This is a genomic window from Delftia sp. JD2 (assembly GCF_001682645.1).
GTDB lineage: Bacteria > Pseudomonadota > Gammaproteobacteria > Burkholderiales > Burkholderiaceae_C > Comamonas > Comamonas acidovorans.
The window spans coordinates 56,635-169,636 of the sequence record NZ_LFJT01000004.1 but is presented as its reverse complement, the minus strand read 5'-3'; the positions used below and the strand labels follow the sequence as shown (position 1 = coordinate 169,636).

The following is a 113,002-nucleotide window of genomic DNA, read 5'->3' as shown; positions in this document are numbered from 1 at the left end:
CACTCCATACGCCAGTCATTCCACAGGGGCATCCATCGGATGTCCTTCCTGCTGCTGACCATACTGCTTTGCGGCTTCCTTCTGCCGGCCGGTGCAACTGATACGGCCTTCCATGACCAAGGAGTACTGGAGGATATCCATTTCGATGCGGCCAAACAGCAGTTGATCGCCAAGGGTTGGAGCGCCTCCGGGCGCAGCCACGCCTTTCCGACCCAGGCTTCGATCTTCCTGGACGACCACCTTGTCTACCAAGGCCGGCTCAATGCCCTGTCGTATCCCAGGCCCGACGTTGTGGCGGCTACAGGCAATCCGAACTGGGCCAACGCCGGATTCCACATCCGTGCCCCGCTCGACCCGGACTTTGCCTCCGGCACCTACACCGTACGCATGGAAATCATGACCACGGACGGCAGGCGTTTTGCGCTGACCACCATGGACAAGGCGCGACAGATCACGCTGCACCAGCCTGCCCGCGCCGGCCTGCTGCCCAGAGCCGGCGCCCTTGTGGCCTTCTGCCTGCCCGCGCTGCTCCTGTTGCTATCCCTGTCCGGATGGCAGTCCAGGCTGCGCATTGGTGCCAGGGCTTTTGGTGCGGCAACCGCAGCAGCCTTCATCATTCTGGTGGCGGGTGGATGGACCGGCTCCTCCGTTGCCCTGCTCTTTCAGAACGACGAGCTTGTTACCCATGACGAAAATGCCTGGCTTGGTACCCCCCAGATCATTCGCAGCGATGAATGGCAGGTCATCACCGCCATGGCCATCAGCCAATACCATGCCGCGGCACCCGGACACCTGCTGAAGAGCTTCGAGAACACCAGCACGGTTTTTTCCAGCGCCGGCCACAACATGAACACTGTGGGCATGAGCGGCGTGCCCGTCTCCAATCTGTCTGCGCTTGCCAAGCCAGCTACTTGGGGCTTTTTCATCCTTGACCTGCGGCGGGCGCTCGCATGGTACTGGTGGTTTCCTTACTTTGCCGGATTCGCTGCATGCCTGTGGGTCCTGGTGCGCATCGCACAACTGCGCTGGCAGCCCGCAGCTGTTCTTGCACTTAGCGTAAGTGCGTCCCCCATGTCAGTTGGCTGGTCGGGCTGGCCTGTCTACATCCTGTTTTTCGCACTGCTCGCCTTCGGCATGTTCTTGACCGCCTGGACAAGGCAATCCATCCGGCAGGTGCTGCCCAGGGCATTGGTGGCAGGCTGGGCACTGGCAGGCTTTGCCCTTACCCTGTACCCGGCCTGGCTCGTAGTGGTGGCCAGCCTGCTGGGCCCGCTCGCCATAGCATGGCTGTATATGCACCGCGGGGACTGGCGCTGGAACTGGCAACAGGCACTGCTCGTGGTGGTAATGGCGCTTGTGCCTGCCCTTTTGCTCTACGCATGGTGGCTTCATGCTGCAGACGCCGTGTCGTCGATTGCTGCCACGGTCTACCCGGGAAGGCGCATGGAGACAGGGGGATACATGGATCCCTGGTATCTGGCCCGAGGGCTTTTCGGTCCGGATCAGATGTTCCACATCACCGACATGCTTGTCCCCAGCGATGCCGGCTCCTACATTTTCCTGGCCATTCCGCTGGCCTTGCTGTTTGCCTGGCAGCAAACGCAGGACATGCGGTGCAGCACGCCACGGCAAATGGATCTGGCGGGGTGCCTCTGCCTGACCTTCATTGGCTGGACCCTGTACTTTTCATACCAGGGCATACCTGCCTGGCTGGCTCAGGCGACGCAATGGGCTAAGGTTCCTGTCTACCGCACGGATATCGGCTTGCTGCTGGCTCAGACCTGGCTGCTGGCCAGCGTGCTCAGGAAACAATGGCCCACCCAGGCCTCGGAAATCATTCCAACCATCCCGGAAAGGCAGCGCCAGTTGTCGGCACTTGCGGTAACGGGAGCAGCCGCCTGCGCATGGCTTGCGGTTTTCACCTATTCAACGCTGCCTGCGGCGATCTCCGAGACCATCAGTCCTGGGGTCGCCGTCATCACGGCAACCGCCTTTGCCGTCCTGGCCCTGCTGCTGGCAAACCGGCAATTTGTTGCCGCAATGGCCATCTACATGGTCTGGATGCTGGGAACAGCCCTGCCCTTCAACCCCTTGCTGCAGGCGCCATTGCATGTAGAACCAGGGCCAAAGCTGCAACAGCTGGACGCCGATGCCACGAGCCGCCAGGCCCGCTGGGTCGTGCTGGACAACAATCGGCAGGCCATGGCGCTGGCGGCATCAGGCATCAGGATCAGTTCAGGGATCTTCTACCACCCGCCTCTCGCGTTCTGGGAAAGACTGGACCCCGGGAGAAAATACTTCGGTATCTACAACCGCTATCAGCACCTGACCATAGAAGGCGCCGAACTGCAAGGCACGGATTTCGAGCCCGTCCTCCATAGCCTGGACCATGTGCTGCTGCGTGTGGACACACGCAGCTTCGACTTCTCGAAGATTGCTGCCACCCACATCGCAGCACCGCAACGGCATGAGCAGGGCCTGAATCAGAATCCGCACCTGCGGCACCTGAAGTCCGAGGGCAGCTGGAGCTTCTATCGCACGATAGATTGATGGACGGGCCTGAGGCCCGATCCCGGCTATGGTTTGCCCAGCAGCAGCAGGATCTCATTGTTGCGCAACCAATCTTCGGGATAACGTCCCTGCAATGCCTCGGGAATGGGCATGTCCACGTGGCGCCGCTCCTCACGCAACACCTCGAAACCGGCCTGCCGGGCGATATCGATCAGTTCATCAGCAGTGAGCCGGTTCAGCGCCTGGTATTCCTTGAACACGAAGCGCTTGTAGCCATCCGCACCGAAGTCCGCAAAGCCAAAATCCACCTCGGCGGCATCAAGAGGGCCCTCATGCTTTTCGATGGTGTTCCACAACTCCTCTTCCGAGGCCATCAAATGGTGCCAGGGCACATCATCATAGCGACGCAGATGCGAGCCCCAGGGAGAGTGGAACAGGGGCTCGATCTGCAGGAAGAAGACGCCACCCGGCCGCAGACAGGCATGCAGGTCCGCCAGGATGGGAAGCACCTTGTCTCGCTGCACATGCTCGAAGGTGGACCAGCTCAGCAAGCCATCGTAGCCTGCATGCCTGCCCGCCAACGGCGAGTTTGGCACGATGGTCTCGAAGCTCAGCGCGGCGGGAATGCGCGACATGCCCAATTGCTCTCGTGCAATCCGGGGCAGCTTGGCATACTCCTGTCGAATATCTATGCCGTGGATGGATGTCGCGCCGTGGCGCAATACCAAAGCTAGGTCGGTGATGCCGTCGCCGCAGCCGAAATTCAGCAATTTGGCCTGGGACAGATTCAGCGACCGTCCCAGCCAGTCATGGGCCAGATCAGCCGCATAGTTGAAATGCGCACGAAACCATTCATCCGTGATCTTGTCGGCATTCCATGGGGAAATGCCTAACAGCCGCTCCTGCAAACGCAGCATCCAACTCATGCGATCGTCCTCTTTGTTCTTTCTTTAGCCCAGATAACGTTTACAACCGCTGCAGTACATAGGCATCCTGGTGATTCCAGAAATGCACAAGAGAGCGATGGCACAGCGCATCGCTCCCCCAGGTCTCGGCAATGCGGTCCAGCACAAAGCGCTCAGAGGTAAAAGCTGTTCCGTATTCATTGGCGTCGATGGCGCTCGACTCGCTGGATGGGGCGAAGAAAAAACCATCATCATCGAGCTTCACGCTATCGAAGTCCGCCGCCTTCACACCATGCGTGCTGAACACCAGCAAACCGCCCGGTGCCACCGCATCGCGCAATACCTTCAGCCAGCGTGTCCAGGTCGAGCGCGGCAGATGGCTGAACAGCGACAGCACGAACACCAGCTCGTACTGCTGGGGCCAGCGTACCTGCTCCGGCACGCTGGCCGACGCAAAGCCCTTCACGCCGAATGTCTGCTGCGAGAAATCCACGGCATCGGCCACGATGTCCGAGACCGTGACGCGTTCAGCCCCCAGGGCCTTGACCAAGTGCCGCGTGAAGCGGCCATGGCCGCTGGCGAACTCCAGCATGCTGGCCGTGCGCAACAGCGGCTTGTCCACGGCCTCCAGCAGCAGCATGAGTTCCGACAGCGTGCGCCAGCCGTCGGCGAAGTAGTCGCGCAGCGGATTCACGCTGGACGGATGACCTCGGAAGAAGCCAAAAATATCGTCCTTCGGGGAAATTCTGCAGTCCAGTCCCATGATGTTGGAGAACGAGCCCACAAGCCCATGGGCTTCTATCAGCGCATGCGCCTGCAGCAGGCTGTCGTCGTTTTCGCGTGCACGGACCAGCACCTGCGCAGCACCTGCGCGATCGCCACGCTCCAGGAGATACAAAGCCTCCTGCAGCAATCGCTGCCCTTCACCGAGGGGATTCGAAGAATTGTCGGATGTCATGGGGTGTGGATTATGGAGCCAACGACAAGCAGCCGTGTATCCCGCCGTACGGGCTCAGCTCCAGTGGTGGGGCAACCGCACCAAACCCGGCAAGGGCTTGGGAAAGATGAAGCGCAGGTGCAGGAACTGGAACCACTCGTCATAGACGGCCAGCCCTGTCTCATCGAACAGGAAAACGCTGATCACGTAGTCGCCGCTGTGGAGCGGCAGCTCCGGGAACGTCAGCACGGTCTGCCAGGTTCCATCGGGCAACTGGCGAGGGACCGCTCCATCCTCATGCGTGGCGAGGGAGGTGATGCCCACGCCCTTGGACTGCTCGATCATGAAGCCGATATGGGGCCGCTCGCTCCCCCGGCCGCGCGCGGTGATGGTCACGACCAGATCCTGGCTTTGCAAGAGACCGGGCTGGTCACCCACAGGCTCGGCCAGATCCTTCACATCCACGGAAAGAATGCAGGCCGAACCACTGTCAACGGCCGCGACGGGACCTCCAGGCTCAGGCTGTACCTCCTGGTGTCCGGCACCCTCGCCCGCAGGCACCTGCAGTGCGGCGACGGGAGCCTCCAGCGACTGCTGCTCACGCTCCTGGCGCTCACGCGTATGCAGATCGTACGCGGCCAGCACTGGTTCGGTCGGGCCGAACTGCGCCACTTGGCCACCCCGCAGCCACAGGGCGGCATCGCAGAGATGGCGAATGTGATAGGGGCTGTGCGAGCAAAACAGGATGGTGCAGCCGCTTTTGCGGAACGCCATGATGCGTTCGATGCATTTCTTCTGGAAATGCTGGTCGCCCACAGCCAGGGCTTCATCGATGATCAGCACGTCCGGCTGCACCGCCGTCACGAGCGCAAACGCCAGCCGCACCGTCATGCCAGAAGAATAGGTCTTGACGGGCCGGTCCAGTGCTTCGCCCAACTCGGCGAACGCCGCGATCTCGGGCTCGAGTTCGCGCATGCGCTCGTGGCTGATGCCGATCAGGCTGCCGCCGAAATACAGATTGTCACGCCCGCTGAAGTCGGGGTGAAAGCCCGCGCCCAGCTCCAGGATGGCGGTCACCCGCCCTACCCGCTCGATCTGGCCGCAGCTGGGCTGCAAGGTGCCCGCGAGCAGCTTGAGCAACGAGCTTTTGCCCGCGCCGTTGTCACCGATCACTCCAATGCACTGCCCACGCCGCAGTTCGAAAGACACATCCCGCAGTGCCCAATGGCTGCGGTGCGTGGCAGCCCCCGTCAGCAGAGCCTTCAGGCGCGAACGCGGAGAGGGATAGAGCTTGTATTCCTTGCCCAGCTGGCGCACACGCAGCACCATGTCATCGGGCAGGGCATTGCCATGCTTCATGCTCATAGCCAATCCACCAACTGGTCACGGCTGCGCCGCACCAGCGCATTCAAAACGATGGCGCCGCCCGCAAGCCAGGCCAGCGACACCCACCACACACTTAGCGGCGGCCAGGCCCCCTGCAAAAGCACCTGCTGATAGCCCTGGACCAGCCCCGTCATCGGATTGAGCCAGAGCACCCAGCGCCAGCTCTCGGGAAACATGCTCAACGGAAACAGAATAGGGGTCAGGTAGATACCTACGGACAACAGAAAGCCCACCACCTGTACTGTATCGCGCAGGGCGGCGGCCAGGATGGCCAGCACATACGCAAGCACCAGGCACAGCAGCACCTGCAATGCCAGCAGTGGCAACAAGGCCAGGACGGCGGGCTGCAGTCCATGGGAGGGAATATAGGCCAAGGCCACCAGCAGCAACAGCGGGCCATAGATCAGCGCACTGGCCAGCACCGAGCGCGTGACGAAAAGCACGGGGGGCAAGGGGTTCTTCTGCAACAGCCCGCCTGCGTCGATCAGGCTGTTCATGCCCCGCGAGACGGCATCGCAGAAGGCCATCCAAGGCAAGGCACCCACCACGAGAAATGCCCCCACCGCACGTGTTGGTGCGTGCTCACCCAGCCGCATGCCGAACACCACATCGAATACCAGGTAATAAGCTGCCACAGTCAGCAGCGGCTGCAGGTAGGGCCAGGCAATGCCCAGGGCCGTGCCGGTGTGGCGCGAAGCGATCTCGCGGCGTATCAGAACCCACGCCAGACCGCGCCCGCGCCACAGCGCAAGCGCCTCGTTCCATAAAGCGTTCATCGTAAAAAACTAGAGGCTACCCGCCAGCGCCATTGAGGCACAGGCAGAGCAGCCTTTGGATAAGACAGATCGCCGGACTAGCGCTGTGTCACAGCGGATTTCTGCGCGGCAGGTGCATGGCGTTCGACAAAAGTGTCGAGCGCCTTGTCATCGGCCACCATCTTTTCCTGCGCCTTGTTCACCAGCGCCATGCGGGCGTCATTGGCAGACTCTGTTCGAACCTCGCGCAGCAATTCGTCCTTGACTTCATCAAACGGGCGGACCGAGGGCGCACGCCGCTCTTCCAACTGGATCACATGGTAGCCGAACTGGGTCTGGACCACGTCGCTAAGGTCTCCTTTTTTCTGCAGGGCAAAGACGGCCTTGTCGAACTCTGGAACCATGCGACCCTGCGTGAAGAAGCCGAGATCGCCACCGCGCGCCGCGCTGCCCTTGTCGGCTGAATTTTCTTCAGCAAGTTTCGCGAAATCGGCACCCTTCCTGGCCTGGGCCAGCAGTTCTTCCGCTTTGGCACGCGACTCGGGCGTCGTGCCAGAAATCAGGATGTGCCGAGCCTTCACCTGCTCACCCACCTTGAAGCGCTCGGGCTTGGCCTGGTAGATGGCACGGGCCTGCTTCAGCATGGCCGCCTCGCTAGTCCCGGCTTTGCTAGCCGCACGGTTCAACAACTCGTCAGACAGCACCTTGTCGCGTGCCACCTGCAAGGCAGCAGCCACCACAGGATCCTTGTCCAGCCCATCGGCCAGAGCCTGCTTGCCCAAGGCCCGGCGGACAAAGAGATTCTGTGCAATCTGCCCCACAGTCTGCTTGCTGGCCAACGCCTGCGAACGCACCTCGACAGGCAGGCGCATCTGCACATCGGCCTCTACATCAACCGCAGTGACGGCGGTCTGGCCATCGTGCACCAGCGTGACCGCATCGGCGGCGTGCACCACTGGCACAGCAGCTACCAGCGCTGCCACGGCCCAGGCTTGCAACGGAGAGAAACGGATTGTCGAAAGCTTCATGGAATTGAAAACGAATAGTGAATAAAAAAAGGCAGGGGAAAACCCCTGCCTTTTCGGATCGCGTTACCGCGAAAAAGTGCCCACTAATTAGGGAGCAACGCGCGTGTAGCGGTGCGGCCAGGTCACGCCGTAGGTGCCGGACATACCTGCACGAGCGGAGGGGTTCTCCAGCTTGATGAAGGCGGAACCGATCAGGGGCAGGCCCAGGCCGGAGTTGGTGGTCGTCAGAACACCCCAGCCGTTTTCGTAGGTGCCGGACGTAGCCGTGGTGCGGGCCACCGAAGCGCCCAGCACGGAGTTGCCAGCGTCCTTGAATGCCAGCACGCTGACTTCACCGCAGAACTGCACGGAAGTGGTACCGCCGGGCGAGAACTCGGGGATCACGCCGCTGGTAGTTTCTTCACGGTCCCAGAACTTCTGGCCGTCTGCCAGCACGCAGATGTTGCCCTTGGAGTCCACGGAGGTGTTACCGTTGGCCTTGTATGCGCCGTTGGATGCACCAACTTGGGCGGTGCCAGCTGTACCACCTGCGGGGTAGAACCAGTTGCCAGCTTGAACAGCGTTGCCGCCAGCAGTCTGGGTCAGGTTGGTGAACAGGCGGTAAGCGACATTGCTGTTAGCAACGGCGTAGTTGGCCACAACGTTGTAACGGCGTGTGGGCATGGAGAACACCCAGTCCGTCTTAGCCGAGATAATGGCGTCCGTAGCGTACTGGTTGGTCACCGAAGTGGCAGCCAGAGCCGTAGTCAGGTTGATGGCCTGAACGCGGGGATCGGTCACACCACCAGTGTAAGGCGTGGACATGTCGGGCAGGTCGCTGTAGTTCATGGTCAGCGCCGCAGTCGTGATGGCCTTGCCATCTTGACCGAACACGTTGGCCGTACGGAACAGCGGGTCAGACGTTGTGTCGTTGGCGGAGACGCCCACGGCTTCATTGTTGACCTGCGGGAAGTGCACGAAGTTGCCACGGCCCGTAGCCTGGATGGCGGTTGCAGCACCCGAGAACGTGGTGGTTTGGGCCACGTTCAGGATGTACCAGTCAGCCATCAGGCCGCTGGTGGGAGTCTGCAGGCCAGCTTGGGCAGCGGTAGCTTCGGTGAAGTTCGTCACGGCGACGGTGTCGACCAGCGAGCGAGCAGCAGAGCCGGCGACCGAGCAAGGTGCCACGGCGTTCACGTGCTTGGTAGCAGTGTACAGAGGCGAAACACGGTTGCCAGTGCTGTTAGCCACGCCGTCAGCATTCCAGGCCGTAGCGCTGGTGATGTCAGCCATGTTGAAGATTTCAACGTAGCCTTCGCGGGTCTGGTTAGCCTTTTCTGCATCGGTCAGGCCGGGAGCCAGGCGACGGGTACCGAAAGGCACGGCCACGTTCTTGGTCAGAGCGGGCACAGTGCAGGTGTTGTCAGCGCTGACCAGCGAGGCACCTTCGGCGCCATTAGCGGACACAGCACCAGTCCACACGTCGCCGGGCGACAGGTAGATCTGGAAGTCCAGCAGGTCATCGGAGTTGGCGGCGCTGCGGAAGCGGATCTTCACAGCCTTGCCGTTCACGGTGTCCGTGTTGGTCAGGTGCAGAACGGTAGCGTTGCCGTTCTGGGCGTTGAAGTAAGGCACCACCAGAGCGTGGCCAACGCCACCTTGGGCCAGCGTCAGGCCACCGGTAGTAGCCTGCAGCAGCTGCGAGGCAGCGGCAGCGGTCTTGGCATCACCGCTCGTGTTCAAACCGCCGATAACGGCAGCCGAAGCCACGCCGGCAAAGCCCAGGCCACCAACCATGGCAGCAATGCTCAGGGCCAGAACATTTTTCTTCATAAGAACTATCTCCAGTAAAAAGATAAGGTAGTTGCAACCACCACGATTGATCGCCGAGGAATCGTAGCACAGCCATTTGCGCCACTTACCGCTTATTTCGGGCGCTCAGATCGTGTTTCGGAAAAAAACAACACTTTCATAACACCCACAAGTGGAGGACAGGATTATTGCAAACATCCGCGTCCGTGCCTAGCTTTCGCGAGCAACTCGAGGCGATCTACCGATTGCCGGCCTACTCCAGGAACAGCCACCACTGGCCGTCCTCACGGATCCAGACTTCCTGCATGCCCATGGGCACGACAGCTCCCTTGGCCATGGGCAATTGCGCCTTGAACTTGATGTTGAACTCGCAGCGATCCGCCTCGCACTGCGCCTTGCCGGCCTCGAGGTCCTCGACAGCTGGCGGGGTGCCATAGGCACGGCGGAACTGCTCCTGGGTCTTGATCGCACGGTAGGCAGGCGAGGTGAAGCCATAGGCCTTTGCCACATCCCCATCCACGCGTGCCTGCCAGTAGGCCAGCGAGCGCTCGGCCACAATGGTTTCCGGGTCCTTGGGCTTGCCCAGGCCTGCACAGCCGGCCAGCACGGCGACGCCGGCCAGGGCGGCGCCCCATTGCAGCCAGCGCACCCGGCCCTGCGTCGGGCGTTGGTTCGTCAAGAGATTCATGAGCTTGTTTTCTCCAAAAAGAAAGTTTCGAGGCATGGCGCCTGCATTGGTTCCGGCCTCAGCGCCCACTGCCCGACGACAGGGGACCGATCTCCACCTCCGCCTTGGACCCGGCGGGCTCCGGCGTCTTGAGCAGCGGGACCAGGGCACGCATCTGATCGCGCAGATCATCGCTAACGCTGCGGATATCGACATCGGAGCGGACCACGCGCGGGGTGATGATGACCAGCAATTCGGTGCGCCGCCCCGAGTTGGAGGTGGAGCCGAACAGGTTGCCGACCACAGGCAAGTCGTGCAGGAACGGCACGCCATTGCGGCCATTGGTATTCGTTTCCTGGATCAGACCGCCCATGACGATGGATTCGCCAGAGCGAACAGACACTCGGCTGGAGAGCTGCCGCTGCAGGAACGAGGTCTGCCCGGTGATGTCATCCTTGCTACCCACATCGGTGACCTGCTGGTTGACCGTCATGGTGACGAGATTGCCCGCATTGACCGACGGCGTGACCTGCAGGTTCACGCCCGTGTCCTTGTACTGATAGGAATTGGTCGTAGTGCTGCCAACCGTCGCACTGGTGGAGGTCTCTCCCGAACGGTAAGGCTGCTGCGTTCCCACAGCGATGGCCGCCGTATGGTTGTCCAGCACCATGAGGCTGGGACTGGCCACCACTTTGACGTTGGTTTTGGTCGACAGCGCATTGAGCGTGGCGCGGATGCCGCTTGCGGAATTCTTCAACGTGTAATTGAAGCCCATGCCGAGCGCCTCACCCAAGGCAGAGCTTGTCGCCTTGTCCGTGTTGAGCAGAGTGCCGCCACCTTTATAGCCGTTGTTGCCCACATCACCACTGAAAGTCCACTGCAGACCGTACTGAAGGGCGTCATTGAGCGTCACCTCGACGATGCTGGCCTCGATCAGCACCTGGGTCGGCGGCAGGTCCAGCTTCTTGAGCGTCACCTCGATGCGCTCGAATTCCGCAGGTGTGCCCCAGACCAGCACGGAGTTGTTGAGCTCGTCAGCCATGACACGGATGTTGCCGATGCTGGCCGTGCCGCCGCCCTGGCCGCCTGCGCCGGTTTGCCCCAGGCGCTGCTGGTTGTTGCCGAAACCGCTATTGCCAAAGCCACTGCTGCCGAAGCCACTGTTGCCAAAGCCGCTATTGCCAAGGCCACTGCTGCCGAAACCGCTGTTTCCGAAGCCACTGTTTCCGAAGCCACTGTTTCCGAAGCCACTGTTTCCGAAGCCACTATTGCCGAAGCCACTGTTGCCGAAACCGCTGTTGCCCATGGAGGTCCCAAGTCCCGGCGCCACACCGCTGTTGGCTGTAGAGCCACCGCCCGATCCGCCAAAGATGCCCGACAGCACGCCTGCGAGATGCTTGGCATTGCCGTTTTGCACGTGATAGATGTTCAGTTGCGGCTGTGCGCCGCCCGAGCCGGGCTGGTCGAGCTTGGCGATCCAGCGGCGTGCTTCCTCGAGGTAGGCCGCACGGGGCGTGATCACCAGAATGCTGTTGAGCCGCTCGATGGGCATGATGCGCAATGCGCCAAACAGCGGATTGCCTTCGCCCAGGGCGACTGCGGCATTGGGTGCGGCCGCAGCCGCCGCCCCCCCAGGCCGAGCAGCACCGACCGCCCCCACCGCACCTGCAGCCGGTGTTGCCGCCTGGGCAGCAGCGCCGCCTCCGCTCATCAGTTGCAAGGCGGCATTGACCTCCTGGATGGTCACATACTTTAGCGGGAACACGCCCACCGACATGCCCTCCAGCAGGTTCACGTCAAAGGTGCGCACCATCTCCAGCCAGCCTTCGGCCTGGGCGCGCGACCCCACCATGACCAGCAGGTTGCGGACATTGTCCACGCGCACGATGGCATCACCCGGCACCATGGGGCGCAGGATGGACGCCATCTCGTTGGCGCCAATGTACTGAAGCGGAACGATGATGGTCCCATACCCAGGCGCAAGCGGTTTGTCGACCACCGCCTGGCGTACCGTGGCACCGATGCTCTTGAGCGCATCGATACGGCCCACATGGTAGGTGCCCCGCGCATCGCGGACCATGGCCATGCCATTGGCCTGCAATGCCGTCTCGAGCAGGTTCAGCGCCTGGTCGGCAGGAACTTCCTTCTGGGTGCTCAAGGTGACCGTGCCTGCGATGGGCGGGTGCAGCACATAGTCCTGCGACAGGATGTCGCCCAGCACGGTGCGGACCACCTGCGCCAGAGGAGCGTCCTCGAAACTGAGCTTGACCGGAGCCCCGGAGACAGGAGGCAGGGCCTGGGGCCCGGCAATCAGCTTGCCCGTACCCTCCATGATGCGGGGCTGCTGACCTTCGTTCGATTTGGCGTCGGTTTTTTTCTCCTCCGCCGGCTCGGTGAAGATGTAGTCCTGGGTGTTGCCCGTGCCAAAGTGGCTGACGAAGTTCTTCTGGGCAGGCTGCGCGCATGCCAGCAGCAGCTGGCACACGGCAATGGCTAATGCGGTGTGGACGGGACGGTAATGGAATTTCATGATTTTCTGACCGATCTCTTTCATTTCTGCGGCTGGGCGGCGGCAGGGCCACTGCTGCCGAACGACGGCACGGGCGCTCCCTGGCCGCTTCTGGCCAGCCCGGCGGGCAGCGGAAACTGGGGTCCCTCGGCTGCGGAGTCCGTCCGAGAGGAGGATCCGCGCGAGGGGTCACCCGGACGCGGAGCGGGGCCCTTGTCCATGCTGGATCTGGCAATGGTGAGCGTTCGGCGGCTGCCTTCGCGCTCGAGTTCGACATCGCGTCCGTCCACCCGGATGAGCTTCCAGCCATTAAGGCTCTGGTTCATCATGAGACGCTGCTCCTTGCCATCAACGCGCAGGATGATGCCCGTCACCTTGCCCGCGAACGAGCCCAGCACCTGGGCATTGGCCAGGCGGTCGGGCTCGGGCTCCTTGGCAGGCGGTGGGGGTGGCGGTGGCGGTGGAGGCGGGCGACGCGTCATGGCGAACAACGGGCGCTCCTGCATCTGCAGCAGCTGCCTGTCTTCCTGGCGGGGAGCAGACCCGGACGGAGACTGGGGAACCATGGCTTGGATATCGCCCCGCTGCACTCCAGGCGGTTGCCAGGTCGTGTTCCGAAGTTGAAGCTCGGGCGTCAACCACAAGGCAGCCAGCCCTGCGCACAGTATGAGCTGGGTGCCTGCAATGCCCCAGACCGGTAGATTGGGCCGCCTCACGAGATTTTGCTCCGGAGAATGCTGAACGTGAATTGCGCGCTGAGCTTGGGCACTGCCTTTGGATCATTGCTCAGCAGGCTGCCCTGCAGACTGATTTCAAGATCGTCGAGCCATACGGTGGGAGAGAGGTCCTTGAGAGCCACCAGCGCCAACTGGATGGCGGACCATTCGCCCTCGGCCGTCATGGCCACGCTGATGCGTTCATAGGCGCCATCGTCGGTCACCGGCTTGACCTGGCTGCTAACCACCGACAGGCCCGCCGCATCGAGCATAGTGCGCAACCTCTGCTGCATGCCATTGCCAGTCTGGGTCGCATCCAGCTCTCCGGGATAGACATGCTTGGCCTTGATTTCCGCCACCTGGACCAGGGCCTGGCGGATTTCATCTTCCTGGTCGCGCATTCCCAGCAGCCGCGCATACCGGGGCGCCAGCGTATCAAGGGCTTCCTGCGCGGCCTGATGCCGGCCATAGATCCAGAGTCCAGCCAGGCTCACAGGAACGAGCACCAGCAAAACGAGCGCGCCCAGCAGCAGCAACTGGCGTGCCAGGGGGGCAGGTATCGCGATTTTCATTGGCCCTCCTTGGCAGCCGGGGGCACAGAGGCAATACCAGGCTCCGCAGAGGTGCCTTCCGCCGGCGTGGCCGGCTCGTCAGGCAGAGCATGGGAGCCAAACACCTTGGGGTCGATCACGGCCTCCAGGACAAAACTGTCCTTGCTGGTCCCTGCGGCCCGCGTGACGGCACTGGGCAGTTGCACATCGACGAACCCCGGCACCTTGGAGAGCAGGTCCACAGCGTGCGACACATTGCCGCTCAACCCCAGCACCGTGAGCTTGTTTCCCTTGAATTGAATGCGCTGCACAGCGGTATCGTCGGGCAGGGTGGCCGTCAACGCGGACAGGACACGCAGGTGGTCGAGTTGCTGGCGCTGGCGGTCCAGCAAGGTGGCCACATCCTGCCCCCCTTCCGCCAGACCCTGCCGGGCGGCCACGACCTCCGAGACTGAACGTGAAAGCTGGGTGAACTGCCGCTGGGCATCCAGCGCGCGAAACCGCAGTTGCAAAGAGGGCGTGGCAGCGATTGCCAGAGCCAGGGCCAGCACGGCGCCCAGGCCCAGCATCAGCCAGCGCCAGCGCCATGCTTCTTTTTTCAGGCGCTGCTGCTCGCCGAAGCCGTCAAGCATAACAGGGATACCCGATGCGCTCATCGCCCAAACCTCGGGCTCGGCGCCCTTGGCCAAGGCCGGATGGTCGGCGAACGCCTTCAGAAGCCCGTCGATGTGAGCACGCGAGACGATCACCACATCGACCGGACCCTGCGACGGAATAGCGCCATGCGCCGCGTCGGGGGCCTTGCGCCGGACGTAGCCGCAGACGGTGTCCAGCGCGGAAAACGGGGACATGGTCTGCACGTCCAGCGCAACCGCCCCCTGCAGTGAGGCGGGCGGCATGGCAGGCAGGCGAAGGCTGCGTGACAGGACATTGCCTTCATCCACGAGCACCGCCACGCCAGCGGGGACGGAGCTGCCCTGCCCCGGCTCCTGCCAGCGCAGCCAGCGGCCTGCACGCACCCATGCACCCGCCTTGTGGCCCAGCACCTCGATCCCAGAGGCCGGCATGAGGCGGCGGAGCACCGGCCAATCCATCATCTGCGGCAATGCTTCCTGCCATTGGCGCCCCAGCGCCGACAGGTCCAATCCAAAAAGCTTGGCGTCGGAGGTCATCAATGCCATGAAGCCTGCCATTTCCTACAAAAAAACTGTCTCATCATGACGAATCCTTCTAGCAATTGCAGCGCGCTGCCCTGTACATCGCCACGGGGGCACCCACTACATACGTCCTTGCCATACCTGCATGGAAGAGAAATCCGTCCACGGCAATTGCCCCATAGGCCGCTGCTGGCGCACGTCCACTTGGCGCATGACCAGCACCGCCCCCGCTGCCTCAAAAGGAACGCGCGCTATCACGGTGTACCGCGAACTGGACTGCGCCTGGCGAATCCCACCCACGTCCGCCGTCTCCAGCACCGCCCTCAGTGCCAGGGGCGATGCTTCGAGGTTGACGCCCGGGCGCCCATCTGAATCCGCGACGACGAAATGGCGCAGAGGTGCGTAGATGGCATAGGTCATACCGGGCACCTGCAGCAGGTCTTCAGTGGCTTCGAAAGGCACTCTTATAGAGCGCCGCCTCATCTCCTCGCGGGTCTGGACAATGGCCTGGGCCATCGCTTCCGCCTGCCCGCTTCCGAGTCCCGAAAACCGGGACAGCACCAGTGCCAGCAGGGCAGGCGGCGCATTGTTGATGTTGACCAGGCCACTCCAGGGTATGACTTCGACCGGGATTATCCGTCCCGCGACCGGAACCGTCACCGATTCAAAGGCCTTCAGGTTTGTCGGGCTGGTCGCCATACGCTGCAAAGTCAGGTAAATCGCCGCCTCACCCACGGCGCGGCCTTCGGCCATGTTTCGGGTCACCCCTCCAACCGCAGCCTCCTGGCGGACGACCCCGCCCAGGCTGCTGGCAAAAATGGCCAGTGCAGCGACAATCCAGAGAACCAGCACCAGTGCCATGCCCTGATCGCCCCTTGCCACGGCCTCCCTCCGTCTGACGCGCGGCATCATTGCTGACCTCCACCGAACGAAGGCATCAGAACGCTTCGAGGGTTCGATCCAACCGGTGTGCGCATGGCGATGACCATCATGGGCCACACACCCGACGCCGCCTGCAACTCGATCTGCACAGCAGACGGTAGCTCCTTTTCATTGTCCTTTTCCGGCCCCCATTGCGGCTGCCAATGTGCCACGCCCAGCTTGGCATTCTGGTAACGCAAGGCAAAAGCCGTGACACCGCGATCAATCACATAGGACTGGCTCTGCCCCCAGTCGGGCATGACATCGGGCCCCTGCCAGGGCGCGAAGCGCAATACCAGAGCATCCCCCTCGACCGAGAGCTGGAAGTGGGTGCGCCCGCCCATGCCGAAGCGCGCAGGCATGATGCCCAGCCAGCGTATGCCTTGTGGGCCGCCTTCGAAGAACAGTTCGCTCTCGCCCTGCTTGCGCAGACCCGCCTGCCGCCGTATGGCAGAGGCCTGGCCCAGGACGGAACGCAGAAAAGCGACGGACACGCGCTGATGGTCCATGCGGTCCAGCCGCGCATCGACACGCTCCTGCGTCTGCGAAACCGTGGACATGGCCGACGCCAGTCCAAGCATGAGCAGGGAAAGCAAGGCCATGACCACCAGCAACTCGACCAGGGTGAAGCCTAGTTGGCCTGCCGGCAAACGGCCATGCCGGTTCATCGCGCCACCTCGCCCTGCTGCAAGGGCCGCTGGGGGCGCAGGGTCTCGAAGACCCAGCTGCGCCCTTCGGTGGAGATGGTGATGCGCAAGGCATGGAGCGGAACTGCGGTCTCGGGAAGATCGGCCACGGGAAAAGGTGCCGAGGCCACCTGCCATGCATAGGCGCCATCCTGGCCCGAAGCCTGCGTGCCTCCAGGATCTACCATGGGAAATGCATCCATCAGCGAATCTGCCAGCAGGGCCACGCCCTGGTTCTGCTCCAGCTTGGCCACGCCCCGCGCAGAGCCGCCGACCGCACGATAGATGAGGGCCAGTGAGAGGGCCATGATGGACAGCGCCACCAGCAACTCCAGCAGGGTCATGCCCCGCACCCTGGGGCGGGAAGCGGCGCGCCGACGCATTACAGGGCCTCTTTGGTGACTTGGCCGGACAGCCAGTCCACACGCAGACGCACGCCACCACCGCTTTGCGCGCGGGCGAGCGAAATGCTGCCCCCCGTAGCGCCGCCTTCGGGCAGAAAGACGATGGTCTGGCTGCCATCAGCCAGCGCCATGCCGGCTGCCGTGGTCAGTTGCACCGTCAGGCTGTCGGGCAGCTTGGCCGTGGCCTGTCCGGCGATGCCGTACTGCCGGCTGTTCGTATTGACCGCGAATGCCACAGGCATGCCCTGCAACGTGGCCTGCTGGCGCGCCTTGCGCAGCAGGGCCGTCACGTCCTGCACCGTTTGCCGATAGTCCACGGCATCGCGCAGCTTGCCCATGGCAGGCGGCACGATGCCGATGATGGCGCCAAGAATGGCGAACACCACCAACAGTTCGATCAGCGTGAAACCCTGGGCGCGCTTCAAGACTCATCCTTGGCGAGACGGAATGGCAACGGTTGCGGCAGCTGTTCTGGACAGCTGATTACTTGGTGTTGCGAACGTCGGAAGCCTCGCCCTCGCCACCAGGTGCTCCATCGGAGCCCAGCGAAAGGATTTCGAGGTCGCCATTGGCGGCAGGATAGGTGTAGCGATAGGGGTTGTTCCAGGGGTCGTTGGGCACGCCGCCCTTGAGGTAGGGGCCAGCCCAGCCTGCCGCACCCGCCGGCTGCTTGACCAGCGCGTCCAAGCCCTGCTGCGAGGTGGGATAGCGGCCCACGTCGAGCTTGTACAGCTCCAGCGCCTTTTCGATGTCGGCGATCTGCACGCCGGCCGTCTTGGTCTTTGCTCCACCCAACTGGTTCAGCACCTTGGGGCCGACCAGGCCGGCCAGCAGGGTGAGGATGGCCAGCACGACCAGCAGTTCGATCAGCGTGAAGCCACGCTTGCGGGCGCGGGAGGACAGTTGCTTTTGCATGCGCATCATCTTCTATATACCTTTCAGACAATTCAGATTCATCAGACGGCCAGATCGTTGACGGACAGGATTCCGAGCAGGATCGACACGATGATGGAGGCGATAAGGATACCGAGGACCAGAATCAGCGCCGGCTCCAGCATGGTCAGGAGGCGTTTGATCGCGTTTTCGACCTCGCGGTTCAATATGTTGGACAGCTCCAGCATCATGTCGCCCAGGCGGCCGGTTTCCTCGCCGACCCGCACCAGATTCAGGGCCAGGGGCTCGAATTCTCCGGTTTTCTGGGCGGCATGGGCCATGCGATGGCCTTCCTTGACCATGGGACCCATTTTTTCCAGGCGCTCGCGGATGGCGACGTTGGAGACCGTGTCGCTGGCAATGCGCAGTGCGGTCAGCAGCGTGACGCCATTGCCCAGCAGCGTGCCCAGCGAGCGGCTGAATAGGGTGAGCTGGTACTTGCGCACCACGCCACCCAGGCCCGGCAGGCCCAGCAGCCACGATTGCCAGGTCTGGCGGCCCTTGGGGCTCTTGGCCCAGCGGGCTAAGACCCAGCCCAGCGCGCCCAGCACGATGAACACCGCCCAGCCGTAGCTGCGAAACGCATGGCCCAGCCCCATCACGAATTGCGTGGGAAGGGGCAGCGCGTCACCCATGTCGTTGAAAAGCTGTTCGAACTGCGGCACCACGAAGCCCAGCATGGCCACCAGGGACAGCACGGCCACGCCCAGCAGGATGGCCGGATAGATGGTGGCCGAGACCACGCTGTCGCGCAGGGCCCGCTGGCGCGCCATGTGCTCGACCAGCCGGTTGAGCACGCCCGACATCTGGCCGCTGGCCTCGCCCGATCGCACCATGTTGATATAGAAGTCGCCGAACAGGTCGTGGTGCTTGCCCAGTGCCTGGCTCAGCGGCATGCCGGCCTTGACGCTGTCGAGCACGGACTGGAGCATGGCCTGCATCTGCACCTTGTGGCTCATCTCCACCAGGACCTTGAGCGCGTTGTCCAGCGACAGGCCGGCACGCATCATGATGGCCAGTTCGGTGGTCATGCCCTGGATGTCGTCGGCCTTGATGCGGCCTTTCTTGAGCGCACGCGCCGCCAGCGGCACGTTGCCCAGGCTTGCGGCTTCCTCGACCTTGATGGGCGACAGGCGGCTCTTGCGCAGGTGCACCACCACCTCGGCCACGGCCGCAGCGGAAAAAGTGCCCTTGACCATCTGACCGCGGCTGTCCACGGCCTCCCAGCTGTAATCAGGCATCGCTTTGGTCCTGGGTCACGCGCAGCACTTCGTCCAGCGTGGTGGCGCCCGAGGCCACCTTGCGCAGGCCGTCGTCGTAGAGGCTCAGCATGCCGCTCTTGGCCGCCATGGCATGCAGGGCGTTGGCGTCCTGGCCTTCGATGATGGCGCGGCGCAACGGCTCGTCGATGACCATGAGTTCATGGATGCCGGTACGGCCCTTGTATCCCGTGCCCCGGCAATGCTCGCAGCCGACGGCGCGGTAGATGGGCGAGCCCTCGCGCAAAAAACGCTTGAGGCCGCTGCCCTCGACGGCGGCGGCCGGCAGCGTGTCGGGCTGCTTGCAATGCGAGCACAGCGTGCGCACCAGGCGCTGGGCCAGCACGCCGTTGACCGAGGACGTGATCAGGTAGCTCTCCACCCCCATGTCGCGCATGCGGGTGACGGCGCCTGCGGCCGTGTTGGTGTGCAGCGTGGACAGCACCAGGTGACCCGTCAGCGCGGACTGCACGGCGATCTGCGCGGTTTCTCCGTCACGCATTTCGCCGATCATGATGATGTCCGGGTCCTGGCGCAGGATGGAGCGCAGGGCGTTGGCAAAGGTGAGGTCGATCTGCGGATGGACCTGGATCTGGTTGATGCCGTCAAGCTGGTACTCGACCGGGTCCTCGACGGTGATGATCTTGTTGGAAACCGCGTCGATCTTGGACAGGGCCGCGTACAGCGTGGTGGTCTTGCCCGAGCCCGTGGGCCCCGTGACCAGCACGATGCCGTGCGGCTTGGCCAGCAAGGTGTTGAAGCGCTCCAGCGTATCGACCTCGAAGCCCATGCTTTCCAGGCGCAGGCGCACGTTGGCGCGGTCCAGCACCCGCATGACGATGCTCTCGCCATGCACCGTGGGCGCGGTGGAGACACGCAGGTCCAGTTCGCGGCCCTTGGCGCGGGTCTTGATGCGGCCGTCCTGCGGCAGGCGCCGCTCGGCAATGTCCAGATGGGCCAGCAGCTTGACGCGCGAGCCCACGGCTGCGCTCAGCCGGGGCGGCACGAGTTCGGCCGCATGGATCACGCCGTCCATGCGGTAGCGCACCTGCAGGCCGGCCTCGAAAGGCTCCAGGTGGATGTCGGAGGCGTGCAGCTCGATGGCGCGGGAAATGATGCCCGTGACCAGGCGGATGACCGGCGCCTCGCTGGCCAGGTCCTTCAGGTGCTCGACGAAGTCGCCACCCGTGGCGTCCGACTCCCAGTCCTGGCCTTCTTCGCCTTCGGGTTCCTGGCCGGCTTCGGACAGGGCCTTGCGGATATCGGCTTCCAGCGCCAGCACGGGCTTGATCTGCAGACCCGTGGCCAGGCGCAGCGCCTTGGTGATGAAGGGATCCTGCGGCACGGACATGGCCACTTCGAGCACGCCGTCCTGCAGCGAAATGGGGCAGACGCACTGCGCATCCAGAAAGCTGGCCAGCAGGCCCGGCACATCGGGCAGCAGGTCGGGAAACTCTTCCGCGCGCAGCCAGCGCATGTGCAGCTGCTCGGACAGCGCCTGGGCCACGTCGGCTTCCGCCACCACGCCCAGCTGGACCAGCACCTGGCCCAGGTAGCCGCCCAGCTCCTGCTGCGCCTGCAGGGCGTTTTGCAGATCGCGCTCGTTCAGCTTGCCGGCGGAAAGCAGGCGTTCGCCCAGCCGCCCCTTGATCGGGGCTTCGACACCGGCAATCGGTTCCATGACGTGATTGGTGGAAGACATTGCCGCGGATTATCCACTGTCGCCGCATCCCCCGCGAAAGGCTCCGGATGCGGGGTCCACGGCCGCCCCTGCACCCGGCACCAGCGCTGTCATCAACTGTTACGCAACGGATATAACGGCGCGATGCTGCGCCGCACGATCAAAGTGGCTTCAGGCCGCTTTGACCGCGTCGGCAGGCAGGCCGCTGGCATCGCCCCAGCGGCGCTGCGCCATGACCAGCAGGCCTTCGAAGATGAGGTTGTCCACCAGCTCGAAGGGCCGCGTCATGCTGGGCACCATCTTCCAGCCTGCACCGCCGGCCATGACGCAGGCGGGCTCCATGCTGCAGTGCATGTACAGATGCTGGTACATGCGCTCCACGGCCCCGGCGATGGCGTAGGTGCCGCCACTGGTCAGCGCGTCGCTGGTGTTGGTGGGGAATGGCGTGACTGCACCCGTGGGCACGTGCAGGCCGGCCGTGCCGCTTTCCAGGGCGCGCAGCATGATGCCGTGCCCCGGCAGGATCAGACCGCCCATGAAGTGGCCGTGCTGGTCCAGCGCATCTACGGTGACGGCGGTGCCGATCATGACCACGATCAGGGGCCGCTCTGGCCCGCGCTGCAGGATGTGCTGGCGCGCGCCGATCATGGCCACCCAGCGGTCCGCCCCCAGGCGCGAGGGGAAGTCGTAGCCATTGGTGACTCCGGCCTCGGCCGCGCCGGGCACGGCCCACTGCGGCTCGAAATCCCATCCCAGCATCATGTCGATCTGGTCGTGCACGCGCCGGCGCGCCGTGTCGCCGGCCACCACGCAGCCCAGCATGCGCGTAGGCGTGGGCAGGTCGCTCCACGGCCCTTCGGCCAAGTGCTCGATGTGCTCCAGGAACTCCGCGCCGTGCGCCAGCAAAGCGGCGCCAGGCCGATGCGCGTCGTACATCGCCCATTTCAAGCGGGTGTTGCCGATGTCTATGGCCAAAAAAGTCATGGGCGCGATTATCGGAGTTTTCCGGAGGATAGCGTCAGCCATGGACGACAACTGAGTGAGGACGTGAACGCAAGAATGGCGCAAATGTCAAAAATCCGGGAGCGCTCCTGCCCGGCAGCGCGCGCTGCCACTGTTAGGCGTTACATTGGCCTTTCCGTTTTTCCACCCACCAACAGGAGTCACCCATGGGACTTTTCAGTTTCATCAAGGAAGCCGGCGAAAAGCTGTTCGGCGGCAGCGCCGCACAGGCAGCCGAGCCTGCGCAAGACCTGAATGCCAAGGCCGCCAAGGCCATCGAGACCTATATCGGCACGCAGAACCTGGGCGTCAGCGACGTGAAGGTGCAGTTCGACGGCTCGCAGGGCAAGGTCACGGTGCTGGGCACGGCGCCCACCCAGGCGGTCAAGGAAAAGGTGACGCTGTGCTGCGGCAACGTCTCCAGCGTGCAGTCGGTGGACAACCAGATGACGGTGACCAACCCCGAGCCCGAAGCCCAGTACCACGACGTGGTGCGCGGCGACACGCTGTCGGCCATTGCCAAGAAGTTCTATGGTGATGCCAACAAGTACCCAGTGATCTTCGAGGCCAACAAGCCCATGCTGAGCCACCCCGACAAGATCTACCCCGGCCAGAAGCTGCGCATCCCGGCGCTGTGATCTCTTTGCCTCCGTGAAAAAACCGCCTTCGGGCGGTTTTTTCGTGGGCTCAGTCAGTAGTCAGTATTTACCGCTCAACAGCGCACCGAATCCCGGAACGGCTGTAGGCAAGCCCAGGCGCTTGAGCATCATGAACGTCGTGGCCACCGAGGAAGACAGTACCGGCAGGCCCACGCGGTCCTCGATGGGCTGCACCGAGGCCAGCGAGGGCATCTGCACGCAGGCCGAGGCGATGACCGCGTCGGCGTTGGCCGTGTTCAGGCGCAGCGTGATCTCGATGGGTGCGCGCGCATCCTGGGCACCCACCTGCAGGTTGTCGGCAATCTCCAGCGAGATGCTGTCCACCACTTCGATGCCCTCGTTCTCTATGTAGTCGATGACCAGTTGCGTCAGCGGCTTCATGTAGGGCGCCAGCAGCGCCACCTTCTTCGCGCCGATGGCGTGCAGGCCATCGACCAGGGCGCCGGCGCTGGTGACCACGGGCGCGGGGCCGCCGTTGTCCACGGTGCGCTGGTGCAGGCGTGCTTCCGAGACACGGTGGTAGCCGCGCCCCATGCTCATGATGGCCACCAGGCAGGCATAGCCGAGCACATCGACACGCGCATCCGACAGTTCCAGCGCGCAGCGATCGCTGTCGCCGTCCATGGCGGCCAGTTCCTCCTTGGTCACATGCTTCATGCGCATGCGGCTGGAGTGAAAGGTGAAACGCTCGGGAGCCAAGGCCTCGCGGGCGCGCAGGATGGCGGGGATCTCGGTCTCCATCGTGGTGTTGGAGCTGGGCACGATCTGCCCGATGCGGAAATGGGTTTTGGCTGCCATGTCAATCCATCGTGATGTGGTTGGCCTTGATCACCTTGCCCCAGTGGTCCGTCTCCCGCTGGACCAGGGCGGCCAGCGCCTGCGGGCCGAGGAATCGCGGCTCCACGCCCTGCAGGGCCGCGCGCTTTTGCACGTCAGGCGACTCCAGGGAGGTCTTGAGCGCGTCCGACAGCCTGGCGATGGCCTCGGGCGGCGTGCCCGCAGGCGCGAACAGGCCGACCCAGGCTTCCAGCTCGAAGCCCGGCAGGCCCGCTTCGGCCGTGGTGGGCACATCGGGCAGCATGGGATGGCGCGTCTTGCTGGTCACGGCCAGGGCCCTGAGCTTGCCCGTCTGCACATGGCCCAGCACCGAAGGCGGCGTGGTGATGAACATCTGCACCTGGCCGCCCAGCACGTCCTGGATGGCAGGGCCGGACCCCTTGTAGGGCACATGCGTGATCTGGGTCTGCGTCACCTGGGCGAACACGGCCGTGCCCACATGGGACAGCGAGCCATTGCCCTGCGACGCGTAATTGACCTTGCCCGGGTTCTTGCGCAGATAGGCAATGAACTCCTGCAGATTGTTCGCCGGAACGGAAGGATGAACGGCGATCACATTGGTGGCGGCCACGATCAGCCCCACGGGCGCCAACTCGGACTGCGCCCAGGGCAGCTTGGGGAACAGTGCCGGATTGCCCACGTGGTAGGCCGAATACGAGGCCAGCAGCGTGTAGCCGTCCTTGGGCGACCGGGCCACCATCTGGTAGGCGATGTTGCCGCTGGCGCCGCCCCGGTTGTCCACCACTACCGACTGCCCCAGCAGGCGCGACAGCGGATCGGACGCCAGGCGTGCCGCCGTGTCCACCACGCCGCCGGGCGGGTTGGGGACCACGAGGGTGATGGACTTGGTTGGAAAGGCCTGGGCCTGGACGGTTCCTGCGCCCAGCAGGGCGGCCGCTGCCAGGCCGGCGGCCTGCAGCACAATGCGTCGATTCATGCTTGTCTCCATGTTCTCTTTGTACCGGCGCATTCTTGCGGGCCTGCGCGCGGCCGAACAGCCGTATCTCGTTGATCCATCCTTCGTCTGTGGTGGAGGATGGGAATGATCAACCTGCACCGCTTCGATCTGCTGACGCTGCGCCTGTATGTGGCCGTGGTCGATGCCGGCAGCCTGACGGCGGGCTCGCGCACGCTGGGGCTGTCATTGGCGGCCGCCAGCAAACGCGTAGCCGAGCTGGAACAGCACTGCGGCGTGACCCTGCTGGTGCGCAGCAAGCGCGGCGTCACGCCCACGCCCGCCGGTCAGAGCATGTACCACCATGCCGTGGACGTGGTGGCCCGGCTGGAGCACCTGGCCCTGGCCATGGACGACTTTCGCAGCGGCGCCACGGGCCAGTTGCGCCTGTGGGCCAACAACTCCGCATTTGCAGGCTTTCTGCCCCGGCTGCTGGCCGATTTCATGGCCGCCCACCCAGGTGTGTCGGTGGACCTGGAAGACGCGCTCAGCGAGGAATCCGTGCGCGCCGTGCTCAGCGGCGTGGCCGAGCTGGCCATCATCGGGGAAAACACGCCTCTGGAAGGGCTGAGCACCCAGGTCTGCGATGTGGACGAGCTGGTGCTGGTCATGCCGCGCGGCCATGCGCTGGACACGGACGACGACTCCCCCGTGCCCCTGGCCACCGTGCTGGACCACGACTTCGTGAGCCTGGCCCGCTCCACCTCGCTGATGCGGCGCATTGCGGCCGAGGCCGAATCCATCAACCGGCCCGTGCGGATCCGCATCCAGGTGCGCAGCTTCGACGCCATGTGCCACATGGTCTCGGTGGGTCTGGGGCTCGCCATCCTGCCGCGCGCGGCCACCGCGCCGCACCTGGCCGCGCGGGCACTGCGGCTGCGTCCGCTGGGGGCGCTCAACACCCGGCGCCGGCTGCTGCTGGCCATGCGCTCGCAGGCCACGCTGTCAGGACCGGCCCAGGCCCTGGTGGACATGGTGGCCGCCCGGGCGGTGGCGTTGGGATTCGCGGAGCCGCAGCTCTGAACGACGCCAGGTCGGCGCCGGCTTACTGGCGCCAGGGCAGGCCGCGCAGGCGCCAGCCGCCGACATGGCCGCGCTGGCCGTTGGCGTCCACATCGCCCTCAAAACCTTCGAGGATGTTGTAGGCCTCGATGCCCAGTTGCGCCGCGCGCTGGGCAGCGGCCACCGAGCGCACGCCGCTGCGGCACAGCAGGACCACCTTGCCTCCTTCAGGCACGGCGGCGCGCAGCTGGCTGTCGAAATCGGGGTTCATCGCCATGGACGGCCACTGCTTCCAGGCCACGGCCACGGCGCCCGGTACGCGGCCCACCCAGTCGCGCTCTGCATCGGTGCGCACATCGACGAGCACGGCTTCGCCGGATTGCTGCCATTGCCAGGCGAGTTCGGGAGGAATGTCGCCGGCATAGCCCGGTGCGGGCTGGACGGTCAGGGGAATGGCTGCGGGAACGGGAGCGCTTGCGGACATGGATTGGCTTTCTTGATAGGACGCGGTTGTGTGCCCGGCAAGAATAACCGTCCAGCCCGACTGGCGCCGGCTCGCCGGTGCCCGAGTCGCCTATTCCCAGGGAGGCAGCAGCCTGTCGCGCAGCACCTGGCGCTGGGCCTCCCAGCCCGGCATCACGCTGGCCACCGTGGCCCAGAAGCGCGGGCTGTGGTCCATGTACCGCAGGTGGGACAGCTCGTGCACGACCACGTAGTCGATGACCTCGGGCGCGTGCTGCATGAGCCGCCAGTTCAGCCGTATGGCGCCAGCCGAGTTGGCACTGCCCCAGCGCGTGCTTGCACTGGTCAGTCTCAGGCTGGTCCACTGCACGCCCAGGAGCGGCGCGTGGCGCTGCAGGCTGGCCGTGAACCAGGAGCGCGCCTCGCGCAGCATCCAGGCCTGCACGCAGGCGCGCACCTCGGCGGCCGATACCCCAGGCGCCAGCGGCAGGTGCAGGGACTGGCTGCCGTCGGCCGCCTGTTCACGGTGTACCTGGCGCGTGCGCAGCGGCTGGGTTTCGCCGCCGGTCAGGCACAGCTGCAAGGGGCGGCCCAGATAGCCGATCTCTGCGCCGTGCTCCCAGCGGATGCGTGCCGCATGCTGGGCTTGCTGGCGCTGGCCGGCCTCGTGCAGCTTGCGCAGTATCCAGCCCGATTTCGCCTCCAGCGCCTGCGCGATGGCAGCCATGTTGACCCAGGCAGGCGCGCTGACCACCAGCCCCTGCGCGCCGATGGTGAAGCCTATGGTGCGCCGGCGCGAGCGCTGCAGCCGGTAATGCAGCACCTGCCCCTGGAGGACCGCCTGCTGGTTGGCGTCCGGATGGACGCGGGGACTGGGCTCGGGGATGGTGGATGGAGATAGGAGAGATGGAGGAGAAGGAGGAAGAGGCGCGGACGAAGGCTGGGCGGGGGCAGCAGCCCTGTCACGGCGCGGCTTCAGCCCGCCGTCCTGCGTTTGCACGGCAGGTGGCAGCAGCCAATCCCAACTGCGCTGTGCCGGGTCCGCCATGCCGGTCTCCGGCGCCTCAGGCGCGGTAGGCCTCGGGGTCGAGGCGCTGCATTTCGGCCTCGATCCAGTTTTCGACTTCCACCATCAGCTCCTCGTGCTTGCGGCCCACGGAAGGGATGGGCTTGCCGATGGAGACATCGACCACGCCCGGCGTCTTGATGAAGGCCTTGCGCGGCCAGCACTTGGCCGAGGTGACGGCCACGGGCACGACGGGCACGCCGGTCATGATGGCCAGGCGCGTGGCGCCGGTCTTGTACTCGCCCCTTTGGCCGCGCGGGATGCGCGTGCCTTCGGGAAACATGATCACCCAGGTGCCCTGGCCCAACAAGCGCTTGCCCTGCTCCACCACCTTGTGGAAGGCGCGCGAACCGTGCTTGCGGTCGATGTGGATCATGTCCATGCTGCCGATGGACCAGCCGAAGAAGGGCACCATGAGCAGCTCCTTCTTGAACACATAGGCCAGCGGGCGCGGCATGATCGCCGGCATGAGGAAGGTCTCGTAGGTGGACTGGTGCTTGACCAGCAGCACCACGCCCTGCTTGGGGTCGGTGGGCAGGTTCTCCATGCCCTGCACGCGGTGGCGCACGCCCATGATGACGCGGGCGCTGTCCACCGACAGCTTGAGCCAGGCGCGCGCCACGGCATAGACGCGGCGCGGCCCGCCGCCCAGCCAGCGCGTGAGCAGCACGGCCAGGGTGTAGGGGATCACGGTGATGCCCATCCAGAGCATGTGGAGGGTGGAGCGGATCAGGGACATGGCGGCAGTGTGGTGCAGAAAGTGGCGCAGCGGCCGGGCGGCAGGCCCGGGCCTTGCGCCCTCAGGAATCGGAATTCACAAAGATAGCATTGTGCGCAGGACGGCAGGCCGGCGGCGCATGGGCAAAGCGCCGTTCGGGCGTTCAGGCGTTCAGGGAGCGGGTGCGGCATCTGCCGGAACCAGCGCATCGGCCAGCGCGGCCAGGCTGGCATGGCGCTGGGTGCCGGGCGGCAGTCCAGGCGGCAGCGCTCCGTCCAGAGACACTCCGGCGCTGGCGCCCGTGCAGACCAGGTGCAGGCGCGCGCCCATGGCGGCACCGGCCTGCAGGTGGGCCACGCAGGAGCCGACCACCCACAGCTGGTGCCCCTCGACGCCGAAGCGCTCGGCAATCTGCTCGAACAGTGCCGTGCCGGGCTTGCGGCAATGGCATTCCTCGTCCGGGGCATGGGGGCAGTAGAAAACCGCATCGACGCGCGCGCCTGCCGCCGCCATTTCGCGGTGCATGCGCGCGTGCACGGCATTGAGCTCGGTCACGTCGAACAGGCCCCGGCCCAGGCCCGGCTGGTTGGTGGCGACCACCACATGCCAGCCCGCCCGGTTCAGGCGCGCCACGGCTTCCAGCGCCCCGCGCTGGGCCTTCCAGGCTTCGGCCGAGCCAATGAAGCCCTCCTCACCGATCTGGTTGAGGGTTCCGTCACGGTCCAGGATCGCAATTTTCATGGTCGGGTCCCAAGAATGTCAGAACTCAATTGCGCGCGTCCCAAGACGAGGGACACCGAGGAAGGGCCGCCCCGCACCGAAGGTGTCGTCCCCCTCCCTTGCGAAGCAAGTAGAGAGGCGCCGTGCCACGGGGGGAAGGCGAGAAGCGCCTCAGGGGGTGCTCCATTTACGCCAGTCGCGAAAGGTCCGCCACGCGGTTCATGGCTTCGTGCAACGTGGCCAGCAGGCCCAGGCGGTTGGCCTTGAGGGCCGGGTCTTCGGCGTTGACCATCACATGCTCGAAGAAGGCATCGACCGGGGCGCGCAGCGCGGCCAGGGTCTGCAGGCTGGCCGTGTAGTCGCCGGCAGCAAACTGCTGCTGCGCCTTGGGCGCCACCGATTGCAGGGCTGCGTACAGGTCCTTCTCTGCCACCTCGGCCAGCACGGCCGCGTCGACCTGGGCCTGCACGGCCTGGTCGGCCTTCTTGAGGATGTTGCCCACGCGCTTGTTGGCGGCGGCCAGGGCCGGTGCCTCGGGCAGCTCGCCGAAGGCGCGCACGGCTTCCAGGCGCTTTTGCACGTCGGACAGGCGCTGCGGGCGCAGGGCCAGCACGGAGTCCACTTCCTGGGCCGAGAAGCCCTGCTCACGCAGGTTGCCGGCCAGGCGGTCGTAGATGAAGTCGGCCAGCTGGGGCGTGGCGTCCTCGATCTTGTCGCCGAAGGCAGGCAGCACGCTGACCAGCAGGGTCTCCAGGTCCAGCGCCAGGTCCTTCTCGACCAGCATGCGGATCACGCCCAGCGCATGGCGGCGCAGCGCGAACGGGTCGCGGTCGCCCGTGGGCAGGTTGCCGATGCCGAACATGCCGACCAGGGTTTCCAGCTTGTCGGCCAGGGCCACGACCACGCCGGCGTTGCCGCGCGGCAGTTCGTCGCCCGCAAAGCGGGGCTTGTAGTGGTCCTCGATGGCATCGGCCACGGCCACGTCCAGGCCGTCGTTGAGCGCGTAGTAGCGGCCCATGGTGCCCTGCAGCTCGGGGAACTCGCCCACCATGTCGGTCACGAGGTCGGTCTTGGCCAGTTGCGCGGCCAGGTCGGCCTGCTGGGCCAGGCCCGTGTCGCCCAGCTGGCGGGCAATGCTCTTGGCGATGGAGCGCACGCGCTCCACGCGCTCGCCCTGGGTGCCGAGCTTGTTGTGGTAGACCACCTTGCCCAGCCCGTCCACGCGCGAGGCCAGGGTCTTCTTGCGGTCCTGGTCGAAGAAGAACTTGGCGTCGGCCAGGCGCGGGCGCACCACGCGCTCGTTGCCGCCGATGACGGCGCTGGCATCCTGCGGGCTGATGTTGCTGACCACCAGGAACTGGTGGGTCAGCTTGCCGGCGGCGTCCAGCAGGGGGAAGTACTTCTGGTTGGCCTTCATGGTGAGGATCAGGCATTCCTGCGGCACGTCGAGGAATTCCTTCTCGAACTCGCAGACCAGCACATTGGGGCGCTCGACCAGCGCCGTGACCTCGTCCAGCAGGGCCTCGTCCTCGATGGGACGGACACCGCCGCCCACGCGCTCGGCAGCAGCCTGCAGCTGGCGCGCGATCTCGGCACGGCGCTCGGCGAAGCTGGCGATGACGGCACCTTCCTCGCGCAGCTGCGCGGCGTAGTCATCGGCGGAGCGGATGACCACGGGATCGACCGCCGCCTCGAAGCGGTGGCCATGCGTGGCCGTGCCGGCCGTCAGGCCCAGGGCCTTGACGCCGATCAGCACTTCGGTGCCGTGCAGCACCACCAGGCCGTGGGCCGGGCGCACGAAATGGACGCTGCTCCAGCCGTCGGCCAGCTGGTAGCGCATGACCTTGGGGATGGGCAGCTTGGCAATGGCTTCGTCCAGCGCCTTTTGCACGCCATCGGCCAGCATCACGCCGCGCACGGTGGAGGCGTGGAACAGGGCTTCGGCCTTGCCTTCGCCCTGGCGGGTCAGGCCGGCAACGGCTTCTTCGCCGGCACCCAGGGCGGCCAGCTTCTTGATCAGGGCGGGCGTGGGCTTGCCGTCGGCGTCCAGGCCCACGGAGACGGGCATGAGCTTTTGCGACACGGCCTTGTCCTCTGCCTGGGGCAGGACTTCGGTGATATGGGCGGCCAGGCGGCGCGGCGAGGCATAGGCCGTCAGGCGCGCTTCGCTGGAGGCCAGCAGGCCCTGGGCCTTGAGCTGCTCGAACAGCACGCCGGCAAAGGCGTCGCCCAGCTTTTGCAGCGCCTTCGGGGGCAGCTCTTCGACAAACAGTTCAACAAGAAGATTCGATGCGTTCATGGTCTGGTGTTCTCTCGGTGCAGCGGTGTCCGCCTCAGGCGGCCTTCTTGCCCTGTTGTTCGGCGGCCTTGGCCAGCTCGGCCAGCACTTCGTCGGCATGGGCCTTGGGCGCCATGGGGAAGCCCAGGCGCGCACGGCTGTCCATATAGGCCTTGGCCACGGCGCGGGCCAGGTTGCGGATGCGGCCGATGTAGGCGGCACGCTCCGTCACGCTGATGGCGCCGCGCGCATCGAGCAGGTTGAAGGTGTGGGCGGCCTTGAGCACCTGCTCGTAGGCCGGCAGCGCCAGCTGTTCGCCGATCAGGTGGTTGGCCTGCTTTTCGTAGGCGCCGAAGGCGGTGAACAGGAAGTCGGCGTCCGAGTGCTCGAAGTTGTAGGTGGACTGCTCCACCTCGTTTTGGTGGTAGACGTCGCCGTAGCTCAGGCCGTCGGTCCAGGTCAGGTTGTAGACGTTGTCCACGCCCTGCAGGTACATGGCCAGGCGCTCCAGGCCGTAGGTGATCTCGCCCGTGGCGGGCTTGCAGTCGATGCCGCCGACCTGCTGGAAGTAGGTGAACTGCGTCACCTCCATGCCGTTGAGCCAGACTTCCCAGCCCAGGCCCCAGGCGCCCAGCGTGGGGTTCTCCCAGTCGTCCTCGACGAAGCGGATGTCGTTCTTCTTGAGATCGAACCCCAGGGCTTCGAGCGAGCCCAGGTACAGCTCCAGGATGTTGTCGGGCGCGGGCTTGAGCACCACCTGGAACTGGTAGTAGTGCTGCAGGCGGTTGGGGTTGTCGCCATAGCGGCCGTCCTTGGGGCGGCGGCTGGGCTGCACGTAGGCGGCCTTCCAGGGCTCGGGGCCCAGGGCGCGCAGGAAAGTGGCGGTGTGCGAGGTGCCCGCGCCCACTTCCATGTCATAGGGCTGGAGCAGCGCGCAGCCCTGGTCGGCCCAGTAGGACTGCAGCTTGAGGATGATTTGTTGGAAAGTGAGCATGACTTGTTTCAGGCGTCGCACGCAGGCCGGGGCCGCGCCGGTGAATGAGAGGCGGCTCGCGCCGCGCAAACGACGATTTTAAGGCGCCGCCCGGCCCTGCGCCGTGGCGCGGGCCTGCGGCCCCACGGCAGACGCTCCACAGGGCGATCTGCATCAAAAAACGGAGCAGGCGACACATGCCGGCAAAGGCCGTGGCGCGCGAAGACCCGAAAGCCCGCCTTGCACGACGCATCCGGATCATTTTTTGACAATTCACCAGGGCAGCGGCCGGTGACCGTTCGCCACGCCGCCATGCACGCCCCCTAGAATGGCCCACTGACCTTTTTTGTCGTGGACCACCACCGCCCCGGAGCCTGCCATGAACCTGATGAACATCATCACCAAGCAACTGATAGAGATCATCGAGTGGACCGATGACTCGCGCGACACGCTCTCCTACCGCTGGCCCGATGACGACAAGGAAATCAAGAACGGCGCACAGCTCATCGTGCGCGAGTCGCAGCAGGTGCAGTTCGTCTCGGCCGGCCAGTACGCCGACCTGTTCAGCCCCGGCAAGCACACGCTGACCACGCAGAACATTCCCATCCTGTCTACCATCCAGGGCTGGAAGTACGGCTTCAACTCGCCGTTCAAGTGCGATGTCTACTTCATCAACACGCGCCTGTTCACGGGCAACAAGTGGGGCACCTCCAACCCCGTGATGGTGCGCGACAAGGACTTCGGCGCCGTGCGCCTGCGCGCCTTCGGCACCTATGACTTCCGCATCGTCGAGCCGGCCAAGTTCCTCAAGGAAGTGGCGGGCACGGACCAGAACTTCCGCATCGACGAGTTCGCCGACACCATGCGCTCGCGCATCATCAGCGTGTTCACCGAGTCGCTGGCCAAGGCCCAGGTGCCCGTGCTGGACGTGGCCCAGCGCTATGGCGAGCTGGGCGATGCGCTGCTGCCGCTGATCAACCCGGCCATGACGGACAAGTACGGCCTGGAGATCACCAGCTTCGTGCTGGAGAACGTGTCCGTGCCGCCCGAGGTGGAGCAGGCCATCGACAAGCGCTCCAGCATGACGGCCATCGGCAACCTCAACGACTACGTCAAATACCAGATGGGCCAGGCCATGACCACGGGCGGCGAAGGCGCTGCCGCAGCCACCCTGCCCGCCACCATGGCCATGGGCTTCGGCATGGCGCAGGAGATGATGAAGAGCATGCAAAGCGGCGGCGGTGCCGGTGGCGCACCGGCCGGCCAGGGCCAGGCGTCCGATCCGTTCTCGCCCGCTGCCGCACAGGCGGCCCAGGCGCCCGCAGCGCCCGCCGCCGGTGGACTGCAGGTGCTGACCCCGGCGCAGGCGGCCCAGGTGCTGGGTGTGAGCGAGGCCGATGTGCTGGCCGAGATCCAGGCCGGCAACCTCAAGGCGCGCCAGATCGGCAGCCAGTGGCGCATTGCGCAAGCCGCACTCGATGACTTCCTGCGCGGCTGACATTTCCGTGTCTTGACCCTTTGCGGCGCCAGGCCCTGCCTGGCGCCGCGTCCCGTTTTCCAGGACCGATGCCGTGAGCGCGCCCTCCTCCAGTTCCTCCAGCACCTCGACTTCCCCCGCCTCCGGTTCCTGGGAGGCCGCAGCCGCCGCGCCCGCCATGGTGCGCAAGCACCCCTGCCCCGAATGCGGCGCCAACCTCGAATGGAATGCCCAGGCCCAGGCGCTCAAGTGCCCGTACTGTGGCACCACGGTGCCCTGGAGCGAGGAAACGCGCGAGGAACTGGGCCGCGATGTGGTCGAGCAGGACCTGGCCGAGGCGCTGCGCAACCCAAAGTCCGGCCGGGGCTGGGGCACGGAGGACCGCTACGAGGTCCAGTGCCAGAACTGCCGCGCGATCTCGGTCTTCGTGAACCGCACCGTGGCCCAGCGCTGCGACTTCTGCGGCTCGCCCTCCATCGTCGCCCATGAGGAGCAGGGCGATGCCATCACGCCGCAGAGCATCCTGCCCTTCAAGATCAGCGACGGCCAGATCCGCGACCGCATCCGCCAGTGGTACGGCAGCCGCTGGTTCGCGCCCAACCGCCTGAAGTCCGCCGCGCTGACCGACACGCTGCATGGCGTCTACCTGCCCTACTGGACCTTCGACGCCCACGCCAGCGCCGACTGGCAGGCCGAGGCGGGCTTCTACTACTACACCACCGAGTCCTACCGCGACAGCAACGGCAACGTGCAGACGCGCCAGGTGCGCCATGTGCGCTGGGAGCCGGCCTCGGGCAGCCTCGCCCATTTCTTCGACGACGAGCTGGTGCCCGGCACCGTGGGCGTGCACGCCAACCTGCTGCGCCAGGTGGAGCCCTTTCCCACCACCACCGACCTCAAGCCCTACACGCCCGAGTTCGTGCGCGGCTGGACCGTGGAGCGCTACCAGATCGACCTGGGCAAGGCCGCGCAGGTCAACGTGCAGGACATGGACGAGCAGCTGCGCGCCCTGTGCGCGCGCCAGGTGCCCGGCGACACCTACCGCAACCTGCAGATGCAGCGCGAGTACCAGGGCCGCACCTTCAAGCACATCCTCGTGCCGGTCTGGCTGGTGGGCTACACCTACGGCAGCAAGACCTTCCAGATCATCGCCAACGGCTACACGGGCCAGATTGCGGGCGAGCGCCCCTACAGCGCCCTCAAGATCACGCTGGCCGTGCTGGCCACGATCATGGTGCTGGCGCTGCTGTGGGTGATGTTCGGCAAGTAAGTAGGCCGGCTGCCGCTCACCACGCGCTCCAGACCTCCTCGGCCAGACCGAACGCCGTGCTGGCGCCGGACCCGCCCGTGACAGCGACCACGCGTGTGGCCTCGTCGGGCGCATGCACCACGCAGGGCGCGTCCTGCGCACTCGGGTAGACGCCCACCCAGCGCTCCACCACCTGCGCATCGCGCAGGTTCAGGGCCTCGTTCATGTGGCGCAGCATCAGCCGGTCCACGGCTTCGCTGGCAAAGGGCTGGGGCGCTGCGCCGTAGTGGTGGGAATCGCCCACCACCAGGCTGCCATCAGCGCTTTGCACGGCGATCAGGTGGATGCCGTGGGCCAGGCTCTCGCCCTCCTCCCGCTCCAGCTCGGCGCGCAGCGCGGCGGCTTCGGGCAGGGCGCTGTAGCCCTCGTATCTGACCATGCTCAGGTCACCCATGACCGAGCCCTTGAGCCGAAAGCCCGGCTGCGGCCGCACGCGCAGCATCTGCAGCTGGCACAGCTGGATGCGGTGCGGCGCCCACAGGCCGGCGAACAGGCCGCCCGGGTCGGCGTTGTTGCAGACCACCACGCGCTCGCCGTGGTAGCTGGCGCGCGTGCTGCGCACCCGGGGCGCGGCCACGTCGAGCACGGCCTCGCCAAAGCGGAAATCCACGCCCATGGCCTGCTGCAGCCACTGCGCCAACCTGGGAATGGCTGTGCGCGACTCCACGCGCAGTTCATGCGGGCTGTAGAGCACGGCGGACAAATCCCCAGTACGCAGTGCAGGATGGCGCTCGGCGGCCTGGGCCGGCGTGAGCAGCTCGCAGCGCTCGCCCATCGCCGTGCTCAGGAAGGCATGGAGCACGGCCTCGGCGCTGGGGCGGCGCGCCGTCAGCCACAGGCCGCGGTGCACGACCTCGATGCCGGCCTGCGGCGCAATCTCGGCCCAGGTGTCGCGCGAGCGCATGGCACGCCGCCAGTGGGCACCGGCCTGCTGGCCCGTGACGGTCACAAAGCCGAAGTTGCGGATGGAGGCGGAGATGCAGGCCGCGTCGCGCTCGATGACGAGCACGCTGCGGCCACGGCGCGCGGCCGCATAGGCGTGGGCCAGGCCGACAATGCCGGCCCCCACCACGATCAGGTCGTAGTTCTTCATGAGAAAAAAACGGAGGGAGGAACAGAGAAGGAATCAGCGCTGGCGCCAGCGCTGCGTGCGCCGCTGCACCCAGGCATCCAGCGCCGCGATCAGCAGCCGGCCCGTGGCGGCGGTGGCAAAGATCAGCGTGGCCATGGCGGCGGCGGGCGCGGTGTCGCCCGCGTCGTCCATGGCCAGCACCGCCACCGAGGCCAGCGTGGTCTCGGGCGAGTAGAGGAACACCACGGCCGACACCGTGGTCATGGCGTTGACGAAGAAGTAACCGGCCACCTGCATCACTACGGGCATGCACACCGGCAGGTGCACGCGCCACAGCAGCGTCCAGAAGGCCACGCCCAGGGAATCGGCCACGCGCTCGTATTCGGCATCGAGCTGCTGCAGCGCGGCCAGTTGCGTGATGTGCGCCACCGAGAAGAAATGCGCCACCGAACACAGCACCAGGATGGCCATGCTGCCGTACAGAAAATGCAGCGGATTGCCCTGGGCATTGAAGAACAGGATGTAGCCCAGGCCCAGCGCCAGCCCCGGCACGGCCATGGGCAGCGTGGCCACGGCATGCAGCCACTGGCGCGTGCGTGCCCAGCGCTGTGGCTTGGCCACCAGGTAGGCGGTCACAAAACTCAGCACCGCCCCCACCACCGCCGTGGCCAGCGCCATGGACAGCGAGTTGCCATAGCTGGCCCAGCCGCCGCCGTCCATCATGTCGAAGCGGTAGTTCTTGAACGTCAGCGTGAGGTTGTACGGCCAGTAGCTGACCAGGGAGGCCAGCACGGCCGTGCCCATGACGGCCAGCAGCGCCAGCGCCACCAGCGCGCAGTAGGCAAGCAGCGCGCGGTCCAGCGGCGCATGGGGCTGGGGCACCAGCGGCACGGAGCGCACGCCCATGGTCGCCGCCTGCCGCGCACGCAAATGGCGCTCTGCCGCAAAGGCCAGGCCGGCCGGCACCAGCAGCAGCATGGCCACCACGGCACCCATGGACAGGTTTTGCTGGCCTATGACCTGCTTGTAGATATCGGTGGCCAGCATGGCCGTGTTGCCGCCAATGACCTTGGGCACGCCGAAGTCGGTCACCACGAGCACGAAGACCACGATCCAGGAAATCATCAGCCCGTAGCGGCTGGCTGGCAGCGTGACCTGGCGGAAGCTGCGCCAGCGGCTGGCGCCCAGCGTGGCGGCCGCCTCGTACAGGCGCGCATCGCCCGAGGCCAGCGTGGTGCACAGAATCATCAGCGCATGCGGAAAGGTCCAGAGCACCGAGCCCACGATGATGCCGAAGGGCCCGTAGGCCGAGCCCCCCTGCAGCCAGCCCTTGAGCAGGCCCTGGCTGCCGAACAGGTAGATCAGGCTGATGGCCATGAGCAGCGAAGGCGCCAGCAGCGGCACCAGCGCCAGGCCCCGGAACCAGCGCGCCAGCGGCATGCAGCTGCGCACCACGCCATAGGCATAGACATAGGCCAGCAGCACGCAGACCGTGCTGCTCACGGCCGACAGCCACAGGCTGTTGAACAGCGATTGCGCCACGCCCGGCATGCGCGCATAGGTGATGAACTGGGCCAGGCCCGTGAAGCGGCCCGTGTCGTCCCAGAAACTCCTGCCCAGCAGGCTGGCGACCGGCAGGGCGATGGTGGCCAGCAGCCAGGCCAGTGCGCCCAGCACCAGTGCGCCCAGCCACCAGCGCTCCCAGCCTGCGCTGCGCCCCCGCGGACGCACGGGCCCTGCAGGCGCGCTGCGGCGGGCGGAAACGGAGCGGTCCACCGGCACGGGGACGGGCACAGGCACGGAAATGGCCGTGTCCATGGGATGCGCGCTCATGCGGCCTTCCTCGCGTCGGGCGCCGCCAACGGCTGCAGCGCGGCGGCGGGCAGCTCCATCAGCACCTCGCCCTGCAGCCAGTCGGGCAGGCCCACGTCGTGGCGCAGGGGCCACTGGGCGTCAACCTGGCATTGCAGCGTGGGGCTGAACAGGCGCACCAGGGCCATCGATCCCAGGAAGGAGGTCTCCACCACGCGGGCGCGGAACAGGTTGGCCAATGCCGTGGGCTGGGCCGGGTGCAGCACCACGCTCTCGGGCCGCACGCCCACCAGCAGGGCAGCGCCAGGCTCGAAACCGGCCAGCGCGCAGCGCAGGCTGGCCTCGCCGATGCGCACCTGGTCCGCCGATTCGGCCGTGGCCGGCAGCAGGTTCATGCGGCCCACGAAGCCGGCCGCGAACTGGCTCACGGGCCGGGCATAGAGCTGCTCGGGCGAGCCCTGCTGCTCGATGCGGCCCTGGTGCATGAGCACCACGCGGTCGGCCATGGACAAGGCCTCTTCCTGGTCGTGCGTGACCATGATGGAGGCAATGCCCAGCTGGCGCTGCAACTGGCGGATCTCGCTGCGCAGCTCGGTGCGCACCTGGGCATCGAGCGCGGACAGCGGCTCGTCGAGCAGCAGCAGGCGCGGCCGGGGCGCCAGCGCACGGGCCAGGGCCACGCGCTGCTGCTGGCCGCCCGACAGCTGGGCCGGGTAGCGCTGGGCCTGCGCGCCCAGGCCCACCAGGGACAGCATCTCGGCCACACGCTCGCGCGCCTGCGCTGCAGGCTGCCCGTTCAGCCCGAAGGCCACGTTCTGCGCGGCCGTGAGATTGGGAAACAGCGCATAGCTCTGGAACACCACGCCAAAGCCACGGCGTGCGGCCGGCCAGCGCGTGATGTCATCGCCCTCGAACAGCACCCTGCCCTCGTCAGGCATGTCGATGCCGCAGACGATGCGCAGCAGCGTGGTCTTGCCGCAGCCCGAAGGGCCGAGCAGGCTGACGAACTCGCCCGCCTCAACGTTCAGGTCAATGCCGCGCAGCACCTGCTGCTCGCGGTAGCGCTTGGCGATATGGTCTATGCGCAGCATGGCGTGGCTCCGGCTTACTTTTTCTCTGCCTTGGCTTCGTAGCGGCGGCTCCACTCGGCCAGGATGCGGTCGCGGTTATCGGCGGCCCAGTTGAAATCGTTCTTCGCCAACCGCTTTTCCAGATCGGCGGGGATGAACTCCAGCTTCTCCTGCGCCTCGGGCAAGGCCAGCACGGCGAAGTTGGCGGCGTACAGCTTGTTGGCCTCTGGCGTCACGGCCCAGTCGGCCAGCGCCTTGGCGGCTTCCTGCTTCTTGCTGGTCTTGAGGATGGCCGTGGCCTCCACATCCCAGCCCAGGCCTTCCCGGGGGAAAACGATGTCGATGGGCGCACCATCCTTCCTGGTCTTGCTGGCTCGGTATTCGAAGCTCAGGCCCACGGGAAACTCGCCGGCCCCCGCCTGGCGGCAGGGCTTGGAGCCGCTGTGCGTGTACACGCCGATGTTCTGGTGCAGGCCGTCCATGTAGGCCCAGCCCTTGTCCTCGCCCATGATCTGCAGCCAGGCCGCGACCATCAGGTAGCCCGTGCCGCTGGAGGCCGGGTGGGGCATGGTGATCGTGCCCTTGAACTCGGGCCTGACCAGGTCGGCCCAGCTGGCGGGCACGGGCAGCTTGCGCTTGCCGGCCTCCACGGTGTTGAAGCAGATGGCCGAGGACCACAGGTCCATGCCCACCCAGGTCGGCTGCGCGCGCGGATCGCGCATGTTGGCGCGCACCTTGTCCAGGCCCTTGGGCGCATAGGGCTGCAGCATGCCCTGCTTGTCCAGCAGCATCAGCGAGGTGGCGGCCACGCCCCAGATCACGTCGGCCTGGGGGTTGGCCTTCTCGGCCAGCAGGCGGGCCGTGATGATGCCCGTGCTGTCACGCACGAACTTGAGTTCGATCTCGGGATGGGCCTTCTCGAAGCCGCTCTTGTAGGCCTTGATCTGGTCGGCCTCCAGCGCGCTGTAGACCAGCAGCTCGGTCTTGGCCGCGTGGGCCAGGGATGCGAAGGAGGCGACGGTCAGCGCCGCAGAGGCAATGGCGAGGCGGCGGCCCAGGGAGGCAAGGATGTGGCGCATGGCGTGGCAGTTCCGTTGTGGGTTCGTGGACAGGTGGCAGGTTCACCACCTCTGACACCCACTTTAGGAAGCGCAGGTGAAACGCCCGTGTCACACAACGGAAATTTGACGAAGCGGGTATTGGCGGATTTGGGTGCCCCACCCATCGCCCACCCCGTCTCTTCAGCCGCGCGGCTTGCCCCTGCCTGTGCGCGTTGCCTGGGCGGCCTGGGGCTGCAGCGCATCCAGCAGCCGGTCCTGCAGGCGCGCGCGGTGGGCAAGGTTCTGATCCAGTCTGGCGGCCAGCGCGTCGATGTGCTCGCGCATCAGTTGCTCGGCGCGCGCCATGTCGCCGGCCGCCAGCGCATCGACGATGGCCTCGTGGTCGGCATTGGAGTGCTGGGCCTCGGTCTGCGACTGGTACAGCGCAGACACCAGGGTGGTGCGCGCCGAGAGGTCGGCCATCATGGCCGTGAGAAAGCGGTTGCCCATCTGCTCGGCCAGGCAGACGTGGAAGTCGGCCAGCAGCACGCTGCGCTGGCCGGCGTTGTCGGCCTCGGCGATGGCGCCCCGCTCCTGTGCCACATGCTCGCGCAGCGTGCGTATGGCCGCCTGCAGCGGCCGGCCCGCGTCGCGCAGCATGCCGGACTCCAGCACGCGGCGCGCGGCATAGGTTTCCTGGGCTTCCTCGAACGAGGGCTCGACCACGTACCAGCCCTGGCGCGAGCGCACCTCGACGAAGCCGCGCGCCTGCAGCTGCATCAGCGCCTCGCGCACCATGGTGCGGCTCACGCCGAAGACCTCGGCCAGTTCCTTTTCGCCCAGGCGTTCGCCAGGACGCAGCTTGCGCTCGACGATGGAGCGCATGACACGCTCGGCAATCAAGGCCGGCCCGGTGGCCGGCGCATCCTGCGGCTCGGACATGGCAGACTCCTCAGGCCGCGGCCGGAATGCGGCGCGGGCGCAGCGTGGCCATCACCCAGTACACGCTGCCGCCGATCAGCACGCCGAAGAACCAGCCGTAGGTGCCCCACCAGACCGGCAGCAGGCTGGTGAAGTTGGGCAGGATGGTGGAGAACACGCTGCCGATGCCCGTGGCGATGAGCGCGTTGACGTTCCAGCCGCCCTCGTAGCGGTATTCGCCATGTTCGTCATACAGCGCGGCCACGTTGATGTTGCCCTTGGCCACCAGGTAGTAGTCCACCAGGATGATGCCCAGCAGCGGCCCCATGGTGGCGCCGATGGCGTTCACGAAGTGGGCAGCGCCGCCCTCCCATGGTGCAAAGGGGTAGAGAGCCAGGGCGATCAGTGCGGCGATGTATCCGCCGCGCTTGAAGTCGATGCGCTTGGGAAACACGTTGGAAATATCGAAGGCCGCCGAGACGAAGTTGGCCACCACGTTGATGCCCAGCGTGGCCACGGCAAAGGTGACGGCGGCCAGCAGGGCCAGCACCCAGCTGTCGAACTTGGCCGAGATCTGCTCGGGGTGCAGCAGCACCTCACCATAGACCTTGAAGGCCGCAATCGTGGTGATGCCGGCCACCAGCGAGAAAGCGATCAGATTCACGGGCAGGCCCCAGAGGTTGCCCTTGGCGACCGCTTCCTTGTTCTTCGCATAGCGCGAGAAGTCGCAGAAGTTCAGGTACAGCGCCGCAAAGTAGGTGATCCAGGTCGCGCCCACGGCCATCAGCGCCCAGAAGCTGCCCGGCGCGCCGCTCACCCCCGCATCCTTGGTCTTGTCCAGCAGCACATCCATGGGAATGCCGTGGTCGAAGCTGAAGCCGCCGGCCTTCACGCACAGGCCGATGGCCAGCACCAGCATGGCGATCCACACGGCAGGCCCGGCCCAGTCCTGGAATCGCCGCACGGTCTCCATGCCCCTTTGGATGATCAGCAGCTGCAAGGCCCAGATGACCACGTAGCAGATCACCTCCAGCCCCGAATGGCCCAGCCAGTGCGTGGTCTGGTGGAAGGACAGCAGGGCGTCATTGCGCACCAGCAGCGCCACCATGGCGCCCGAGGCGGCCGCCGTCTGCGCGCCATACCAGAAGCAGGCCACGACGGCGCGCACCAGCGCCGCCAGATTCGCCCCCCAGACCCCGAACGAGGCACGCGCCAGCACCGGGTAGGGCACGCCGGTCTTCTCACCCGCATAGCCCACCAGGTTCATCAGAAAAAAGATGACCAGGGAGCTGATGCCGATGGCGATCAGAAAATTGACGAAGCTGCCGCACAGCAGAAACAGGCTGGCCGCCAGGTAGTAGCCCCAGAGGCTGTGCACGTCCGAAGTCCAGACGTTGAAGATGCTGAAGGCGCCCCAGCGGCGGTCCCTGGTGGGCGCCAGATCTTCGTTGTAGAGACCTGGCGAGGGGTTGCGGATGTCCATTGATGCGCTCCTTGACCACGAGTAATCACTGACACAAGACCAGCCGAAAACCATGATCAGCTGGCACACAAACTGGCACGCAAACTGGTATGCAAGAAGTGTGCCTTTGGGCGCAGGAGTTTTTTCCCGGGACATACCCGGCCACCGCAGGCCTTCAGGCTGCGGCGACATGGTGAAATATGGAGCCGCCCCCCTGCCTCCAATCCCGCCATGTTCGTCACGCAGCTCAAGTCCTTTTTCTGGGTCGCCCGCCTTGGCAGCATCACGCAAGCCGCGCGCCAGCTCGCACTGAGCCAGCCCACCGTGACCACCCAGATCCGCGCGCTGGAAGAGCACTACGGCGTGGAGCTGTTCCATCGCCAGGGCGGACGGCTGTCCATCACCGATGCCGGCTTGCGCCTGCTGCCCCAGGTCGAGCAATTGCTGCTGCAGACCATCCAGCTGGAGTCGGCGCTGCGCCATTCGGGCGATGCCAGCCAGGGCCAGCTGCGCATAGGCGCGACGGCGCCCTACTACGTGCTGGACATCGTCAAGCGCTACCAGCGGCGCTTCGAGCGGGTGGAAGTGGCCATCGTGGGCGGCAACTCGCGCCAGATGGTGCAGGCGCTGGTGGACTACCAGGTGGACCTGGCGACCTCGTCACACCTGGAGAGCGATCCGCGCCTGCTGCGAGTGGAGCTGGGCCAGGACCCGCTGGCCCTGCTGGTGCACCGCAGCCACCGGCTGGCGCAGCGCACCATGGTGCAGGCGTCCGATCTGGTGCACGACACGCTGATCCTGCGCGAGCGCGGCTCCATGACGCGCCAGCTCACCGAACAGATGCTGGCCGCCGCCGGCCTGGCACCGCGCCACATCATGGAAATCGCCAGCCGCGAAGCCATCCGCGAGGCCGTGATCCGCGACATGGGCATCAGCGTCTTCGCCCGGCATGAAGCCTCGGCCCACCCCGACATCGTCGTCCTGCCCTTCGCAGGCCCCGTGCCGCGCCTGCCCGAGTACCTGTACTGCCTGCGCGAACGCCGCCAGGCCCGGCTGATCGCCGGCTTTCTGGAGGAAGCCGTGCCGGGCGGGGTGCTGCCGGACCAGATGTGAACCGGCTCAGGCCAGCTCGGCATCCGCCAGCAGCGGCTGCTTGAGATCCTTGTCCGACAGCGACATCTCCACATCGAGCTGCGGCCACTGCACGCCGATGGCCGGGTCGTCCCAGGCAATGCCGCGATCGGCCTGGGGCGCGTAGAAGGCCGTGGCCTTGTAGAGGAAGTCGGCGCTGTCGCTGAGCACCACGAAGCCGTGGGCAAAGCCTGGGGGCACCCACAGCTGGCGGTGGTTGTCTTCCGTCAGCTCGGCGCCCACCCATTGGCCAAAGGTCGGCGAGCCCTTGCGGATGTCCACGGCCACGTCGAACACGGCGCCGCGCACCACGCGCACGAGCTTGCCCTGGGCATGGGGAGGCAGTTGGTAGTGCAGGCCGCGCAGCACGCCCTTCTTGCTGCGGCTGTGGTTGTCCTGCACGAACTGGTGGTCCGTGCCCGTGGCCTGGTTGAAGGCCTGCTGGTTGAAGCTTTCGAGGAAGAAGCCGCGATCGTCACCAAACACCTTGGGCTCGATCAGCATCACCTCGGGGATGGCCAGGGGTGTTGCCTTCATGCGTGCACCTTTTCCTTGAGGATCTGCAGCAGGTACTGGCCGTAGCCATTCTTGGCCAGGGCCTGGCCCAGCGTCTCGAGCTGGGCACGGTCTATCCAGCCCTGGCGGAAGGCGATCTCCTCGGGGCATGACACCTTCAGGCCCTGGCGCTGCTGCAAGGTGGCGATGAACTGGCCGGCTTCCAGCAGGCTGTCATGCGTGCCCGTGTCCAGCCAGGCATAGCCACGGCCCATGAGCTCCACATTGAGCTGGCCCTTGTCCAGGTACAGGCGGTTGAGGTCGGTGATTTCCAGCTCGCCGCGCGCCGAGGGCTTGATGGACTTGGCCAGTTCCACCACCTGGCTGTCGTAGAAATACAGGCCCGTGACCGCGTAGTTGCTCCTGGGCTGCTTGGGCTTTTCCTCCAGGGAAAGAACCCGGCCCTGGGCATCGAACTCGGCCACGCCATAGCGTTCCGGGTCCTGCACATGGTAGGCAAACACCGTGGCGCCTTCGCTGCGCGCGTCAGCGCGTTCGAGCAGGCGGGGGAAATCGTGTCCGTAGTAGATGTTGTCGCCCAGCACCAGGGCGCTGGGGGCGCCGGCCAGGAAGTCTTCGGCAATCAAAAAGGCCTGGGCCAGGCCATCCGGGCTGGGCTGGACGGCGTACTCCAGCTTCAGGCCCCACTGCGAGCCGTCGCCCAGCAATTGCTCGAAGCGCGGCGTGTCCTGCGGGGTGCTGATCACGAGGATCTCGCGGATGCCCGCGAGCATGAGGGCGCTCAGCGGGTAGTAGATCATCGGCTTGTCGTAGACCGGCAGCAGCTGCTTGCTGATGGCCAGCGTGGCCGGGTGCAGGCGGGTGCCGGAGCCGCCCGCGAGGATGATGCCTTTGCGTGTCTGGTTCATGTCCTGGATCCTGGGGTTCTTGCTGAAGCGCGCAGCCACGCTCAGATGATTTCCTGCAGCATGCGGTCCACGCCGGCCTGCCAGTGCGGCAGGCGCAGGCCGAAGGTCTGCTGCAACCGGTCGGTGTTCAGCCGGGAATTGTGCGGACGCTGCGCCGGGGTGGGAAAGGCGCTGGTGGGCACGGCAGCTATGCGCTGCACCTTCCAGGGCCGGTCGGGCGCGAGTTCGCGGGCGCGGGCGATCACGTGGCTGGCATAGGCGTGCCAGGTGGTCTCGCCACCGGCAACCAGGTGGTACAGGCCCTGGTCGCCGGGTTGGCGCTGCAGCTGGCGAATGGCATGGGCCGTGACGTCGGCGATGAGGTCCGCGCCCGTCGGTGCGCCCCATTGGTCGTCGATCACGCTCAGTGCCTCACGCTCCTGGGCCAGGCGCAGCATGGTCTTGGCGAAGTTGCCGCCGCGCGCCGCATAGACCCAGCTGGTGCGAAAGATCAGGTGGCGGCAGCCCGAAGCCTGGATCAGTTGCTCGCCTTCGAGCTTGCTGCTGCCATAGACGGACAGCGGCGCCGTGGCCTCGGTCTCCGTGCGCGCGGCGCTGCCGCTGCCGTCGAAGACGTAGTCCGTGCTGTAGTGCACCAGCAGCGCACCGGTCTGCGCCGCCTCGCGGGCCAGCACCTGGGGTGCCAGCGCGTTGAGCAACCGCGCCTGGTCAGGCTCGCTTTCGGCCTTGTCCACGGCCGTGTGGGCGGCGGCATTGACGATGACATCGGGACGCAGAGCGCGCACGGTGCGTGCAAGCTCATCGAGGCGCGAGAGATCGCCGCACAGGCCCTGGCCACCGGCGTCGCCCTGGCGGTCCAGCGCAATCAGTTCGCCCAGTGGCGCCAGGCTGCGCTGCAGCTCCCAGCCCACCTGGCCATTGCGGCCCAGCAGCAGCAGCTTCATGCACCGGCTCCGTCGGTGTACTGGCGGTTGACCCATTCGCGGTAGGCGCCGGACTGCACATCGGCCACCCATTCGGGGTTGTCCAGGTACCACTGCACGGTCTTGCGGATGCCGGTCTCGAAGGTCTCGGCAGGCTTCCAGCCCAGTTCGCGCTCGAGCTTGCGCGCGTCGATGGCATAGCGCCGGTCATGGCCGGGGCGGTCCTTCACATAGGTGATCTGTGCGCTGTAGCTGGTGCCATCGGCCTTGGGGCGCAGCTCGTCGAGCAGCGCGCAGACCGTGTTCACGATCTCGACGTTGGGCTTCTCGTTCCAGCCGCCCACGTTGTAGGTGTCGCCCAGCCTGCCGGCCTCCAGCACGCGGCGGATGGCGCTGCAGTGGTCGCGCACATAGAGCCAGTCGCGCACCTGCATGCCGTCGCCATAGATGGGCAGCGGCTTGCCGGCCAGGGCGTTGACGATCATCAGCGGGATCAGCTTCTCGGGGAAATGCAGCGGGCCGTAGTTGTTGCTGCAGTTGGTGGTCAGCACGGGCAGGCCGTAGGTGTGATGCCAGGCGCGCACCAGGTGGTCGCTGGCGGCCTTGCTGGCCGAGTACGGGCTGTTGGGCTCGTAGAGGTGGTCTTCGGTGAAGGCCGGTGCCGCAGGCGCCAGGCTGCCGTAGACCTCGTCGGTGGAAACATGCAGGAAGCGGAAAGCCGCCTTGGCCTCGGCATCCAGCGCGCTCCAGTAGCCGCGCACGGCCTCGAGCAGGCGGAAGGTGCCGACCACGTTGGTCTGGATGAAGTCCTCGGGGCCATGGATGGAGCGGTCCACATGGCTCTCGGCCGCGAAGTTGACGACGGCGCGCGGCCTGTGCTCGGCCAGCAGACGGGCCAGGGTCTGGCCGTCGCCGATGTCGGCCTGCACGAAGACATGGCGCGCATCGCCTTGCAGGCTCTCCAGGCTTTTGAGGTTGCCGGCGTAGGTGAGCTTATCCACGTTGAGCACCGGCTCATCGCCGGCAGCCAGCCAGTCCAGCACGAAATTGGCGCCGATGAAGCCAGCGCCGCCTGTGACAAGAATCATGGTTCAACCTTGCAAAATTTCATTGTTCTTGGGGCGGGGATCCGGCAGCAGCATGGGGTGCAGCCTCCCGCCCGGCCTGGGCATTGTCGGCGCTCGCCAGTAAAAAAGCCCGCAGGAGGCGGGCTTTTTCCTTCAGGACACGCCTTTTACACACCAGGGCGTGTTCACTGGCCCTGCCAGCGGCGCAGCACCAGCGAGGCGTTCGTGCCACCGAAGCCGAAGCTGTTGGACAGCACGGTGTTCAACTGGGCATCGCGCGTGCGGGTGACCAGGGGCATGTCGCCCAGTGCCGGATCGGGCGTGTCCACATTGACCGAGCCTGCGATGAAGCCCTTGTTCATCATGATCATGCAGTAGATGGCTTCCTGCACGCCGGTCGCGCCCAGCGAGTGGCCGGTCAGCGACTTGGTGGAGGAGAACGGCGGCACCTGGTCGCCGAACAGCGCGCGCATGGCACGCACTTCCTGCATGTCGCCCACGGGCGTGGAGGTGCCGTGGGTGTTGATGTAGTCCACGCCGCCTTCGATGCCTTCAAGGGCCTGCTGCATGCAGGCGATGGCTCCGTCGCCCGAGGGCGCGACCATGTCCTCGCCATCGCTGGTGGCGCCAAAGCCCACGACTTCGGCCAGGATGTTCGCGCCCCGGGCCTGGGCGTGCTCCAGGCTTTCCAGCACCACGGCACCGCCGCCGCCTGCGATCACGAAACCGTCGCGGTTGGCGTCATAGGCGCGCGAAGCCTTTTCGGGCTGGTCGTTGTGCTTGCTGGACATGGCACCCATGCCGTCGAACAGCAGGGCCATGCCCCAGGACAGCTCTTCGCCGCCACCGGCAAACATCACGTCCTGCATGCCCCAGGCAATCTGCTGTGCCGCAGCACCGATGCAGTGCGCCGAGGTAGAGCAGGCCGAGGTGATGGAGTAGTTGATGCCCTTGACCTTGAAATTGGTCGCCAGGCAGGCCGACACCGTGGAGCTCATGCAGCGCGTGACCTGGTAGGGACCGACGCGGCGAATGCCCTTCTCGCGCAATGTGTCGGCCGCCTCGATCTGGTTGGCCGGCGAGCCGCCGCCCGAGCCCATGATCAGGCCCGTGCGCGGATGGCTGACCTGCTCGGGAGCCAGGCCGGCCTGGGCGATGGCATCTTCCAGCGCGATCTGCGCATAGGCAGCGGCATCGCCCATGAAGCGCAGCTGCTTGCGATCGATCCGTGCCTCGACGTCGATCTCCGGCACACCGGCCACCTGGCTGCGCATGCCCAGTTCGGTGAACTTCGGCATGGCCTTGATGCCCGTGCGGCCCTCGCGCAGCGAGGTCTCCACGGTATCGAGGTCGTTGCCGATGCACGAGACAATGCCCGCGCCGGTGATGACTACGCGACGTTTGGTCATGCTGCCGTTCCCTGGCCTTCACCCTCGCGCAGGAACAGACCCACGCGCAGGTCATTGGCCACGTAGATTTCCTTGCCATCGGCCAGCAGGCGTGCATCGCCGATGGCCATGTTGAGCTTGCGCTTGATCACGCGCTTGATGTTGATTTCGTAGGTCACCAGCTTGACGTCAGGACCCACTTCGCCAGTGAACTTGACCTCGCCGGCGCCCAGGGCGCGGCCGCGGCCGGGAAGGCGCAGCCAGGTCAGGTAAAAGCCGATCAACTGCCACATGGCGTCCAGGCCCAGGCAGCCGGGCATGACGGGATCGCCCCGGAAATGGCAGTCGAAGAACCAGAGATCAGGCTTGATGTCGAGTTCGGCGACGATCTTACCCAGGCCGTGGGCGCCACCATCGGTGTCGATGTGCGTGATGCGGTCGAACATCAACATGGGAGGCAGGGGAAGACGTCCGCTGTCTGCGGAAAACAGCTTGCCTTCGCCCGAAGCGATCAGTTGCTCATACGAAAAAGAATCGGCCATTGTCTAACTTGCTCCACGGCGGCACTGACGCCACCTCTATCTCTGAATGGGTGCGGCCCGCAGCGGACCATGCAGCCGCGCATTATCGGGGTTGAACGTTGCCAGACTGCAACAAAACCCCGAGGCCGCATCAAAACTCTGCCACAAAAGCCACGCCGACCCAGGTCGCGGGCCTTGGCTACAGCCCCTGGACCGCCCGCTTGCGGCGCCTGATCCACGCCACCGCCAGCACCGCCAATGCAGCCAGGCACAGCGGCACCAGTCCTGCCGCGTGCACCCAGCGCGCGAATGGCGTCAAGGCCTCGCGCCCCTGCACGCTGGCCTGCAGCACGGCGCGCTCGTAAGGCACCAGCGCCTGCGTGACCACACCCCAGTGATCGATGGCAACCGTGGCGCCGGTGTTGGTGGCGCGCAGCATGGGGCGCTCGAATTCCAGCGCGCGCATGCGGCTGATGGCCAGATGCTGGTCGATGGCCACGCTGTCGCCAAACCATCCGATGTTGCTGAAATTCACCAGCACCGTCGGCGCCGTCGCCGCGTTGCCAAAATGCGCCCCCAGCTCCTCGCCAAACAAATCCTCGTAACAGATGTTGGGCGACAGGCGCTCGCCGGCCCAGGCCATGGAGGGCTGGCCCAGCGCGCCACGATTGAAGTCGCCCAGCGGTATGTTCATCATCTGCGTGAACCAGCGAAACAGCGGCGGGATGAACTCCCCGAACGGCACCAGATGGTGCTTGTCGTATTGGTAGTCCTGGATCTGGCCGGGCTGCCAGCCCACGACCGAGTTCGTGTAGCCGGCCTCTTCCGACCCCAGGGGAATGCCCAGCAGCGCAGCCTGCCGGCCGTCCTTCTTCAGATACGGTTCGCGCAGCAAGTCCAGGTATTCCTCGGGCAGTTGCTGGGGCAGCAGGGGAACGGCCGTCTCAGGCGCCACGACCAGTTGCGCGGTGGCCGCGCGCAGCTCGCGCCCGTACCAGCCCAGCGCCAGCGGAATGCCGCTGCCGGCCTCGAACTTCTCATCCTGCGGGATATTGCCCTGCAGCAAGGCCACGCTCAGCGCCGGCCGTTCGGCCGACGGTGCATTGATGGCGGCATCGCGAAGCCACCACAGCCCGCCCCAGGCCAGGACCAGCGCCGCTGCAGTGGCCACCAGGCGGACGGGCCGGAGACCCTGTCTGTCCAGCAAGGCAGCCAGCCCATGCGCCAGCCCATATGCCAGCCAGGCCGCCACGGCGCCCGTGCCATAGACGCCAATCCAGCGCGGCAGCACGGACAAGGGGCCTTCCACATGGGCATAACCGCCCGCGCCCCAGGGAAAGCCGGTCCACAGCCAGCCACGCGCCAGCTCGGCCAGCAGCCAGACGGCGGAAAACAGCAGCGCGCCACCCGCCGCACCAGCAGGGCGCAGCCTTTGCCAGCCCCAGGCGGCCACCGCGTAGTAGCTGCCCAGAAATGCAGCAAGCGCCAGCACGGCGGCAACGGCCAGCGGCGCAGGCAGGCCGCCGTAGACATGCATGGAGATGAACAACCACCAGAAGGTAGCCACCAGCCAGGCCGTGGCGAAGAGCATGGCACGCCCTGCCGCCTGGGCCGGACGCTGCGCCGTCTGCAGGGCGCGCGCCAGCACGGCCAGCGACAGAATCTGCAGCCACCACAGCGGGCGGCCATAGCCGCCGATGAGGCTCAGCGGCCCGTCACCTTGCCCGCGCGCCCAGGGCCAGGCCAGCGACAGGGCCTGTGCCGCACCCGCGACAAGCAGCAGCACGCCATGGGCGAACCGGCCCATGCGCCGGCCGTCTTGCGAGAAAGCGGAAGAACTGGACAGGGGCATCGGCCGGTTGTGCGCAAAAAGAGGTAGGTCTCGGGTGAGAGAGGTCCAGCCAAGGGCTGGTTCAGGCGCAGCCTCAGCTGCGCAGCAGGCTGTCGGCGGCGGGATCGCGCACCACCTTGAACCAGCGCACGGCGCCGCCCTTGGTGTGCAGCACGGTGAATTCCAGGCCCGCCAGATGGATCTGCTCGCCGCGCTTGGGCACATGGCCCATTTCGTGGGCGATCAGGCCGCCGATGGTGTCGAACTCATCGTCGGGATCGCGGGCATGCAGGGCGACCTCGAAGGTCTCGTTGACATGCTCGATGGTGGTGTCGCCCGCCACGCGGTAGCTGTTGTCGGCCAGGGCGAAGATGTCGCCCTCGTCCTCGGGGATGTCGAACTCGTCCTCGATCTCGCCAACGATTTCCTCCAGCACGTCCTCGATGGTCACAAGACCCGCCACGCGGCCGAACTCGTCGATGACCACGGCGAGGTGGTTGCGGTTGCCCCGGAATTCGCGCAGCAGATCGTTCAGGCCCTTGCTCTCCGGCACGAAGGCGGCGGGGCGCAGCAGGGCGCGGATGTTCAGGTCCGGCGAACGCTGCAGCTTGAGCAGGTCCTTGGCCAGCAGGATGCCGATGATGTTCTCGCGCTCGCCCTGGTAGACCGGGAAGCGCGAATGGGCCGTGGTGATGACCTGGTGCAGCAATTCATCGAACGGCGCGTCGATGTTGACCAGGTCCATGCGAGGGGCTGCGACCATGACGTCGCCGGCCGTCATGTCGGCCATGCGGATCACGCGTTCGAGCATGACGCGCGACTCGGGGCCGATGACCTGATTGTCCTCGGCGTCGGCCAGGGTCTCGATCAGCTCGTCGGGAGAGTCGGGGGCCGGGTGGATGAACTCGGCCACCTTTTGCAGGAAGCTTCGCTTGCTTTCCTTCTCGGAAGAGCGCGCAGGATGGGGGTCGGACACTGTCTTGGAGTGCAGGACGTGCGGTAGTGAAACAAGCTGCAAGGATAGCGGATTGCTCCGTCACCCCTGCATGCGCTGCGCCAATTCCCCTTGCAGCGTTTTGCGCTTATTCGCCGGCCTGGTGGCGGCCATCCTGCACGCCACGGCGGATTTCCTGCACGTCGGCCAGGAAATCCCAGAACTGCTTGGCCTGCTTCTTGAACTGGTAGTCCACCTCGCCGATGTGCTCGGTCATCAGAGACGCCATGTGCGTGTCGATGCCGGCGGGCGGCAGTTGCAGGTAGGCCTCGGATTCGGAGCCGTCGCGCTTGATGGTGGCGCCGGCCTTGCGCGCAATCCTGAGCATGGCCGTGTTCTCCGACAGCGCGTGGATGAACATCATGGACACGCCCTTGGTGCGTGCATGGATCACGGCGCGGTTGAACAGGCGCCCGCCATAGCCACGGCCACGTGCCTGCTTGAGTACGGAGACGCCGAATTCGGCGCAGCTCTTGTGCTCGGGATGCGAGGCAAAGGCCAGGTGCGCCATGGCGATCAGCTCGAGCCGGCGGTTGTAGATGCCGAAGATGTCATCGCGCTCGAAGTCGAGCTGCATGGCATAGCGGCGGACCTGCTCGTCGCTGGCGGCATAGCCGAAGCGCAGGTAGCGGTCGCCTTCATCGAGCTTGAGCAAATGCGCCACCACACGCTCGCGGTGGGACGGGCCCAGCGAGCGAATGGGCACCATGGACGCGGAGCGCCCATCGGGACGGTGCGGCTGGCCTGCGCTCGCACGCAACATGTCCCGGCCGGCCTGCCAGGACGCCTTCAACCAGTCTTTGGATGCATTCATGGCTCAAATATAGGTAAAAACCCGATGTCGAGCAACGGAGATATTGCAATGCAACAAAACCGTAAGGTTTTGGCATGCAAACCAATTTCCCTCCCTGAACCTCTCGACGGCCAGGCCCCTGTCCGAGCCTTCGTGGCTACAGAGGCACCGCCGTGGTCACCTTCACCCGGTCCATCACGAAGCTGGTCTTGCAGTCCTGCACGCTGGGGTGCTTGAGCAAGGTGTCCATGACGAAGCGCGTGTAGTGCTGCATATCGGCCACGACCACGCGCATCAGGTAGTCCATTTCGCCGGTCAGTGACACGCATTCCACCACCTCGGGCCAAGTCTGCACGCTGGCGCGGAACACGTCCATGGGGTTGCGCTTGCTGGTCTCGGTGTACTTTTCCAGGCGCACGTTGAGATAGGCGGTCAGCCCTAGGCCCACCGTCTCGGGCTGGACCAGGGCCACGTAGCGATCGATCACACCGCCGTCTTCCAGGCGCTTGACCCGGCGCAGCACGGCGCTGGGAGACAAGCCGACCTGCTCCCCGATGACGTCATAGGTTTCCCGGCCGTTGGCCTGCAGGCGGCGCAAAATGGCCCGATCCAGTTTGTCGATGTTGTGCGTGGCGCTCATGGCGGTGGACTCGTAAATAAGTACGGATTTCTTCAGGGTTAACCCGAATTAACCAGTTAAATTGCGATAAACGAAAGAATTCCGCAATTTTCATGCATTTCGCATTTTCCCTCCACGGGCAAACGGCAAAAAGCTGAAGCCCCTCCCGCCTACAGTGACAGCACCGATCGAGAAGACGCAGGCGCCGGCCATGGCGCCCGTCCGACTGTCCTGCACTGAACTGGCCGGAGATCCCCATGAATGCCCCGCTGAACCAGGCTGCCGCCCAGGCCTGCGCGCAAACAGTCAAGCGCCAACGGGACATGCATCGTCCACGCCTTCCGGCCTGCCCACGCTGCCTATACTGCGGGGATCGCCTCCATTTCGCTTCACGCCATGACGCCCCGCCACGACGCCAACCGCGCCATGTCACGCCATGCCCGAGCGCCTGCGCCAGCCGGCCCGCAGCCGTCGGCCCGGTTGGCGCGGCGCAGCCTGCTGGCAGCACTGGCCGCCCTGCCCTGGCTGCCTGCGGCGGCGCAGGCCCAGCAGCCCTCCGCCGCCCAGACGCGCGATGCGAAGTCCGACTCCCTGACCCTGATCGTTCCCTATGCGGCCGGCGGCCCGCTGGACCGCACGGCACGGCCGCTGGTCGAGGCCAGCACCGCGAAGCTGGGAGCCATCCAAATCCTCTATGTGCCGGGCGACGGCGGCGCCAAGGGCTCCAACATGGTCGCCCAGGCCACCGCCCAGGACCGCTTGCTGCTGATGGGCGCGGCCGCCACCCATGCCGTGCTGCCCTGGCTGCAGCCCCAGCTGGGCTACGACCCGCTGCGCGACTTCCAGCCGCTGGTGCTGGTGGCGCGCATGCCCAATGTGCTGGTCATGCGCAGCGATCTGGCACGCCAGTGGCGCATACGCACGCCGCTGGACCTGCAGCGCTTTCTTGCCAAGCACCGCCAGCCGCTGCGCTATGCCTCGGGCGGGCCGGGCAGCAGCGGCCACCTGTCGGGCGAGATGTACCAGATGCTCACGCGGCTGCCGCTGCTGCACCTGCCCTTCGGCGGCACGCAGCCGGCACTGTCGGCCCTGCTCGACGGCTCGGCCGACCTGCTGTTCGACAGCCTGGCGTCTTCGCTGCCGCACATCCGCGCAGGGCGGCTGCAGGCCCTGGCCGTGACCACGCTGGAGCGCGCGCCCCTGCTGCCCGAGGTGCCCAGCCTCAACGACACGGTGCAGGGCTTCAACATGGCCAACTGGTTCGGCCTGTTTGCGCCGGCCAGCTGGCCCGCGGAACAGGCGCAGCGCCATGCCGCCGCGTTCTCGCAGGCCATGCGCAGCCGCCCGGTGCAGGACACCCTGTCCGCCATGGGCGTGCTGCCCGAAGAACTGCAACTGCAGGAGTTCGCGCGCTTTGTGCGTTCCGAGCACAGCAAATACGGCCTGCTGGTACAGGCCGCCCGAATCCGCCAGCTCTGAGCCGCGCAGGTGCCTTGCCTGCCCCCGGCCCGGGGCGGCAATGACAAGATCCTTGGAGAGCACCATGATGAGCACCGCAGCGACCCCCACCTCGTCCCACGGTCCCGCCCACGCCCCCGGTGTGGCACCCGTGGTCTACGGCCAAGCCGACCGCCCCCCGCGCGGCGACTACAGCCGCGCCAGCGACGACTACACCTGCGCGCAGGACTACGACGCCTACACCGAGGCCGACCACGACACCTACCGGCGCCTGTACGAGCGCCAGTCCGCCCTGCTGCCGGGCCTGGCAAGCCAGCACTTCATCGACGCCCTGCCCTCGCTGGGCGCCAAGGACCGCATTCCGCGCTTCGAGGAAGTCAACGAGCGCCTGCGCCGCGCCACGGGCTGGGAGATCGTCGGCGTGCCCGGGCTGATTCCCGAGGTGCCCTTCTTCTCGCTGCTGGCCAACCGCAAATTCCCGGTCACGGACTGGATCCGCAAGCCCGAGGAGTTCGAGTACATCGTCGAGCCCGATGTCTTCCACGACCTCTTCGGCCATGTGCCGCTGCTGTTCAACCCCGTCATCGCCGACTACATCCAGGCCTACGGCCAGGGTGGGCTCAAGGCGGCCGAGCTGGGCGCCTGCGAGATGCTGTCGCGCCTGTACTGGTACACCATCGAATTCGGCCTGATCCGCGAGCAGGGCGGCCTGCGCGCCTACGGCGCGGGCATTCTGAGTTCTTCGGGTGAGCTCAACTACTCGGTGCGCAGCCCCGAGCCGCAGCGCCTGCCGCTGTCGCTGGAGCGCGCCATGCGCACGCTCTACAAGATCGACAGCTACCAGCACACCTACTTCGTGATCGACGACCTGCAGCAGCTGTTCGACCTCACGGCCGCCGATTTCGAGCCGCTGTACCGCCAGCTGCGCGATCAGCCCACCATCGCGGCAGATGCGCTGCTGCCGGGCGAGGTCGCTCTGTAGGAATCGGCGCTGCAGGAATCTGCAGCCTGAAGCCGCTCGCGCAGCGCCAGGCAAAAGCGCCAGACGCGCTCGTCGAACACCAGCTGCACGTGGGCCACATCGTCCAGGCGGTGCGCATCCTGCCCCGGCAGCGTGGCCACGGGGAATGGAAAGACGATGTTGTCGCAGCAGCTCCACCAGCAGCTGAAGGGCACGTCCGAGGGCGGCGGCCCCAGGCGCTGCAACCAGGGGCTGTCCGTGCGCATCTGCAGCGCCGGCAGGCCATGGGCGAAGCGCGCCATCCAGGTGCCACGGTGCGGGGTGGCCAGCGTCACCACATGGGCCGCCAGTTGCGGGCGCTCCTGCGCCGACAGTTGCCCCAGCCAGGCCCGCACCACCAGTCCGCCCATGCTGTGCGCCACGATCAGCGGAGCGCGCCCCGTGGCCTGGGCCATGCGGCGCGCGCAGGCGTCAAGGTCGGCCACCATGGCATCGATGGATGCGCCATGCGCCGGCTCCAGCGTCATGGCAGCGCAGGCAATGCCGCCGTCCTTGAGCCGCCGCAGCCAGGGCGCCCAGACCGCGCGGTTGCAGAAGAACCCGTGGACCAGCACCACGCCCACCTGGCCCATCGCACCCACTTGGCCGGTGGTGCCGCCGTCAGGCCAGCCATCGGCCTGGGCACGGGCGCGAAACGGCAGCCGCCAGCCAAACACCTGCACGGCCAACCGCCACTCGGCCAGCCAGGCTGCCGCCACCGTGCGCCATGACGGCACGGGCGCGCCCGCCTTGCGCACCACGCGTCGCATCAGCAGCATCTGCAGGCCCAGGTGCAGGCCCGGCCAGCACAGGCCCAGCAGCGCCCCCGCCAGCGCCAGCTCGGGTGACCGCGGCCACCACCATGCCAGCCAGGCCGCGGCGCCCGCCAGCGTGCCCAGCGACACCATTTGCAGAATGCGTGCGTTCACGGCAGCCCGTCCCCAATGAAAAAAGAAGCCAACGTAGCACAGGCCCTAGGACAACCCCGTGTAGACCGCAAAGCACCCGCCTGACCAGAATCGGCCGCAGCGGTGGCCGCCCGACCGGCGCCTGCAACTTCGCTGTCCCCCTGTCTTCCCAGCAACCCAAGGTACCCTGCATGGACGCTGCGCCCTGGCTCAAGAACTATCCCGCCGATGTGCCTCACGAGGTGCATCCCGAGCAATACCGCTCGCTCACACACCTGCTGGAGGAGGCCTTCACCCAGCATGCGGACCTGCCCTTTTCGGTCTGCATGGACCGCTGGATGAGCTACCGCGAGCTGGACCAGCTGTCCACCCGCCTGGGCGCCTGGCTGCAGGGGCTGGGCCTGGAGCCCGATGCGCGCGTGGCCATCATGCTGCCCAATGTGCCGCAGTTCGCCGTGAGCATGGCGGCCGTGCTGCGCGCCGGCTACACCTGCGTCAACGTCAATCCGCTGTACACCCCGCGCGAGCTGGAGCACCAGCTCAAGGACTCGGGCGCCACGGCCATCATCATCCTGGAGAACTTCGCCCACACCCTGGCCGACGTGATCGAGCGCAGCGCCATACGTCATGTCTGCGTCACGGCCATGGGCGATCTGCTGGGCGGCATGTATGGCAGCTGGATCACCTTCGCCGTGCGCCACCTGGCCAAGATGGTGCCGGCCTACAGCCTGCCGCTGGACGGCGCGGGCGGCACGGTGCGCGAGGTCACGACCTTTTCCCAGGCGCTGGCGCGCGGCGCCCAGAAAGAGCTGCGGCCCAGCCAGGCGGGGCTGGATTCGGTGGCCTTTCTGCAGTACACGGGCGGCACCACGGGCCTGTCCAAGGGCGCCGTGCTCACCCACCGCTGCATCGTGGCCGCCACGCTGCAGGCCCATGCCTGGTTCACGCCCGCGCTGCATGGCCGCGTGAAGGCCCAGGACACGCACATCATCGCGGCGCTGCCGCTGTACCACATCTTCGCGCTCACGGTGAGCCTGTTCGCCATGCGCATGGGCGCCAGCCTGAGCCTGATCCCCAATCCGCGCGACATCCCCAAGTTCGTCAAGGTGCTGCAAAAACGGCCCTTCCACATCCTGCCGGCCGTCAACACCCTGTTCAACGCCCTGCTCAACAACGCCCAGTTCCGCGAGCTGGACTTCTCGCAACTGCGCGTGTCGCAGGCCGGGGGCATGGCCGCCAGCGAGGGCACGGCGCGCCAGTGGCAGCAGGTCACGGGCAGCGTGATGATCGAAGGCTGGGGCATGAGCGAGACCTGCGCCATCGGCACCAACAACCCCGTCATCACCACCTCCTTCAGCGGCACCATCGGCCTGCCGCTGCCGGGCATCTCCATCGCCATCAAGGACGACGAAGGCCGCGACCTGCCCATGGGAGAGGCCGGCGAGCTGTGCATCAAGGGCCCCAACGTCATGCGCGGCTACTACAACCAGCCCGACGAAACCGCCAAGGCCTTCACGGCCGACGGCTACATGCGCACCGGCGACATCGGCGTGATGGACCAGGAGGGCTTCACCCGCATCATCGACCGCAAGAAGGACATGATGGTGGTCAGCGGCTTCAACGTCTATCCGAACGAGCTGGAGAACGTGATCTCCATGTGCCCCGGCGTGCTCGAATGCGCAGCCGTGGGCGTGGCCGACGAGCGCCAGGGCGAGGCCATCAAGGTCTACGTGGTGCGCAGCGACCCGGCACTGACCGAGGACCAGGTGATGCGCTTTTGCCATGACCAGCTCACCGGCTACAAGCGCCCGCGCACGGTGGAGTTCCGCGACGAACTGCCCAAGACCAACGTAGGCAAGATCCTCAGGCGCGCCCTGCGCGATCCCGCCTGAAACCCGCACGGCCGCAGCTGTAGCCCACGCGTCAGCCGTGGCTGCCTGCGGCTGTTAGCCTCGGGCAAAAGCCGCCTCGCCTCCTCATGACAACTTCCGCCACAACCAGCGACAGCGCCGCGCTGCCCCCCGGCATGACCGTGCTGGAGCGCGGCTGGCTGTCGGCCAACAACATCGTCTTCGCCGCCGATACCGATGTCCCTGTAGACGACCCGCAGGACGACGGCGCTGCCGTGGTCGATACCGGCTACGTCAGCCATGCCGGGCAGACCGTGATGCTGGTCGAGCAGACGCTGGCCGGCCAACCGCTGGCACGCATCCTCAACACCCATCTGCACAGCGATCACTGCGGCGGCAATGCTGCCTTGCAGGCGCACTGGCCGCAGGCCAGAACCTACGCCGCACCGGGCCAGGCGGCCTTCGTGCGCGACTGGAACCCCGCTGCACTGAGCTACACGCCCACCGGCCAGGAATGCCCGCAATTTGCGCTGACCGGCGTGCTGCAGCCCGGCACCAGCGTGCGGCTGTCGGGGCGCGACTGGCAGATCCATGCCGCGCCCGGGCACGATCCGCACTCCATCATCCTGTTCGAGCCCGCCAGCCGCACCCTGATCTCGGCCGACGCGCTCTGGGAAAACGGCTTCGGCGTGGTCTTCCCCGAGATCGAGGGCCTGAGCGCCTTCGACGAGGTGGCCGCCACGCTCGACGTGATCGAAGGCCTGGCACCGCTCACCATCGTCCCCGGCCACGGCGGCGTTTTCACGGGCGTGGCCGCCGCGCTGGACACGGCGCGCCGCCGCCTGGACGGCTTTGTGCGCGCCCCCGAGCGCCACGCGCTCTACGCGGCCAAGGTGCTGCTCAAGTACCGGCTGCTGGACTGGCAGCGCATACGCACCACCGATCTGCTGGCCTGGCTGGCCGCCACGCCCTACTTCGGCATGCTGCATGCGCGGTATTTCGCAGCCGGCTCCGCCCACGACTGGGGCCGCACGCTGGTGGACGCACTCGTGCATTCCGGCGCGGCGCGGCGTGAGGAGGAATGGATCCTCAATGCCTGAATGTCGCGAAACCGCCCAATAGACAAAAAGAAAATTAAGACCTTTCCTATAGTTTTTGCAAATCACAATGACTAGCATTCGTGTATCAGCAAAGGCATCCGGCCATCCACGGCCACCCCTGCAGGCTTCTCGCCCACGCTGATCAGGAGCAAGCTCCAGGTCTGCCAAGCGACGCTCCGCGTCCAGCCGCCCCCCGCCAGCCAGCATTCAATCTTGCACAGCGAGGGAGGCGGGCATGGCTCACCACACCAATCACATCACCGGCCGCAAGCACTGCGCGGCTGCGACACGGCCGCATGCCGTGGGCATCGCCGCCACGCTGATGGCACTGAGCCTGCCGATGCAGATCCAGGCGCAGCCCACCACGCCAGCTCCGCTGGACCTGACACTCAGGGAAGTCCAGGTCCGCGACCGCCATGACGGCGGCTACAAGGCGCAAAAGGCAGCATCCCCAAAGTTCACCCGCCCACTGGTGGACACGCCCCAGACCCTGTCGGTGATACGCCGTGAAGTCATGGAGGAACAGGAAGCGACCACTTTGCAGGAAGCCTTGCGCAACACGCCCGGCGTGACCCTGTTGCTGGGAGAAGGCGGCAACTCCAACAGCAAGGACAACATCTTCATGCGCGGCTTCGACACCACGGGCAGCATCTTCATCGACGGCGTGCGCAACCTGGGCAGTTCGGTGCGCGACACCTTCAACATCGAGGACATCGAGATCGTCAAGGGCGCCTCGGGTTCCGAGTACGGGCGCGGCGCGCCTTCCGGCAGCATCAACATGCGCACCAAGCTGCCGATGCTGGGCGATCTGTCGCAGATACGCCTTGGCACCGGCACCGCCGACACCAACCGCGCCACCGCAGACCTGAACCGGCAGCTCGGCGACACCGCCGCCCTGCGTCTGAACGCCATGGTCCAGAGCAGTGGTGTCGCAGGCCGCGACTTCGTGCGCGACCAGGGCATGGGCATGGCGCCATCGCTGGCCCTGGGGCTGGGCACGCCCACGCGCCTCATCGCCGACATGCAACTGCTGCAATACGACAACCGTCCCGATGGCGGCGTGCCCACCGTGGGACTTCCAGGCTTCTACAACGGCGCATTGTCCATACTGGGCATCAAAGACATACGGCCCGTGGACCCGTCCAACTTCTACGGCAGCCTGGACGACTTCAGCAAGACCGAGCTGAACCAGGCCACCGTGCGCTTCGAGCACGACCTGTCACCCGGCACCACGGTGCGCAACATCACGCGCGTGGGACGCAGCAAGATCGACCAGTTGCTCACGGGCACCTCGGGCATCGTCAGCGACGGAAGCGGCGCAAGCGCCGTGGGTCGCCCGGACCCCGCCACCTGGACTGCCTCGCGCTCGCGCCAGTTGCGCTGGCAATCCAACCAACTGCTCACCAACCAGAGCAATCTTTCATCGAGTTTCAAGACCGGCGGACTGCAGCACGCGCTGAGCGCGGGCCTGGAACTGATCTACGAGAAGCAGACCTCCAGGGGACGCACGGGCGCCGGCACCATGGCGCCCGCCAACCTCTATGACCCCAACGTCAACGATCCAATCACGGGCCAGGACATCCGCTACACAGGCCAGATCAGCGAAGGCAACACCAGAACCGTCGCGCTGTATGCCTTCGACAGCATCGAGTTCAGTCCGCAGTGGCAGCTCAACGGCGGCCTGCGCTGGGACCGCTACCGCAGCGCCAACGACAACACCACCGCACCCAATGCCGTCACGGGTGCGCAGACCACCAGCCAACTAAGCAGCAGCGGCAGCCTGCTAAGCACAAAACTGGGGCTGGTATTCAAGCCGGTGGACTACGGCAGCATCTACGCCGGCATCTCGACGTCGCAGCAGCCGCCGGGCGGCAGCAACTTCTCGCTCAGTGCTACGGAGGGCAACATCAACCACTCCAGCATGGACCCCTCCAAGGCCGCCAACCTGGAAGTGGGCACCAAGTGGGACATCCTGGATCGCCGCCTGCTGCTGACGGCCGCCCTGTTCCAAACCACGGTGCGCAACGACCTGGGCACCATCGACAACGTCACGGGTGCCGTGACCCAGTATGGCAAGAAGCAGGTCAAGGGGATCGAGCTGGGCGCCGTCGGCCAGATTACGCCGGCCTGGAACGTCACGGCCGGCCTGGCACGCATGAACACCAAGATTGAGCAGGGCACGTCTTCACAGACCGGCGCACACCTGAACTGGTCACCCAAGCTCAGTTTCACCAGCTGGACCACGTACCGCTTCGGCAACGGACTGACGCTGGGTGGTGGCGCACGCTACATGGCCAGGATGGCGCGCCTGGTCAGCAATTCCGCCGTGCCGGACACCACCAACATGCCCAGCACACGCGACTACTGGGTCTACGACGCCTTCATGGCCTATGAGGTCAGCAAGCACCTGCGCCTTCAACTGAACGTCTACAACCTGGCCGACAAGAAATATGTGGCCAGCCTCAACAACAACGGCGCACGCTACATGCCGGGCCCAGCACGCTCGGCCCGGCTCGTGGCCACGCTGAAGTTCTGATGCCAGCGAGGTGTTGCCGAGCGGCAACGAACAGACAAGGCGATATCAGATAGTTCTTATATTTTTATTAAGAATCACTATCATTTTCACTACAGACATAGACCTCTGTTACAGCCAGCACCGGAGCCGTCCTGCACGCCATCCGACCAGCAAGCCAGCACATTCATCGCCCACGGCGCCCTCCCGTGCGCCGGGCATTGCGCCCTCCTCCAACATGGCGAACTCCAACACATACATCAAAAGCCGCAAACACCATGGTGCTGGCCGCCCGTCGTCGGCCGGTCTCATCGCTGCTGCCGCAGCCCTGGCCACCCTGGGCCTGCCCGCAATGGCCCAGACTTCTTCCCCTGGCACCAATGCCGCGCCCAGCCTCAAGGAAGTGACGGTAGAAAGCGCACGCAGCACCGGCTATGAGCCCGCGCAGGTCTCCTCCCCCAAGTTCACCCAGCCGCTGGTGGACACCACGCAGACCATCTCCGTCATCAAGGAGCAGGTGCTGCAGGAACAAGGCGCCACCACGCTGACCGAGGCGCTGCGCAACGTGCCCGGCGCAGGCACCTTCTACGCGGGCGAGAACGGCAACACCAGCACGGGCGATGCCATCTACATGCGCGGCTTCGACACCTCCAACAGCATCTATGTGGATGGCGTGCGCGACGTGGGCTCCATCTCGCGCGACGTGTTCAACACCGAGCAGGTGGAAGTCACCAAGGGCCCGGCCAGCACCGACTACGGCCGCAGTGCCCCCACCGGTGCCATCAACATGGTCACCAAGCAGCCTAGCCTGACCGACAGCTTCGGCGCCTCGCTGGGTGCGGGCTCGGGCAGCTACAAGCGCTCCACCGTGGACTGGAACAAGAGCCTGACCGGCATGGGCGGCGCGGCCTTCCGGCTCAACGCCATGGTGCAGGACGCCGGCGTCGCCGGCCGCGACCGCGTGGCCAACGACCGCTGGGGCATCGCACCGTCGTTCGCCTTCGGACTGAACACCGACACGCGCACCTACCTGAACGTGCTGCACGTCAAGCAAAGCAATGTGCCGGACGGCGGCGTGCCCACCATCGGCCTGCCCGGCTACAGCAACACCGACGCGCGCCTGAACGCAGGCCGCCCTGTGGACCCCAGCCGCTTCTACGGCACCAGCGCCGACCACGACGACGTGACGGCCGACATGGTCACGCTGCGCGTGGAGCACGACTTCACGCCCGACACCACGCTGCGCAACACCACGCGCTGGGGTCGCACCAAGCAGGACTACCTGCTCACGGCCTTCATGACGCTGTCCGCCAACAACAGCAGCAACCCCGCCAACTGGACCGTGGCGCGCAGCCTGCCGACCTTCAAGAACCAGGTCAACGACATCGTCACCAACCAGACCAACCTGACGACCAAGCTGGCGACAGGCAGCGTGCGGCACGAGCTGAGCACCGGGGTGGAGATCACGCGCGAGAAGCAGAGCAACTACGGCACGGGCACCACAGGCGCCTGGCCCGATGCCAATCTCTATGACCCGCAGGTGCCCAGCTCCGGCCTGAACTGGTCGCGCAACGGCGCCGACAGCAAAGGCTCGACCGACACCTTCGCGCTGTACGCCTTCGACACGCTCAAGTTCAATGAGCAATGGCAGGCCAACGCAGGCCTGCGCCTGGACCGCTACAAGACGCAGTACGACGCACGCGCCGTCTGCGGCGGCCGCAGCGGCCCGGCCTGCGGCAGCAATCCTGCAGGCACCGTGCTGCCCAGCGCCGTGGGCCTGGAGGCCTCCGACACCCTGCTGAGCTGGAAGATCGGCGGCCTCTACAAGCCCGCGCCCAATGGCAGCGTGTACGTGAACTACGCCCTGTCGCAGCAGCCACCGGGCGGTGCCAACTTCACGCTGTCCACGGCCGCCAACAACGCCAACAATCCCAACATGGACCCGCAAAAGGCCAAGACCGCCGAGCTGGGAACCAAGTGGGAGCTGATGGACAAGCGCCTGCTGCTGACAGGCGCGCTGTTCCGCACCGAGATCACCAACGAGATCGTCACCAACCCTGACGGCACCGTGGGACAGACCGGCAAGAAGATCGTGCAGGGTCTGGAGCTGGGCGCCACGGGCCAGATCAGCCCGGCCTGGGGCGTGACGGCGGGCTACACCATCCAGAACACCAAGGTGGACACGGGTGCCACCGTGGCGCAGGACGGCTCCAGCGGCCTGACCTACACGCCCAAGAACGCCTTCTCGCTGTGGACCAGCTACCAGTTCCCGTTCGGCCTGACGCTGGCTGGCGGGGCGCGCTACTCGGGCGGACTCAAGCGTGGCACCGACGGCGCCGTGGGCACGCCCAACTTCACCGATGCCTACTGGGTCTTCGATGCCATGGCCAGCTACCGCATCAACAAGAACGCCGACATCCAGCTGAACTTCTACAACCTGTTCGACAAGGAATACGTGGGCGCGATCAACAAGAGCGGCTACCGCTATTTCCCGGGCACGCCGCGCTCCGTGCGCGTGTCCGCGAACTTCCGCTTCTGAGTGGATGCAAGACGGGCCGCCGCGCCGGCCTTGCCGCGCGCAGAGCGCCGACAATCTCTGTACCGCCCCGGCCCCGCCGGGGCTTTTTCCATGCGAGGAGGACCCGCACCATGATGCTGCACATTCCCGACGTGCTCACGCGCCAGCAGGTCACTGCCATCCGCACAGCCATCGACGCCGCCGACTGGGTGGATGGCCGTGCCACGGCAGGCAGCCAGGGCGCCCGGGTCAAGCGCAACCGCCAGTTGCCCGAAGACTCGCCCGTGGCACTGGAGCAGGGCCGCATCATCGAGCAGGCGCTGGCGGCCAATGCGCTGTACTTCAGTGCCGCCCTGCCCGCACGCACCATGTTGCCGCTGTTCAACCGCTATGCGGACAGTGAAACCTATGGCCTGCACGTGGACGGTGCCGCGCGGCGCCTGCCAGGCGCGCAGCAGTGGATGCGCACCGATGTGTCCGGCACCCTCTTCCTCTGCGATCCCGAGGACTACGACGGCGGCGAGCTGGTCGTGGTGGACACCTACGGCACGCACGAGGTCAAGCTGCCGGCCGGCGATCTCATCCTCTACCCCTCCACCAGCCTGCACCGCGTGGAACCGGTCACCCGGGGTGAGCGCGTGTGCTCCTTCTTCTGGGCGCAGAGCATGGTGCGCGACGACACACGCCGGGCCATGCTGTTCGAGATGGACCAGACCATCCAGCGCCTGCGCGAAAAACTGGGCGAGACCGATGAAACCCTCAGCCTCGCGGGCCAATATCACAACCTGCTGCGCATGTGGGCGGAGACCTGAGGAATCGGATCGCTTCAGGGCTTGTGCTTTTCGGCACAGCCGATCAGGTGGTTGTAGCTGTTGGACATGCACTGGTACATGGCCTTGGAGCGGCCCGTGGCGGCCTGGCAGTCGGCCACGGTGGCGTGCGTGCGCGCCTCGCGGAACTTGCCCGCGGTTGCATCGAACTGCGCCTGGGTGATGTAGCCGCCCTTGACGTTCTTCTGCCCGTTCTCGACCATGGTGTCCACCTGGCTGCGGATGTTGTCCACGGCGGCGGCGCAGTTCAGCGGCACCTCCTTGGAATCGACCTTGCTCAGGCCCTTGGCCACGCCGTCCGCCATCTCGCGCACCTGCTTGGGCAGCTTCTTCGTGCCGTCGGGGTTGCGCTCCTCGCCAAACCGGCCCGAGCCTGCGCCCGAGCTGCCATTGGGCGATACCTTGATCTGGCCGGCATCGGCCTGGTCGGTGGGCAGCTGCGATCCGTAATGCGTGCGCCCCTCCGCGTCCACCCATTTGTAGACCGGCTGCGCTGCCGCCGTACACGCCCATGCAAGACCCAGCGCGGCCCAGGCCGCGCGGCTCCATGTTGTTGTCATTGTTGAAACCCCTGCGGTATCCGGGCCGCGGCATGCGGCCCGCCTGTCGGTAACCAAGTGTAGCAACGCTAGGCGACGCTGCACCCCGCAGGAATGTCAAGTGCGGCTCAGGGCAGGTCCTTGCTGGGGTCTGGCGTGGCTGCGTCGCGGGGGCCGATGGTGCCCAGGCGGCTCTTGAGCGACTGGGGCTGGCCCGTGATGAGCGCCGCGTAGTTGGTGGTGTTGGACAGCACCTTCTTCACGTAGTCGCGCGTCTCGGTGAAGGGAACGTTCTCGGCCCAGATGGCGGCGTCGAGCACCGGGCCGTTGCGCCAGTTGCGCGGGCGGCCGGGACCTGCGTTGTAGCCGGCCGCAGCCAGCGCCATGGAACCGTCGAAATCGTCCAGCGCCAGCTTCAGATAAGCGGTGCCGATGGTGATGTTCACCTCGCGGTCATTGATCATGGACGGGGAAAAGTCCGTCATGCCGATCTTGCGCGCCGTCCAGCGGGCCGTGGCCGGCATGACCTGCATCAAGCCCGAGGCGCCCACGCCCGAGCGGGCATCCATGATGAAGCGGCTTTCCTGGCGGATCAGGCCATAGACGTAGGCCGGGTCCAGGCCGATGGAGCGCGAGCGCGCCAGCACCGTGTCGTGGAAAGGCATGGGAAAGCGCTGGTTCCAGTCGGCAAAGCTGCGGGTGCGCTCGCTGGTGTTGATGCAGCGGTCCCAGACCTGCTGCTGGCAGGCCAGATCGGCGGCGGCCAGCAGTTCGCGGTCGCTCATGCCGCCGGCCTGGTGCAGGTTGGTGGCGTAGTTCCATTCGCGCACGCCTTCGCTGCGCAGGCCGTTCTGGATGGCGTAGAGGCCGCGCACCAGGCTGGGGTTGGCGCGGGCGGCGGCCTTCTCCTGTGCCGCAGCTGGCGCAGGCGGAGGTGGCGCCGCCACGCGCTGGCCGATATCCTCCAGCGCCAGCTGCTCGTAGAAACTGCCGGGGCCGGCCATGTCCTCCAGCAGTTGGCGCGCCTCGGAGCGCTCCTGCTCGCTGGGGCGGCCTGACAGCAGGGCACGCGCCTTCCAGTAGGTCCAGGTGGGATCGGTACGCTCGGCACCCATGGCGTCAATGGCGCGGCGCACCGTGCGCCAGTCGCCGGCGCGCAGCGCGGCACGCACCTTCCAGCCCAGCAGTTCATCGCTGAGGTCGCCGTCCTTGCGCACCTTGCCGAAATAGGTCGCCGCCTCGGGCTGCAGCTTGAGTGCTGCCTGCTTGCCGATCACGCCCCAGGCCCAGTTGTTCTCCTCGGCCGTCAGCCGGGCACCCCAGCCGCCTTCCAGCTGGGTGGCCGCCGCCGCCGGGTCGCTGGAGGCCATGCGGATCAACGCCAGCAGCGCCAGCTCCTTGGGCACGGCACCGCGCACGCGCGTCTGCCCGGCCAGGTACTTGGCGGGCGAGGCAAAGACCTGTGCCACCTGGGGCAAGGCCTCGGGAGCGACGATGGCCACGGCATCGCGCGTGGCCTTTTGGCGATTGGCCTCGGCCGCCTGGCGCGCCTTGCGCCAGACTTCGGGTTCGCTGATCTGCTTGGCCGCGTACAGCTCGCCGGCGGCGTAGGTGCAGCCGTCGTCGGCGTCGCGCTGGGCCCACCACAGGTCGCGCACCTGCTGGCCCAGGTTGGCAGCAGGCTGGCCCTTGATGCTGTCGATCAGCAGGGCGTAGCAGCTGACGGAGCGGTCATCGCGCATGCGAAACGCACCATGCACCTGGTCGAACATGCCCCAGTCGCGGCGCTGCCCTAGCAGCAGCAGCCAGTCGTTGCGCAGCCGGTCTTCCTGGTAGGTGCCGGGCCAGCGCTTGAAAAACCCCAGAATCTCATCGGCACTGGCTTCATCCAGCCGGGCCTTGAGTTCCCAGTACGCGGCCCAAGGTTCGAGCACATGGCCACGCGCAGAAGGCAGCAGCTGCGTGAGCTTGGCCTTGTCGCCTTTGCGGAAGGCCTGCTGCATTTCCAGCAAGACATCGTCGCCACGGTTTTGCGCCAGCGCAGGCGTGGCTGCGGTGGTCCAGAGGGAAGCCGCCAAAAGCGGTGTCAAAATCTTCAGCCAGTGCATGGAGGAAATTATCTGATGGACAAAGCAGCCCTGCGCCGCAGCTTGATAGACCAGCGCCTCAATCTTCCCGACCGACTGCAGCGCGCCGACGCACTGCAGCAGGTCATGCGCTTTTGGCTGATACAGCGGCCCGACACCGTGATCGGCGCCTATTGGCCGATCAAGGGAGAGTTCGATCCGCTGCCCGCGCTTCACCGCTGGAAGGAAGATGGCGAGCTACAGGGTACCCCACAAAGGCGCCGAATCGGACTGCCGGTGATTGACAAGCAGCGTAAGACACTCAGCTTTCACGCCTGGTACCCGGGCTGTCCCATGGAAGAGGATGCCTACGGCATTCCCAAGCCCAAGGACACCGAAACCCTGACCCCCACCCTGCTGTTCGTGCCCTGCGTGGGCTACGCGGCCGGCGGCTACCGCCTGGGCTATGGCGGGGGTTTCTACGACCGCACCCTGGCCGAACTGCAGCCCAAGCCCTTCACCGTGGGCCTGGGCTACGGCTGCGGCTATGTGGACGAGTTCGAGCCCGAGCCGCATGACCTGCCGCTGGATGCCATCTTGAACGACCACGGAGTCGTCTGGCCGGTGTAGAACAAGCACCCCCTGAGGCGCTGCGCGCCTTCCCCCTCTCTGCCCGCTTCGCGGGGGAGGGGGACGACACCCTCACTGCGGGGCGGCCCTTGCTCGGTGTCCCTCGCTTTTGGCCGCGCCGGTTTTTAGCGCTGTGCTTCTTTAGTTTGCTGTCTCGCGCTGCGCCTGCCACTGATGCCAGCCGCGGGCGCGCAGGTCGCAGGCGGGGCAGGTGCCGCAGCCGTAGCCCCAGTCGTGCAGCGTCTCGCGCGTGCCCTGGTAGCAGGTGTGGGTGTCGCGCTGGATGAGGTCCACCAGGGTGTCGCCGCCCAGGTCGTGGGCCATTTGCCAGGTTTGGGCCTTGTCTATCCACATCAGCGGCGTTTCGATGCGCAGGCGCCGCTCCAGGCCCAGGTTCAGGGCGAGCTGCATGGCCTTCATGGTGTCGTCTCGGCAGTCGGGGTAGCCGGAGTAGTCGGTCTCGCAGACGCCGGTGACGATCACCGACAGACCGCGCCGGTAGGCCAGCGCGCCGGCCAGGGTCAGGAACAGCAGGTTGCGGCCGGGCACGAAGGTGTTGGGCAGGCCGTCGGCCTGCATGGCGAAGGCCACGTCCGCGGTCAGGGAGGAGCCGCCGATCTGTTGCAGCACGTCCAGCGAGAGGACATGGTCATCGCCCAGGCGGGGTGCCCATTGGGGAAAGTCCCTGGCCAGCCGCTCGCGCACCTGCTGGCGCACCTGCATTTCCACGCTGTGGCGCTGGCCATAGTCAAAACCCAGGGTCTCGACGCGCTCGTACAGCGACAGTGCCTGCGCCAGGCAGGTGGTCGAATCCTGGCCGCCGGAAAACAGGACCAGCGCAGCCGTGTGGCGCGCCGCTGGCGCCTGGGGAGAAGAGCTATCGTTTTGCATGGCACGCATTAGAGCGCGCCCAGGCAGCGCCCGGCTCCTACATGGGTTTTCCTGCCATGCTTGCTAAGCTGTAGGGCCTATCGCGGAGGTTGCGGCCATGCTCACGCTCTATATCGGCAACAAGAATTATTCGTCCTGGTCCATGCGCCCCTGGGTGCTGATGCGCCAGGCCGGCATTGCTTTCGAAGAGGTCATGCTGCGCTTTGACAGCTTCGACGAGCAGTCCGCCTTCAAGCAGCGCGCCCGCGCGCTCTCGCCCTCGGGCCGCGTGCCCGTGCTCATGGATGAAGGCATGGCCATCTGGGACAGCCTGGCCATCTGCGAGTACCTGGCCGAGAAATTCCCTGAAAAGCACCTGTGGCCCACGCTGGCGCTGAACCGCGCCCGCGCGCGCAGCCTCTGCGCCGAGATGCACAGCGGCTTCGGCGCCCTGCGCTCGCTGTGCCCGATGAACATCGAGGCTCAGCTGCCCGAGGTCGGCGCGCGGCTATGGGCAGAGAACATCGCACTGCGCGACGATGTGCAGCACCTGTCCGAACTGTGGCAACCGCTGCTGTCCACGGCCAGCGGCCCCATGCTGTACGACCAGTTCAGCATCGTCGATGCCTTCTTCGCCCCCGTGTGCATGCGCCTGGCGACCTATGAGCTGCCCGTGGCACCGGCCATCGACGCCTATGTGCGCCGCGTGCGCGCCCTGCCGGGCGTGCAGGACTGGGTGCAGGGCGCACTGGCCGAGCATGATTTCCGGCCGTTCGAGGAACCGTACCGCACGGCTGCGGCGGGCTGAGTGCCGCCTGTCTGCTGCCAGTCTGCCGCCTGTCAAAACGGCTCGGCCAGCAGATGCACCAAGCTGTGCACGCCATCGAAGTAGTTGCCCAGGCGCATGTTCTCGTCAAAGCTGTGCTGGTTGTTGTCGGCATTGACCAGGGGCACGATGACGAAGGGAATCTTCAGCGCCTGCACAGCCGCGCCCGTGGGCACGGTACCGCCCATCATGCGGATCTGCACCGGGTCGCTGTCCCAGGCCTTGTTCATGCCCTTGCGCAGCCACTGACCGACAGAGGCGTCCAGCGGTGTGCGAACGGCAGAGCCGGAGGCTGATACACCGCCCAGCTTGAGGGTGGCCAGCTTGGGGTGGCTGGCACGCTGCTCGGCCGTGGGCGGGCCTTCGACCAGATGGAAGCCCTGGGCCTCGATATGGGTGCGCAACAGCTTCTCCAGCCGCTCGGGAGGCGTCTCGGGTACGGTGCGCATGTCGATCTCGGCCACGGCCACGGAGGGCACGACGGTACGCGCCTTGCTGCCCACCTCGGCGCTTTGCAGGCCGCGCACGTTCAGCGAGGGGTATTGCATGGACTCCTGGTAGTTGCGTCCCACGGTCTCAGCCTTCGCAATGCCCAGGCGCTTGCGCAGCGCAGCCTCGTCGTCGGGCACGGCCTGCATCACCTCGCGTGCCTGCGCATCGAACTCGATGCCGTCGTAGTAGCCCTGGATCAGCACCTTGCCGTCATCGCCCTTCATGCTGGCCAGCAGGCGCGCCAGGGTCTGGGCCGGATTGGCCGCGTAGTTGCCGTAGTGGCCGCTGTGCAGTTCCTGGCTGGCGCCATAGACAGTGAGCGTGGCCTGGGCAATGCCCCGGTTGCCGAACACCAGGGTGGGCCGGTTGCTGGCGTGCATGGGACCGTCGAGCACCACCATGGCGTCGGACTTCAGCGCAGCCAGGTTCTCGCCGATCACGCGGCCCAGCGTGGGAGAGCCCTTTTCCTCTTCGGAATCCAGCAGCACCTTGATGTCCACGCCCGGCTGCTTGCCCTGGGCCTTGAGCGCATCCAATGCCGCCAGCAGCATGACGATGGGCGCCTTGTCGTCCGAGGACGAGCGCGCAAACACGCGCCACTGCGGATCGGGCTGCTCGCCGTACAACTGCTCCAGCGGCAGCGTGGCCCAGCGGCCATCCGGCTGGCGCTGCTTGAGCGTGGCCTGCCAGGGGCTGGCCTGCTGCCACTCCTCGGGCTTGACGGCCTGACCGTCCAGGTGGGCGTAGAACAGCACGGTCTTGCGCCCGGGCCCAGCCGACGGCAGCGTGGCCATGAGCATGGGCTTGTCGCCATTGGCCAGTTGCCGTACCTCGAAGCCCCGCCGCTCGAAGGCCTTGGCAAACCAGGCCACGTTCTTCTGGATGTCGGCCGGCACATTGGCGTCGTTGGGCAGGGCCAGCACCTCGACCCATTCATGCAGGCTGGCACGGGCCGCCTGCCGGGTGGTGTCGGCCAGCGGTGCGGCGCTGGCTGCGGACAGCAGGCCGGCAGCCGCCAGGCCCAGGATCAGGGCGGGAACACGCGGTCGAAAGGACCAAGCCATGGTTTGTCTCCAAATGGAAAATCGGCATGCGGCGCCCCTCGGCGCCCGGTGCAGCCCGCCATCATGTCACCGCCCAGGCCGTACCATTGCGGGATGAGCGAATTTCAGGTGTACATGGTGGGCGGCGCAGTGCGCGACCGCCTTCTGGGGCGGGCCGTGCATGACCGCGACTGGGTCGTGGTCGGCGCCACGCCCGAGCAGATGGCCGAGCGCGGCTTCATGCCCGTGGGACGGGACTTCCCCGTCTTCCTGCATCCCGAAACCCACGAGGAGTACGCCCTGGCGCGCACCGAGCGCAAGAGCGGGCCGGGCTACCGCGGCTTCGTCGTCCAGGCGGCGCCCGACGTCACGCTGGAGCAGGACCTGGCCCGGCGCGACCTGACCATCAACGCCATGGCCGCCCGCCCGGACTGGGATGGCAAAGGCGCCATCGACGATCCCTACGGCGGCCAGGCCGACCTGCAGGCCCGGGTGCTGCGCCATGTGACCGATGCCTTTCGCGAAGACCCGGTGCGCATCCTGCGCGTGGCGCGCTTTGCGGCACGGTTCCACGAATTCACGGTGGCACCGGAAACCATGGCCCTGATGCAAGAGATGGTGGCCGCCGGCGAGGTGGATGCCCTGGTGCCCGAACGCGTCTGGCAGGAGATCAGCCGGGGCCTGATGGAGCGCCAGCCCTCGCGCATGTTCGAGCTGCTGCGCGAATGCGGCGCGCTGGCCGTGCTGCTGCCCGAGCTGGAGCGCCTGTGGGGCGTGCCCCAGCGTGCCGAATACCACCCCGAGGTCGATACCGGCGTGCACGCCATGATGGTGCTGGACATGGCCGCGCAGCTGGACACCCCGCTGCCCGTGCGCTATGCCTGCCTGGTGCACGACCTGGGCAAGGGCACGACACCGGCCGATGTGCTGCCGCGCCACATAGGACACGAGCACCGCAGCGCCCGCCTGGCCGAAAAGGTGGGCGAGCGGCTGCGCGTGCCCACCGACTGCCGCGAACTGGGCGACGTGGTGGCGCGCGAGCACGGCAACATCCACCGCAGCGGCGAGCTCAACGGCGCCGCCATCGTGCGCCTGCTGGAGCGCTGCGACGCCATCCGCAAGCCCGCGCGCTTCGAGCAGGCCCTTGCGGCCTGTGAATGCGATGCGCGGGGGCGCCTGGGTTTCGAGGACCGGCCCTACCCCCAGCGCGCCCGCCTGCGCGATGCGCTGGCTGCCGCGCTGTCCATCTCCACCTCGGACATCGCGGCCCAGGCCGCCGCGCGCGGCAAGCAGGGCAAGGCCATAGGCGAAGCCGTGCAGGCAGCCCGCGCCCAGGCCGTGGCCGATTGGCTGGCGCAGGCGGCCTGAGCGCAAAGGCCGCCACACACGGGAATCAGGCTCGCGCCACGGGCAGGACCAGTCGCAGGCACACGGGCTGCTCGCCTCCTGCCGTCAACAAGGCCACGTTGCCACCCAGTCGCTCGGCGATGCGCCGCACCAGGTACAGCCCCAGCCCGGCGCCGGGCCGGTGCTGGGCGTTGCGGCCACGGTAATACCTTTCGAACAACTGGTCCTGGTCCGCCTGGGCAATGGGCTCGGAGGGGTTCGAGACCTGGATCTCCAGACCCTCGCCCTGCCTGGTCACGTCCAGGCGGACCGATTCGCCCTCGGGCGTGTGGCGGTCTGCATTGGCCAGCAGATTGCGCAGCGCGATGCGCAGCAGGCCGGCATCGGTGATCAGTTGCTGCGTGCCACCGCCCAGGTGGCAGACGATGCGGCCGGGCGCAAAGTCCAGGCACAAGCCATCCACCAGCGCATGCAGGTCGCAGGGCTGCAGGCGTGGCTCGGCATGGGGCTGGGGGTCGGCCATGCGGTCGTCGGCCAGGCAGTCGTCCACCAGGGCCAGCAGGCGCTGTGCGGCTTCGCGGATGTTGCGGCTGCGTGCCAGCGTCTTGTCGGGCGGTGCCGCCAGATTGCGCGCCAGTTGCTGCGCACTGGTCAGGATGATGGCCAGCGGTGTGCGCAGTTCGTGCGAGACCATGGCGACAAAGTCGCGCTGCTCCTGGCGGACCCTGCGCTCCAGCACCAGCGCCTCGCTGAGTTCACTCTCGCGCAACTGGCGCTGTACAAGCTCGGCCTCCAGCAGCACCTGCTCCCGCTCTCGAACGCGGCGCCTGTGCTCGTATCCGCCGATGATCCAGCCGCTGAGCAGCAGCATGTGCGCCATGGTGCCCAGCGCGGACGCATGCGTGGACACCAGCGCGGTCAGCGCGTTCATGGGCAGCCAGCCCAGGTTGCGCAGGAAAGAGATCAGCACGCCGGCATAGAAGATGCCGAACGCTAGCATGAAGAACCGCGCCGGGGCATGGTCGCGCCGCCACAGCCAAAGGGCGAACGCGAGAAAGCCCAGGGTCAGCGGCAGGGTCATGGCCTGCACCGGGACCATGCCCGCCGAGTAGTGCCCCGACACCACCAGCAGCATGCAGCACAGGCTGAACAGCCACAGCAGCGGCACGATCTGGCGCACCAGCCGCGGATACAGCGACGCCAGGTCCAGCTGCCTGCAGGCCAGTTGTATGGAGATCGCCAGGGCGGCGGCAATGCCGCATCCCAGCAGGCGGTCGCTCCAGAACCCGGGCAGGCCCGTCAGCTGCTGCACCAGCCCCAGCGATACCACCTCATTGAGCACGCAGACGCTGAGATAGGCCAGGAACAGGCCGCTCAAGGGGGCCCGCGTGCCCAGCCAGAACACCAGCTGCACGCCGATCAACAGCAGGTACAGCCCGAAATACAGGCCGAACGACAGGGCCTCGCGCCGCGTGTGGTTGTCGAACGCCAGTCGCTGCCACAGATCGATGCGGGTGACGAGCGCGTTGCGCGCGCGCAGGCGCACCAGCAACTCGTAAGACCCGGCGGCAGGGGGCTCGAACTGGAATGCCGGACTGCGGTAGTCCACCGGCCAGGCGTGGCGCGGCACTTCTTCGCCGCTGCGCCCCAGCAACTTCCAGGGGCCACCGGATCTGCGCACGTGGACCTCCACCTCGTCCAGCAGGGCATTGCCCAGCAGCAGCATCCAGCTGCCGGGCTGCTCCACCTGCAGCGGCATGCGCAGCCAGACCGCCGCCTGCGTGAAACTGGCGTTCAGGTGACCGGGCAGCGGCTGCCATCCAGGGGCGGCGTCGGCCTGCCCGGCGTCGAGCAGGCCAGCGGCGTCATCGAGCCGCTGCCACTGACCGGCGGTCTCCAGCATGGGCACATCGGGGTTCAGCAGGAGCGCCTGGGCCTGGGTCAGCAGCGGACACAGCAGCCAGGCCAGCAGCAGGAGGGTTGCACGGTAATATCGCATCGGAGGTCCACCACAGGGCCGCCAGCGTACACCAGCCTCCCGGCCTCGCCGCTCAGCCCCCTTCCCCCATGCTTGATGTGATCCTGCTCGAAGACGAGCCCGTGCTGCGCCATGAACTGGGTGAATTCCTGGAGGGCCTGGGCTACGCGCCGCAATGCGTTGCCAGCCTGCAGGAGTTCGACCGCCACTTCGACGCCCGGCGCCACCGCCTGGCCATCATCGACATCGGCCTGCCCGATGGCAGCGGCCTGTCCCTGATCCAGCGCCTGCGCCAGCAGGGCCAGCAACTGGGCATCATCGTGTTCAGCGCGCACAACACCAGCGCCAACCGCATCGACGGCCTGGAAAACGGAGCCGACCACTACCTGGGCAAAGGCTGTGATCTGGACGAGCTGGAGGCCACGCTGGCCGCGCTGGTGCGCCGCCTGGGCCTGCAGCAGCGCCAGGCACGCTGGCTGTTGCAGCTGGGCCCGAGCCGCCTGCTGCCCCCATCGGCCCCGCCGGTCGCGCTCTCCCAGCAGGACCTGCTGGTGCTGCAGTGCCTCATGGGCCAGGCAGGCACCGAGGTGAGCCGCCGAAAGATCGTGCAGGCCCTGGGCGGCGACTACCTGGTCTACGACCAGCGCCGCCTGGACACCCAGATGCGCCGGCTGCGCCGCAAGGTGGAGGAGGCCAGCGGCCAGCAACTACCCGTCAAGACGCTGCGCAACAGCGGCTATTGCTTCTACCAGCCGGGCGAAGTGCAGGCCTGAGGGCGGGCCTGAAGGCGCCCGGCCTTGGGGACCCGCAGAGAAATCAGACGACCGAACGCACCCAGCGCACGATCTCGCCGGCCGGCAAAGCGCCGGAGACACGGGCGATCTCGCGCCCTTCCTTGAACACCACCATGGTCGGGATGCTGCGGATGTTGTAGGGCGCAGCGGCCTGGGGATGGGCTTCGGTATCGAGCTTGGCCAGTTGCACGCCGGGCGCCAGCGCCTGCGCCGCCTGCTCGAAGGCCGGCGCCATCATGCGGCAGGGGCCGCACCAGGGCGCCCAGAAATCGACCACCACCGGCGCCTGGCTGCGCCCCACATGCCTGGCAAAGCTTTGCGCATCCAGCGCCACGGGCTGGCCGGTGACCAGCGGCTGGTGGCAGCTGCCGCAGTCAGGCGCGCTGCCGAGCTGGTCGGCCGCAATGCGGTTGGTGGTGTGGCAATGGGGGCAGACGAAATGCAGCTTGTCGGACATGGGCGGCCTCTTGTTCGGAAGTCATGGGGCAATGCCTGCATATACGGGCGGCGCGCCCGTGCTTCAAGCCATGCTCAGACCAGCTTGGCGATCAGGGCGGCAATCACGCTGAGCAACACGGTGCTGGCAATGGGCAGAAAAATCACGCGGCCGAACAGGCGAAAGCGGAAGTCGCCCGGCAGGCGGCCCAGGCCTATGCGCTCCAGCCAGGCGTGCAGGCCATTGAACAGCAGCAGGGCCAGGAAGATGACGAGGAGCCAGCGGATCATGGCGCCGAGTGTACGGCGGCGGCGCGTCATGGGCAGGACACATGGGCGTCCTACATTGGGAAAGTCCCGTGGCGGGAGGCTTCGGGACCATTCGCGACAAGCCCCCTTCTTCCATGGCTCCATGCCGCAACAAGACAACCCCACCATGCACCACACATCCAGGCGCCTTCTTCTCGCCATCCTGCCTGCCGCCCTGCTGGCGGCCTGCGCCAGCGCTCCGGCCCCCACCACGGCAGCCGCAGCGTCGGGCGCCATCGACAACAGCGCCCTGCAGCGCAGCGATTTCCGCGCCCACCAGGCCACCTATGGCCTGGTATATCGCCTGCCGGCCGATGCCACGGCCATCATGGACAGCCAGGTCACGCCCGTGGTGCACGAGCAGTTGCTGCGCCTGAAGCTGGTGGCCGAGGCCAACACCTTCAACCTGCCCCATGTCACCGTGGTGCATATCCACAGCGCCGACCCGTCCACGCCGCGCAAGATGCTGGCCGCCCTGCCGGCATTGCCGCCCGTGCTGCAGGACGTGCACCTGAAGAATTTCTACACCACCGAGGCCGCCAAAGGCGCCGGCAAGCCGTGGTGGCTGGACCTGGGCATCGTCAAGTCCGGCCCGGCCTACGAGGCCATGATGGACTTCAACACCCGCGCCACCGCCGCCATGGCACCGCTGCGCGACGGCCCGCTACCACGCGTGACGGGGCCCGTCTATGCCCGCATGAACGATTCGGCCAAGGCCATGGTGCAAAGCGTGGGCGTCAGCGGCATCAACCAGGTGCAGGCAGGCAAGGAGGTGCGCAGCCACAACCCGCACAACACCCTGGTCTACAGCGAAGCCACCTTCACGCCCGAGATCGAGCGCGCCATGGGCGAGACGGCCGCGCGCCTGAACCGCATCCTGCCCGGCGGCTTCACGACCACGTTCGAGAACCTGTCCATCGTGGAGCTGGGTTTCTCGGGCAACGTCACGCGCGAGATCTACCGCATCAACCTCAAGGACCAGACGGCCTACGAGGTGAGCAACGGCCGCAGCGTCCAGCGCTGAGGCCGGGGCAGAGCTCTGGCCGGCGGCTACAGGCGGTGCGTGCGGTCGCCGCGCACAAAGCCCATGGCGTCCCAGGGCTCCACGCCCTTGGCCAGGCCGATGACCTTGAACAGCTCGCCCATCTCGTGCTCCATCATCAGCTTGGTGGCCATGGCGCGCGGCCCCTGGGCCAGGGCGTCGAGCTTGGGCCCCAGGCCGCAGTTGATGAGGAAGTGGGCCTGCGAGGTATAGCCCAGCACCTCGAAGCCGGCCTCCTGCGCGGCCACGGCCGTGCCCGTGAAGTTCACGTGGGCCGTGATGTCCTTGAGGCCGACCTCGGCCAGCGGGTCGTCGTCCACCTTGTGCAGGCGGTGGCAGACCAGGGTGCCCATGTGGCGCTGCGGATGGAAGTACTCGGACTCGCCGAAGCCGTAGTCGATGAAGAATGCAGCGCCCCGCGCCATGCGCTCGCCCAGCGTGCGGATGAAGGCCTCGCCCTGCAGATGGATCTCGGTCAGGTAGTCGTGCTCGCCCTCGATCTCCATGGGCGGGCGCAGCTGCGTGGGCCGGTCTTCCCAGCCCAGGCTGCCGTCCGGCTGCAGCACCACGCCGCGCTCGTTCCAGACACCTGCCTTGCGCACCAGCAACTGCACGGGCATGGCATCCAGCACCTCGTTGCCGATGACCACGCCTTCGAGCCGCTCGGGCAGGGCATCGGCCCAGTGCACCAGTCCTTCGTACTTCACCAGCCTGAGCTGCTGGCGCGCACGCAGCGTGCCCGACAGATCGACGATGGTGTAGCGGTCCGGCCGCACGCCCAGGGCGGCCAGCTCGTCCAGCACCTGCAGCGCCAGCGCGCCCGTGCCGGCACCAAACTCCCAGACTTCGCGGGTGTGCGTGCGCTGCAGCGCCTCGGCCACCTGGGCGGCCAGCAGCTGGCCGAAGACCGGGGACATCTCGGGCGCGGTCACGAAATCGCTGCCCGACGATGGCATCAGCCCGAACTTGGCGGTGTCATTGGCGTAGTAGCCCAGGCCCGGCTCGTACAGTGCCAGGGCCATGAAACGGTCGAAAGCCAGCCAGCCTCCAGAGGACGCAATCTCTTGCGCAACACGGGATTGCAGGGCGGCCGTTAAAATTGAGGGTTCTGTCGTCACGATCCGTACATTGTCCTCGAATGTCCACACCTGCCCGAACACGCACCGTTTTGGTGACCGGCGCGGCCCGCCGCCTGGGGCGCGACATCGCGCTCGCGCTTGCCAGCGCCGGCTGGCAAGTGGCCGTGCACTACCGCGACTCGCACGACGAGGCGCTGGAGACGGCCGCCGCCTGCGCTGAACTGGCCGGCGACAGCGCCGCCCTGGATGCCGATTTCTTCAACGAGGATTCGGTGCGCTCGCTGGTGCCGCGCGCCGTGGCGCACTTCGGCCACCTGGATGCCGTGGTCAACAACGCCTCGCTGTTCGAGCACGACGATGCAGGCAGCTTCAGCTACGTGGCCCTGGAAGCCCACCTGCGCAGCAACACCGGCGCGCCCATCCTGCTGGCCCAGGCGCTGCATGCCCATATCGAGGACCGCGTGGCGGCCGGCGAGGAGCATGCCAGCGGCGCCGTGATCAACATGCTGGACCAGAAGCTCTGGAACCAGAACCCCGATTTCCTCAGCTACACGCTGTCCAAGGCGGCTCTCGAGGCCGCCGGCACCATGCTGGCGCTGGCGCTGGCACCGCGCGTGCGCGTCGTCGGCGTGGCCCCGGGCCTGACGCTGACCAGCCACATGCTGAGCCAGGAGCGCTTCGAGTCGCTGCACCGCCTCAGCCCGCTGGGCCGCTCGTCCAGCGCGGCCGACGTGGCCGCCACCGTGTGCTTTGCGCTGGACAACCAGTCCATCACCGGCACCACCTTGCTGGTCGATGGCGGCCAGCACCTGCAGCGCTTCGAGCGCGACTTTTCCATGATGTAGGCGCCTGCGCGCGCCACCCCAAACACTCCACGGCTTTTCCCCATGCACTCCGCCACCGGACAACAGATCCTGACGCTCACGGGTTTGCGCTTCGACGCCAACCTGGGCATCCTCGCCCACGAAAAACAGATGCCCCAGCCCATCCAGGTCGATGCCGAGCTGAGCCTGGGCACCCAACCGCTGGCGCCGCGCGACGACGACATCCTGCATGTGCTGGACTACCGCAAGGTGCGCCAGATCATCATCGATGAATGCACGGCCGAGCACGTCAACCTGCTGGAGAGCCTGATCGGCAAGCTGGCCCAGCGCCTGATGCAGCTGCCCGGCGTGCTGGGCGTGCGCGTGAAAATCGCCAAGCTGGAAATCTTTGAAGACTGCGAAGTGGCCATTCGCATAGAAACCGGACAATGGTGAACCCCATGAATGCAGTGACCGACAACCCCTGGCTGGCCGAAGAAGCCGCCCCCGAAACCGCCGCCGCCGATGCGGATGCCCAAGCCAATACCGCGAACGGCAACCGCATCAAGATCGAGCGCGAACAGGTCAAGCTGGAAAAGCGCCTGTGCCGCGAGGTGGGCCGCGCCATCACCGACTTCAACATGATCGAGGAAGGCGACAAGATCATGGTCTGCATGTCGGGCGGCAAGGACAGCTACACGATGCTGGACGTGCTGCGCAAGCTGCAAAAGCGCGCGCCCGTCAAATTCGAGCTGGTGGCTGTGAACCTCGACCAGAAGCAGCCCGGTTTTCCCGACCATGTGCTGCCCGAGTACTTCAAGAGCATCGGCGTGGACTACCACATCGAAACGCAGGACACCTACAGCGTGGTCAAGCGCGTGGTGCCCGAGGGCAAGACCACCTGCGGCCTGTGCTCGCGCCTGCGCCGCGCCATCCTTTACAAGGTGGCCGACGAGCTGGGCTGCACCAAGGTGGCCCTGGGCCACCACCGCGACGACATCGTGCAGACGCTGATGCTCAACATGTTCTACGGCGGCCGCATGAAGGGCATGCCCCCGAAGCTGGTCTCGGACGACGGCAAGCATGTGGTGATCCGCCCGCTGTGCTACGTGCCCGAGAAGGACACCGTCCGCTGGGCCCAGTACCAGAACTTCCCCATCATCCCCTGCAACCTCTGCGGCAGCCAGGACGGCCTGCAGCGCGTGGCCGTGGGCGAGCTGCTGCGCGAGTGGGACAAGAAATTCCCGGGCCGCGTGGAAAGCATGTTCCGCGCCATGGGCCACATCGTGACCACGCACATGATGGACCCCGAGCTGCACGACTTCAAGAACGCCAAGGCCACCGGAATTGCCGACCCCAACGGCGACATGGCCTTCGACCATGAAGAGATGCCCGTCTCCGCATCACTGCCCGGCCTGCAGGTGGTACAACTGTCGTCCTGACGGCTGAACCTATAACAATCGCCCCACTCCAACCAAGGCCCGTGCAAACGGGCCTTTTTTCGACCAAGGAGTACACCATGAAGCTGCGCTGCATCCATGTCCTGGCCATCGTGGCCACGGCCTTGCTTACGGGCTGCGCCAGCGTGCGCGAAGTCCAGAGCACCGTCCAGAGCTATTCCACGCTGGGCGCCCTGCCCGCGCCGCCCACCTACCGCCTGGAAGTGCTGCCCTCGCAACGCGAGGCGCAGACGCACTTCGCGGCCATCGAGTCCCAGGCCCAGCAGGCCCTGGGCCGCGTGGGCCTGCAGCGCGACGACTCCCGGGCCAGCCTGATCGTGCAGATAGGTGCCGACGCACGCTATGCGCGCGACTACGCCGCCTGGCCCTACTACGACCGCTGGGGCGGCCCGCGCTGGGGTTGGGGCGTGGGCTACGGGCGCGGCTGGGGCATGGGCTTTGGCGGCAGCTTCATGTTCGACGGCCCGCCGCTGGAGTACTACCGCGCCGTCAGCATCGTGATGCGCAACGCCACCACGCAGCAGATCGTCTACGAGACCTCGGCCCAGCGCCAGGATGTGTGGACCGACGACCCGGCCATCTTCGGCATCCTGTTCGACGCCGCCCTGACCGGCTTCCCCAACCCGCCAAAGGGCTCGCGCGTGGTGCGCACCACCATCGGTCCGGTGCAGCAGGGTGGCGCGCCGGCGCAGCCGCCGGCCCAGGGGGCGCCTGCAGCGCAGGCAGCACCGGCCACGCCAGCACCCGCTCGGTAAGCCATCGTGTCTCAGAAGCAAAGGCCTGCATCCGCAGGCCTTTTTTGGGTCCATCGCTGTCATTCGTTCCTGGGAACATGAGAACGCTGTAAGTCATGTGGACAGCGCCTTGCAGCGTTGGTAACTCATAAGTTACCATCCAGTCCATGCGAATCCAGCACCAGGAGTACATCCGCGAAGACGGCAGCAGCGCGTACCAGACATGGTTCAACGGGCTGGATGGCCAGGCGGCTGCCAAGGTGGCCGTCGCCATGGCCCGCATGGAGTTGGGCAACACCTCCAATATCGAATGGTTCCGGGGTATTGGCGAATACAAGATCGACTGGGGCCCGGGCTACCGCATCTATCTCGCCAAGGACGGGGAAAGATTGATCATCCTGTTCGGGGGCAGCACGAAAAAGGGCCAGCAGAAGGCCATCGACGAAGCCGTGGCCCTGCACAGCGAATACAAGGCTCGCAAGAGGCAGCGCCCCCCGGACAATGCCAAAAAAGGAACGAAGGCATGACGCTCACCCGCGATTTCAAACAAACGGTCATTCAGCGCATTGAGCGCGACCCTGCTTTCGCACAGGCGCTGCTTGATGAGGCGGCCACTCTTTTTCTGAGTGGTGAGCCAGAAACGGCACGCCTCGTCCTGCGCGATCTCGTCAACGCAACGGTGGGATTCGAGACGCTGGCCGACCTCACGCACAAGCCGAGCAAGAGCCTGCACCGCATGCTCTCGCCGAAAGGCAACCCCAGCATGGACAATCTTGCCGCGATCTTTGCCGCCATCAAGAACTGGCTTCAGGTCCGGTTCGACGTGCGGGTCGTTGCCGCGACCTGAACGCCAAGCCATGGCAGTGCACCCGCCTCAGTGCACATGCTCCATATCCGGCACGGCCGCCATCAGCGCGCGCGTGTACGCATGCTGCGGCGCATCGAGCACGGCGCCGGCCTCGCCGGCCTCGACCAGGCGGCCGCGCTGCATGACGCCGATGTCGTCGCACATGTGGCGGATCACGGCCAGGTTGTGGCTGATCAGCAGATAGGTCAGGCCGAACTCCTCCTGCAGGTCGCGCATGAGGTTGAGCACCTGGGCCTGGACCGAGACGTCCAGCGCCGAGGTGGGCTCGTCGCAGATGATGAATTCTGGCCGGCTGGCCAGGGCGCGCGCGATGGCGATGCGCTGGCGCTGCCCGCCCGAGAACTGGTGCGGGTACTTGCGCGCATCGTCGGGCTTCATGCGCACGCGGCGCAGCGCCTCCTGCACGCGCTCGGCCGTCTCGTCCTTGCCGGCCGTGAGGGCCAGCACCTGCAGGGGCTCGGCAATCAGTTCCTGCACGGTCCAGCGCGGGTTCAGGCTGGCATACGGGTCCTGGAAAATCATCTGGAAGCGCCGGCGCATGGCCACGGTCTGGGCGGCCGGGCTCCACTTGTCCACGCCGTCGAACAGCACGGTGCCGCTGGTGGGCGGCGTCAGCCCGGCCACCATGCGCGCCACCGTGGATTTGCCCGAGCCGGACTCACCGACCAGGCCGAAGGTGGAGCCCCTGCGGATCGAAAAGCCGACGCCGTCCACGGCCTTGAGGATCTTTTTGTCCTCGCGCGCCAGCAGCCGGGCCAGCCAGCCGCTGGACAGGTCGAACTCCTTGCACAGATCCCTGACCTCCAGCAGGGCAGCCGCGGGCTCCTGCGCTCCGGCCCTGGGCTGCCAGGGCACGGCGGGCGCGGCCGGGCCGCCGCCCACCTCGGGCACGGGCAGGCGCTGCACGCGGTGGTGCACGCTGGGAATGGCGCCCATCAGCACCTGGGTGTAGGGCTGCTGCGGTGCGTCCAGCACCTGGCGCACGGGGCCGGTTTCCAGCACGCGGCCCTGGTACATGACCATGACGCGGTCGGCCGTCTCGGCGATGACGCCCATGTCGTGCGTGATCAGCATGGCGGCCGCGCCGCGCTCCTTGCACACGCGGCGCAGCAGGGCAATGATCTGCGCCTGCACGGATACGTCCAGCGCCGTGGTGGGCTCGTCGGCAATGATGAGTTCGGGCTCGGCGCACAGCGCCAGGGCGATGGCCACGCGCTGGCGCATGCCGCCCGAGAACTGGTGCGGATACTGGGCCATGCGCTCGCGCGCCTGCGGGATCTCCACCTCTTCGAGCAGGGCCAGCGCGCGCGCCTCGGCCTTCTTCTCGGAGACGGGCAGGTGCGTGCGGATGGTCTCCACCAGGTGCCGGCCCACGGTATAGACCGGGTTCAGGCTGGTCAGCGGGTCCTGGAAGATGGAGCCTATGCGCCGGCCGCGTATGCGCCGCAGGTCCTCGCCGCGCAGCGTGTCGATGCGCTCGCCGCGCAGCTGCACCGTGCCGGCCGAGATGCGGCCCGGCGGCTCGATCAGGCCGATCACGGCGGCGCCCGTCATGGACTTGCCCGCGCCCGACTCGCCCACCACGCCCAGGATCTCGCCGGGCGCGATGTCGAAGGACACATCGTCCAGCACCTGCACGGGGCCCTTGTAGGTGTCGAAGGTGACGGACAGGCCGCGAACGCTCAGCACCGGAGGCTGTGCAGGGGGCTGCCCGGATTCTTGTGTCGTGCTCATTGCAGCTTGGGGTTCAGTGCGTCGCGCAGCCAGTCGCCGACGAGGTTGACGGACAGCGCCAGCGCCAGCAGCACCAGCGAGGGGAACAGCAATATCCACCACTCGCCCGAGAACAGGAAGCCCTGGCCGATGCGGATCAGCGTGCCCAGCGAAGGCTGGGTGGGCGGCAGGCCCACGCCCAGGTAGGACAGCGTGGACTCGGCCACGATGGCATGCGCGAAGCTGATGGTGGCGATCACCAGGATGGGCGCCAGCAGGTTGGGCAGGATGTGGCGCACCAGAATGGCCACGCGGCTGCGGCCAATGAGCTGGGCCGCCAGCACGTAGTCCTTGTGCTTTTCCACCATCACCGCGCCGCGCACGGTGCGTGCGTACTGCACCCAGTCGGACAGGCCGATGGCCACGATGATCACGAAGACCGCCATGTCGTCGCGGTAGCCCTCGGGCAGCAGGCCGCGTGCGATGCCGAAGACCAGCAGCGCCACCAGGATCACGGGAAAGGTCAGTTGCACATCGGCGATGCGCATCATCAGCGTGTCGAACCAGCCGCCCGCATAGCCGCAGACCAGGCCCAGCGGCACACCGATCAGCAGGGACAGCCCCACGGCCGACACGCCCACCAGCACCGACATGCGCAGCCCGTAGAGGATGGCGCTCCAGACATCGCGGCCCTGGTCGTCCGAGCCCAGCGCGTACAGCGTGCCGCTGGTACCCGCCTGGCCCGGCGGCGTGAAGGCATCCATCAGGTCCAGATTGGCCGGATCGAAGGGGTTCTGCCAGGCCAGCCAGGGCGACAGCAGCGTGGCCGCCACGATCAGCGCCAGCACCAGCGCCGCCGCCTGCACCAGGCGCGAGCGTGCAAAGGCGCGCTTGACCGGCGAGTCGCTGGCGCGCCAGCCCGTGGGAGGGATTGCTTGTTTGGCGGAATCGGTCATCGGTTTCTCAAGCGGGGGTCCACGATCACGTACAGGAAATCGACGAGCAGGTTGATGCCCACGTACAGCAGCGCGATGAACATCAGGTAGGCGGCGATCAGCGGCACGTCCACGCCCTGGATGGAGGAGATGAACAGCAGGCCCACGCCGGGCCACTGGAACACGGTCTCGGTGACGATGGCAAAGGCGATCAGCGAGCCGATCTGCAGGCCCGCGATGGTGATTACGGGAATCAGGGTATTGCGCAGCGCATGGCCGAAGTACAGGTCGCGCTCGCGCAGCCCGCGCGCACGGCCGAAACGCATGTAGTCGGCGCGCAGCACCTCCAGCATCTCGGCGCGCACCAGGCGCATGATCAGCGTCATGTTGTAGAAGCCCAGCGTGATGGCCGGCAGGATCAGCGCCGACCAGCCCGAAGCCGTCAGCAGCCCGGTCTCCCAGCCGCCCAGCTTCACCGTCTCGCCGCGCCCGAAGGACGGCAGCCAGCGCAGCTCCACGGCAAACAGGTAGATCAGGGCGATGCCGATCAGGAAGGTGGGCAGGGACACGCCCACCAGCGACACCGTCATGATCGAGCGGCTCAGCCAGCCCTCGCGCCGTATGGCCGTGTACACGCCCAGCGCCACGCCGATGACCAGGGCGAACAGCGCCGCCGTCATCGCCAGCTCCAGCGTGGCGGGCAGGCGCTCGGCAATGATCTCGGTCACGGGGCGCTTGAGCCGGTAGGAGATGCCCAGGTCGCCCTGCAGCACCTTGCCCACGTAGCCCAGGTACTGCAGGGGCACGGGCTTGTTGAAGCCCAGGCTTTCCGTCAGCGCCTCGCGCTCGGCAACCGTCGCGTCCTCGCCCAGCAGGCTGATCGTGGGATCGCCGATATGGCGGAACACCATGAACGAGACAAAGGAAACGGCCAGCAGGACCAGGGCGGACTGGCCCAGCCGGCGCAGCAGATGGACCAGCATCGGCGCTTACTTCTTCTCGAACTTGACGAACTTAAAGTGCAGCGCGTTGTCCGGGTGCACGGGCACATTGATCCGGGGCACGGACGCAAAGTGGATCACCTGGTCATGCAGCGCAATGTAGAAGCGCTCCTTTTGCACGGTCTCCCAGATGCTCTTGATGGTTGCATCGCGCTTTGCCTTGTCGCTCTCCGAGGACAGGGACAGGATCTTGGCATCCACATCGGCATTGCTGTAGTGCGTCGCGTTCTGCGCGCCACGGCTGTCCTTGCCGCGCGTGTGCACCAGGAAGTCGAAGATGTAGGCCGAGTCATAGGTGGGCACGCCCCAGCCGTACAGGTAGAAGTCGCTGTCCGCCTTGGTCAGCGACACGCTGTGCATGGCGATCGGCCGGGCCGAGACTTCGGTCTTGATGCCGATGCGGCCCAGGAAGCCTGCCACCGCCGTGGCGATGGCCTCGTCGTTCACATAGCGGTCATTGGGCGTGTTCAGCGTGATGGTGAAGCCGTTGGGGTAGCCCGCCTCGGCCAGCAGCTGCTTGGCCTTGGCGGCATCCGCCTTGGGATAGGCCGCAAAGGCCTTGTCGTAGCCATTGACGAACGACGGCGCGATCACGCCCGTGGGAATCGACAGGCCGCGCATCACCGAGCGCTTGATCGCATCGCGGTCGATGGCCAGCTCAATGGCCTGGCGCACCTTGGGATCGGCCAGCGGATTCTTGCCCTTGACGTTGCTGCTCTTGAGCTCGGCCGCACCCACGTTCAGGCCCAGGAAGATGGAACGGTTCTCGGGGCCTTCATTGATGCGCAGGCGCTTGTCCTGCTTCAGGCGCGCCACGTCCTGTGCGGGAATGTCCTGTGCGAAGTCCACCTCGCCCGACAGCAGGGCCGCCACGCGCGTGGCCGGGGACTTGATGGGCAGGTAGATCAGCTCGGTCACCTGCAGCGGGAACTGGCCCTTGCCCCAGTAATCGGGGTTGAGCTTCATCACCGTCTTCGAATCGACCTCGCGGCTGGCCAGCACATAGGCGCCCGTGCCGTTGGCCGCGCGCGTGGCGCCGTTCTCGGTCTTGCTGGCCGTGTCCTGCGTGGTCTCGGCGCCGTTGGCCTTGGACCACTTCTCGCTCATGATGAAGAGGTTGGTCAGGTTGTCGGGGAAGATCAGGTTCGGGCCCTTGGTCTTCACCTGCACCGTGAGATCGTCCACGGCCTTGGCCTCCTCCATCGAGGACAGCAGGGACTTGACCTGGGCGTTCTCGCCCTTGGCGCGGTTCAGCGAGAAGACCACGTCGCGCGCCGTGAACGGCGTGCCGTCATGGAACTTGACGTTGGGACGCAGCTTGAACTCCCAGACCGACGGGTCGGAGGTCATCTTCCACGAGGTGGCCAGCGTGGGCACCAGCTTGCCGTCGGCCGAGCGGATGACCAGGGTTTCATAGATCTGGTGCAGCAGCACGAAATTGGTGCCCACGTTGAAGGCATGCGGGTCCAGCGAAGTCGGATCGGAGCCCCGCGCCCAGCGCACGGTCTCGGCCAGCGCGGCCGAGGTCAACAGGCCTGCGGCCAGCAAAGAACTGCCCAGAATCTTCATGATCATTTGTCTGCTCCCCTGTGGATTGATTGGAAGGGCGGCGGTCATGCGACGCAGCAGCCCGGGCGCCGCAAGAAGCGGGCCATATAGGTGCGCCCCACTGTAAATAACTTTTACAGCTTGTTGAATTGATTTTTATACTTAAAAGCCATTTCCAAATAACAAGACCGCCGCCTGCGGCCCGCCATTGGCGTGCGGCCATCATGGACAGGCCAACGGCTTTGACAGCTAGTGAAAACGCGAAAGACCGCCACGGCCCGCTCTGGCAAAGGTTTGCAATCGGGCACAGGTCTGCGCCGCACGGCGTGCTAATTTCAGGCCCTGTATCGAGCCTGCGGGTTGCCGCGGAAAGGAAGCATCCATGAAGACATCCATTGCCAGCGCACTGCTGTGCGCCATGCTGGGCCTGGGCGCCCTGCCTGCCCAGGCGTCGGGCCTGGGCGACTCGCTGCGCCAGGCCTCGGGCCTTGGCGGTGACAAGGCCGCCGCCAGCAGCGAAGGCGCCGGCTCCGGCCTCGGCGGCATGCTGGGTGCGGGGGCAGGCGGTGCGGGTGCGCTGTCCGCCCTGGGCCTGAGCCCCTCGGCCACGGCCGGCAATGCGGCAGGCGTCATCTCCTACTGCATGAAGAACAACTACCTCAATGCCGACAAGGCGACCCAGGTCAAGGACCAGTTGCTGGGCAAGCTGGGCATGCAAAAGCAGGAAGAGCCCAAGGACACGGGATTCCAGAACGGCCTGGGCGGCCTGGTCACCGGCTCCAACGGCAAGAGCTTCAGCATCGACAAGCTCAAGGGCGACCTCAAGGAAAAGGCCTGCGACTTCGTGCTGAACAACGCAAAATCGCTGATCTGACCCCCTGAGCGGCTGCACCGCTTCCCCCTTCTCGCTTCGCGGAGGGGGACGACGCCTTCGGCTGGTCGCCCCCGCCGCGAGGCGGCTCTTGCTCGGCGTCCCTGAGTTGGGCCGCGCCAGTTTCAACGGTGGCGCGCGATGCAGGCTTGCCTGGCTTGCGGGACAATGCCTGCTCTTTTTGCAGCACCCCACGCCAGCCCCTCATGCAAGCCACGCGCATCATTGCCATCCGCCACGGAGAAACCGCCTGGAATGTGGACGCCCGCATCCAGGGCCATCTGGACATTCCTCTGAACGACATGGGACTTTGGCAGGCCGCCCAGGCCGGCAAGGCCCTGGCGGGCGAGCCGGTGGCCGCCATCTACAGCAGCGATCTGCTGCGTGCCTATGTCACGGCCGAGGCCGTGGCCGCAAGCACGGGGGCGACGCTGACGGCCGACAAGGGCCTGCGCGAGCGCTGCTTCGGCAGCTTCGAGGGCCAGACCTTCAACGATATCGAGGCGTCCCACCCGGAGGATGCGCTGCGCTGGCGCAAGCGCGATCCCGAGTTCGTGCCCGCTGGCGGCGGCGAGTCGCTGCTGATGCTTCGCGACCGCATCTCGGCCACGGTGAACCGGCTGGCCAGTGGCCATCCCGGCGAGCAGATCGTGATCGTGGCGCATGGCGGCGTGATGGATGTGCTCTACCGCCTGGCCACGCACCAGGAAGTGCAGGCGCCCCGCACCTGGGCGCTGGGCAACGCGGCCATCAACCGCCTGCTGTGGACGCCCCAGGGCCTGGGCCTGGTCGGCTGGGGCGATGTGCAGCACCTGGAAGGCGGTGCGCGCGACGAGGTTTTCAGCTAAGCACCCGCACGGGGAAAGGCGCCGCAGCGCACCTCCCCGCCGCTTGTCGCTTACCAGTTGTCGTCGTCCTTCTTGCCGACCGGGGCATCGGCCTCCTTGGCGGGCGATGCCGCGCGGCGTGCTGCGGGCGGTTGTGCGGCACGGGCCGGTGCGGCCTGGGGCTCACCGGCCGCGGCCGTATCGCCTGATGCAGCCTGTGCGGCCAGCACGGGCGCGGCGGATGCCTTCAGCACTTCACGCACCTGCAGCCCGCCCGGTGGCAGGTCTTCCATGCCGCCACGCATGTTCTCCAGGTGGCCATAGGAGAGGTTGGGGGTCACGCGATCGACCACCAGTTCGCAGCACGGTGACTCCAGGCGCCCCAGGCTTTGCCCGGTCTGCGGGTCCTTCATCTCCTTGCCCATGGCCACCACCTGGTAGCGCGCGCCCTCCTTCACGGCCTGGCCGCCCTGGCTCAGCACCACGCTTTCGCCATCGCGGGCGACCACGGTCAGCGGAAAGGTGCGCTGCAGGATGGAGCTGACCACGCCGGCGACCAGCGCATCGCTCATGTCGGTCATGACCTTGTTGCCATCCACGCCCGCGCCCAGCGTGGTCGGTGCCGTGGAAGGGACGGAGCCGCGCAGCGAATCCGAGGCCGTGACCTGGCGCGTGGCCACGTTCACCAGCTTCTGCGACAGGGCCCAGCCGCCCGAGTAGTTCACCAGTTGGCGGTCGCTGGTCTTGAGCTGGCGGGCATGGCGGTTGTAGGCAAAGCTGCTGACGCGGGCGCTCCACACCAGATCGGCGCTGGCGGCCTGGGACAGCTTGGCCAGCTCGGCGCTGGGCGCCTGGCCCGTGGCGATCATGGCCAGCTCCTGCTCGATCTCGGGGCTGAATTCGCGGTCCAGCACGGCAAAGCGGCCCGTCTGCACCAGGGCGTCGCTGATGCGCTGGCGCAAGGTGGCGGACAACTCGGCGGCCGCAACGCTGCGGTCGCCCATGGGCAGCGAGGCCTGCTCGAAACGCACCGGCCCCACAACGACCTTGAGCTTCTGCATCTCGGCCGAAGGCTTGAACTTGGAGATGCTGGCCTTGATGGTGTACTTGTAGCGCTTGGCCCAGGGCTTGGGTTCCTCCAGATCCACCACCTGGACCGACTGGATGACGCCACCGGACTTTTGCTTGACCACTTCGGCGAAGGCGCTGGCGCGCAGCGAGGCGGCGTCCTGCCCCAGCGCCACGTCGAGGCCGTACTTGGCCGTGACCGAGGCAGACTGGATCACCGCGCCATTGACCTGCAGCAGCGCCATCTGCAGCGCCTGCGCCATGGCTTCGCCAGGGGACTGGCCCAGGCCGATGACCTGGACCTCGACGGTCTCCAGCTTGCCCACGTCGGGCACGGGCGGGGCGACGCTTTGGGGTTGTTCAGGCGCGTCGGTCCTGGGCTGCTCGGATGGCTTGTCGCCACAGCCGGACATGGCGGCGCAGGCAGCCACGACGGCCGCAATGATGCGGATACGCATAGAAAGTGCTCCTTGCCTGTACCGGATCACAGCTTGAGCGTGCCCAGCGCGGCCGTGGCGTCAGCCGCATTGGCCGGCACCTCGATGTCGTTGGCCCGCGCGAAGGCAATGGCCGTCTGCACGGTGCTGAACAGGTCGGAGGCCGAGCCGGGGAACTTGGACACCACCCAGGCCGCGGAGGTGAGCTTGGTCAGCTGCATGGGGTTAGCGCTTTGCAGGCTCTTGCCCATGACCGATACATCCTTGCCCATGCCGGCGTACTTCACGCTGCCGTTGACCAGGTGCACCAGCCCCTCGGCGAAGGTGGCCTTGGAGGCGGCATCGAGCACGGGCTTCTTCGCCATGGACTCGGCAATCGCGCCGCTGGTGTCGGAGACCACCTTGTTGCCATCGCCCAGCGCGCCGATGGTCGCGCCATCGCCCAGGCTGTCCGCCGTGCTGGCGGCGCTGGCAGCCTGCTCCTTCAGGCCCAGGGCCGTGGCCATCTTGGCATTGGCGCTGAGCACTTCCTTGCTGGCGCCCACATAGCTGCGCACCAGGGCGTCGCCCTGGCCGGCCACGTCGGCAGAGCCGCTGCCGCCCATGAGCTTGCCGACACCCGGGATGGAGGGCATGGAGAACTGTGCCTGTGTCAGGGCGGGGCTGCACATGGCGGCGGCAACGGCGACGGTGGTGAAGAGCTTTTTCATGGAGATGGACTCGGGTTGCAGCAGTCCGTGAACGCGGACGGCGAAGATAAAAACGAGGTAAGCGTGGAAAACGTGGAAAGCGAAAGAACGGAAAAAAGGTCCGGCTGCATGGCAGCCGGACCTTGGAAGCCGCAGCGCTCAGCGCAGGCCCAGATTGGTGACCTGGCTGGTGAGATCGCGGGCCGCGTTGTTGGCGGCCAGCTTCAGCGCGTTGTTGCGCGCCTCATCCTCGGACGGACCCATGCCCGCGTACAGTACGGGGCCGACGGCGGCAATCGTGTCGGGAATGGTCTGGGCGATGTCCAGGATCTTGGCGTTGACCGTCACGCTCACGCGCATCAGGCCGGTCTGGGGATCGGGCTCGCCCATGCCCACATCCAGCGTGCCCAGGGCGATGTAGGGAATCTGCGCCGTGCGCATGCCGGCCACCATGGCCGCCAGGGTCGAGGGCTGCAGGTCCATGCCGCTCTTGTAGTCGTTCTCCACGGCCGCGACCTTGAAGTGGCCGCCGGTGTAGGGCTCCACCAGGGCAGCCTCTGACACCTTGAAGCCGGCCTTGGCGAAATTGGAGGAAAAGACCTGGGACAGGTTTGCGCTGGGGATCACGCGCCAGGTGGACTCGGCCGAGCGGCGCGTCGTGCTGCCGCCGGTCTCGGAAGTGCGGCTGCTCTTGACCGAGGCGGTGCCCGAGGTCGCCGTGGAGGCATTCGTGCTGATGCGTCCGCCACGGATGGATTCACCCTCGCTGCCCTTTTCGGAAGCGCTGACCTGGGCCTTGACGTCCTCGGTCTCGTCCACGCGCTTGTAGACGCGGTCATCGAAGGACTTGGTCGTGGCCACCTGGCGCGAGACGAACATGAAGGCCAGCGGCGACCGGCCTGCGGGACCGCCCCTGGCCACGGCCGAGTTGGCCTTGACGGCATTGCGCAGATTGGCCACGTTCAGCGCCACGCGCACGGAGACCGTGTACTGCTTTCTGTCGGCGTTGTCCTCTTCGCTGAGCACGGTGTGCTCAAGGATGTAGCGATCGGGGTTGGCCAGGATCTTGTCGCGCACGGCGTCGAAATTCTCGGCCTCCGACTGGCCGGCTTCGGCGTAGTAGAACTCCACGGCCTTGAGCTGGGCCGCCATCAGCGCACGCTCCTTGTCCTGCGGGCTGACCTTTGAATCCTGGTAGCTGACCGAGGCCTTGCCGCGTGCCTGCTGCACCTGCGCGCCCGCACCGGCCGCGAACAGCGCCATGGAAAGGCACAGGAGGATTTTCTGGATTACTTGCATAGATTCATCAGGTCTTTTGTTTTGACAATTTGCGCTTCGATGTCGCTCTCCGCAGCAGCCGACTTGAGCCAGTCATTGCCCCGTCCAGCCGCCACCGTCTCGGCCAGCTTCACGAAAAGGCCGTTGAGCGAGTCATAGAACGCCGGAAAATCATCGACATGGGTTTGCGTGGAAGGCACCACCTTCACTTCCGCGTTCTTCAGCGAGGCACCGAGAAACACCGGCCCATTGGGTTCCTGGATGCGCATATCGGCAAAGGTGCCGTAGACATAGCTGGTGCCGGCGCTGGATTCCTTGAACTTGAGCTTCTTGAATCCCTTGAAATCGACGCTGATGGCGTAGTCGGCACTGGGCAGCTGCAGCGTGTAGACCTCTCCGTCAAGCACCTGCATGCGCATCACATTGCCCACGGCATAGCCCATGGCAAAAGGAATGATGGGCACACCAATGCGGCTGGAAATGGCCTCGCCCACGATATCGGCGGCCCAGGTCTTGTGCACCTGCGGGTCCTGCAGATAGCCGGGCAGCATCTCGGCCATGGCGGCGGGAATCTGGATATCGGTGACCTGCAGGAAACGCGGAGTCTGCGAGGGCACGTTGGCCGTGGCCAGCACCTGGGCAAAACGGCCGAAGATGCCGGGCTTGCCTCCCGCGCCTTCGTATACCTTGGTCACGCGCTCCATGATTTCCTCTTGCGACGGCTCGTGGCGCAGGTTGTCGATGAAGGCAAAGCTGAGCGGATACGAACGCACCGCCGTCATGGACTTGAAATCGAAAAACAGGGCCTGTCCACGAATCAGGATGAACAGCTTGCGCACGCCGCCAAAGCTTTCCACGGAGACCGTCTCGGAATTGAGCACCAGAGAAACCACCAGGGCCTGGTCGCGCCCCTTGAGCTCATCGATGGGATTGGTGGATATCTGCAGATGCTGTGCAGGCGCCTGCTGCACGAATGCCAGTGCCCGCGCATAGGCACTGTGCCCGGCGGCCTTCAGGCGGCTCTCATACTGCTTTGAATAAGGGAATCGCTGCTGCTGCGAACTGGCGTCGCCCGAATAGGCGACTCCCGCAAAAGTGACATTGGGCCGGTCCTCGGCCATTGCAGCGCCCGACGCTGCAAGCGCAAAAAGCCAGAGCCATGCCATGGCCCGGCGCATGATTTTCTCCACCCCCACACCGCCCCCTTAAAAATGTAAGCGGAGGGTAACAGATTTCACACACCAATACGTGGCACTCGGCGCACAAAGGCGACTGCAGACAATGCCGCCGATTTCACCGGCCCTGTCTTCATTCAATGGAAAAAAGCGGTCACCCGCTGACCGCCAGCGCGGCCTATTCCACCTGGATATTGGCGGACTTGACGATCTGCGTGTAGCTCGCCTTTTCCTTTTTCAGGAACTGGGCGAACGTGGCCGGCGTGCCCGAGCCGGGCGTGGCGCCACTGTCTTGCAGGCGCTTGCGGACCTCGGGCAGCTTCAGCACCTCGGCCAGTTCGGCGGCCAGGCGGCTGACCACGGGTTCGGGTGTGCGAGCGGGGGCGAACAGGCCGGTCCAGGCTTCCAGCTCGAAGCCCTTGAGATCGGGCGCCTCCGCAAAGCTCATCACCTCGGGAATCACGTCGATGCGCTGTGCCGAGGTCACGCCCACGCCTTCCAGCTTTTTCTGCTGCACCAGCGGCGTGGCGCCGGTGGTCATCAGAATGCCCAGATCGACCTGGCCGCCCATGACCTCGCTGGTCACCTGGGCCACGCCGCGATAGGGCACATGGACCAGGCGGATGCGGGCGCGCTCCTGCAATCGCTCCATGGCCAGGTGCAGCACCGTGCCCGCGCCCGGCGTGGCATAGGTCAGCGCGCCAGGCCGGGCGCGGGCCATGCTGATCAGCTCGTTGAGGTTGTGCACCGGCAGGCCAGGGCGGGCAACGATCACCATGGGCGCCACCGTAATCAGGCCCACGGGCGCCAGATCACGCTCGGCGTCATAGCGCACGGAGGAGTTCACCAGTTGCGCAATGCTCACCGGCCCGTCAAAGCCCAGCAGCAGCGTATAGCCATCGGCGTGCGAGCGCGCCACCTTGCTCACGCCCAGCACGCCGCCCGAGGCCGGCACGTTGTCCACCACCACCGACTGGTGCAGCCGCGCACCCAGCTTTTCGGCGATCAGCCGCGCCGTGGCGTCCACATCGCTGCCCGCGCCAAAGGGCACGATCAGGGTGATGGGCCCGGCTGCCGGCCAGGGCTTGCCCGCGCCCGGCGCGGCATGGGCGGCGGGTGCAGCGGCAAGGGCCGCAGCTAGTGAGGCGGCAGCCGATAGCAGGGAGCGGCGGGACAAGGGCATGGGGCTTGGGCATGCAAGGCGCATGCCGGCAATGGCGGTGCGGGCTGGCGATGGCCTGCAGGGCAAGCACGTCCAGCGCGTGGAAAGCGGGCGATTCTGCCATAGGGCGCAATTTTCCTGCCACGTGCTTGCCATGAAGCCCCATTTATTGCAATCCGTTTCAACCCTTGTGATTCCGTGTCCTAGGGTTCACGCCTAAGGCGCCGCACAACGGCCCTGTCCAGAATTGACGGGCCATGATGCCCTCACCCAGCCAAATCATCGTCTTCGCCACGCCGGCCTTTTTGCTGCTGATCGCGCTGGAATGGGGCGTGAGCCTGTGGCGCGGGCGCAATGCCTACCGGCTGGCCGATGCCGTCAGCTCCATCAGCCTGGGCATGCTCAGCCAGACCAGCGCCGTCTTCACCCAGCTGCTGCGCATAGGTCTGTACACAATGGCCTTCGATCATGTGGCGCTGTGGCGCAACGATGCCTTCTGGACCAGCATTCCCGGCTGGCTGCTGGCCCTGCTGCTCTACGACTTCTGCTACTACTGGCTGCACCGCATGGGCCATGAGGTGGCCGTGCTGTGGGCAGCCCACGCCGTGCACCACCAGAGCCAGGACTACAACCTGTCGACGGCGCTGCGCCAGACCAGCTCGGGCGCGCTGCTGGGCTGGCTGTTCTACCTGCCCATGGCGCTGGCCGGCGTGCCGCCGCTGGTGTTTGCCATCGTGGGCCTGATCGATCTGCTCTACCAGTTCTGGGTCCATACCGAGCAGGTGCGGCGCCTGGGCTGGTTCGACCGCTGGTTCTGCGCGCCCAGCAACCACCGCGTGCACCACGCCGTCAATGACTGCTACCTGGACAGGAACTACGGCGGCATCCTCATCGTCTGGGACCGCATGTTCGGCACCTTCAAGCCCGAGGACGACAGCGAGCCCTGTGTCTACGGCACGCGCGGCCTGCTGCAAAGCTGGGATCCGCTGTGGGCCAACGCCGTGGTGTACCGGCAACTCATCCATGACAGCTGGCATGCGCGGCGCTGGAGCGACAAGCTGCGCGTCTGGATCAAGCCGCCCGGATGGCGCCCTGCCGATGTGGCGCAGCGCTTTCCCAGGCCGGCCTTCGACCTGGACGCGCACCGCGTGCTCTACGCACCGGGGATGGAACGCGGCCTGCGCTGGTTTGCAGGCCTGCAGTTCGTGGCGCTGATCGCCGGGGTGTCGCTGTTTCTCTGGCATGCCGACCAGTCCTCGACGGCCCGCAATGCACTGTGGTTTGCCGTGCTGCTGGCCTGCCAATGGGCGCTGGGCGCAGCCATGCAGGGGCGCATCAGCCTGTGGCTGGCACTGGCCATCGAGGCCGGCGCACTGGCCACCGCCACCGCCGCGCTGGACATGCTGCACTGGCACTGGCTGTTCAAGCCGCTGACCATGGTCTTTGCGCTGATCGCCGTCATGCAGCTGTGGCGCGGCAGCGCGGCCTTCTCGGCACTGGCGAAACCCGCGCGCTGCGCCTGCTGGCTGGCCGCGGCACTGGCGGCATCCCTGGCGGGCGACGTGTTCCTGATGCTGCCCGATCTGTTCATCCCGGGCCTTGCCAGCTTCCTGCTGGCCCACCTGGCCTATATCGTGCTGCTGCGCCAGGACGCACCCTGGTTTGCGCACCGGCCCTCGCTGGCCGCCACGCTGGCCCTGGGCGCGGGAATGTATGCCGTGCTCTGGCAGGGCGGCCTGCCCGCCGCGCTGCGCCTGCCCGTGGCCGCCTATGTGCTGGTCATTGCGCTGATGGCGGCGCAGGCCCTGGGCCGCGCTCGGCATCTGGGCGGCAAGGCGGCCTGGCAGGTGGCCATGGGTGCCTGCTTCTTCATGGCCAGCGACTCGCTGCTGGCCATCAACCGATTTGTGCAGCCCTTCGACGGCGCGCAAGCCGGCGTGCTGTCCACCTACTACGCGGCGCAACTGCTGATCGTGCAGGGCTGGCTGGCCCGTGGCGCATCGACATCAGGGTTGACCCGAAGCAGCTCGCAAGGCACAATCGAGGGATCGCATTTTCAGGAGTCCTCCGTGGACAGTGCCAGTTCAACCAGTGACAAACAGCGCGCCGCAATGGCTTCGCTGCTGGCTGACTGACCGACTCCTGTGATGGGAGCGGCCATGTCGGTCGGCTTCCATCCATTGCTGCGTTTCCCCTTGGATCTTCGCGCCGCCTGGCGCTGCAGTGGCGCCTGGCCTGCATCAGGCACGCCGCTCCTGCACCGAAGATTCCAATGGCTGTTGATCACTGACCGCGTGCCCGTGTGGCTGCCATCGAGCAGCGCCCGGCCCACGCTGCTTGACGGCCCTGCCTACGGCGGTCTTCCTGGTTCGCCAAGGAGAAAGCCATGTCCACACCGTTCGTCCGCCCCGCAATGCAACGCCTGCAGCCTGCCACTGCCGCGCCCTGCCCCGGCGCCACCGGCACGCGCGTGGCTGCCTCCCAGGCAGCAATGCAGGCCAAGGCACAGGCACAGATGCAAGCCCAGGCCCCTTCGGCCATGGAGCACGCCATGCACCTGGACCTGCAGACCCACTGGCCCACGCACCGCATCCGCAGCTTTCTGAGCCTGCAGCCGCGCTGAACGCGCCGCCCGCCTTGTCCGTCCCCTCGTCAGAAAGGAGCTCCCCCATGGACCCCGATCCGAGTCGATCTTGCCCTGACCCCTCCGATACGGTCCGGCCGCACATGCCTGCGGCCCTTCCGCACCTTCCCAAGGCCCCGGCCGGGAGACCCGCGCACGTCCATTGACGGATAGGTGCCGGGCTTCTTTCGGCCGCAACGAAAGAAGCCCGCCATGCAACACGTCATCACCGCGCTGCGCACCACGCCGGCAACCACGCCCGCCACAGCACCCGTCTCCACACGCGCCAGCCACACCTCCCGCGCCAGCACCCTGCAGCTGGCCCTGCAAGCCGCCATTGCGGCACGCCATACCGGACAACTGCACGCCCTGCTGCAGCAACACGGCCCCGATCTCTTCGCCCACGCCCTCGTGGCGCTCACGCAGCGCCAGCAGGCCGACGTTCTGTCCCTGCTGGCGGCGCAGGAGCGCGCCGAGGTCTACCGCCACCTGCCTGCCCATGCGCGGCGCCAATGGCTGCAGTCGGCCACCGTGGCCCGCCCGCCGCTGCGCCGCCGCCTGCTGTGCACCTGCCAGCGCAACTGGCACTGGCTGCGCGCCACCCTTCGTTCGAGCCAGGCCTGAGCCGCCAGGGAGGTCACCATGAAAAGCCTCAAGCACCTGTTCCAGGCGTTTCTGCGCAGCCGCCACGCCCTGGGGCTGTTCCGGCGCAATGCCCTGCCCTCGGGCACGGCCGTCCACCACTCGCGCTCGGTATCGCCGACCCTCACGCGCGAGCTGCTGCGCGCCTCGCGCGATGACATCGCCGCCGTGCTGGCGCGCACCGGCTCCAGCGAAGACGGCCTGACCCGCGAGCAGGCCCGCGCCGCGCTCACGCGTTTCGGCCCCAACGAGGTCGAGCACGAAAGGCCGCTGCCCGGCTGGCTGCACCTGTGGTACTGCTACCGCAATCCCTTCAACCTGCTGCTGACGCTGCTGGCCGTGGTCTCCTACGCCACCGAGGACATGAAGGCCACGGTCGTCATCGCCTCCATGGTGCTGCTGTCCACGCTGCTGCGCTTTGTGCAGGAAGGCCGCTCCAACCGCGCCGCCGCACGGCTCAAGGCCATGGTCAGCAGCACGGCCACGGTGCTGCGCCGCAATGGCGGCCCCACGGCGCCGGCAGATGCCGACTCCGCAGACGCCCCGCACAGCGGCTTCGGCCAGCAGGCGCGCCGCTACGAGGTGCCGCTGCGCGAGGTCGTGCCCGGCGATTTCGTGGTGCTGTCGGCCGGGGACATGATTCCTGCCGACTGCCGCGTGCTCAGCGCCAAGGACCTGTTCGTGAGCCAGTCCGCCATGACCGGCGAATCCCTGCCCGTGGAAAAGCGCGCCGACGCCAGTGCATCGAATGGCACCGGCGTGCTGGATGCCAGCAACCTGCTGTTCATGGGCACCAACGTGGTCTCGGGCACGGCGCTGGCCGTGGTGCTGGCCACGGGCAACCGCAGCTATTTCGGCACCATTGCCACGCGGGTGACCTCCAACGACCGCGCGCCCACGGCCTTCGAGACCGGGGTCAACAGCGTCAGCTGGCTGCTGATCCGCTTTGCGGCGGTGATGGTGCCCGTGGTGCTGTTCATCAACGGCTACACCAAGGGCGACTGGGCCGAGGCCTTCCTGTTCGCGCTGTCCGTGGCCGTGGGCCTGACGCCCGAGATGCTGCCCATGATCGTGACCTCCACCCTGGCCAAGGGCGCCGTGGTGCTGTCGCGCCGCAAGGTCGTGGTCAAGCGGCTGGACGCCATCCAGAACTTCGGTGCCATGGACGTGCTGTGCACCGACAAGACCGGCACGCTGACCCAGGACCGCATCGTGCTGGAGCGCCACACCGACGCCTTCGGCCAGCCCTGCGACGAGACGCTGCGCTTCGCCTACCTCAACAGCCACTACCAGACCGGCCTGAAGAACCTGCTCGACCATGCCGTGCTCGAGCATGTGGAGCTGCACACCCAGATGCGCCTGGCCGAGGACTACCGCAAGGTCGATGAAATCCCCTTCGACTTCGAGCGCCGCCGCATGTCCGTGGTGGTGGCCGAGCGCAACCACCACCACGAGCTGATCTGCAAGGGCGCGGTCGAGGAAATCCTGGGCGCCTGCACCCGGCTGCGCGAAGGCGACGGCACGCGCCCGCTGGACGAGGAGCAGCTGGCCCGCGTGCGCCGCGTGACGCGCGAACTCAACCGCGAGGGCCTGCGCGTGGTCGCCGTGGCCATGAAGGAAGTGCCGCCGCACAAGAGCGACTACGGCGTGGCCGACGAGTCGGAGCTGACCCTGATCGGCTACATCGCCTTCCTGGACCCACCGAAGGAAACCACGGCCGAGGCGCTGGCCGCCCTGGCCGCGCACGGCGTGGCCGTCAAGCTGCTGACCGGCGACAACGAACTGGTGGCCGCCAAGGTCTGCCGCGATGTGGGGCTGCCCGCAGACCGCATCATCCTGGGCACGCAGATCGAGCACATGAACGACGAGATGCTGCGCCAGACAGTGGAACGACACCAGCTGTTCGCCCGGCTCACGCCGCTGCACAAGGAGCGCATCGTGCATGCGCTGCGCGCCAACGGCCACATCACCGGCTTCATGGGCGACGGCATCAACGACGCACCGGCCCTGCGCGCGGCCGACATCGGCATCAGCGTGGACAGCGCCGTGGACATCGCCAAGGAGGCGGCCGACATCATCCTGCTGGAAAAAAGCCTGATGGTGCTGGAGCAGGGCGTGATCGAGGGCCGGCGCACCTTCAGCAACATGCTGAAGTACATCCGCATGACGGCCAGCTCCAACTTCGGCAACGTGTTCTCGGTGATGGTGGCCTCGGCCTTCATCCCCTTCCTGCCCATGCTGCCGCTGCACCTGCTGGTGCAGAACCTGCTGTACGACCTCTCGCAGATCGCCATCCCCTTCGACAACGTGGACGACGAACTGGTGCGCCAGCCGCTGCGCTGGAACCCGGCCGACCTGGGCCGCTTCATGGTGTTCTTCGGGCCCATCAGCTCGCTGTTCGACATCCTGACCTTCGCGCTGATGTGGTTCGTCTTCGCCGCCAACACGCCCGAGCAGCAGACGCTGTTCCAGTCGGGCTGGTTCGTCATCGGGCTGCTCACGCAGACGCTGATCGTGCACATGATCCGCACGCCCAGGATCCCCTTCCTGCAAAGCCGCCCTTCCTGGCCGCTGCTGCTGGCCACGGCGGCCGTGATGGCGGCCGGCATCTTCCTGCCGATGGGGCCGCTGGCCGGCTACTTCAAGCTGCAGGCGCTGCCGGCGGCCTACTTCCCGTGGATGATTGCCATATTGCTGGGCTACGCTTGCCTGGCCACGCTGCTCAAGCGCGTCTACATCCGCCGCTACGGCTGGCAGTGACGCACCCTTCAACGCCTCTTTCAACGCCCCCTTCAACCCATTCACCAGGAAAGCCCGGAACCCCATGCAGGCCCTGCAGAACCTCAACCCCGGCGCCATGCTGGACACCTTCGTCAGCCTGACCACGGCCTTCGTGTTCGGCGCCCTCATCGGCCTGGAGCGCCAGGTGCGCCAGCGCACGGCGGGGCTGCGCACCAACACCCTGGTCGCCGTGGGCGCGGCCGTCTTCGTGGACCTGGCCGTGCGCCTGGGCGGGGCCGAGGGCGCCACGCGCGTGGTGGCCTACGTGGTCTCGGGCGTGGGTTTCCTGGGCGCGGGCGCCATCATGAAGGAAGGGGCCAACATCACCGGACTGAACACGGCGGCCACGCTGTGGGGCTCGGCCGCCGTGGGCGCCTGCGCGGGCGCCAGCCTGGTGGCCGAGGCAGGCCTGGCCACGCTGTTCGTGCTGGCCAGCAATACCTTGCTGCGCCCCGTGGTCAACCGCATCAACCGCCGCCCGGTGGATGACGAATCCACGGAGTCGACCTACTACGTCTACGCCATCTGCCACCGCGGCGCCCAGGGCGATGTGCGCGAGCAGATGCTGGAGCTGCTGGAGAACGCCAGCTACCCCGTGCGCGGCGTGGAAACCCATGCCTTCGGCCCGCAGGACACCGAGATCGAGGCCATGCTCTACGCCACCTCGGTGGACTCCGACGAGCTGGACCGCGTGATCGCCGCCATCGAGGCCCTGCCCGGCGTGCTGCAGGCCTTCTGGAACGCCGGCACGGAGGAATGAGCCGGCAGACCAGCTACGCTCAGGAAGCGTCGTCGCCCGGCACCGGCAACCCGAGATGGCGGTACGCCGCCTGGGTCGCCATGCGCCCGCGCGGCGTGCGCTGCAAAAAGCCCTGCTGGATCAGGTAGGGCTCGATTACATCCTCGATGGTGCCCGCCTCCTCGCCGATGCTGGCCGCGATGTTGTCCAGGCCCACGGGGCCGCCGTCGAAGCGGTGCACCACGGCCTCCAGCAGCTTGCGGTCCATGATGTCGAAGCCCTGGGGATCGACATCGAGCATGGCCAGCGCGCGGTCGGCCAGCTCGCGCGTGATGCTGCCGTCGCCGCGCACATCGGCATAGTCGCGCACGCGGCGCAGCAGGCGGTTGGCAATGCGCGGCGTGCCGCGCGAGCGGCGCGCGATCTCGAAGGCGCCCTCGTCATCGATGGGCGCGTTCAACAGGCCTGCACTGCGCCGCACGATGCGCGCCAGCTCCTCGGCCGTATAGAACTCCAGCCGCGCCACGATGCCGAAGCGGTCGCGCAGCGGGTTGGTCAGCATGCCCGCGCGCGTGGTCGCGCCCACCAGCGTGAACGGCTGCAGGTCCAGCTTGATGGAGCGCGCCGCCGGCCCCTCGCCGATCATGATGTCGATCTGGTAGTCCTCCAGCGCCGGGTAGAGGATTTCCTCGACCACGGGCGACAGGCGGTGGATCTCGTCGATGAACAGCACATCGTTGGCTTCGAGGTTGGTCAGCAGCGCCGCCAGGTCCTTGGGCTTTTCCAGCACGGGGCCGCTGGTCTGGCGCAGATTCACGCCCAGCTCGGCCGCGATGATGTGCGACAGCGTGGTCTTGCCCAGGCCCGGCGGGCCGAACAGCAGCACATGGTCCAGCGCCTCATTGCGCTTTCGGGCCGCGCCGATGAAGATCTCCAGTTGCTCGCGCGCCTTGGCCTGGCCCACGTACTCCTGCAGCAGCTTGGGGCGCAGCGCGCGCTCCATGGCCTCTTCCCCGCGCGAGACCGGCGCTGCCGAAATCATGCGCGGCTTGTCCGGTGCCTTGTCTGGCGGGAAGCCGCCCTGCGGAAAGCCGCCCTGCCCGAAATCGTCGGTATGGATGCTCATGCGCCGCTCACTTGGCCAGCGCCTTCAGCGCCAGCTTGATGCCTTCGGTCACGCCCACGTCGGGCGGCAGCTTCTTGAGCGCGGCGGCCGCATCCTTGTCGGAATAGCCCAGCGCCATCAGCGCCTGCACGATGTCGTTCTGGTCGTTGTTCACGAACAGCGACTGCGCGCCCGTATCGGCGCCGATCTTGCCCTTGAGCTCCAGCAGCAGGCGCTCGGCCGTCTTCTTGCCGATGCCCGGCACCTTGACCAGGCGGCCCACCTCCTGCAGCGTCACGGCCTGGGCCAGGTCCTCCACGCTCATGCCGCTGAGCACCGACAGCGCCATGCGCGGGCCGATGCCGGTGATCTTGATCAGCTCGCGGAACGCCTGGCGCTCGCTGTGCGTGCCAAAGCCGTACAGAAGCTGCGCATCCTCGCGCACCACGAAGTGCGTCAGCAGGCTGACCTTGGCCCCACTGGCGGGCAGGTTGTAGAAGGTGCTCATGGGCACCTGCACCTCGTAGCCCACGCCGCCGCAGTCCACCAGCACCTCGGGCGGGTTTTTTTCCAGCAGCGTTCCTGTCAATTTGCCTATCATTGGTGTCCTTTGCCGCCCTGGGGGCGGCTTTTCATGCCCGTCCGCAACCGAACGCCGGCCCATTCACAGGGTATGGCACCACGCCCTCGCGCTGGCCGCCGCCCGGAATCTCTGGAATTATCCGCGTGATCCTGCGCCACACCTTCACACCCCACGACAACAACCGGTTGAGCCACGTCTGCGGCCCGGCCGACGCGCACCTGCGCACCATCGAGATCGCAATGGGCGTCAAGATCGCCCACCGCCACGAGCAATTCAAGATCGACGGCCCCAAGGCCAAGGCCAACGACGCCCTGGAGCTGCTGCAGGCCCTCTACGAGATGGCCGACGACCCCATCCTGGACGACTCCCTGCAACTGATGCTGGCCGGTGACACCGAACTCATCGAGCAGCCCCAGGACGCCATCCAGCTGTCCACGCGCCGCCCCGACCTGCGCGCGCGCACGGCCAACCAGTCGGCCTACCTGGAGAACATCGCCCGCCACGACATCACCTTCGGCATCGGCCCGGCCGGCACCGGCAAGACCTACCTGGCCGTGGCCTGCGCCGTGGACGCGCTGGAGCGCAGCGCCGTGCAGCGCATCGTGCTCACGCGCCCGGCCGTGGAAGCGGGCGAGCGCCTGGGCTTCCTGCCCGGCGACCTCACGCAGAAGGTCGACCCCTACCTGCGCCCGCTGTACGACGCGCTCTACGACCTCATGGGCTACGAGAAGGTGCAAAAGGCCTTCGAGCGCAATGTGCTGGAGATCGCGCCGCTGGCCTTCATGCGCGGGCGCACGCTGAACAACGCCTTCGTCATCCTGGACGAGGCGCAGAACACCACGCCCGAGCAGATGAAGATGTTCCTCACGCGCATCGGCTTCGGCGCCCGCGCCGTGGTCACGGGCGACGTCAGCCAGATCGACCTGCCCAAGGGCGCCCTGAGCGGCCTGATCGATGCCGAGCGCGTCTTGAAGCGCGTCAAGGGCATCGCCATCAACCACTTCACCAGCGCCGACGTGGTGCGCCACCCGCTGGTGGCCCGCATCGTGGACGCCTACGACGCACGCGGCCAGGCCCCGGCGCGCCGTGCCGCACCGCGCCTTGCAGCGCCTTGATCCCGACAGCCACAGCAGACGCCCGCCCACGGGCGCTCCAAAGCACAAGCCCAAGCTCACGCCCACGCCTCCTCCCATGTCCCTGAACCAACTGCAACTGTCCCTGCAATTCGCGCGCTTTGCCGAGGCGCCCGTCCACCGCGCCGTGCTGTCCCGCAGCAAGGTCACGCGCTGGATACGCCACGCCCTGGCCGTCGATGCCGAAATCACCGTGCGCATCGTCGACGCCGAGGAAGGCCAGCAGCTCAACCGCGAATACCGGCAAAAGGACTACGCCACCAACGTCCTGACCTTCGACTACCAGCAGGAGCCCACGGCCATGGCCGACCTGGTGCTGTGCGCCCCCGTGGTCGAGCGCGAGGCGCGCGAGCAGAACAAGACGCTGGAGGAGCACTACGCCCACCTGCTGGTGCATGGCACGCTGCATGCCCAGGGCTGGGACCATGAAACCAGCGAGCAGGACGCCGAGGAAATGGAAGCCTACGAGACCGAGATCATGGTCGAGCTGGGCTTTGCCGACCCCTACGCCAAGTAGGCGGCACCAGAGCCCACGCGGGCCTCAGCGCGCCGTATCGATGACGACCCGGCCGCGCACCTGGCCGGCAAGCAGCCTGGGCGCCAGCGCAACCGCATCGGCCAGGCCCGCCTCTTCGGTATTGCGCTCCAGCACCTCGCGCGGCAGTTCGGCAGCCAGCCGCGCCCAGGCCTGCTCGCGCCGCGCCTGCGGCGCATAGACGCTGTCGATGCCCAGCAGCGACACGCCGCGCAGAATGAACGGTGCCACGGAAGCCGGCAGGTCCAGCCCCTGGGCCAGTCCGCAGGCCGCCACGCATCCGCCGTAGCGCAGGCTGGCGCACACATTGGCCAGCGTATGGCTGCCCACGCTGTCCACGGCCGCCGCCCAGACCTCCTTTTGCAGCGGCTTGCCGGGCGCATCCAGGCTGCTGCGCTCCACGATCCGCGCCGCGCCCAGCGCCTTCAGGTGCTCGGCCTGTTCGGGCCGCCCGGTGTCGGCGTGCACCTCGAAACCCAGGCGCGACAGCAGGGCCACGGCAATGCTGCCCACGCCGCCATTGGCCCCCGTCACCAGCACCGGGCCGCTGGAAGGCGTTATGCCATGCGCCTGCAGCGCCATCACGCACAGCATGGCCGTATAGCCGGCCGTGCCTATGGCCATGGCATCCCGTGCGCTGAAGGCCTCGGGCCGGCGGATCAGCCACTCGCCGTTCACGCGCGCCTGCTGGGCGAGCCCGCCCCAGTGGGTCTCGCCCACGCCCCATCCGTTGAGCAGCACGGCATCGCCGGTCTGGAAACGCGCGTCCTCGCTGTCCAGCACCGTGCCGGCCAGGTCGATGCCCGGCACCATGGGGAACTGGCGCACCACGGGCGAGCGCCCCGTGATGGCCAGTGCATCCTTGTAGTTGAGCGTGGAATGCGAGACGGCCACGCGCACCGCGCCGGCGGGCAGGCTGGTTTCGTCCAGCTCCACACACTCGGCACGGGTTTCACGCGGTACGGGTTGGGTCAGCAGCAAGGCTTTGAACATGGGGTCTCCAGCAAGGCAGTGGCAAAGGAATCCAAAGGCAATCAGGACTGCGGCGCGCCCAGCACGCCGCTGCGGCACAGGCGGGCGATGGCCTCGTCCGCCATCCCCTGCTCACGCAGCAGCGCAAGGTTGCCATCGCCCAGGGCGGGGGCCGGCGCACCCGGCAGGGGCTCGGCATCCATCCACCGGAACCCTAGCCCCGGAGTGTCCACCGCAGCGCCGCCGGCGCCATAGCTCACAGGTGACACGGTGCCGGCAGCGCGGGCCTCGCCCAGGAATTCGCCCAGGCGCCGCACCCTTGCGGCAGGCACGCCCACGGCGTTAAGCCGGGCTTCCATGTCCCGTGCGCTGCGTGCGGCGAAGGCCTCGGCCAGACATGCCTGCAGCCGCTGCAGCGCGGACGCATCGCGCGCGGCGACAAAGCCGCCCTCGGGCGCGTTGAAGGCATCGAGGTCGAGCAGCGTGGCGTCCTCGCACAGGGCATCGAGCCCCAGCACGCTGGCGAGCCTGCGAAACTGCTGCGGCGTATTGGCGGCCGTGGACAGCCAGCCGTCGGCGCACCGGTAGGTGTCGGCCGCCGGGCTGCCCGTATAGCCCCGGTTGCCCACGCGCAGTTCCATGCTGCGCCGCATGATGGAAGAGGTGTTCCGCCGCGAAGGCGTGATCGCGCCCACGCCCGTCATCGAATCCACCAGCCCCTTCACCAACCTGCAACTGGTCCGGGCCGGCCTGGGGCTCAGCGCCGTACCCGACTCCACGCTGCAGGCCTCGCCCCGGTCGCTGGGGGTGCGCAGGGTGCATGTCACACCCGCCATCTCCATGGGCCCCGTGGCGTTGATCTACCGCAGCGCCGTCGCCAACCCACGCGTCGCCCTGCTGCGCGCCACGCTGGGCCTGCCTGGCCCGGCGGTGGAGCCGCCCTAGTCGCCAGGTGCCCACCACGCCGGCGCGATCCTGTCCTTTTGCGCAAAGCAGCCCTGACCCCGCCGCCATGCCGGTGCGACAGCCCGGCCGATGGTCCGGCACTAAGATCGGCCTCGACCTATAACACCGGCCTGGCCGCGCAAGGCCACGGCGGCCTGCCGATGCCCGGCTCCAGGAGGAGACAACACCCATGTGGGACATCGCACTGCTCATGAGCGCCGCCTTCGTGGCCGGCGCGCTCAATGCCGTTGCCGGGGGCGGCAGCTTCCTCACCCTGCCCGCCCTGGTCTTCACCGGCGTGCCGCCCGTGGCCGCCAACGCCACTGGCACCGTCGCCCTGCTGCCCGGCTACATGGCCGGTGCCTGGGGCTTTCGCCAGGACATGGAGCCGCCGCCCGGCCTGGGCATGCGCGGCGTCATCGTGCTGTCGCTGGTCGGCGGCTCGCTGGGCGCGGCCCTGCTGCTGGTCACGCCTGACCACCTGTTCCGCAAGGTCGTCCCCTGGCTGCTGCTGGCCGCCACCGCCATGTTCGCCTTCGCGCCCCAGCTCAGGCGCATGGCATCACGCGGCAGCGCCGAGCATGCCGCCCATGCATCGCCCCTGAAGGCCGGCGCCGGCATGCTGGCCGTGGCCATCTACGGCGGCTACTTCAACGGCGGCCTGGGCATCCTGCTGCTGGCCCTGTTCGGCCTGCTGGGCCAGACCAGGCTGCATGCCATGAACGGCATGAAGAACCTGGTCTCCGCCCTGCTCACCGCCATTGCCGTCGCCATCTATGCGGCCGGCGGCGTCGTGCAGTGGGAGCAGGCCCTGGTCATGATGATTGCCGCCACCGCAGGCGGCTACGGCGGCGCCCGCCTGGCGCGCCGCATCCCGCCCGAATGGCTGCGCGCGGGCATCGTGCTGACGGGGCTGGTGATGGCGGGGGTGTTTTTCTGGAGGCAGTGAGGCGGGGCTTTTGAAGAAGGGCCGCGGCTCAGGCCTTCCTTGGCCGCTGTCTATTCTTTGGCGGCTGTGCATCCACCGGTGCCGTCTCAGCAGACACCAATGGCATTGCACGCAGGCTTTCAGCAACCCTGCGTGCGACGTCCTCTTTCCATGACTCGTCCTGGGTCAGCGTCAAAACGGCCACATCCGCAAGCGACGCCGCCATCGCGGACCGAACGGCCACATCCTTTCCAAAGTCTGCTTTGGCGCCGATTGTGTCAAGGCTGCTCTCCAGCCTCGCAATGATTTCTGCGTTCACGCTGCGATTGTTGTTCTTGGCAACGAGGGTGAGCTTTTCACGCAGCTCCACAGGCATACGCAACGGGTAGGACGGCACTTGCTTGTCAGTCATCCGCCAGATTCTGGACATCAGAAAGATTCATGACAAAGAATCTATTTGACATCAAACAATCACAGATATCTAATAGATTCAGAGTGGCTTGCCACGCACCAATACCGAATCGGGAGGAGTTACCGACATGGATGCCGCGTCCAAGCAGTCGCACCCAGTAGACACCGCTGCCTGGCCCACCATGCAGCAAATGATCGCCCTGTCCATTGCCCGCGCAGAGATGGGGCTGGTTGCCCTGATCGAAACACGCTGTGCCGACATGGACTGGCATGACGCGGATGTCGAGGTGGACCTGGCCGCAGACCTGGCGCTGAACCACATCCGGCAAATTCGGCACAAGGTATTCGAGGACGCCAGCGAATTCGACAACGAGTGGTACCTCGCCCGCGCAGCCATCGCTCTGGCCGCCCAGGCCTTCGACCGGCCACAGAGCCTCTACGCTCGGCACCTGAAACTGCTCTTGCAACTGTTTGATGAAGCACCGTCCTTTGTGGAGTACGCGGAGCATGGCCCGGAAGGTTGAGGGCAGAGGCTTCTCTGTCGCATCCAAGTCAGCAGCCTTTCTGAGCTGCCTAAGCGGCAGCGAACTCCAACTGATGTTTGCAGCGTTGAGGGGGTAATTTCTGATCTGCCTACGCGGCAGCGAACTGAACGACGCCATCGCGTACTGCTGCTCTGCTTTTCTGAGCTGCCTATGCGGCAGCGAACGTGCCGTCGATTGCGACCATTTCACCCTTGGTTTTCTGAGCTGCCTACGCGGCAGCGAACGGGTGCGTCTTCCCGTACTGGGACTATGAAAATTTCTGAGCTGCCTACGCGGCAGCGAACAGACGACTCCTGCATCGTCATAGGCCCCGATTTTTCTGAGCTGCCTACGCGGCAGCGAACGCGCGCCTTGGTCGCGCTGGTCTTCTTCTGCTTTTCTGAGCTGCCTACGCGGCAGCGAACACCATCGAGCAGCGCGTGGGAGCCTCGGTGCTTTTCTGAGCTGCCTACGCGGCAGCGAACGCGTTGCAGCTGCATACAGCTCTTGCGTCGTTTTTCTGAGCTGCCTACGCGGCAGCGAACAGCTGCCCCGGCCGGCTCCTCGATCTGGGCCATTTCTGAACTGCCTACGCGGCAGCGAACGTCCAGGCATACAGCGCCCAGGTCCAGGCCAATTTCTGAGCTGCCTACGCGGCAGCGAACGCACACGCTGTTTATTTGGACCCCCCGTATTTTTCTGAGCTGCCTACGCGGCAGCGAACGGCATCCGCGCGTTCAACGGGCCGCACGACACTTTCTGAGCTGCCTACGCGGCAGCGAACAGCTCTGGCCCGGACAGGCCCACCCTCTTCTTTTTCTGAGCTGCCTACGCGGCAGCGAACCCGCCGCGTGGTCGCCTCGCTGCCCTGCGCCTTTTCTGAGCTGCCTACGCGGCAGCGAACGGCCGAGGCACGGGCGCGCTCCTCGGCGGCATTTTCTGAGCTGCCTACGCGGCAGCGAACTGTCCTCGCATCTGAACTGGATGCGTGAGCACTTTCTGAGCTGCCTACGCGGCAGCGAACTTCTCTGTTTCCCCCGGCGCCGGATACCTGATTTTCTGAGCTGCCTACGCGGCAGCGAACCTATCTGCGATGGTGCCCCGGAAAGCAGGGCCTTTCTGAGCTGCCTACGCCGCAGCGAACACGTGCGCCGCGACATGGTCACAGGCGTCGGCTTTCTGAGCTGCCTACGCGGCAGCGAACGGAACGGAAGTGTCGATCCGGATCCATCTCTATTTCTGAGTTGCCTACGCGGCAGCGAACGTCGAGAAGAAAAACCGCAACGCCTTCGGCAATTTCTGAGCTGCCTACGCGGCAGCGAACTGCGAAATTCGCGGAGAGGGCAACCAGCCCTTTTTCTGAGCTGCCTACGCGGCAGCGAACACAGCGTGGCGGTGGAGCGACCGACCACGGAATTTCTGAGCTGCCTACGCGGCAGCGAACGAGCGCTATTTTTCCGACCCGCGCGAGCTGCTTTTCTGAGCTGCCTACGCGGCAGCGAACTAGCCGGAGACGGCACGCAGCAGCTCTATGTCTTTCTGAGCTGCCTACGCGGCAGCGAACTCGTCTTTACGGCAATGATGGAGGTGCGTGATTTTCTGAGCTGCCTACGCGGCAGCGAACCGCTGGTGCATGTGCCGGACGAAGGCCCTGCATTTCTGAGCTGCCTACGCGGCAGCGAACGCAGTGCAAGGCTCTGGCCGAGCGCGGCGGATTTTCTGAGCTGCCTACGCGGCAGCGAACACGCCCGCGCCTGGCGCTATCGCATGGGTTGATTTCTGAGCTGCCTACGCGGCAGCGAACGCTTCGCACGACGCTCCTAGCTAGGACCAGATTTTCTGAGCTGCCTACGCGGCAGCGAACTGACGCCAGCCACCAGCAGTTTCTCGGGTCCATTTCTGAGCTGCCTACGCGGCAGCGAACGCCGGCTATCTCTACCTGCCGCTCGCCTTCCTTTTCTGAGCTGCCTACGCGGCAGCGAACTGGAGCCAAGCGTCATTGATCTGGCTCGCCACTTTCTGAGCTGCCTACGCGGCAGCGAACCCCAGCGTGAATTTGTCGGGGCCCGGCGTGATTTTCTGAGCTGCCTACGCGGCAGCGAACTGGTTTGATAGTTCGATGCTGGTTCCCTTGTATTTCTGAGCTGCCTACGCGGCAGCGAACAAGGCCCGCATGGGCCTCGTGCAGACGTGCCATTTCTGAGCTGCCTACGCGGCAGCGAACGCCCATCGTCGGCATGGTCCAGTCCTCGGGCATTTCTGAGCTGCCTACGCGGCAGCGAACTTATCCAGCGCATACCAGACGCCGGGCCTGATTTTCTGAGCTGCCTACGCGGCAGCGAACGACGCCATCGACTTCGTGGCGCAGCGGGTGCTTTTCTGAGCTGCCTACGCGGCAGCGAACTAGCATCAACGTCGCGGGTCGCGTGAAGGCCTTTTCTGAGCTGCCTACGCGGCAGCGAACGTAGCCCTCTCGCTGGTCGCTACTGTGGCTGTTTTCTGAGCTGCCTACGCGGCAGCGAACCAGTCGGAGATCGAGCTGCAGCGTCGCCATCTTTTCTGAGCTGCCTACGCGGCAGCGAACATGCGGAGGTCGCGCCCGGCATTGCTCAGGCCTTTCTGAGCTGCCTACGCGGCAGCGAACGAAGCCTGGCTCGATGTGGATCTCTTCGTAGATTTCTGAGCTGCCTACGCGGCAGCGAACCTCACGGACGGCCACAGCAGATGTCTTGGTCATTTCTGAGCTGCCTACGCGGCAGCGAACGTGAGGTGGCCTTCACCGTGCACGCGCTTGATTTTCTGAGCTGCCTACGCGGCAGCGAACTGATTGCCGAACAGCATGCGGCTGGTGCTCCTTTTCTGAGCTGCCTACGCGGCAGCGAACCCTGAGCGTTGAGGTAGGAGCTGGGCCTGGCCTTTCTGAGCTGCCTACGCGGCAGCGAACTGTCGCACCAGTGCGTCGCGTCGTGCTCTGCTTTTCTGAGCTGCCTACGCGGCAGCGAACGGTGTTTGCGGCTGCCTTGGCTGGGGCCTTTCTTTCTGAGCTGCCTACGCGGCAGCGAACCCGATGCGGCCCGACAGGATCGCGGCCTTGATTTTCTGAGCTGCCTACGCGGCAGCGAACCCGGACAAGATGCCGGCCGAGTGGCTCTTCAATTTCTGAGCTGCCTACGCGGCAGCGAACCCGCGATCTCGGTGACACGCAGGGACAGCAGGTTTCTGAGCTGCCTACGCGGCAGCGAACGCCCGGTTCAACGGCCACCGCCTGAGCTTCATTTTCTGAGCTGCCTACGCGGCAGCGAACGCGTGGTGGATGCGCCCGAGCGGTGGCGAACTTTTCTGAGCTGCCTACGCGGCAGCGAACTGCGCTCTCTTGTCTCAAGTCGATGACGAAGATTTCTGAGCTGCCTACGCGGCAGCGAACCCAGTTCGCGGCTGTGACCTCCTCGGCCGGGTTTTCTGAGCTGCCTACGCGGCAGCGAACCCATCCAGGGCAGCGGCGGCACTTCTACTGCTTTTCTGAGCTGCCTACGCGGCAGCGAACTTCGGCCATGGCGCGGCGCAGGTAGATCGCTTTTTCTGAGCTGCCTACGCGGCAGCGAACCCTTCTTCGACGTGTCGCGCCCGCCGCGCTACTTTCTGAGCTGCCTACGCGGCAGCGAACTTGAGATGCCAGCAAGCGCTCCAAAGTCCTCTTTTTCTGAGCTGCCTACGCGGCAGCGAACGTGTGGCCGCACTCGAAGTTGGTGCAGGCTAATTTCTGAGCTGCCTACGCGGCAGCGAACCCGTGCTGCGCGTTGAACGCCTGGAGGCCTGATTTCTGAGCTGCCTACGCGGCAGCGAACGATCCATTGCCAGCGCTGCAGTTGGCGTCGGTTTTCTGAGCTGCCTACGCGGCAGCGAACTACTCCGTATGGTCTCCGGCCCAGTCGCGGAATTTCTGAGCTGCCTACGCGGCAGCGAACTTCGCGGTAGGCCTCCTGCAGATCCGCCTGCATTTCTGAGCTGCCTACGCGGCAGCGAACGAACGCTGTCTCGGATCAAGGCTGGCGACACATTTCTGAGCTGCCTACGCGGCAGCGAACCACTCAGGCCGCCGCTGTGTATGAGGCCACGCTTTCTGAGCTGCCTACGCGGCAGCGAACCTGGTCAAGAGCACAACAAGCGCGACGCCTGTTTTCTGAGCTGCCTACGCGGCAGCGAACTCCGAGGAAATTGGTCACCTCTTCGACGGTCATTTCTGAGCTGCCTACGCGGCAGCGAACGTAGTTCTGCTCGGTCATGTCGCCGGCCTTCTTTTCTGAGCTGCCTACGCGGCAGCGAACTTGAGCTGGGCCTGGTCCTTCAAGAACTGGTTTTTCTGAGCTGCCTACGCGGCAGCGAACTCGTTGTAGACCAGGACGAAGGTACGCCCGATTTTCTGAGCTGCCTACGCGGCAGCGAACCTGGATCTATATCAGGCGTCAACTCTGCGACTTTTCTGAGCTGCCTACGCGGCAGCGAACGCTCAGGGCCTGTAATTGTCCGAGTGCTTGCATTTCTGAGCTGCCTACGCGGCAGCGA

At 66.3% G+C, this 113,002-nt stretch carries 102 protein-coding genes and 1 CRISPR repeat array (1 of these 103 cut by a window edge); of the genes, 36 read left to right on the top strand and 66 right to left on the bottom strand.

From position 1 onward, the window contains the following. The first annotated feature begins 39 nt into the window (after positions 1-39). A complete protein-coding gene (locus ACM14_RS03860; protein WP_254661992.1) occupies positions 40-2,550 on the top strand; it encodes a hypothetical protein in 2,511 nt (836 codons plus the stop codon). A gap of 26 nt (positions 2,551-2,576) precedes the next feature. On the opposite strand, the gene ACM14_RS03855 is transcribed toward ACM14_RS03860, so the two are convergent. From ACM14_RS03855 to ACM14_RS03765, 19 genes are all read right to left on the bottom strand, one after another. After that, entirely contained in the window at positions 2,577-3,437 is an 861-nt protein-coding gene (locus ACM14_RS03855; RefSeq protein ID WP_065345386.1) for a bifunctional 2-polyprenyl-6-hydroxyphenol methylase/3-demethylubiquinol 3-O-methyltransferase UbiG, read from the bottom strand. Positions 3,438-3,477: 40 nt separating this feature from the next. Next, on the bottom strand, positions 3,478-4,374 hold the full coding sequence (locus ACM14_RS03850) for a bifunctional 2-polyprenyl-6-hydroxyphenol methylase/3-demethylubiquinol 3-O-methyltransferase UbiG (protein WP_065345385.1): 897 nt from the start codon (positions 4,372-4,374) through the stop codon (positions 3,478-3,480). 54 nt (positions 4,375-4,428) lie between these two features. Next, positions 4,429-5,718, bottom strand: coding sequence for an ABC transporter ATP-binding protein (locus ACM14_RS03845; protein ID WP_065345384.1), 1,290 nt, complete (start codon positions 5,716-5,718; stop codon positions 4,429-4,431). Continuing rightward, positions 5,715-6,515 (bottom strand): ABC transporter permease, encoded by an 801-nt coding sequence (locus ACM14_RS03840; protein WP_065345383.1) that lies wholly within the window; start codon positions 6,513-6,515, stop codon positions 5,715-5,717. Before ACM14_RS03840 ends, ACM14_RS03845 begins: the two co-directional genes overlap by 4 nt. A 77-nt stretch (positions 6,516-6,592) precedes the next feature. Continuing rightward, on the bottom strand, positions 6,593-7,522 hold the full coding sequence (locus tag ACM14_RS03835) for a peptidylprolyl isomerase (RefSeq protein WP_065345382.1): 930 nt from the start codon (positions 7,520-7,522) through the stop codon (positions 6,593-6,595). 87 nt (positions 7,523-7,609) lie between these two features. Beyond that, positions 7,610-9,334 (bottom strand): cell surface protein, encoded by a 1,725-nt coding sequence (locus ACM14_RS03830; RefSeq protein WP_065345381.1) that lies wholly within the window; start codon positions 9,332-9,334, stop codon positions 7,610-7,612. A 232-nt stretch (positions 9,335-9,566) separates the two neighbouring features. Next, positions 9,567-10,001 carry a hypothetical protein gene (locus ACM14_RS03825; RefSeq protein ID WP_065345380.1) on the bottom strand — a complete coding sequence of 145 codons (435 nt, stop codon included), beginning with the start codon at positions 9,999-10,001 and terminating at the stop codon, positions 9,567-9,569. A gap of 58 nt (positions 10,002-10,059) precedes the next feature. Beyond that, complete coding sequence (gene gspD / locus ACM14_RS03820) at positions 10,060-12,534, bottom strand: type II secretion system secretin GspD (RefSeq protein ID WP_084027298.1); 2,475 nt, start codon at positions 12,532-12,534, stop codon at positions 10,060-10,062. After that, a complete protein-coding gene (locus tag ACM14_RS03815; RefSeq protein ID WP_241150334.1) occupies positions 12,531-12,971 on the bottom strand; it encodes a hypothetical protein in 441 nt (146 codons plus the stop codon). Before ACM14_RS03815 ends, gspD begins: the two co-directional genes overlap by 4 nt. Positions 12,972-13,201: 230 nt before the next feature. Further along, complete coding sequence (gene gspM, locus ACM14_RS03810; RefSeq protein WP_016446459.1) at positions 13,202-13,777, bottom strand: type II secretion system protein GspM; 576 nt, start codon at positions 13,775-13,777, stop codon at positions 13,202-13,204. Then, positions 13,774-14,937: a PilN domain-containing protein gene (locus ACM14_RS03805; protein ID WP_254661991.1), complete on the bottom strand. Its 1,164-nt coding sequence runs from the start codon at positions 14,935-14,937 to the stop codon at positions 13,774-13,776. Before ACM14_RS03805 ends, gspM begins: the two co-directional genes overlap by 4 nt. 96 nt (positions 14,938-15,033) lie before the next feature. Continuing rightward, a complete protein-coding gene (locus ACM14_RS03800; protein ID WP_254661990.1) occupies positions 15,034-15,774 on the bottom strand; it encodes a helix-hairpin-helix domain-containing protein in 741 nt (246 codons plus the stop codon). Between the two features lie 47 nt (positions 15,775-15,821). Next, positions 15,822-16,502, bottom strand: coding sequence for a prepilin-type N-terminal cleavage/methylation domain-containing protein (locus ACM14_RS03795; RefSeq protein ID WP_065345376.1), 681 nt, complete (start codon positions 16,500-16,502; stop codon positions 15,822-15,824). Continuing rightward, complete coding sequence (locus tag ACM14_RS03790) at positions 16,499-16,903, bottom strand: type II secretion system protein (protein ID WP_065345375.1); 405 nt, start codon at positions 16,901-16,903, stop codon at positions 16,499-16,501. The genes ACM14_RS03795 and ACM14_RS03790 overlap by 4 nt, the downstream gene beginning before the upstream one ends. Then, positions 16,903-17,349, bottom strand: a complete 447-nt coding sequence (locus ACM14_RS03785) for a GspH/FimT family pseudopilin (RefSeq protein ID WP_065345374.1) — start codon at positions 17,347-17,349, stop codon at positions 16,903-16,905. The genes ACM14_RS03790 and ACM14_RS03785 overlap by 1 nt, the downstream gene beginning before the upstream one ends. Before the next feature lie 58 nt (positions 17,350-17,407). Then, positions 17,408-17,848, bottom strand: coding sequence for a type II secretion system major pseudopilin GspG (gspG, locus tag ACM14_RS03780; RefSeq protein ID WP_065345373.1), 441 nt, complete (start codon positions 17,846-17,848; stop codon positions 17,408-17,410). Between the two features lie 32 nt (positions 17,849-17,880). After that, a complete protein-coding gene (locus ACM14_RS03775; RefSeq protein WP_013804233.1) occupies positions 17,881-19,098 on the bottom strand; it encodes a type II secretion system F family protein in 1,218 nt (405 codons plus the stop codon). Beyond that, on the bottom strand, positions 19,091-20,797 hold the full coding sequence (gene gspE, locus ACM14_RS03770) for a type II secretion system ATPase GspE (protein WP_043819858.1): 1,707 nt from the start codon (positions 20,795-20,797) through the stop codon (positions 19,091-19,093). Before gspE ends, ACM14_RS03775 begins: the two co-directional genes overlap by 8 nt. A 171-nt stretch (positions 20,798-20,968) precedes the next feature. Further along, positions 20,969-21,781 (bottom strand): type III pantothenate kinase, encoded by an 813-nt coding sequence (locus ACM14_RS03765; RefSeq protein ID WP_034390266.1) that lies wholly within the window; start codon positions 21,779-21,781, stop codon positions 20,969-20,971. A 185-nt stretch (positions 21,782-21,966) separates the two neighbouring features. On the opposite strand from ACM14_RS03765, the gene lysM reads away from it, so the two are divergent. Next, on the top strand, positions 21,967-22,437 hold the full coding sequence (lysM, locus tag ACM14_RS03760) for a peptidoglycan-binding protein LysM (protein WP_013804236.1): 471 nt from the start codon (positions 21,967-21,969) through the stop codon (positions 22,435-22,437). 60 nt (positions 22,438-22,497) lie between these two features. Here the strand turns inward: lysM and ACM14_RS03755 are convergent, their stop codons facing one another. Both ACM14_RS03755 and ACM14_RS03750 read right to left on the bottom strand, forming a co-directional pair. Next, positions 22,498-23,256, bottom strand: coding sequence for an Asp/Glu racemase (locus ACM14_RS03755; protein WP_065345372.1), 759 nt, complete (start codon positions 23,254-23,256; stop codon positions 22,498-22,500). 1 nt (position 23,257) lies between these two features. Beyond that, the gene (locus ACM14_RS03750) at positions 23,258-24,232 is read right to left on the bottom strand and encodes a tripartite tricarboxylate transporter substrate binding protein (RefSeq protein ID WP_012203225.1); all 975 of its coding nucleotides are present in this window, start codon (positions 24,230-24,232) and stop codon (positions 23,258-23,260) included. 105 nt (positions 24,233-24,337) lie between these two features. On the opposite strand from ACM14_RS03750, the gene ACM14_RS03745 reads away from it, so the two are divergent. Then, a complete protein-coding gene (locus ACM14_RS03745; RefSeq protein ID WP_065345371.1) occupies positions 24,338-25,273 on the top strand; it encodes a LysR family transcriptional regulator in 936 nt (311 codons plus the stop codon). Positions 25,274-25,295: 22 nt separating this feature from the next. Here ACM14_RS03745 and ACM14_RS03740 read toward each other — a convergent pair whose 3' ends face one another. From ACM14_RS03740 to glyQ, 6 genes are all read right to left on the bottom strand, one after another. Next, positions 25,296-25,736: a rhodanese-like domain-containing protein gene (locus ACM14_RS03740; RefSeq protein ID WP_065345370.1), complete on the bottom strand. Its 441-nt coding sequence runs from the start codon at positions 25,734-25,736 to the stop codon at positions 25,296-25,298. A gap of 90 nt (positions 25,737-25,826) precedes the next feature. Further along, positions 25,827-26,762 (bottom strand): M48 family metallopeptidase, encoded by a 936-nt coding sequence (locus ACM14_RS03735; protein WP_065345369.1) that lies wholly within the window; start codon positions 26,760-26,762, stop codon positions 25,827-25,829. A 16-nt stretch (positions 26,763-26,778) separates the two neighbouring features. Further along, a complete protein-coding gene (locus ACM14_RS03730) occupies positions 26,779-27,519 on the bottom strand; it encodes a 1-acyl-sn-glycerol-3-phosphate acyltransferase (RefSeq protein ID WP_013804242.1) in 741 nt (246 codons plus the stop codon). 150 nt (positions 27,520-27,669) lie between these two features. Next, the gene (locus ACM14_RS03725) at positions 27,670-28,239 is read right to left on the bottom strand and encodes an HAD-IIIA family hydrolase (RefSeq protein WP_013804243.1); all 570 of its coding nucleotides are present in this window, start codon (positions 28,237-28,239) and stop codon (positions 27,670-27,672) included. Positions 28,240-28,405: 166 nt separating this feature from the next. Beyond that, on the bottom strand, positions 28,406-30,517 hold the full coding sequence (gene glyS, locus ACM14_RS03720) for a glycine--tRNA ligase subunit beta (protein WP_065345368.1): 2,112 nt from the start codon (positions 30,515-30,517) through the stop codon (positions 28,406-28,408). Between the two features lie 34 nt (positions 30,518-30,551). Further along, on the bottom strand, positions 30,552-31,490 hold the full coding sequence (glyQ, locus tag ACM14_RS03715; protein ID WP_012203218.1) for a glycine--tRNA ligase subunit alpha: 939 nt from the start codon (positions 31,488-31,490) through the stop codon (positions 30,552-30,554). 358 nt (positions 31,491-31,848) lie between these two features. Here glyQ and ACM14_RS03710 point away from each other — a divergent pair, with 358 nt between their 5' ends. Both ACM14_RS03710 and ACM14_RS03705 read left to right on the top strand, forming a co-directional pair. Continuing rightward, on the top strand, positions 31,849-32,967 hold the full coding sequence (locus ACM14_RS03710; protein ID WP_047217774.1) for an SPFH and helix-turn-helix domain-containing protein: 1,119 nt from the start codon (positions 31,849-31,851) through the stop codon (positions 32,965-32,967). Positions 32,968-33,040: 73 nt separating this feature from the next. Beyond that, positions 33,041-34,216 carry a zinc ribbon domain-containing protein gene (locus ACM14_RS03705; RefSeq protein ID WP_065345367.1) on the top strand — a complete coding sequence of 392 codons (1,176 nt, stop codon included), beginning with the start codon at positions 33,041-33,043 and terminating at the stop codon, positions 34,214-34,216. A gap of 16 nt (positions 34,217-34,232) precedes the next feature. On the opposite strand, the gene ACM14_RS03700 is transcribed toward ACM14_RS03705, so the two are convergent. The 6 genes from ACM14_RS03700 to ACM14_RS03675 form a co-directional block, all read right to left on the bottom strand. After that, positions 34,233-35,348, bottom strand: a complete 1,116-nt coding sequence (locus tag ACM14_RS03700) for a TIGR03364 family FAD-dependent oxidoreductase (protein WP_065345366.1) — start codon at positions 35,346-35,348, stop codon at positions 34,233-34,235. Between the two features lie 33 nt (positions 35,349-35,381). Then, positions 35,382-37,160 carry a putative 2-aminoethylphosphonate ABC transporter permease subunit gene (locus tag ACM14_RS03695; protein WP_065345365.1) on the bottom strand — a complete coding sequence of 593 codons (1,779 nt, stop codon included), beginning with the start codon at positions 37,158-37,160 and terminating at the stop codon, positions 35,382-35,384. Then, positions 37,157-38,230 carry an ABC transporter ATP-binding protein gene (locus tag ACM14_RS03690; RefSeq protein WP_013804249.1) on the bottom strand — a complete coding sequence of 358 codons (1,074 nt, stop codon included), beginning with the start codon at positions 38,228-38,230 and terminating at the stop codon, positions 37,157-37,159. The genes ACM14_RS03695 and ACM14_RS03690 overlap by 4 nt, the downstream gene beginning before the upstream one ends. 14 nt (positions 38,231-38,244) lie before the next feature. Continuing rightward, positions 38,245-39,288 (bottom strand): putative 2-aminoethylphosphonate ABC transporter substrate-binding protein, encoded by a 1,044-nt coding sequence (locus ACM14_RS03685; protein WP_065345364.1) that lies wholly within the window; start codon positions 39,286-39,288, stop codon positions 38,245-38,247. Between the two features lie 162 nt (positions 39,289-39,450). Further along, on the bottom strand, positions 39,451-40,191 hold the full coding sequence (locus tag ACM14_RS03680) for a GntR family transcriptional regulator (protein ID WP_013804251.1): 741 nt from the start codon (positions 40,189-40,191) through the stop codon (positions 39,451-39,453). A gap of 10 nt (positions 40,192-40,201) precedes the next feature. After that, entirely contained in the window at positions 40,202-41,653 is a 1,452-nt protein-coding gene (locus tag ACM14_RS03675) for an NCS1 family nucleobase:cation symporter-1 (protein WP_065345363.1), read from the bottom strand. 210 nt (positions 41,654-41,863) lie between these two features. Between ACM14_RS03675 and ACM14_RS03670 the strand changes: the two genes are divergently transcribed. After that, positions 41,864-42,745: a LysR substrate-binding domain-containing protein gene (locus tag ACM14_RS03670; protein WP_034398134.1), complete on the top strand. Its 882-nt coding sequence runs from the start codon at positions 41,864-41,866 to the stop codon at positions 42,743-42,745. Positions 42,746-42,751: 6 nt separating this feature from the next. Here the strand turns inward: ACM14_RS03670 and rfbC are convergent, their stop codons facing one another. The 10 genes from rfbC to ACM14_RS03620 form a co-directional block, all read right to left on the bottom strand. Next, the gene (gene rfbC / locus ACM14_RS03665) at positions 42,752-43,300 is read right to left on the bottom strand and encodes a dTDP-4-dehydrorhamnose 3,5-epimerase (protein WP_065345362.1); all 549 of its coding nucleotides are present in this window, start codon (positions 43,298-43,300) and stop codon (positions 42,752-42,754) included. Then, positions 43,297-44,187: a glucose-1-phosphate thymidylyltransferase RfbA gene (rfbA, locus tag ACM14_RS03660; protein WP_065345402.1), complete on the bottom strand. Its 891-nt coding sequence runs from the start codon at positions 44,185-44,187 to the stop codon at positions 43,297-43,299. The genes rfbC and rfbA overlap by 4 nt, the downstream gene beginning before the upstream one ends. Before the next feature lie 41 nt (positions 44,188-44,228). Beyond that, positions 44,229-45,131, bottom strand: coding sequence for a dTDP-4-dehydrorhamnose reductase (rfbD, locus tag ACM14_RS03655; RefSeq protein WP_047217745.1), 903 nt, complete (start codon positions 45,129-45,131; stop codon positions 44,229-44,231). After that, complete coding sequence (gene rfbB / locus ACM14_RS03650; protein WP_065345361.1) at positions 45,128-46,198, bottom strand: dTDP-glucose 4,6-dehydratase; 1,071 nt, start codon at positions 46,196-46,198, stop codon at positions 45,128-45,130. The genes rfbD and rfbB overlap by 4 nt, the downstream gene beginning before the upstream one ends. Before the next feature lie 164 nt (positions 46,199-46,362). Next, positions 46,363-47,586: a beta-ketoacyl-ACP synthase I gene (gene fabB / locus ACM14_RS03645; RefSeq protein WP_012203204.1), complete on the bottom strand. Its 1,224-nt coding sequence runs from the start codon at positions 47,584-47,586 to the stop codon at positions 46,363-46,365. Next, on the bottom strand, positions 47,583-48,107 hold the full coding sequence (gene fabA, locus ACM14_RS03640) for a bifunctional 3-hydroxydecanoyl-ACP dehydratase/trans-2-decenoyl-ACP isomerase (protein WP_012203203.1): 525 nt from the start codon (positions 48,105-48,107) through the stop codon (positions 47,583-47,585). Before fabA ends, fabB begins: the two co-directional genes overlap by 4 nt. A 178-nt stretch (positions 48,108-48,285) precedes the next feature. Continuing rightward, on the bottom strand, positions 48,286-49,938 hold the full coding sequence (gene lnt / locus ACM14_RS03635) for an apolipoprotein N-acyltransferase (RefSeq protein ID WP_065345360.1): 1,653 nt from the start codon (positions 49,936-49,938) through the stop codon (positions 48,286-48,288). 73 nt (positions 49,939-50,011) lie between these two features. Next, positions 50,012-50,893, bottom strand: a complete 882-nt coding sequence (locus ACM14_RS03630) for an HlyC/CorC family transporter (protein WP_013804259.1) — start codon at positions 50,891-50,893, stop codon at positions 50,012-50,014. 106 nt (positions 50,894-50,999) lie between these two features. Then, the gene (locus tag ACM14_RS03625) at positions 51,000-51,725 is read right to left on the bottom strand and encodes a GNAT family N-acetyltransferase (protein WP_013804260.1); all 726 of its coding nucleotides are present in this window, start codon (positions 51,723-51,725) and stop codon (positions 51,000-51,002) included. Between the two features lie 136 nt (positions 51,726-51,861). Continuing rightward, entirely contained in the window at positions 51,862-52,344 is a 483-nt protein-coding gene (locus tag ACM14_RS03620; RefSeq protein WP_012203199.1) for an Lrp/AsnC family transcriptional regulator, read from the bottom strand. Between the two features lie 375 nt (positions 52,345-52,719). Between ACM14_RS03620 and ACM14_RS03615 the strand changes: the two genes are divergently transcribed. Together ACM14_RS03615 and phhA are read left to right on the top strand one after the other, a co-directional pair. Further along, a complete protein-coding gene (locus ACM14_RS03615; RefSeq protein ID WP_081816118.1) occupies positions 52,720-53,802 on the top strand; it encodes a tripartite tricarboxylate transporter substrate binding protein in 1,083 nt (360 codons plus the stop codon). A 64-nt stretch (positions 53,803-53,866) separates the two neighbouring features. Then, on the top strand, positions 53,867-54,763 hold the full coding sequence (phhA, locus tag ACM14_RS03610) for a phenylalanine 4-monooxygenase (protein ID WP_065345401.1): 897 nt from the start codon (positions 53,867-53,869) through the stop codon (positions 54,761-54,763). Here phhA and ACM14_RS03605 read toward each other — a convergent pair. Continuing rightward, positions 54,712-55,710 (bottom strand): triacylglycerol lipase, encoded by a 999-nt coding sequence (locus ACM14_RS03605; protein WP_065345359.1) that lies wholly within the window; start codon positions 55,708-55,710, stop codon positions 54,712-54,714. The two genes, phhA and ACM14_RS03605, sit on opposite strands and share 52 nt — an antisense overlap. A gap of 170 nt (positions 55,711-55,880) precedes the next feature. On the opposite strand from ACM14_RS03605, the gene ACM14_RS03600 reads away from it, so the two are divergent. The 5 genes from ACM14_RS03600 (at position 55,881) to ACM14_RS03580 (ending at position 64,481) form a co-directional block, all read left to right on the top strand. Next, positions 55,881-57,581, top strand: a complete 1,701-nt coding sequence (locus tag ACM14_RS03600) for an AMP-binding protein (RefSeq protein WP_034390222.1) — start codon at positions 55,881-55,883, stop codon at positions 57,579-57,581. Positions 57,582-57,667: 86 nt separating this feature from the next. After that, positions 57,668-58,639, top strand: a complete 972-nt coding sequence (locus ACM14_RS03595; protein WP_065345358.1) for an MBL fold metallo-hydrolase — start codon at positions 57,668-57,670, stop codon at positions 58,637-58,639. 235 nt (positions 58,640-58,874) lie between these two features. Continuing rightward, positions 58,875-61,175, top strand: a complete 2,301-nt coding sequence (locus ACM14_RS03590) for a catecholate siderophore receptor Fiu (protein ID WP_065345357.1) — start codon at positions 58,875-58,877, stop codon at positions 61,173-61,175. A gap of 214 nt (positions 61,176-61,389) precedes the next feature. Next, the gene (locus ACM14_RS03585; protein ID WP_065345356.1) at positions 61,390-63,690 is read left to right on the top strand and encodes a catecholate siderophore receptor Fiu; all 2,301 of its coding nucleotides are present in this window, start codon (positions 61,390-61,392) and stop codon (positions 63,688-63,690) included. A gap of 110 nt (positions 63,691-63,800) precedes the next feature. Continuing rightward, positions 63,801-64,481, top strand: a complete 681-nt coding sequence (locus ACM14_RS03580; RefSeq protein ID WP_065345355.1) for a Fe2+-dependent dioxygenase — start codon at positions 63,801-63,803, stop codon at positions 64,479-64,481. A 14-nt stretch (positions 64,482-64,495) separates the two neighbouring features. Here ACM14_RS03580 and ACM14_RS03575 read toward each other — a convergent pair whose 3' ends face one another. Then, the gene (locus tag ACM14_RS03575) at positions 64,496-65,059 is read right to left on the bottom strand and encodes a DUF4124 domain-containing protein (protein WP_065345354.1); all 564 of its coding nucleotides are present in this window, start codon (positions 65,057-65,059) and stop codon (positions 64,496-64,498) included. Between the two features lie 107 nt (positions 65,060-65,166). After that, the gene (locus ACM14_RS03570) at positions 65,167-67,146 is read right to left on the bottom strand and encodes a lytic transglycosylase domain-containing protein (protein WP_065345353.1); all 1,980 of its coding nucleotides are present in this window, start codon (positions 67,144-67,146) and stop codon (positions 65,167-65,169) included. A 15-nt stretch (positions 67,147-67,161) separates the two neighbouring features. Between ACM14_RS03570 and ACM14_RS03565 the strand changes: the two genes are divergently transcribed. Next, a complete protein-coding gene (locus ACM14_RS03565; RefSeq protein WP_012203191.1) occupies positions 67,162-67,734 on the top strand; it encodes a 5-formyltetrahydrofolate cyclo-ligase in 573 nt (190 codons plus the stop codon). A 141-nt stretch (positions 67,735-67,875) separates the two neighbouring features. Here ACM14_RS03565 and queC read toward each other — a convergent pair whose 3' ends face one another. Then, positions 67,876-68,625, bottom strand: coding sequence for a 7-cyano-7-deazaguanine synthase QueC (queC, locus tag ACM14_RS03560; protein ID WP_175403234.1), 750 nt, complete (start codon positions 68,623-68,625; stop codon positions 67,876-67,878). A 97-nt stretch (positions 68,626-68,722) separates the two neighbouring features. Here queC and ACM14_RS03555 point away from each other — a divergent pair, with 97 nt between their 5' ends. Further along, positions 68,723-69,412, top strand: a complete 690-nt coding sequence (locus tag ACM14_RS03555) for a glutathione S-transferase family protein (protein ID WP_065345351.1) — start codon at positions 68,723-68,725, stop codon at positions 69,410-69,412. 32 nt (positions 69,413-69,444) lie between these two features. On the opposite strand, the gene ACM14_RS03550 is transcribed toward ACM14_RS03555, so the two are convergent. Then, positions 69,445-70,986, bottom strand: a complete 1,542-nt coding sequence (locus ACM14_RS03550; RefSeq protein WP_065345350.1) for a M20/M25/M40 family metallo-hydrolase — start codon at positions 70,984-70,986, stop codon at positions 69,445-69,447. A gap of 93 nt (positions 70,987-71,079) precedes the next feature. Between ACM14_RS03550 and ACM14_RS03545 the strand changes: the two genes are divergently transcribed. Beyond that, a complete protein-coding gene (locus ACM14_RS03545; protein WP_065345349.1) occupies positions 71,080-72,333 on the top strand; it encodes a multifunctional CCA addition/repair protein in 1,254 nt (417 codons plus the stop codon). A gap of 25 nt (positions 72,334-72,358) precedes the next feature. On the opposite strand, the gene ACM14_RS03540 is transcribed toward ACM14_RS03545, so the two are convergent. Beyond that, positions 72,359-74,311, bottom strand: a complete 1,953-nt coding sequence (locus ACM14_RS03540) for a sensor histidine kinase (RefSeq protein ID WP_065345348.1) — start codon at positions 74,309-74,311, stop codon at positions 72,359-72,361. 68 nt (positions 74,312-74,379) lie between these two features. Between ACM14_RS03540 and ACM14_RS03535 the strand changes: the two genes are divergently transcribed. Further along, a complete protein-coding gene (locus ACM14_RS03535; protein ID WP_065345347.1) occupies positions 74,380-75,063 on the top strand; it encodes a response regulator transcription factor in 684 nt (227 codons plus the stop codon). Positions 75,064-75,106: 43 nt separating this feature from the next. On the opposite strand, the gene trxC is transcribed toward ACM14_RS03535, so the two are convergent. Both trxC and ACM14_RS03525 read right to left on the bottom strand, forming a co-directional pair. Beyond that, complete coding sequence (trxC, locus tag ACM14_RS03530) at positions 75,107-75,541, bottom strand: thioredoxin TrxC (RefSeq protein WP_065345346.1); 435 nt, start codon at positions 75,539-75,541, stop codon at positions 75,107-75,109. Between the two features lie 74 nt (positions 75,542-75,615). Next, entirely contained in the window at positions 75,616-75,810 is a 195-nt protein-coding gene (locus tag ACM14_RS03525) for a DUF2905 domain-containing protein (protein WP_012203183.1), read from the bottom strand. Positions 75,811-75,955: 145 nt separating this feature from the next. Here ACM14_RS03525 and ACM14_RS03520 point away from each other — a divergent pair, with 145 nt between their 5' ends. Next, positions 75,956-76,852 carry a hypothetical protein gene (locus ACM14_RS03520; RefSeq protein ID WP_065345400.1) on the top strand — a complete coding sequence of 299 codons (897 nt, stop codon included), beginning with the start codon at positions 75,956-75,958 and terminating at the stop codon, positions 76,850-76,852. 26 nt (positions 76,853-76,878) lie between these two features. Here the strand turns inward: ACM14_RS03520 and ACM14_RS03515 are convergent, their stop codons facing one another. After that, a complete protein-coding gene (locus ACM14_RS03515) occupies positions 76,879-77,892 on the bottom strand; it encodes a class I SAM-dependent methyltransferase (protein WP_065345345.1) in 1,014 nt (337 codons plus the stop codon). A 116-nt stretch (positions 77,893-78,008) separates the two neighbouring features. Between ACM14_RS03515 and ACM14_RS03510 the strand changes: the two genes are divergently transcribed. The 6 genes from ACM14_RS03510 (at position 78,009) to ACM14_RS03485 (ending at position 81,793) form a co-directional block, all read left to right on the top strand. Beyond that, positions 78,009-78,794, top strand: coding sequence for an SDR family oxidoreductase (locus ACM14_RS03510; RefSeq protein WP_012203180.1), 786 nt, complete (start codon positions 78,009-78,011; stop codon positions 78,792-78,794). 42 nt (positions 78,795-78,836) lie between these two features. Next, positions 78,837-79,208 carry a dihydroneopterin aldolase gene (locus ACM14_RS03505; RefSeq protein ID WP_013804281.1) on the top strand — a complete coding sequence of 124 codons (372 nt, stop codon included), beginning with the start codon at positions 78,837-78,839 and terminating at the stop codon, positions 79,206-79,208. Continuing rightward, positions 79,202-80,194 carry a tRNA 2-thiocytidine(32) synthetase TtcA gene (gene ttcA, locus ACM14_RS03500; RefSeq protein WP_043825704.1) on the top strand — a complete coding sequence of 331 codons (993 nt, stop codon included), beginning with the start codon at positions 79,202-79,204 and terminating at the stop codon, positions 80,192-80,194. Before ACM14_RS03505 ends, ttcA begins: the two co-directional genes overlap by 7 nt. Before the next feature lie 77 nt (positions 80,195-80,271). Next, positions 80,272-80,967 (top strand): DUF4136 domain-containing protein, encoded by a 696-nt coding sequence (locus ACM14_RS03495; protein ID WP_065345344.1) that lies wholly within the window; start codon positions 80,272-80,274, stop codon positions 80,965-80,967. A 146-nt stretch (positions 80,968-81,113) separates the two neighbouring features. Continuing rightward, positions 81,114-81,473, top strand: a complete 360-nt coding sequence (locus ACM14_RS03490) for a type II toxin-antitoxin system RelE/ParE family toxin (protein WP_065345343.1) — start codon at positions 81,114-81,116, stop codon at positions 81,471-81,473. Beyond that, complete coding sequence (locus ACM14_RS03485; RefSeq protein WP_012203174.1) at positions 81,470-81,793, top strand: DNA-binding protein; 324 nt, start codon at positions 81,470-81,472, stop codon at positions 81,791-81,793. Before ACM14_RS03490 ends, ACM14_RS03485 begins: the two co-directional genes overlap by 4 nt. 27 nt (positions 81,794-81,820) lie before the next feature. On the opposite strand, the gene ACM14_RS03480 is transcribed toward ACM14_RS03485, so the two are convergent. The 4 genes from ACM14_RS03480 to ACM14_RS03465 are packed head-to-tail and all read right to left on the bottom strand — an operon-like array spanning position 81,821 to position 87,038. Then, a complete protein-coding gene (locus tag ACM14_RS03480; protein ID WP_065345342.1) occupies positions 81,821-83,548 on the bottom strand; it encodes an ABC transporter ATP-binding protein in 1,728 nt (575 codons plus the stop codon). Further along, complete coding sequence (locus ACM14_RS03475) at positions 83,545-84,483, bottom strand: ABC transporter permease (RefSeq protein WP_012203172.1); 939 nt, start codon at positions 84,481-84,483, stop codon at positions 83,545-83,547. Before ACM14_RS03475 ends, ACM14_RS03480 begins: the two co-directional genes overlap by 4 nt. Beyond that, positions 84,480-85,445, bottom strand: a complete 966-nt coding sequence (locus ACM14_RS03470) for an ABC transporter permease (protein WP_012203171.1) — start codon at positions 85,443-85,445, stop codon at positions 84,480-84,482. Before ACM14_RS03470 ends, ACM14_RS03475 begins: the two co-directional genes overlap by 4 nt. A 6-nt stretch (positions 85,446-85,451) precedes the next feature. Continuing rightward, positions 85,452-87,038 carry an ABC transporter substrate-binding protein gene (locus ACM14_RS03465; protein ID WP_065345341.1) on the bottom strand — a complete coding sequence of 529 codons (1,587 nt, stop codon included), beginning with the start codon at positions 87,036-87,038 and terminating at the stop codon, positions 85,452-85,454. Positions 87,039-87,393: 355 nt separating this feature from the next. Between ACM14_RS03465 and ACM14_RS03460 the strand changes: the two genes are divergently transcribed. Continuing rightward, positions 87,394-87,885: a DUF2501 domain-containing protein gene (locus tag ACM14_RS03460; RefSeq protein ID WP_065345340.1), complete on the top strand. Its 492-nt coding sequence runs from the start codon at positions 87,394-87,396 to the stop codon at positions 87,883-87,885. A gap of 203 nt (positions 87,886-88,088) precedes the next feature. Next, positions 88,089-88,730 (top strand): histidine phosphatase family protein, encoded by a 642-nt coding sequence (locus ACM14_RS03455; protein WP_065345339.1) that lies wholly within the window; start codon positions 88,089-88,091, stop codon positions 88,728-88,730. A 50-nt stretch (positions 88,731-88,780) separates the two neighbouring features. Here the strand turns inward: ACM14_RS03455 and ACM14_RS03450 are convergent, their stop codons facing one another. From ACM14_RS03450 to ACM14_RS03430, 5 genes are all read right to left on the bottom strand, one after another. Continuing rightward, a complete protein-coding gene (locus ACM14_RS03450; protein ID WP_065345338.1) occupies positions 88,781-90,235 on the bottom strand; it encodes a CsgG/HfaB family protein in 1,455 nt (484 codons plus the stop codon). A 26-nt stretch (positions 90,236-90,261) separates the two neighbouring features. Next, the gene (locus tag ACM14_RS03445) at positions 90,262-90,924 is read right to left on the bottom strand and encodes a hypothetical protein (RefSeq protein WP_063327338.1); all 663 of its coding nucleotides are present in this window, start codon (positions 90,922-90,924) and stop codon (positions 90,262-90,264) included. A gap of 138 nt (positions 90,925-91,062) precedes the next feature. Continuing rightward, the gene (locus tag ACM14_RS03440; RefSeq protein ID WP_065345337.1) at positions 91,063-92,202 is read right to left on the bottom strand and encodes a hypothetical protein; all 1,140 of its coding nucleotides are present in this window, start codon (positions 92,200-92,202) and stop codon (positions 91,063-91,065) included. Then, positions 92,193-93,359 (bottom strand): hypothetical protein, encoded by a 1,167-nt coding sequence (locus ACM14_RS03435; RefSeq protein WP_065345399.1) that lies wholly within the window; start codon positions 93,357-93,359, stop codon positions 92,193-92,195. Before ACM14_RS03435 ends, ACM14_RS03440 begins: the two co-directional genes overlap by 10 nt. Positions 93,360-93,534: 175 nt before the next feature. Further along, the gene (locus ACM14_RS03430; RefSeq protein ID WP_065345336.1) at positions 93,535-94,539 is read right to left on the bottom strand and encodes a tripartite tricarboxylate transporter substrate binding protein; all 1,005 of its coding nucleotides are present in this window, start codon (positions 94,537-94,539) and stop codon (positions 93,535-93,537) included. Between the two features lie 239 nt (positions 94,540-94,778). Between ACM14_RS03430 and ACM14_RS03425 the strand changes: the two genes are divergently transcribed. The 5 genes from ACM14_RS03425 to ACM14_RS03405 all read left to right on the top strand — a co-directional run bounded on the left by ACM14_RS03425 (position 94,779) and on the right by ACM14_RS03405 (position 101,324). Next, a complete protein-coding gene (locus tag ACM14_RS03425) occupies positions 94,779-96,653 on the top strand; it encodes a lysoplasmalogenase family protein (protein WP_065345398.1) in 1,875 nt (624 codons plus the stop codon). Positions 96,654-96,904: 251 nt separating this feature from the next. After that, a complete protein-coding gene (locus ACM14_RS03420) occupies positions 96,905-97,141 on the top strand; it encodes a hypothetical protein (RefSeq protein WP_012203161.1) in 237 nt (78 codons plus the stop codon). A gap of 213 nt (positions 97,142-97,354) precedes the next feature. Next, complete coding sequence (locus ACM14_RS03415) at positions 97,355-97,765, top strand: hypothetical protein (RefSeq protein ID WP_065345335.1); 411 nt, start codon at positions 97,355-97,357, stop codon at positions 97,763-97,765. A gap of 18 nt (positions 97,766-97,783) precedes the next feature. Next, a complete protein-coding gene (gene mgtA / locus ACM14_RS03410) occupies positions 97,784-100,543 on the top strand; it encodes a magnesium-translocating P-type ATPase (protein WP_065345334.1) in 2,760 nt (919 codons plus the stop codon). Between the two features lie 64 nt (positions 100,544-100,607). Next, positions 100,608-101,324: an MgtC/SapB family protein gene (locus tag ACM14_RS03405; RefSeq protein ID WP_012203158.1), complete on the top strand. Its 717-nt coding sequence runs from the start codon at positions 100,608-100,610 to the stop codon at positions 101,322-101,324. Positions 101,325-101,343: 19 nt separating this feature from the next. Here the strand turns inward: ACM14_RS03405 and ruvB are convergent, their stop codons facing one another. Then, entirely contained in the window at positions 101,344-102,429 is a 1,086-nt protein-coding gene (gene ruvB / locus ACM14_RS03400) for a Holliday junction branch migration DNA helicase RuvB (protein WP_065345333.1), read from the bottom strand. Between the two features lie 7 nt (positions 102,430-102,436). Then, positions 102,437-103,009: a Holliday junction branch migration protein RuvA gene (gene ruvA, locus ACM14_RS03395; protein WP_012203156.1), complete on the bottom strand. Its 573-nt coding sequence runs from the start codon at positions 103,007-103,009 to the stop codon at positions 102,437-102,439. Positions 103,010-103,134: 125 nt separating this feature from the next. Between ruvA and ACM14_RS03390 the strand changes: the two genes are divergently transcribed. Both ACM14_RS03390 and ybeY read left to right on the top strand, forming a co-directional pair. After that, complete coding sequence (locus tag ACM14_RS03390; protein WP_034390158.1) at positions 103,135-104,106, top strand: PhoH family protein; 972 nt, start codon at positions 103,135-103,137, stop codon at positions 104,104-104,106. A gap of 76 nt (positions 104,107-104,182) precedes the next feature. After that, positions 104,183-104,641, top strand: coding sequence for an rRNA maturation RNase YbeY (gene ybeY / locus ACM14_RS03385; protein ID WP_012203154.1), 459 nt, complete (start codon positions 104,183-104,185; stop codon positions 104,639-104,641). 24 nt (positions 104,642-104,665) lie between these two features. Here the strand turns inward: ybeY and ACM14_RS03380 are convergent, their stop codons facing one another. Together ACM14_RS03380 and ACM14_RS03375 are read right to left on the bottom strand one after the other, a co-directional pair. Then, positions 104,666-105,652 carry an MDR family oxidoreductase gene (locus ACM14_RS03380; RefSeq protein WP_065345332.1) on the bottom strand — a complete coding sequence of 329 codons (987 nt, stop codon included), beginning with the start codon at positions 105,650-105,652 and terminating at the stop codon, positions 104,666-104,668. A gap of 41 nt (positions 105,653-105,693) precedes the next feature. Next, positions 105,694-106,272 (bottom strand): CoA transferase, encoded by a 579-nt coding sequence (locus ACM14_RS03375; protein WP_065345331.1) that lies wholly within the window; start codon positions 106,270-106,272, stop codon positions 105,694-105,696. On the opposite strand from ACM14_RS03375, the gene ACM14_RS03370 reads away from it, so the two are divergent. Together ACM14_RS03370 and ACM14_RS03365 are read left to right on the top strand one after the other, a co-directional pair. Then, entirely contained in the window at positions 106,271-106,576 is a 306-nt protein-coding gene (locus ACM14_RS03370) for a LysR substrate-binding domain-containing protein (protein ID WP_074920924.1), read from the top strand. The two genes, ACM14_RS03375 and ACM14_RS03370, sit on opposite strands and share 2 nt — an antisense overlap. 190 nt (positions 106,577-106,766) lie before the next feature. Continuing rightward, a complete protein-coding gene (locus ACM14_RS03365) occupies positions 106,767-107,525 on the top strand; it encodes a sulfite exporter TauE/SafE family protein (protein ID WP_065345330.1) in 759 nt (252 codons plus the stop codon). Between the two features lie 28 nt (positions 107,526-107,553). Here the strand turns inward: ACM14_RS03365 and ACM14_RS03360 are convergent, their stop codons facing one another. Then, the gene (locus ACM14_RS03360) at positions 107,554-107,916 is read right to left on the bottom strand and encodes an Arc family DNA-binding protein (protein ID WP_084027299.1); all 363 of its coding nucleotides are present in this window, start codon (positions 107,914-107,916) and stop codon (positions 107,554-107,556) included. A gap of 127 nt (positions 107,917-108,043) precedes the next feature. On the opposite strand from ACM14_RS03360, the gene ACM14_RS03355 reads away from it, so the two are divergent. Beyond that, a complete protein-coding gene (locus ACM14_RS03355; RefSeq protein WP_065345328.1) occupies positions 108,044-108,439 on the top strand; it encodes a hypothetical protein in 396 nt (131 codons plus the stop codon). A 37-nt stretch (positions 108,440-108,476) separates the two neighbouring features. After that, positions 108,477-113,002: direct repeats of the CRISPR family, unit length 28 nt; unit sequence TTTCTGAGCTGCCTACGCGGCAGCGAAC (it continues 242 nt past the right edge of the window).

Bases quoted from the DNA above. Each gene is read 5' to 3' on its own strand.
- rfbA (WP_065345402.1), bottom strand. From the start codon at position 44,187: ATGAACCAGACACGCAAAGGCATCATCCTCGCGGGCGGCTCCGGCACC.
- trxC (WP_065345346.1), bottom strand. From the start codon at position 75,541: ATGTCCGACAAGCTGCATTTCGTCTGCCCCCATTGCCACACCACCAAC.
- ACM14_RS03625 (WP_013804260.1), bottom strand. From the start codon at position 51,725: ATGAATGCATCCAAAGACTGGTTGAAGGCGTCCTGGCAGGCCGGCCGG.
- ACM14_RS03800 (WP_254661990.1), bottom strand. From the start codon at position 15,774: ATGGCACTGGTGCTGGTTCTCTGGATTGTCGCTGCACTGGCCATTTTT.
- ACM14_RS03520 (WP_065345400.1), top strand. From the start codon at position 75,956: ATGCACCACACATCCAGGCGCCTTCTTCTCGCCATCCTGCCTGCCGCC.
- ACM14_RS03405 (WP_012203158.1), top strand. From the start codon at position 100,608: ATGCAGGCCCTGCAGAACCTCAACCCCGGCGCCATGCTGGACACCTTC.
- ACM14_RS03580 (WP_065345355.1), top strand. From the start codon at position 63,801: ATGATGCTGCACATTCCCGACGTGCTCACGCGCCAGCAGGTCACTGCC.
- ACM14_RS03725 (WP_013804243.1), bottom strand. From the start codon at position 28,239: ATGAAAATTGCGATCCTGGACCGTGACGGAACCCTCAACCAGATCGGT.
- ACM14_RS03510 (WP_012203180.1), top strand. From the start codon at position 78,009: ATGTCCACACCTGCCCGAACACGCACCGTTTTGGTGACCGGCGCGGCC.
- lnt (WP_065345360.1), bottom strand. From the start codon at position 49,938: ATGCCCCTGTCCAGTTCTTCCGCTTTCTCGCAAGACGGCCGGCGCATG.
- ACM14_RS03815 (WP_241150334.1), bottom strand. From the start codon at position 12,971: ATGACGCGTCGCCCGCCTCCACCGCCACCGCCACCCCCACCGCCTGCC.
- ACM14_RS03540 (WP_065345348.1), bottom strand. From the start codon at position 74,311: ATGCGATATTACCGTGCAACCCTCCTGCTGCTGGCCTGGCTGCTGTGT.
- ACM14_RS03430 (WP_065345336.1), bottom strand. From the start codon at position 94,539: ATGCCCTTGTCCCGCCGCTCCCTGCTATCGGCTGCCGCCTCACTAGCT.
- ACM14_RS03535 (WP_065345347.1), top strand. From the start codon at position 74,380: ATGCTTGATGTGATCCTGCTCGAAGACGAGCCCGTGCTGCGCCATGAA.
- ACM14_RS03515 (WP_065345345.1), bottom strand. From the start codon at position 77,892: ATGGCCCTGGCACTGTACGAGCCGGGCCTGGGCTACTACGCCAATGAC.
- ACM14_RS03790 (WP_065345375.1), bottom strand. From the start codon at position 16,903: ATGCGTCGGCGCGCCGCTTCCCGCCCCAGGGTGCGGGGCATGACCCTG.
- ACM14_RS03425 (WP_065345398.1), top strand. From the start codon at position 94,779: ATGCCCTCACCCAGCCAAATCATCGTCTTCGCCACGCCGGCCTTTTTG.
- ACM14_RS03685 (WP_065345364.1), bottom strand. From the start codon at position 39,288: ATGCGCCACATCCTTGCCTCCCTGGGCCGCCGCCTCGCCATTGCCTCT.
- ACM14_RS03525 (WP_012203183.1), bottom strand. From the start codon at position 75,810: ATGATCCGCTGGCTCCTCGTCATCTTCCTGGCCCTGCTGCTGTTCAAT.
- ACM14_RS03360 (WP_084027299.1), bottom strand. From the start codon at position 107,916: ATGACTGACAAGCAAGTGCCGTCCTACCCGTTGCGTATGCCTGTGGAG.
- ACM14_RS03840 (WP_065345383.1), bottom strand. From the start codon at position 6,515: ATGAACGCTTTATGGAACGAGGCGCTTGCGCTGTGGCGCGGGCGCGGT.
- ACM14_RS03455 (WP_065345339.1), top strand. From the start codon at position 88,089: ATGCAAGCCACGCGCATCATTGCCATCCGCCACGGAGAAACCGCCTGG.
- mgtA (WP_065345334.1), top strand. From the start codon at position 97,784: ATGAAAAGCCTCAAGCACCTGTTCCAGGCGTTTCTGCGCAGCCGCCAC.
- ACM14_RS03465 (WP_065345341.1), bottom strand. From the start codon at position 87,038: ATGATCATGAAGATTCTGGGCAGTTCTTTGCTGGCCGCAGGCCTGTTG.
- ACM14_RS03570 (WP_065345353.1), bottom strand. From the start codon at position 67,146: ATGCACTGGCTGAAGATTTTGACACCGCTTTTGGCGGCTTCCCTCTGG.
- ACM14_RS03555 (WP_065345351.1), top strand. From the start codon at position 68,723: ATGCTCACGCTCTATATCGGCAACAAGAATTATTCGTCCTGGTCCATG.
- ACM14_RS03850 (WP_065345385.1), bottom strand. From the start codon at position 4,374: ATGACATCCGACAATTCTTCGAATCCCCTCGGTGAAGGGCAGCGATTG.
- rfbB (WP_065345361.1), bottom strand. From the start codon at position 46,198: ATGATTCTTGTCACAGGCGGCGCTGGCTTCATCGGCGCCAATTTCGTG.
- ACM14_RS03740 (WP_065345370.1), bottom strand. From the start codon at position 25,736: ATGTCCGCAAGCGCTCCCGTTCCCGCAGCCATTCCCCTGACCGTCCAG.
- ACM14_RS03370 (WP_074920924.1), top strand. From the start codon at position 106,271: ATGCTGCGCCGCATGATGGAAGAGGTGTTCCGCCGCGAAGGCGTGATC.
- gspD (WP_084027298.1), bottom strand. From the start codon at position 12,534: ATGAAAGAGATCGGTCAGAAAATCATGAAATTCCATTACCGTCCCGTC.
- ACM14_RS03415 (WP_065345335.1), top strand. From the start codon at position 97,355: ATGCAACACGTCATCACCGCGCTGCGCACCACGCCGGCAACCACGCCC.
- ACM14_RS03675 (WP_065345363.1), bottom strand. From the start codon at position 41,653: ATGGACATCCGCAACCCCTCGCCAGGTCTCTACAACGAAGATCTGGCG.
- rfbC (WP_065345362.1), bottom strand. From the start codon at position 43,300: ATGAAGGCAACACCCCTGGCCATCCCCGAGGTGATGCTGATCGAGCCC.
- ACM14_RS03595 (WP_065345358.1), top strand. From the start codon at position 57,668: ATGACAACTTCCGCCACAACCAGCGACAGCGCCGCGCTGCCCCCCGGC.
- ACM14_RS03485 (WP_012203174.1), top strand. From the start codon at position 81,470: ATGACGCTCACCCGCGATTTCAAACAAACGGTCATTCAGCGCATTGAG.
- ruvA (WP_012203156.1), bottom strand. From the start codon at position 103,009: ATGATAGGCAAATTGACAGGAACGCTGCTGGAAAAAAACCCGCCCGAG.
- glyQ (WP_012203218.1), bottom strand. From the start codon at position 31,490: ATGCTCACTTTCCAACAAATCATCCTCAAGCTGCAGTCCTACTGGGCC.
- phhA (WP_065345401.1), top strand. From the start codon at position 53,867: ATGATGAGCACCGCAGCGACCCCCACCTCGTCCCACGGTCCCGCCCAC.
- ACM14_RS03470 (WP_012203171.1), bottom strand. From the start codon at position 85,445: ATGCTGGTCCATCTGCTGCGCCGGCTGGGCCAGTCCGCCCTGGTCCTG.
- ACM14_RS03805 (WP_254661991.1), bottom strand. From the start codon at position 14,937: ATGGCATTGATGACCTCCGACGCCAAGCTTTTTGGATTGGACCTGTCG.
- ACM14_RS03755 (WP_065345372.1), bottom strand. From the start codon at position 23,256: ATGGCAGCCAAAACCCATTTCCGCATCGGGCAGATCGTGCCCAGCTCC.
- ACM14_RS03745 (WP_065345371.1), top strand. From the start codon at position 24,338: ATGATCAACCTGCACCGCTTCGATCTGCTGACGCTGCGCCTGTATGTG.
- ACM14_RS03690 (WP_013804249.1), bottom strand. From the start codon at position 38,230: ATGCTGCGCATAGACCATATCGCCAAGCGCTACCGCGAGCAGCAGGTG.
- ACM14_RS03475 (WP_012203172.1), bottom strand. From the start codon at position 84,483: ATGACCGATTCCGCCAAACAAGCAATCCCTCCCACGGGCTGGCGCGCC.
- ACM14_RS03550 (WP_065345350.1), bottom strand. From the start codon at position 70,986: ATGGCTTGGTCCTTTCGACCGCGTGTTCCCGCCCTGATCCTGGGCCTG.
- ACM14_RS03380 (WP_065345332.1), bottom strand. From the start codon at position 105,652: ATGTTCAAAGCCTTGCTGCTGACCCAACCCGTACCGCGTGAAACCCGT.
- ACM14_RS03375 (WP_065345331.1), bottom strand. From the start codon at position 106,272: ATGGAACTGCGCGTGGGCAACCGGGGCTATACGGGCAGCCCGGCGGCC.
- ACM14_RS03670 (WP_034398134.1), top strand. From the start codon at position 41,864: ATGTTCGTCACGCAGCTCAAGTCCTTTTTCTGGGTCGCCCGCCTTGGC.
- ACM14_RS03600 (WP_034390222.1), top strand. From the start codon at position 55,881: ATGGACGCTGCGCCCTGGCTCAAGAACTATCCCGCCGATGTGCCTCAC.
- ACM14_RS03860 (WP_254661992.1), top strand. From the start codon at position 40: ATGTCCTTCCTGCTGCTGACCATACTGCTTTGCGGCTTCCTTCTGCCG.
- ACM14_RS03585 (WP_065345356.1), top strand. From the start codon at position 61,390: ATGGCGAACTCCAACACATACATCAAAAGCCGCAAACACCATGGTGCT.
- ACM14_RS03420 (WP_012203161.1), top strand. From the start codon at position 96,905: ATGTCCACACCGTTCGTCCGCCCCGCAATGCAACGCCTGCAGCCTGCC.
- ACM14_RS03545 (WP_065345349.1), top strand. From the start codon at position 71,080: ATGAGCGAATTTCAGGTGTACATGGTGGGCGGCGCAGTGCGCGACCGC.
- ACM14_RS03450 (WP_065345338.1), bottom strand. From the start codon at position 90,235: ATGCGTATCCGCATCATTGCGGCCGTCGTGGCTGCCTGCGCCGCCATG.
- ACM14_RS03480 (WP_065345342.1), bottom strand. From the start codon at position 83,548: ATGAGCACGACACAAGAATCCGGGCAGCCCCCTGCACAGCCTCCGGTG.
- ACM14_RS03445 (WP_063327338.1), bottom strand. From the start codon at position 90,924: ATGAAAAAGCTCTTCACCACCGTCGCCGTTGCCGCCGCCATGTGCAGC.
- ACM14_RS03830 (WP_065345381.1), bottom strand. From the start codon at position 9,334: ATGAAGAAAAATGTTCTGGCCCTGAGCATTGCTGCCATGGTTGGTGGC.
- gspM (WP_016446459.1), bottom strand. From the start codon at position 13,777: ATGAAAATCGCGATACCTGCCCCCCTGGCACGCCAGTTGCTGCTGCTG.
- fabA (WP_012203203.1), bottom strand. From the start codon at position 48,107: ATGGCCGATTCTTTTTCGTATGAGCAACTGATCGCTTCGGGCGAAGGC.
- ACM14_RS03460 (WP_065345340.1), top strand. From the start codon at position 87,394: ATGAAGACATCCATTGCCAGCGCACTGCTGTGCGCCATGCTGGGCCTG.
- ACM14_RS03590 (WP_065345357.1), top strand. From the start codon at position 58,875: ATGGCTCACCACACCAATCACATCACCGGCCGCAAGCACTGCGCGGCT.
- queC (WP_175403234.1), bottom strand. From the start codon at position 68,625: ATGCAAAACGATAGCTCTTCTCCCCAGGCGCCAGCGGCGCGCCACACG.
- ttcA (WP_043825704.1), top strand. From the start codon at position 79,202: ATGGTGAACCCCATGAATGCAGTGACCGACAACCCCTGGCTGGCCGAA.
- ACM14_RS03440 (WP_065345337.1), bottom strand. From the start codon at position 92,202: ATGCAAGTAATCCAGAAAATCCTCCTGTGCCTTTCCATGGCGCTGTTC.
- ACM14_RS03735 (WP_065345369.1), bottom strand. From the start codon at position 26,762: ATGGCGGACCCGGCACAGCGCAGTTGGGATTGGCTGCTGCCACCTGCC.
- ACM14_RS03680 (WP_013804251.1), bottom strand. From the start codon at position 40,191: ATGTCCGAGCCGCAGGATGCGCCGGCCACCGGGCCGGCCTTGATTGCC.
- ACM14_RS03855 (WP_065345386.1), bottom strand. From the start codon at position 3,437: ATGAGTTGGATGCTGCGTTTGCAGGAGCGGCTGTTAGGCATTTCCCCA.
- ACM14_RS03490 (WP_065345343.1), top strand. From the start codon at position 81,114: ATGCGAATCCAGCACCAGGAGTACATCCGCGAAGACGGCAGCAGCGCG.
- ACM14_RS03710 (WP_047217774.1), top strand. From the start codon at position 31,849: ATGAACCTGATGAACATCATCACCAAGCAACTGATAGAGATCATCGAG.
- ACM14_RS03620 (WP_012203199.1), bottom strand. From the start codon at position 52,344: ATGAGCGCCACGCACAACATCGACAAACTGGATCGGGCCATTTTGCGC.
- ACM14_RS03795 (WP_065345376.1), bottom strand. From the start codon at position 16,502: ATGAACCGGCATGGCCGTTTGCCGGCAGGCCAACTAGGCTTCACCCTG.
- ACM14_RS03835 (WP_065345382.1), bottom strand. From the start codon at position 7,522: ATGAAGCTTTCGACAATCCGTTTCTCTCCGTTGCAAGCCTGGGCCGTG.
- ACM14_RS03695 (WP_065345365.1), bottom strand. From the start codon at position 37,160: ATGAGCGCGCATCCCATGGACACGGCCATTTCCGTGCCTGTGCCCGTC.
- ruvB (WP_065345333.1), bottom strand. From the start codon at position 102,429: ATGAGCATCCATACCGACGATTTCGGGCAGGGCGGCTTTCCGCAGGGC.
- gspE (WP_043819858.1), bottom strand. From the start codon at position 20,797: ATGGAACCGATTGCCGGTGTCGAAGCCCCGATCAAGGGGCGGCTGGGC.
- ACM14_RS03700 (WP_065345366.1), bottom strand. From the start codon at position 35,348: ATGAAGAACTACGACCTGATCGTGGTGGGGGCCGGCATTGTCGGCCTG.
- ACM14_RS03615 (WP_081816118.1), top strand. From the start codon at position 52,720: ATGACGCCCCGCCACGACGCCAACCGCGCCATGTCACGCCATGCCCGA.
- lysM (WP_013804236.1), top strand. From the start codon at position 21,967: ATGGGACTTTTCAGTTTCATCAAGGAAGCCGGCGAAAAGCTGTTCGGC.
- ACM14_RS03505 (WP_013804281.1), top strand. From the start codon at position 78,837: ATGCACTCCGCCACCGGACAACAGATCCTGACGCTCACGGGTTTGCGC.
- ACM14_RS03750 (WP_012203225.1), bottom strand. From the start codon at position 24,232: ATGAATCGACGCATTGTGCTGCAGGCCGCCGGCCTGGCAGCGGCCGCC.
- ACM14_RS03435 (WP_065345399.1), bottom strand. From the start codon at position 93,359: ATGCGCCGGGCCATGGCATGGCTCTGGCTTTTTGCGCTTGCAGCGTCG.
- ACM14_RS03765 (WP_034390266.1), bottom strand. From the start codon at position 21,781: ATGACTTTTTTGGCCATAGACATCGGCAACACCCGCTTGAAATGGGCG.
- gspG (WP_065345373.1), bottom strand. From the start codon at position 17,848: ATGATGCGCATGCAAAAGCAACTGTCCTCCCGCGCCCGCAAGCGTGGC.
- ACM14_RS03495 (WP_065345344.1), top strand. From the start codon at position 80,272: ATGAAGCTGCGCTGCATCCATGTCCTGGCCATCGTGGCCACGGCCTTG.
- ybeY (WP_012203154.1), top strand. From the start codon at position 104,183: ATGTCCCTGAACCAACTGCAACTGTCCCTGCAATTCGCGCGCTTTGCC.
- ACM14_RS03775 (WP_013804233.1), bottom strand. From the start codon at position 19,098: ATGCCTGATTACAGCTGGGAGGCCGTGGACAGCCGCGGTCAGATGGTC.
- ACM14_RS03365 (WP_065345330.1), top strand. From the start codon at position 106,767: ATGTGGGACATCGCACTGCTCATGAGCGCCGCCTTCGTGGCCGGCGCG.
- ACM14_RS03565 (WP_012203191.1), top strand. From the start codon at position 67,162: ATGGACAAAGCAGCCCTGCGCCGCAGCTTGATAGACCAGCGCCTCAAT.
- ACM14_RS03825 (WP_065345380.1), bottom strand. From the start codon at position 10,001: ATGAATCTCTTGACGAACCAACGCCCGACGCAGGGCCGGGTGCGCTGG.
- ACM14_RS03355 (WP_065345328.1), top strand. From the start codon at position 108,044: ATGGATGCCGCGTCCAAGCAGTCGCACCCAGTAGACACCGCTGCCTGG.
- ACM14_RS03730 (WP_013804242.1), bottom strand. From the start codon at position 27,519: ATGTCCCTGATCCGCTCCACCCTCCACATGCTCTGGATGGGCATCACC.
- ACM14_RS03845 (WP_065345384.1), bottom strand. From the start codon at position 5,718: ATGAGCATGAAGCATGGCAATGCCCTGCCCGATGACATGGTGCTGCGT.
- rfbD (WP_047217745.1), bottom strand. From the start codon at position 45,131: ATGAAGCTGCTGCTGCTGGGCCGCAATGGCCAGGTGGGCTGGGAGCTG.
- fabB (WP_012203204.1), bottom strand. From the start codon at position 47,586: ATGACCAAACGTCGCGTAGTCATCACCGGCGCGGGCATTGTCTCGTGC.
- ACM14_RS03575 (WP_065345354.1), bottom strand. From the start codon at position 65,059: ATGACAACAACATGGAGCCGCGCGGCCTGGGCCGCGCTGGGTCTTGCA.
- glyS (WP_065345368.1), bottom strand. From the start codon at position 30,517: ATGAACGCATCGAATCTTCTTGTTGAACTGTTTGTCGAAGAGCTGCCC.